122 protein-coding genes and 2 tRNA genes (2 of these 124 cut by a window edge) are annotated in these 108,265 nt (G+C 64.4%); 59 read left to right on the top strand and 65 right to left on the bottom strand.

What is annotated here, in order from left to right; genetic code table 11:
- On the bottom strand, positions 1 to 8 hold the beginning of the coding sequence (locus tag HWX69_RS10885) for a hypothetical protein (protein WP_178917126.1). Its footprint begins 181 nt before the window's first position; the window shows 8 of its 189 coding nt (coding positions 1-8); it begins with the start codon at positions 6 to 8; its stop codon lies beyond the left edge, outside the window.
- Between HWX69_RS10885 and HWX69_RS18280 the strand changes: the two genes are divergently transcribed.
- The 3 genes from HWX69_RS18280 to tpiA all read left to right on the top strand — a co-directional run bounded on the left by HWX69_RS18280 (position 7) and on the right by tpiA (position 1,117).
- Positions 7 to 138, top strand: coding sequence for a hypothetical protein (locus HWX69_RS18280; protein ID WP_281361569.1), 132 nt, complete (start codon positions 7 to 9; stop codon positions 136 to 138). The two genes, HWX69_RS10885 and HWX69_RS18280, sit on opposite strands and share 2 nt — an antisense overlap.
- A 79-nt stretch (positions 139 to 217) precedes the next feature.
- Positions 218 to 424 (top strand): DUF7511 domain-containing protein, encoded by a 207-nt coding sequence (locus HWX69_RS10890; protein ID WP_178917127.1) that lies wholly within the window; start codon positions 218 to 220, stop codon positions 422 to 424.
- A gap of 48 nt (positions 425 to 472) precedes the next feature.
- The gene (gene tpiA, locus HWX69_RS10895) at positions 473 to 1,117 is read left to right on the top strand and encodes a triose-phosphate isomerase (RefSeq protein ID WP_178917128.1); all 645 of its coding nucleotides are present in this window, start codon (positions 473 to 475) and stop codon (positions 1,115 to 1,117) included.
- A 6-nt stretch (positions 1,118 to 1,123) separates the two neighbouring features.
- Here the strand turns inward: tpiA and HWX69_RS10900 are convergent, their stop codons facing one another.
- The 7 genes from HWX69_RS10900 to HWX69_RS10930 all read right to left on the bottom strand — a co-directional run bounded on the left by HWX69_RS10900 (position 1,124) and on the right by HWX69_RS10930 (position 7,581).
- Positions 1,124 to 1,600, bottom strand: coding sequence for an HTH domain-containing protein (locus tag HWX69_RS10900; protein WP_178917129.1), 477 nt, complete (start codon positions 1,598 to 1,600; stop codon positions 1,124 to 1,126).
- A gap of 143 nt (positions 1,601 to 1,743) precedes the next feature.
- Positions 1,744 to 2,358, bottom strand: a complete 615-nt coding sequence (locus HWX69_RS10905; protein ID WP_178917130.1) for an HTH domain-containing protein — start codon at positions 2,356 to 2,358, stop codon at positions 1,744 to 1,746.
- A 103-nt stretch (positions 2,359 to 2,461) separates the two neighbouring features.
- Positions 2,462 to 4,363: a helicase HerA domain-containing protein gene (locus HWX69_RS10910; RefSeq protein WP_178917131.1), complete on the bottom strand. Its 1,902-nt coding sequence runs from the start codon at positions 4,361 to 4,363 to the stop codon at positions 2,462 to 2,464.
- 65 nt (positions 4,364 to 4,428) lie between these two features.
- Complete coding sequence (locus HWX69_RS10915) at positions 4,429 to 4,863, bottom strand: acyltransferase (protein ID WP_178917132.1); 435 nt, start codon at positions 4,861 to 4,863, stop codon at positions 4,429 to 4,431.
- Positions 4,864 to 4,902: 39 nt separating this feature from the next.
- On the bottom strand, positions 4,903 to 5,178 hold the full coding sequence (locus tag HWX69_RS10920; RefSeq protein WP_178917133.1) for a hypothetical protein: 276 nt from the start codon (positions 5,176 to 5,178) through the stop codon (positions 4,903 to 4,905).
- Positions 5,179 to 5,217: 39 nt separating this feature from the next.
- Positions 5,218 to 6,432 (bottom strand): DNA polymerase IV, encoded by a 1,215-nt coding sequence (gene dinB / locus HWX69_RS10925; protein ID WP_178917134.1) that lies wholly within the window; start codon positions 6,430 to 6,432, stop codon positions 5,218 to 5,220.
- A 63-nt stretch (positions 6,433 to 6,495) separates the two neighbouring features.
- Complete coding sequence (locus HWX69_RS10930) at positions 6,496 to 7,581, bottom strand: SMP-30/gluconolactonase/LRE family protein (RefSeq protein ID WP_178917135.1); 1,086 nt, start codon at positions 7,579 to 7,581, stop codon at positions 6,496 to 6,498.
- Positions 7,582 to 7,698: 117 nt separating this feature from the next.
- Here HWX69_RS10930 and HWX69_RS10935 point away from each other — a divergent pair, with 117 nt between their 5' ends.
- Entirely contained in the window at positions 7,699 to 8,559 is an 861-nt protein-coding gene (locus HWX69_RS10935; RefSeq protein WP_178917136.1) for a RimK family alpha-L-glutamate ligase, read from the top strand.
- Positions 8,560 to 8,601: 42 nt separating this feature from the next.
- The gene (locus HWX69_RS10940; RefSeq protein ID WP_178917137.1) at positions 8,602 to 9,219 is read left to right on the top strand and encodes a DUF2391 domain-containing protein; all 618 of its coding nucleotides are present in this window, start codon (positions 8,602 to 8,604) and stop codon (positions 9,217 to 9,219) included.
- Here HWX69_RS10940 and HWX69_RS10945 read toward each other — a convergent pair whose 3' ends face one another.
- Complete coding sequence (locus tag HWX69_RS10945; RefSeq protein WP_178917138.1) at positions 9,220 to 9,492, bottom strand: hypothetical protein; 273 nt, start codon at positions 9,490 to 9,492, stop codon at positions 9,220 to 9,222.
- Positions 9,493 to 9,557: 65 nt separating this feature from the next.
- Positions 9,558 to 11,177 carry an FAD-binding oxidoreductase gene (locus tag HWX69_RS10950; RefSeq protein ID WP_178917139.1) on the bottom strand — a complete coding sequence of 540 codons (1,620 nt, stop codon included), beginning with the start codon at positions 11,175 to 11,177 and terminating at the stop codon, positions 9,558 to 9,560.
- Positions 11,178 to 11,263: 86 nt separating this feature from the next.
- Between HWX69_RS10950 and HWX69_RS10955 the strand changes: the two genes are divergently transcribed.
- Both HWX69_RS10955 and HWX69_RS10960 read left to right on the top strand, forming a co-directional pair.
- Positions 11,264 to 11,569, top strand: a complete 306-nt coding sequence (locus tag HWX69_RS10955; RefSeq protein ID WP_178917140.1) for a hypothetical protein — start codon at positions 11,264 to 11,266, stop codon at positions 11,567 to 11,569.
- Positions 11,569 to 11,754: a hypothetical protein gene (locus HWX69_RS10960; protein ID WP_178917141.1), complete on the top strand. Its 186-nt coding sequence runs from the start codon at positions 11,569 to 11,571 to the stop codon at positions 11,752 to 11,754. Before HWX69_RS10955 ends, HWX69_RS10960 begins: the two co-directional genes overlap by 1 nt.
- A gap of 3 nt (positions 11,755 to 11,757) precedes the next feature.
- Here HWX69_RS10960 and HWX69_RS10965 read toward each other — a convergent pair whose 3' ends face one another.
- Positions 11,758 to 12,741, bottom strand: coding sequence for a DUF7544 domain-containing protein (locus HWX69_RS10965; protein WP_178917142.1), 984 nt, complete (start codon positions 12,739 to 12,741; stop codon positions 11,758 to 11,760).
- Between the two features lie 132 nt (positions 12,742 to 12,873).
- On the opposite strand from HWX69_RS10965, the gene HWX69_RS10970 reads away from it, so the two are divergent.
- Together HWX69_RS10970 and HWX69_RS10975 are read left to right on the top strand one after the other, a co-directional pair.
- Positions 12,874 to 14,043 carry a sensor histidine kinase gene (locus HWX69_RS10970; protein ID WP_178917143.1) on the top strand — a complete coding sequence of 390 codons (1,170 nt, stop codon included), beginning with the start codon at positions 12,874 to 12,876 and terminating at the stop codon, positions 14,041 to 14,043.
- A gap of 155 nt (positions 14,044 to 14,198) precedes the next feature.
- Positions 14,199 to 14,543: a hypothetical protein gene (locus HWX69_RS10975; protein ID WP_178917144.1), complete on the top strand. Its 345-nt coding sequence runs from the start codon at positions 14,199 to 14,201 to the stop codon at positions 14,541 to 14,543.
- 10 nt (positions 14,544 to 14,553) lie between these two features.
- Here the strand turns inward: HWX69_RS10975 and HWX69_RS10980 are convergent, their stop codons facing one another.
- From HWX69_RS10980 to HWX69_RS10995, 4 genes are all read right to left on the bottom strand, one after another.
- Positions 14,554 to 14,796 carry a DUF7508 domain-containing protein gene (locus HWX69_RS10980; protein WP_178917145.1) on the bottom strand — a complete coding sequence of 81 codons (243 nt, stop codon included), beginning with the start codon at positions 14,794 to 14,796 and terminating at the stop codon, positions 14,554 to 14,556.
- A complete protein-coding gene (locus HWX69_RS10985; protein ID WP_178917146.1) occupies positions 14,796 to 15,293 on the bottom strand; it encodes a DUF5796 family protein in 498 nt (165 codons plus the stop codon). The genes HWX69_RS10980 and HWX69_RS10985 overlap by 1 nt, the downstream gene beginning before the upstream one ends.
- Positions 15,294 to 15,416: 123 nt before the next feature.
- Positions 15,417 to 16,040: an OsmC family protein gene (locus HWX69_RS10990; protein ID WP_178917147.1), complete on the bottom strand. Its 624-nt coding sequence runs from the start codon at positions 16,038 to 16,040 to the stop codon at positions 15,417 to 15,419.
- 225 nt (positions 16,041 to 16,265) lie between these two features.
- On the bottom strand, positions 16,266 to 17,060 hold the full coding sequence (locus HWX69_RS10995; protein ID WP_178917148.1) for an aldo/keto reductase: 795 nt from the start codon (positions 17,058 to 17,060) through the stop codon (positions 16,266 to 16,268).
- Positions 17,061 to 17,137: 77 nt separating this feature from the next.
- Between HWX69_RS10995 and HWX69_RS11000 the strand changes: the two genes are divergently transcribed.
- The 5 genes from HWX69_RS11000 (at position 17,138) to HWX69_RS11020 (ending at position 19,785) form a co-directional block, all read left to right on the top strand.
- Positions 17,138 to 17,554, top strand: a complete 417-nt coding sequence (locus HWX69_RS11000; RefSeq protein WP_178917149.1) for a VOC family protein — start codon at positions 17,138 to 17,140, stop codon at positions 17,552 to 17,554.
- A 56-nt stretch (positions 17,555 to 17,610) separates the two neighbouring features.
- Positions 17,611 to 18,453, top strand: a complete 843-nt coding sequence (locus HWX69_RS11005) for a shikimate kinase (protein ID WP_178917150.1) — start codon at positions 17,611 to 17,613, stop codon at positions 18,451 to 18,453.
- Positions 18,411 to 18,761 carry a chorismate mutase gene (locus tag HWX69_RS11010; protein ID WP_394353445.1) on the top strand — a complete coding sequence of 117 codons (351 nt, stop codon included), beginning with the start codon at positions 18,411 to 18,413 and terminating at the stop codon, positions 18,759 to 18,761. Before HWX69_RS11005 ends, HWX69_RS11010 begins: the two co-directional genes overlap by 43 nt.
- A 178-nt stretch (positions 18,762 to 18,939) precedes the next feature.
- Positions 18,940 to 19,260 carry a hypothetical protein gene (locus HWX69_RS11015; RefSeq protein ID WP_178917151.1) on the top strand — a complete coding sequence of 107 codons (321 nt, stop codon included), beginning with the start codon at positions 18,940 to 18,942 and terminating at the stop codon, positions 19,258 to 19,260.
- Complete coding sequence (locus HWX69_RS11020) at positions 19,261 to 19,785, top strand: hypothetical protein (RefSeq protein WP_178917152.1); 525 nt, start codon at positions 19,261 to 19,263, stop codon at positions 19,783 to 19,785.
- Between the two features lie 865 nt (positions 19,786 to 20,650).
- Here the strand turns inward: HWX69_RS11020 and HWX69_RS11025 are convergent.
- Positions 20,651 to 21,115 carry a hypothetical protein gene (locus HWX69_RS11025; protein WP_178917153.1) on the bottom strand — a complete coding sequence of 155 codons (465 nt, stop codon included), beginning with the start codon at positions 21,113 to 21,115 and terminating at the stop codon, positions 20,651 to 20,653.
- Between the two features lie 259 nt (positions 21,116 to 21,374).
- A complete protein-coding gene (locus HWX69_RS11030; protein WP_178917154.1) occupies positions 21,375 to 21,878 on the bottom strand; it encodes a hypothetical protein in 504 nt (167 codons plus the stop codon).
- A gap of 286 nt (positions 21,879 to 22,164) precedes the next feature.
- Here HWX69_RS11030 and HWX69_RS11035 point away from each other — a divergent pair, with 286 nt between their 5' ends.
- The 3 genes from HWX69_RS11035 (at position 22,165) to HWX69_RS11045 (ending at position 23,532) form a co-directional block, all read left to right on the top strand.
- Positions 22,165 to 22,689: a hypothetical protein gene (locus HWX69_RS11035; RefSeq protein WP_178917155.1), complete on the top strand. Its 525-nt coding sequence runs from the start codon at positions 22,165 to 22,167 to the stop codon at positions 22,687 to 22,689.
- Positions 22,690 to 22,970: 281 nt separating this feature from the next.
- On the top strand, positions 22,971 to 23,255 hold the full coding sequence (locus HWX69_RS11040; protein ID WP_178917156.1) for a ribbon-helix-helix domain-containing protein: 285 nt from the start codon (positions 22,971 to 22,973) through the stop codon (positions 23,253 to 23,255).
- Positions 23,248 to 23,532 carry a type II toxin-antitoxin system RelE family toxin gene (locus tag HWX69_RS11045; RefSeq protein ID WP_178917157.1) on the top strand — a complete coding sequence of 95 codons (285 nt, stop codon included), beginning with the start codon at positions 23,248 to 23,250 and terminating at the stop codon, positions 23,530 to 23,532. The genes HWX69_RS11040 and HWX69_RS11045 overlap by 8 nt, the downstream gene beginning before the upstream one ends.
- Positions 23,533 to 23,621: 89 nt before the next feature.
- On the opposite strand, the gene HWX69_RS11050 is transcribed toward HWX69_RS11045, so the two are convergent.
- From HWX69_RS11050 to HWX69_RS11080, 7 genes are all read right to left on the bottom strand, one after another.
- Complete coding sequence (locus HWX69_RS11050; protein ID WP_178917158.1) at positions 23,622 to 23,975, bottom strand: type II toxin-antitoxin system PemK/MazF family toxin; 354 nt, start codon at positions 23,973 to 23,975, stop codon at positions 23,622 to 23,624.
- Positions 23,968 to 24,204, bottom strand: coding sequence for a hypothetical protein (locus HWX69_RS11055; protein WP_178917159.1), 237 nt, complete (start codon positions 24,202 to 24,204; stop codon positions 23,968 to 23,970). Before HWX69_RS11055 ends, HWX69_RS11050 begins: the two co-directional genes overlap by 8 nt.
- Before the next feature lie 148 nt (positions 24,205 to 24,352).
- Entirely contained in the window at positions 24,353 to 24,598 is a 246-nt protein-coding gene (locus HWX69_RS11060; RefSeq protein ID WP_178917160.1) for a type II toxin-antitoxin system HicA family toxin, read from the bottom strand.
- A complete protein-coding gene (locus HWX69_RS11065) occupies positions 24,599 to 24,802 on the bottom strand; it encodes a type II toxin-antitoxin system HicB family antitoxin (RefSeq protein ID WP_178917161.1) in 204 nt (67 codons plus the stop codon).
- 162 nt (positions 24,803 to 24,964) lie between these two features.
- Positions 24,965 to 26,752 (bottom strand): hypothetical protein, encoded by a 1,788-nt coding sequence (locus HWX69_RS18030; RefSeq protein WP_218644781.1) that lies wholly within the window; start codon positions 26,750 to 26,752, stop codon positions 24,965 to 24,967.
- A 200-nt stretch (positions 26,753 to 26,952) separates the two neighbouring features.
- Positions 26,953 to 27,633: a carbonic anhydrase gene (locus HWX69_RS11075; RefSeq protein ID WP_178917162.1), complete on the bottom strand. Its 681-nt coding sequence runs from the start codon at positions 27,631 to 27,633 to the stop codon at positions 26,953 to 26,955.
- Positions 27,634 to 27,691: 58 nt separating this feature from the next.
- Positions 27,692 to 28,084, bottom strand: coding sequence for a CopG family ribbon-helix-helix protein (locus HWX69_RS11080; protein WP_178917163.1), 393 nt, complete (start codon positions 28,082 to 28,084; stop codon positions 27,692 to 27,694).
- 142 nt (positions 28,085 to 28,226) lie between these two features.
- Between HWX69_RS11080 and HWX69_RS11085 the strand changes: the two genes are divergently transcribed.
- Positions 28,227 to 29,105, top strand: coding sequence for a hypothetical protein (locus HWX69_RS11085; RefSeq protein WP_178917164.1), 879 nt, complete (start codon positions 28,227 to 28,229; stop codon positions 29,103 to 29,105).
- Between the two features lie 3 nt (positions 29,106 to 29,108).
- On the opposite strand, the gene HWX69_RS11090 is transcribed toward HWX69_RS11085, so the two are convergent.
- From HWX69_RS11090 to HWX69_RS11125, 8 genes are all read right to left on the bottom strand, one after another.
- Entirely contained in the window at positions 29,109 to 29,798 is a 690-nt protein-coding gene (locus HWX69_RS11090) for a TOBE domain-containing protein (RefSeq protein WP_178917165.1), read from the bottom strand.
- 37 nt (positions 29,799 to 29,835) lie between these two features.
- Complete coding sequence (locus HWX69_RS11095) at positions 29,836 to 30,600, bottom strand: ABC transporter ATP-binding protein (RefSeq protein ID WP_178917166.1); 765 nt, start codon at positions 30,598 to 30,600, stop codon at positions 29,836 to 29,838.
- Complete coding sequence (locus tag HWX69_RS11100) at positions 30,600 to 31,310, bottom strand: ABC transporter permease (protein ID WP_178917167.1); 711 nt, start codon at positions 31,308 to 31,310, stop codon at positions 30,600 to 30,602. The genes HWX69_RS11095 and HWX69_RS11100 overlap by 1 nt, the downstream gene beginning before the upstream one ends.
- 2 nt (positions 31,311 to 31,312) lie before the next feature.
- Positions 31,313 to 32,242 carry an ABC transporter substrate-binding protein gene (locus HWX69_RS11105; RefSeq protein ID WP_178917168.1) on the bottom strand — a complete coding sequence of 310 codons (930 nt, stop codon included), beginning with the start codon at positions 32,240 to 32,242 and terminating at the stop codon, positions 31,313 to 31,315.
- 119 nt (positions 32,243 to 32,361) lie between these two features.
- Complete coding sequence (locus HWX69_RS11110) at positions 32,362 to 33,264, bottom strand: DUF4382 domain-containing protein (protein WP_178917169.1); 903 nt, start codon at positions 33,262 to 33,264, stop codon at positions 32,362 to 32,364.
- 144 nt (positions 33,265 to 33,408) lie between these two features.
- Positions 33,409 to 34,185: a 5'/3'-nucleotidase SurE gene (gene surE, locus HWX69_RS11115; protein ID WP_178917170.1), complete on the bottom strand. Its 777-nt coding sequence runs from the start codon at positions 34,183 to 34,185 to the stop codon at positions 33,409 to 33,411.
- Positions 34,186 to 34,236: 51 nt separating this feature from the next.
- Positions 34,237 to 35,658 carry a small ribosomal subunit Rsm22 family protein gene (locus HWX69_RS11120; RefSeq protein ID WP_178917171.1) on the bottom strand — a complete coding sequence of 474 codons (1,422 nt, stop codon included), beginning with the start codon at positions 35,656 to 35,658 and terminating at the stop codon, positions 34,237 to 34,239.
- A complete protein-coding gene (locus tag HWX69_RS11125; protein ID WP_178917172.1) occupies positions 35,655 to 36,386 on the bottom strand; it encodes a prephenate dehydrogenase in 732 nt (243 codons plus the stop codon). Before HWX69_RS11125 ends, HWX69_RS11120 begins: the two co-directional genes overlap by 4 nt.
- Before the next feature lie 133 nt (positions 36,387 to 36,519).
- Between HWX69_RS11125 and HWX69_RS11130 the strand changes: the two genes are divergently transcribed.
- On the top strand, positions 36,520 to 36,732 hold the full coding sequence (locus HWX69_RS11130) for a hypothetical protein (RefSeq protein WP_178917173.1): 213 nt from the start codon (positions 36,520 to 36,522) through the stop codon (positions 36,730 to 36,732).
- 136 nt (positions 36,733 to 36,868) lie between these two features.
- Here the strand turns inward: HWX69_RS11130 and HWX69_RS11135 are convergent, their stop codons facing one another.
- The gene (locus tag HWX69_RS11135; protein WP_178917174.1) at positions 36,869 to 38,038 is read right to left on the bottom strand and encodes a M24 family metallopeptidase; all 1,170 of its coding nucleotides are present in this window, start codon (positions 38,036 to 38,038) and stop codon (positions 36,869 to 36,871) included.
- A 78-nt stretch (positions 38,039 to 38,116) separates the two neighbouring features.
- Here HWX69_RS11135 and aroA point away from each other — a divergent pair, with 78 nt between their 5' ends.
- Complete coding sequence (gene aroA, locus HWX69_RS11140) at positions 38,117 to 39,427, top strand: 3-phosphoshikimate 1-carboxyvinyltransferase (protein WP_178917175.1); 1,311 nt, start codon at positions 38,117 to 38,119, stop codon at positions 39,425 to 39,427.
- 17 nt (positions 39,428 to 39,444) lie between these two features.
- Here the strand turns inward: aroA and HWX69_RS11145 are convergent, their stop codons facing one another.
- From HWX69_RS11145 to HWX69_RS11155, 3 genes are all read right to left on the bottom strand, one after another.
- Entirely contained in the window at positions 39,445 to 39,834 is a 390-nt protein-coding gene (locus tag HWX69_RS11145; RefSeq protein ID WP_178917176.1) for a MaoC/PaaZ C-terminal domain-containing protein, read from the bottom strand.
- A gap of 148 nt (positions 39,835 to 39,982) precedes the next feature.
- Positions 39,983 to 43,009: a PAS domain S-box protein gene (locus HWX69_RS11150; protein WP_178917177.1), complete on the bottom strand. Its 3,027-nt coding sequence runs from the start codon at positions 43,007 to 43,009 to the stop codon at positions 39,983 to 39,985.
- A 69-nt stretch (positions 43,010 to 43,078) separates the two neighbouring features.
- The gene (locus HWX69_RS11155; protein ID WP_178917178.1) at positions 43,079 to 43,714 is read right to left on the bottom strand and encodes a helix-turn-helix domain-containing protein; all 636 of its coding nucleotides are present in this window, start codon (positions 43,712 to 43,714) and stop codon (positions 43,079 to 43,081) included.
- An 85-nt stretch (positions 43,715 to 43,799) separates the two neighbouring features.
- On the opposite strand from HWX69_RS11155, the gene HWX69_RS11160 reads away from it, so the two are divergent.
- Genes HWX69_RS11160 through paaE form a run of 5 tightly spaced genes read left to right on the top strand, consistent with a single transcriptional unit; the run spans position 43,800 to position 46,488 of the window.
- Positions 43,800 to 44,741, top strand: a complete 942-nt coding sequence (locus HWX69_RS11160) for a Phenylacetic acid catabolic protein (protein ID WP_178917179.1) — start codon at positions 43,800 to 43,802, stop codon at positions 44,739 to 44,741.
- A 2-nt stretch (positions 44,742 to 44,743) separates the two neighbouring features.
- Positions 44,744 to 45,073, top strand: coding sequence for a 1,2-phenylacetyl-CoA epoxidase subunit PaaB (paaB, locus tag HWX69_RS11165; protein WP_178917180.1), 330 nt, complete (start codon positions 44,744 to 44,746; stop codon positions 45,071 to 45,073).
- Positions 45,073 to 45,906: a 1,2-phenylacetyl-CoA epoxidase subunit PaaC gene (paaC, locus tag HWX69_RS11170; protein ID WP_178917181.1), complete on the top strand. Its 834-nt coding sequence runs from the start codon at positions 45,073 to 45,075 to the stop codon at positions 45,904 to 45,906. The genes paaB and paaC overlap by 1 nt, the downstream gene beginning before the upstream one ends.
- Complete coding sequence (paaD, locus tag HWX69_RS11175; RefSeq protein ID WP_178917182.1) at positions 45,899 to 46,321, top strand: 1,2-phenylacetyl-CoA epoxidase subunit PaaD; 423 nt, start codon at positions 45,899 to 45,901, stop codon at positions 46,319 to 46,321. Before paaC ends, paaD begins: the two co-directional genes overlap by 8 nt.
- Positions 46,318 to 46,488 (top strand): 1,2-phenylacetyl-CoA epoxidase subunit PaaE, encoded by a 171-nt coding sequence (paaE, locus tag HWX69_RS11180; protein WP_178917183.1) that lies wholly within the window; start codon positions 46,318 to 46,320, stop codon positions 46,486 to 46,488. Before paaD ends, paaE begins: the two co-directional genes overlap by 4 nt.
- Positions 46,489 to 46,507: 19 nt before the next feature.
- On the opposite strand, the gene HWX69_RS11185 is transcribed toward paaE, so the two are convergent.
- Positions 46,508 to 47,437, bottom strand: coding sequence for a hypothetical protein (locus HWX69_RS11185; protein ID WP_178917184.1), 930 nt, complete (start codon positions 47,435 to 47,437; stop codon positions 46,508 to 46,510).
- A gap of 132 nt (positions 47,438 to 47,569) precedes the next feature.
- Between HWX69_RS11185 and HWX69_RS11190 the strand changes: the two genes are divergently transcribed.
- A complete protein-coding gene (locus HWX69_RS11190; RefSeq protein ID WP_178917185.1) occupies positions 47,570 to 48,079 on the top strand; it encodes a hypothetical protein in 510 nt (169 codons plus the stop codon).
- A gap of 1 nt (position 48,080) precedes the next feature.
- Here the strand turns inward: HWX69_RS11190 and HWX69_RS11195 are convergent, their stop codons facing one another.
- On the bottom strand, positions 48,081 to 48,866 hold the full coding sequence (locus tag HWX69_RS11195) for a sulfurtransferase (RefSeq protein ID WP_178917186.1): 786 nt from the start codon (positions 48,864 to 48,866) through the stop codon (positions 48,081 to 48,083).
- Positions 48,867 to 49,118: 252 nt separating this feature from the next.
- On the opposite strand from HWX69_RS11195, the gene HWX69_RS11200 reads away from it, so the two are divergent.
- The 9 genes from HWX69_RS11200 (at position 49,119) to HWX69_RS11240 (ending at position 55,769) form a co-directional block, all read left to right on the top strand.
- Entirely contained in the window at positions 49,119 to 49,979 is an 861-nt protein-coding gene (locus tag HWX69_RS11200) for a sulfurtransferase (RefSeq protein ID WP_178917187.1), read from the top strand.
- Positions 49,980 to 50,086: 107 nt separating this feature from the next.
- A complete protein-coding gene (locus HWX69_RS11205; protein ID WP_178917188.1) occupies positions 50,087 to 50,710 on the top strand; it encodes a ferritin family protein in 624 nt (207 codons plus the stop codon).
- A gap of 127 nt (positions 50,711 to 50,837) precedes the next feature.
- Complete coding sequence (locus tag HWX69_RS11210) at positions 50,838 to 51,419, top strand: hypothetical protein (RefSeq protein WP_178917189.1); 582 nt, start codon at positions 50,838 to 50,840, stop codon at positions 51,417 to 51,419.
- Positions 51,420 to 51,491: 72 nt separating this feature from the next.
- The gene (locus HWX69_RS11215) at positions 51,492 to 52,331 is read left to right on the top strand and encodes an NOP5/NOP56 family protein (RefSeq protein WP_178917190.1); all 840 of its coding nucleotides are present in this window, start codon (positions 51,492 to 51,494) and stop codon (positions 52,329 to 52,331) included.
- Positions 52,324 to 52,953, top strand: a complete 630-nt coding sequence (locus HWX69_RS11220; protein WP_178917191.1) for a fibrillarin-like rRNA/tRNA 2'-O-methyltransferase — start codon at positions 52,324 to 52,326, stop codon at positions 52,951 to 52,953. The genes HWX69_RS11215 and HWX69_RS11220 overlap by 8 nt, the downstream gene beginning before the upstream one ends.
- A 51-nt stretch (positions 52,954 to 53,004) precedes the next feature.
- Complete coding sequence (locus tag HWX69_RS11225; RefSeq protein WP_178917192.1) at positions 53,005 to 53,442, top strand: MaoC/PaaZ C-terminal domain-containing protein; 438 nt, start codon at positions 53,005 to 53,007, stop codon at positions 53,440 to 53,442.
- Between the two features lie 94 nt (positions 53,443 to 53,536).
- Positions 53,537 to 54,613: a glutamate--cysteine ligase gene (locus tag HWX69_RS11230; RefSeq protein ID WP_178917193.1), complete on the top strand. Its 1,077-nt coding sequence runs from the start codon at positions 53,537 to 53,539 to the stop codon at positions 54,611 to 54,613.
- Between the two features lie 55 nt (positions 54,614 to 54,668).
- The gene (locus HWX69_RS11235; protein ID WP_178917194.1) at positions 54,669 to 55,223 is read left to right on the top strand and encodes a winged helix-turn-helix domain-containing protein; all 555 of its coding nucleotides are present in this window, start codon (positions 54,669 to 54,671) and stop codon (positions 55,221 to 55,223) included.
- 54 nt (positions 55,224 to 55,277) lie between these two features.
- Positions 55,278 to 55,769, top strand: a complete 492-nt coding sequence (locus tag HWX69_RS11240) for a phosphopantetheine adenylyltransferase (protein WP_178917195.1) — start codon at positions 55,278 to 55,280, stop codon at positions 55,767 to 55,769.
- A 3-nt stretch (positions 55,770 to 55,772) separates the two neighbouring features.
- Here the strand turns inward: HWX69_RS11240 and HWX69_RS11245 are convergent, their stop codons facing one another.
- Positions 55,773 to 56,081: a transcription initiation factor IIB family protein gene (locus HWX69_RS11245; RefSeq protein WP_178917196.1), complete on the bottom strand. Its 309-nt coding sequence runs from the start codon at positions 56,079 to 56,081 to the stop codon at positions 55,773 to 55,775.
- Positions 56,082 to 56,134: 53 nt separating this feature from the next.
- On the opposite strand from HWX69_RS11245, the gene HWX69_RS11250 reads away from it, so the two are divergent.
- Entirely contained in the window at positions 56,135 to 56,644 is a 510-nt protein-coding gene (locus tag HWX69_RS11250; protein WP_178917197.1) for an MOSC domain-containing protein, read from the top strand.
- Between the two features lie 39 nt (positions 56,645 to 56,683).
- Positions 56,684 to 56,768 (top strand) — tRNA-Leu (locus HWX69_RS11255).
- A 159-nt stretch (positions 56,769 to 56,927) separates the two neighbouring features.
- On the opposite strand, the gene HWX69_RS11260 is transcribed toward HWX69_RS11255, so the two are convergent.
- The 3 genes from HWX69_RS11260 to HWX69_RS11270 form a co-directional block, all read right to left on the bottom strand.
- On the bottom strand, positions 56,928 to 58,040 hold the full coding sequence (locus tag HWX69_RS11260) for an acyltransferase (RefSeq protein WP_218644783.1): 1,113 nt from the start codon (positions 58,038 to 58,040) through the stop codon (positions 56,928 to 56,930).
- A gap of 466 nt (positions 58,041 to 58,506) precedes the next feature.
- Positions 58,507 to 59,640, bottom strand: coding sequence for a DUF63 family protein (locus HWX69_RS11265; protein WP_178917198.1), 1,134 nt, complete (start codon positions 59,638 to 59,640; stop codon positions 58,507 to 58,509).
- A 67-nt stretch (positions 59,641 to 59,707) separates the two neighbouring features.
- Positions 59,708 to 60,499 carry an inositol monophosphatase family protein gene (locus HWX69_RS11270; RefSeq protein WP_178917199.1) on the bottom strand — a complete coding sequence of 264 codons (792 nt, stop codon included), beginning with the start codon at positions 60,497 to 60,499 and terminating at the stop codon, positions 59,708 to 59,710.
- A gap of 65 nt (positions 60,500 to 60,564) precedes the next feature.
- On the opposite strand from HWX69_RS11270, the gene HWX69_RS11275 reads away from it, so the two are divergent.
- The gene (locus tag HWX69_RS11275) at positions 60,565 to 60,828 is read left to right on the top strand and encodes a hypothetical protein (protein WP_178917200.1); all 264 of its coding nucleotides are present in this window, start codon (positions 60,565 to 60,567) and stop codon (positions 60,826 to 60,828) included.
- A 39-nt stretch (positions 60,829 to 60,867) separates the two neighbouring features.
- Complete coding sequence (locus HWX69_RS11280; RefSeq protein WP_178917201.1) at positions 60,868 to 61,182, top strand: DUF3006 domain-containing protein; 315 nt, start codon at positions 60,868 to 60,870, stop codon at positions 61,180 to 61,182.
- A 126-nt stretch (positions 61,183 to 61,308) separates the two neighbouring features.
- On the opposite strand, the gene HWX69_RS11285 is transcribed toward HWX69_RS11280, so the two are convergent.
- A tRNA-Leu gene (locus HWX69_RS11285) sits at positions 61,309 to 61,392 on the bottom strand.
- A 91-nt stretch (positions 61,393 to 61,483) separates the two neighbouring features.
- Between HWX69_RS11285 and HWX69_RS11290 the strand changes: the two genes are divergently transcribed.
- Genes HWX69_RS11290 through HWX69_RS11300 form a run of 3 tightly spaced genes read left to right on the top strand, consistent with a single transcriptional unit; the run spans position 61,484 to position 63,055 of the window.
- Positions 61,484 to 61,933, top strand: a complete 450-nt coding sequence (locus HWX69_RS11290; protein WP_178917202.1) for a hypothetical protein — start codon at positions 61,484 to 61,486, stop codon at positions 61,931 to 61,933.
- A 9-nt stretch (positions 61,934 to 61,942) separates the two neighbouring features.
- Positions 61,943 to 62,422, top strand: a complete 480-nt coding sequence (locus HWX69_RS11295; RefSeq protein WP_178917203.1) for a DUF309 domain-containing protein — start codon at positions 61,943 to 61,945, stop codon at positions 62,420 to 62,422.
- Between the two features lie 42 nt (positions 62,423 to 62,464).
- Positions 62,465 to 63,055, top strand: coding sequence for an AsnC family transcriptional regulator (locus HWX69_RS11300; protein WP_178917204.1), 591 nt, complete (start codon positions 62,465 to 62,467; stop codon positions 63,053 to 63,055).
- On the opposite strand, the gene HWX69_RS11305 is transcribed toward HWX69_RS11300, so the two are convergent.
- Complete coding sequence (locus tag HWX69_RS11305; protein ID WP_178917205.1) at positions 63,052 to 63,249, bottom strand: heavy-metal-associated domain-containing protein; 198 nt, start codon at positions 63,247 to 63,249, stop codon at positions 63,052 to 63,054. The genes HWX69_RS11300 and HWX69_RS11305 overlap by 4 nt on opposite strands.
- Before the next feature lie 152 nt (positions 63,250 to 63,401).
- Here HWX69_RS11305 and HWX69_RS11310 point away from each other — a divergent pair, with 152 nt between their 5' ends.
- The 3 genes from HWX69_RS11310 to HWX69_RS11320 all read left to right on the top strand — a co-directional run bounded on the left by HWX69_RS11310 (position 63,402) and on the right by HWX69_RS11320 (position 68,865).
- Positions 63,402 to 65,972 (top strand): heavy metal translocating P-type ATPase, encoded by a 2,571-nt coding sequence (locus HWX69_RS11310; RefSeq protein ID WP_178917206.1) that lies wholly within the window; start codon positions 63,402 to 63,404, stop codon positions 65,970 to 65,972.
- A 54-nt stretch (positions 65,973 to 66,026) separates the two neighbouring features.
- Positions 66,027 to 66,686, top strand: coding sequence for a 2,5-diamino-6-(ribosylamino)-4(3H)-pyrimidinone 5'-phosphate reductase (locus HWX69_RS11315; protein ID WP_178917207.1), 660 nt, complete (start codon positions 66,027 to 66,029; stop codon positions 66,684 to 66,686).
- A 97-nt stretch (positions 66,687 to 66,783) separates the two neighbouring features.
- On the top strand, positions 66,784 to 68,865 hold the full coding sequence (locus tag HWX69_RS11320) for a cation:proton antiporter (protein ID WP_178917208.1): 2,082 nt from the start codon (positions 66,784 to 66,786) through the stop codon (positions 68,863 to 68,865).
- A gap of 45 nt (positions 68,866 to 68,910) precedes the next feature.
- Here HWX69_RS11320 and HWX69_RS11325 read toward each other — a convergent pair whose 3' ends face one another.
- On the bottom strand, positions 68,911 to 69,195 hold the full coding sequence (locus HWX69_RS11325) for a DUF7545 family protein (protein WP_156708551.1): 285 nt from the start codon (positions 69,193 to 69,195) through the stop codon (positions 68,911 to 68,913).
- 69 nt (positions 69,196 to 69,264) lie between these two features.
- Positions 69,265 to 70,302: an NAD(P)/FAD-dependent oxidoreductase gene (locus HWX69_RS11330; protein WP_178917209.1), complete on the bottom strand. Its 1,038-nt coding sequence runs from the start codon at positions 70,300 to 70,302 to the stop codon at positions 69,265 to 69,267.
- Between the two features lie 137 nt (positions 70,303 to 70,439).
- Between HWX69_RS11330 and HWX69_RS11335 the strand changes: the two genes are divergently transcribed.
- From HWX69_RS11335 to HWX69_RS11345, 3 genes are all read left to right on the top strand, one after another.
- Complete coding sequence (locus HWX69_RS11335) at positions 70,440 to 71,402, top strand: ferritin family protein (protein WP_178917210.1); 963 nt, start codon at positions 70,440 to 70,442, stop codon at positions 71,400 to 71,402.
- 66 nt (positions 71,403 to 71,468) lie between these two features.
- Positions 71,469 to 72,926, top strand: coding sequence for an RtcB family protein (locus HWX69_RS11340; protein WP_178917211.1), 1,458 nt, complete (start codon positions 71,469 to 71,471; stop codon positions 72,924 to 72,926).
- Positions 72,926 to 74,152 carry a lactate racemase domain-containing protein gene (locus HWX69_RS11345; protein WP_178917212.1) on the top strand — a complete coding sequence of 409 codons (1,227 nt, stop codon included), beginning with the start codon at positions 72,926 to 72,928 and terminating at the stop codon, positions 74,150 to 74,152. Before HWX69_RS11340 ends, HWX69_RS11345 begins: the two co-directional genes overlap by 1 nt.
- A gap of 3 nt (positions 74,153 to 74,155) precedes the next feature.
- Here the strand turns inward: HWX69_RS11345 and HWX69_RS11350 are convergent, their stop codons facing one another.
- Complete coding sequence (locus tag HWX69_RS11350; RefSeq protein WP_178917213.1) at positions 74,156 to 76,942, bottom strand: ATP-dependent helicase; 2,787 nt, start codon at positions 76,940 to 76,942, stop codon at positions 74,156 to 74,158.
- A gap of 98 nt (positions 76,943 to 77,040) precedes the next feature.
- Here HWX69_RS11350 and HWX69_RS11355 point away from each other — a divergent pair, with 98 nt between their 5' ends.
- Positions 77,041 to 77,799, top strand: coding sequence for an MBL fold metallo-hydrolase (locus HWX69_RS11355; protein WP_178917214.1), 759 nt, complete (start codon positions 77,041 to 77,043; stop codon positions 77,797 to 77,799).
- On the opposite strand, the gene HWX69_RS11360 is transcribed toward HWX69_RS11355, so the two are convergent.
- From HWX69_RS11360 to rqcH, 3 genes are all read right to left on the bottom strand, one after another.
- Positions 77,800 to 78,867 carry an mRNA surveillance protein pelota gene (locus tag HWX69_RS11360; RefSeq protein ID WP_178917215.1) on the bottom strand — a complete coding sequence of 356 codons (1,068 nt, stop codon included), beginning with the start codon at positions 78,865 to 78,867 and terminating at the stop codon, positions 77,800 to 77,802. It lies immediately after the preceding gene.
- Positions 78,868 to 78,922: 55 nt separating this feature from the next.
- Positions 78,923 to 79,756 (bottom strand): DUF4013 domain-containing protein, encoded by an 834-nt coding sequence (locus HWX69_RS11365; RefSeq protein ID WP_178917216.1) that lies wholly within the window; start codon positions 79,754 to 79,756, stop codon positions 78,923 to 78,925.
- Between the two features lie 61 nt (positions 79,757 to 79,817).
- On the bottom strand, positions 79,818 to 81,929 hold the full coding sequence (gene rqcH, locus HWX69_RS11370; RefSeq protein ID WP_178917217.1) for a ribosome rescue protein RqcH: 2,112 nt from the start codon (positions 81,927 to 81,929) through the stop codon (positions 79,818 to 79,820).
- Between the two features lie 95 nt (positions 81,930 to 82,024).
- On the opposite strand from rqcH, the gene HWX69_RS11375 reads away from it, so the two are divergent.
- The 4 genes from HWX69_RS11375 to HWX69_RS11390 all read left to right on the top strand — a co-directional run bounded on the left by HWX69_RS11375 (position 82,025) and on the right by HWX69_RS11390 (position 85,625).
- Positions 82,025 to 82,381: a hypothetical protein gene (locus tag HWX69_RS11375; protein ID WP_178917218.1), complete on the top strand. Its 357-nt coding sequence runs from the start codon at positions 82,025 to 82,027 to the stop codon at positions 82,379 to 82,381.
- A gap of 46 nt (positions 82,382 to 82,427) precedes the next feature.
- Entirely contained in the window at positions 82,428 to 83,036 is a 609-nt protein-coding gene (locus tag HWX69_RS11380) for an MBL fold metallo-hydrolase (protein ID WP_178917219.1), read from the top strand.
- Between the two features lie 162 nt (positions 83,037 to 83,198).
- Positions 83,199 to 84,485 (top strand): glycosyltransferase family 2 protein, encoded by a 1,287-nt coding sequence (locus HWX69_RS11385; RefSeq protein ID WP_178917220.1) that lies wholly within the window; start codon positions 83,199 to 83,201, stop codon positions 84,483 to 84,485.
- A 144-nt stretch (positions 84,486 to 84,629) separates the two neighbouring features.
- The gene (locus HWX69_RS11390; protein WP_178917221.1) at positions 84,630 to 85,625 is read left to right on the top strand and encodes a lysylphosphatidylglycerol synthase transmembrane domain-containing protein; all 996 of its coding nucleotides are present in this window, start codon (positions 84,630 to 84,632) and stop codon (positions 85,623 to 85,625) included.
- An 11-nt stretch (positions 85,626 to 85,636) separates the two neighbouring features.
- Here HWX69_RS11390 and HWX69_RS11395 read toward each other — a convergent pair whose 3' ends face one another.
- The 7 genes from HWX69_RS11395 to HWX69_RS11425 all read right to left on the bottom strand — a co-directional run bounded on the left by HWX69_RS11395 (position 85,637) and on the right by HWX69_RS11425 (position 93,865).
- Positions 85,637 to 86,665, bottom strand: coding sequence for an NAD(P)/FAD-dependent oxidoreductase (locus tag HWX69_RS11395; protein WP_178917222.1), 1,029 nt, complete (start codon positions 86,663 to 86,665; stop codon positions 85,637 to 85,639).
- Between the two features lie 41 nt (positions 86,666 to 86,706).
- The gene (locus HWX69_RS11400) at positions 86,707 to 87,384 is read right to left on the bottom strand and encodes an MBL fold metallo-hydrolase (protein WP_178917223.1); all 678 of its coding nucleotides are present in this window, start codon (positions 87,382 to 87,384) and stop codon (positions 86,707 to 86,709) included.
- A gap of 76 nt (positions 87,385 to 87,460) precedes the next feature.
- Entirely contained in the window at positions 87,461 to 88,159 is a 699-nt protein-coding gene (locus HWX69_RS11405) for a DUF4013 domain-containing protein (RefSeq protein ID WP_178917224.1), read from the bottom strand.
- A gap of 193 nt (positions 88,160 to 88,352) precedes the next feature.
- On the bottom strand, positions 88,353 to 90,014 hold the full coding sequence (locus HWX69_RS11410; RefSeq protein WP_178917225.1) for a tRNA uridine(34) 5-carboxymethylaminomethyl modification radical SAM/GNAT enzyme Elp3: 1,662 nt from the start codon (positions 90,012 to 90,014) through the stop codon (positions 88,353 to 88,355).
- A gap of 35 nt (positions 90,015 to 90,049) precedes the next feature.
- A complete protein-coding gene (locus HWX69_RS11415; protein ID WP_178917226.1) occupies positions 90,050 to 90,964 on the bottom strand; it encodes a hypothetical protein in 915 nt (304 codons plus the stop codon).
- Between the two features lie 80 nt (positions 90,965 to 91,044).
- The gene (locus HWX69_RS11420; protein WP_178917227.1) at positions 91,045 to 93,186 is read right to left on the bottom strand and encodes an OB-fold nucleic acid binding domain-containing protein; all 2,142 of its coding nucleotides are present in this window, start codon (positions 93,184 to 93,186) and stop codon (positions 91,045 to 91,047) included.
- Between the two features lie 49 nt (positions 93,187 to 93,235).
- Positions 93,236 to 93,865 (bottom strand): YIP1 family protein, encoded by a 630-nt coding sequence (locus HWX69_RS11425; RefSeq protein ID WP_178917228.1) that lies wholly within the window; start codon positions 93,863 to 93,865, stop codon positions 93,236 to 93,238.
- 97 nt (positions 93,866 to 93,962) lie between these two features.
- On the opposite strand from HWX69_RS11425, the gene HWX69_RS11430 reads away from it, so the two are divergent.
- Positions 93,963 to 94,274 carry a hypothetical protein gene (locus HWX69_RS11430; RefSeq protein ID WP_178917229.1) on the top strand — a complete coding sequence of 104 codons (312 nt, stop codon included), beginning with the start codon at positions 93,963 to 93,965 and terminating at the stop codon, positions 94,272 to 94,274.
- Positions 94,271 to 94,888: a type IV pilin gene (locus HWX69_RS11435; protein WP_178917230.1), complete on the top strand. Its 618-nt coding sequence runs from the start codon at positions 94,271 to 94,273 to the stop codon at positions 94,886 to 94,888. Before HWX69_RS11430 ends, HWX69_RS11435 begins: the two co-directional genes overlap by 4 nt.
- Before the next feature lies 1 nt (position 94,889).
- On the opposite strand, the gene HWX69_RS11440 is transcribed toward HWX69_RS11435, so the two are convergent.
- Positions 94,890 to 95,471 carry an NADPH-dependent FMN reductase gene (locus tag HWX69_RS11440; RefSeq protein ID WP_178917231.1) on the bottom strand — a complete coding sequence of 194 codons (582 nt, stop codon included), beginning with the start codon at positions 95,469 to 95,471 and terminating at the stop codon, positions 94,890 to 94,892.
- 37 nt (positions 95,472 to 95,508) lie between these two features.
- Positions 95,509 to 96,426 (bottom strand): HhH-GPD family protein, encoded by a 918-nt coding sequence (locus HWX69_RS11445; RefSeq protein ID WP_178917232.1) that lies wholly within the window; start codon positions 96,424 to 96,426, stop codon positions 95,509 to 95,511.
- A 110-nt stretch (positions 96,427 to 96,536) separates the two neighbouring features.
- On the opposite strand from HWX69_RS11445, the gene HWX69_RS11450 reads away from it, so the two are divergent.
- Complete coding sequence (locus HWX69_RS11450; RefSeq protein WP_178917233.1) at positions 96,537 to 96,878, top strand: hypothetical protein; 342 nt, start codon at positions 96,537 to 96,539, stop codon at positions 96,876 to 96,878.
- 6 nt (positions 96,879 to 96,884) lie between these two features.
- On the opposite strand, the gene HWX69_RS11455 is transcribed toward HWX69_RS11450, so the two are convergent.
- Complete coding sequence (locus HWX69_RS11455) at positions 96,885 to 98,219, bottom strand: class-III pyridoxal-phosphate-dependent aminotransferase (protein ID WP_178917234.1); 1,335 nt, start codon at positions 98,217 to 98,219, stop codon at positions 96,885 to 96,887.
- Positions 98,220 to 98,264: 45 nt separating this feature from the next.
- Positions 98,265 to 99,527: an MgtC/SapB family protein gene (locus tag HWX69_RS11460; protein ID WP_178917235.1), complete on the bottom strand. Its 1,263-nt coding sequence runs from the start codon at positions 99,525 to 99,527 to the stop codon at positions 98,265 to 98,267.
- A gap of 76 nt (positions 99,528 to 99,603) precedes the next feature.
- Here HWX69_RS11460 and HWX69_RS11465 point away from each other — a divergent pair, with 76 nt between their 5' ends.
- Positions 99,604 to 100,812: an AI-2E family transporter gene (locus HWX69_RS11465; protein ID WP_178917236.1), complete on the top strand. Its 1,209-nt coding sequence runs from the start codon at positions 99,604 to 99,606 to the stop codon at positions 100,810 to 100,812.
- Here the strand turns inward: HWX69_RS11465 and HWX69_RS11470 are convergent.
- Together HWX69_RS11470 and HWX69_RS11475 are read right to left on the bottom strand one after the other, a co-directional pair.
- Entirely contained in the window at positions 100,806 to 101,072 is a 267-nt protein-coding gene (locus HWX69_RS11470; RefSeq protein ID WP_178917237.1) for a hypothetical protein, read from the bottom strand. The two genes, HWX69_RS11465 and HWX69_RS11470, sit on opposite strands and share 7 nt — an antisense overlap.
- An 84-nt stretch (positions 101,073 to 101,156) precedes the next feature.
- On the bottom strand, positions 101,157 to 103,124 hold the full coding sequence (locus tag HWX69_RS11475; RefSeq protein ID WP_178917238.1) for a 3-hydroxyacyl-CoA dehydrogenase/enoyl-CoA hydratase family protein: 1,968 nt from the start codon (positions 103,122 to 103,124) through the stop codon (positions 101,157 to 101,159).
- 135 nt (positions 103,125 to 103,259) lie between these two features.
- Here HWX69_RS11475 and HWX69_RS11480 point away from each other — a divergent pair, with 135 nt between their 5' ends.
- Positions 103,260 to 104,414: an acyl-CoA dehydrogenase family protein gene (locus tag HWX69_RS11480; RefSeq protein ID WP_178917239.1), complete on the top strand. Its 1,155-nt coding sequence runs from the start codon at positions 103,260 to 103,262 to the stop codon at positions 104,412 to 104,414.
- Between the two features lie 179 nt (positions 104,415 to 104,593).
- Here the strand turns inward: HWX69_RS11480 and HWX69_RS11485 are convergent, their stop codons facing one another.
- Entirely contained in the window at positions 104,594 to 106,012 is a 1,419-nt protein-coding gene (locus HWX69_RS11485; protein ID WP_178917240.1) for an FAD-dependent oxidoreductase, read from the bottom strand.
- Between the two features lie 147 nt (positions 106,013 to 106,159).
- On the opposite strand from HWX69_RS11485, the gene HWX69_RS11490 reads away from it, so the two are divergent.
- Positions 106,160 to 107,581, top strand: a complete 1,422-nt coding sequence (locus HWX69_RS11490) for a DUF7289 family protein (RefSeq protein ID WP_178917241.1) — start codon at positions 106,160 to 106,162, stop codon at positions 107,579 to 107,581.
- Between the two features lie 10 nt (positions 107,582 to 107,591).
- Here HWX69_RS11490 and HWX69_RS11495 read toward each other — a convergent pair whose 3' ends face one another.
- Positions 107,592 to 108,265, bottom strand: the 3' portion of a protein-coding gene (locus HWX69_RS11495; protein WP_178917242.1) for an alpha/beta fold hydrolase. The gene runs 139 nt beyond the window's last position; only the last 674 of its 813 coding nucleotides appear in the window; its start codon lies beyond the right edge, outside the window; the stop codon is at positions 107,592 to 107,594.

Consider the following 108,265-nt stretch of genomic DNA (forward strand, 5'->3'; position numbering starts at 1 on the left):
CCGTTCATGTCTCGGCGTAGCGACTCCGGCACCGTGTATCCGTCGTTCTCACGACTCGCCGTCGACGCTTCGGTGGGGAGCAGTACTCGGCGGATTCGCGTTCGCCGACTCAACGTGATGTGTGCGGCGTGGATATGATGTCTCTGGAACGCTCAATAGCCCTGTGGAGGGCAATTAGCAGCCGTTTTGGGCCGGGAGATAGGCCATCGAGATGTCGATGACGACCACGGGCGAGGGACTCGACGGGACGAACCGAACGCGAAACCACGAGCAGCCAATTACGCTCACGGCGGCCCTCGTCCGGTACGACGGTCGGCCCGACCGGCGGACCGTGTATCCACCGGGACTCTCGGGCGTCGCTCGGATGTCGACGTGGCTGACCGCCGACGCCGACGCGTTCGTCGACCTCGACGGTTCCCGCTGACGCGGTCGGCATGGACAACTATTTTGTGCCGGCAACCGCCCTCCCGCTATGTTCGTCCTCGTCAACCTGAAGGCGTACCCCTGTGACCCCGTCGAAGTCGCGGAGGCGGCCGCCGAAGTCGCCGACGCCACCGGCGTCCGAATCGCCGTCGCACCGCAGGCCGCACACCTCGACCGCGTCGCCGAGACGGGGGTCGAGACGTGGGCCCAACACGTCTCGCCCGTCGAGTACGGCTCTCACACGGGGTCGACGCTCGCGGAGGCCGCCGCCGACGCCGGCGCGATCGGGACGCTTCTGAACCACTCGGAGAATCGGCTAAAATTGGCCGACATCGACGCATCGCTCCGGGCCGCCGAGCGCGCCGACCTCGAAACCGTTGTCTGTGCGAACAACCCCCGGCAGATAGCGGCTGTGGCCGCACTCGACCCCGACGCCGTCGCCGTCGAACCGCCGGAACTCATCGGCACCGGAACGCCGGTGTCGAAAGCCGACCCCGACATCGTCACCGACTCGGTCGATGCTGCCGCGTCCGTTTCGGACGTGCCCGTCCTCTGTGGCGCCGGTATCTCCACCGGCGAGGACCTCGAGGCCGCCGCTGGCCTCGGAGCAGAGGGGGTCCTCCTCGCCTCTGGCGTCGCGAAAGCCGACAACCCGAAGGCGGCGCTCGAAGCCCTCGTCGACCCCGTGGTCTAATCACTGTCACTTCGGCGCCAGTCGGTCCGCTTGTCGCCCCGACTGCGAGGGTGTCGGGAGTTCCCCCGAGAGAAGCGTCTCGATGGCCGCTCTGACCGTGTAGGTCTCCCCGTCGACGGAATGCGGGAATACCCCCGCTAACTCTTGGTTTCGGTAGATGGCGAGACACAGCAACGGCGTCACGAGAACGCTGTGTTCGTCGTCGGCGATGGAACACCGAGTCCGTCTCTCGAAGGCCGGTTGGAGGCTGACCCCGTGGCGTTCCCCCCACGCCTCGAACTGCTCGAACTGGCCGACGACCTCGCGAGTGGGGCTCTCCTCACCATCCAACCGGACGCTCTCCGGCCACCCGCGGAGAACGACCCGGTCGACGAGTGGGCCGCGCTCACACCGCTCCAGCAGTTCGATGTTCGATTCGACCGATTCCGAGACGATTGGCTCCCGTGCATAACAGAGTACCGTGATTTTCGTATCCTTGGACATGTCTCTCTCCACGCAGTTCACCGGCGTGGTTGCCGGCGTCGAAAGAGGCTACTCCAGTGTCGGAAATAAGGGTAGTTACGGGGTGGTTGTGGTTCGCTTGGCACCGGCGAGGGCGTCCGGTCCCGTTCGATGGCACCGTCGCGTCAGTCCGAAGGCGCCTCGGCGGTCCGCGTGCCGGCCGTCGGCAACTCCGCCCACCCGTCGGCGGTCGCCGCGCCCACCCACGCACAGTCCGGGCAGATGAACACGCCCTGTCCGTTGACGAGAGCCCCCTCACAATCGGGACAGCGTCGCTGCTCGGCCGTGGGCTTTGGGTCTATCGACCCGAGCGGACGCGGCAGTTCACCGCTCCGAAGGGTATCGACGGCCTCCTCGACGGTATAGGTCTCCCCGTCAGCGGCGTGGGGGAAGACGCCGACTAACCGCTCTTCGCGGTAGACGGCGAGACACAGCGTCGGCGTGACCAACACGTCGACACCGTCTTCCTCGACTATCGACGACCGGGTTCGCGTCTCGAAGGGCGGTCGAATCGAGACGCCGCGCCGGTCGGCCCACGACCGGAATCGCTCGTATCGGGCGAGGGTTTCGTGGTCGCCCTCGTCGTCGAGGCGGACAGTCTCCGGCCAACTCCGAACGACGACGGTGTCGACGAGTGGGCCGTCTTCGAGGGAACGGAGCGTTTCGACGCGCGATTCGATTGGATCCGCGACGAGCGGCGCCCTGACGTGACAGACGAGCGTAGTTTCGTCTTCGTGCATGTGGACTCACCTCTGAGCGCTCGTACCGACACACACGTCGCTTCCGACTCGTTGTAACCAACGGCAGAATCGAGATTAAAAATTTCGCCGGCGTGTGACCCGATTACTCTTCCGGCCACGGCGTCACGCCGTCGGCGTGGTCGGATTCGACCTCGCCGCCGTCGGCGGCCGCGGTTCCGTTGCTTTCGTCCGCTGTCTGTGGCTCGATACCCTCCACGAACGCTGCCTCGATTGCTTGGACCAACTCATCGCGTTCGTCGTCGGGCAGTCGCTCGTTCGGCTCGAAGGGGTCGACCGACTCCTCGGCGACCAACGAGGGCAGCGCGTAGTCGTGTTTGCCGCGACCGACGTGGGCGACGAGCCCTCGCTGGCGCAGCGCGCGGTTGACGGCGTAGGATTCGGTTCTGTCGCCGGACCCGCCCGCGGCGGCGTGGGCTTCCTGTGGCGTCGTCGGACCGTAATCCCGGTAGTGTCTGAGCATCTCGACGGCGATAGCGTCGAGGGAGTAAATCTCGTCCCGCAGTCGGCTCACGAGCGGGTCTCTGGCCGTTTCCGTCGCGGTCGCCGTCGGCGAGCGTTCCTCGCCGCTTGCGACTTCCGAGACGGTCGGCTCCGTGTCCGTTTCGGTCGTTTCCTCGGCTCCGACCGAGTCGATTCCGTCGAAAGCATCCCCGAAGTTCGCCGGCCCCTCGGCGTCGTCGACGGGGTCGGCCTCCGGTTCCGCCGATTCCGATGCGACGGATTCGTGGTCCTGCTCGTCGTCGGAATCGGTTCCGGTTGCGTCGCCGGGGCTGTCGGTGCCAGCTCGGTCCCAGTCGCTGCTGGCGTCGGGTACCTGCCCGGACTCGGGTTCGCGCTCGCCGTTTCGGACGGCGTCCAGTTCCGCTTCGAGTTCGGGGTCGCGGCGGACCGGCTTTCGGGCGACCTCTTCGAGCTCGCTCTGTCGTCCCGGCGCGGCCGACAGCGGCCGGCCGGTCACCTGCTCCATCATCGCCCGCGAGAAGCGGTCGGCCATCTGCTTGAGGTCCTGTGCCTCCGACAGTTGCCGTTCGAGGTCCTGAATCCGCTCGTCTTTCTGCTTCAACTCGCGCTGTAACTCCTCGATGCGGTTCTCCCGTTGCTGTTGGGTCTCGGTTATCTCCTGGAGTTCCTCGACGAGGTCGCCGGAGACGCTCTTCAGTTCGGGGCGCTCGAAGTCGTCGAGACCGGGTGTCGCGCCGGCGTCGAAGGTCCGCTTGCGCTCGAACTGGACGACGCGGATGTCCTCCGACCAGTCGGTCATCAGGAAACACTCCCCGTCGTCCATCTCCTCGATGTGGTCGGCGTACTCGCTGCCGAGGATGCGCCCGACGACTTTCGTGTCGTTGTTCCAGGTCAGCCGATGCCAACAGAGCCAGTCACACTGCGTGATGAAGTCCTTCTTCACGTCGGCGGGGCGCTGGCTGATGCCGACGATGCCGAGGCCGTGTTTGCGGCCGCGTTTGCCCACCTTGATGAGCATCCGACCGCACTCGTCCATGCCGCCACCTTCAGGGATGAACTCGTGGACCTCCTCGACGAGCATCATGAAGGGCTGTTTCAGTTTCTTCTCCTTGGCGAAGAGATGTTTCGTCACCTCAGTCAGCAAATCGCGGGCCTCCGATTCGTCCAAAAAGCTGGAGATGTCGAGGATTATCGGGACGTTCTGTTCGAGCGCCAACTCGGCGATTTTGCCGGCGTGCTCCTCGTTGACCTGCAGGTCACACTCCTCGTCGCCGCCGACGTGGAGGATTTCGTACTCCTCTTTCAGGCCGTAGTACTCGCCGTCGATGTCGACCGCGAGCAGGCTGTAGCCGCGGTCGAGCAGTTTTTCGGCGACGACGCTCGCGCTGTTCGACTTCCCTGAACCGGATTTGCCGGTGATGAATCCCCGTCCGGTGAGCAAGTCGACGATTGGCAACTCGACGCCCGTTCCGGCGTCGTCGCCACGACTCACTTCTCCGACGGTAATCGTTTCCTCGCCCATTGGGAAACCGAAGACGCCCACCGCACATAGTTCTCCGTCAGACGGGCGTCGTGCGCGTGATTCCGCTATCGGTCGCTTCGAACGACCGCCCCGGCGGCGACGTCTTCGGTCACCGTCACTCCCGCCCCAACGACCCCGTTCTCGCCGACGGTGACGCCGGGCAACACGACTGCACCGGCGCCGACGAACGCGCCGTCTTCCAGCACCACTGTCTCGAAGGTGTCCTCGCGGAACGTCATTCCCTCCGAACTGCGGTCGTGGGTGACGCCGACGACGGCGGCGTTGGGGCCGACCTGCACCTCCGACCCGATTCGGGCGTTCTCGACGTAGGCGTTGGCGTTGATGTCGGTCGGCCCGTCGATGTTGGATTTCTTGATGGACGTTCGTTCGTAGACGCGACATCCAGTAGCGATTTCGGAGTCGTGAACTGTCACGTACTCCCGTATCTCCACGTCGCCGAGCGTCGAGTTCTCGATATGTGCCGTCTCGTCGACCGTCATACCGGCCCGACCGTCGGCGGAAAAATCAATCCTCTCGTCTCACTCCGCCCGGATGACGAAGTGGTCTTCGGCCTGCCGTTCCAGCGTCGACTCCTCGCGCAGTTTGGCGATGTAGCCGGTCGGCTGATTCAGGAGTTCGTGGTCGGCGTCGACGCGGACGAGGTTGCCGATGAGTTGCGCAGACGGGGGCTTCTGGGCTGCACCGCAGTCGTAAATCGTAATGAACTCGTTGCCGTCGGGCGTCTCGTGGACGATGACGTGGGCGTGTCGAGGGAGGTGCCACGTCTCGTCGCCGGCGACGGCGAGGTGGTTCATACCGGCGCTTCGCCCCCGACAGCCAAAAGCCTGCCCACCCTACTGGAACTCCGAGAGGTCGGCCTGTCCATCTCGGGAACGTTCACGATGGCGTTTTCGGATGTCGTGGTCCGTCTCGACATCGTCGTCGGAGTCCTCCCACGCATCCAGACTCGCCTGTTCGCGGTCGTCGAAGGAGAGATTCGAGACGCGGACGCCGAGTTTCCGAACCCGGTCGTCGTCGAACTCCGAGAGCAAATCGAGCGCGACGGCTTCCACGAGGTCCGGGTCGTCGACCGGTCCCGACAGCGACCGCGCGCGGGTGTTCACGTCGAACGGCGGTTCGACGACCTTGATGCCGATGGTACGATACAGCGCGCCCTTCGCGGTCGCGCGGTCGGCGACCTCCTCGGCGAGTCCCCGGACTTTCTCGCGTTTCGTCTCCGAGTCGTCGGTCGTCTCGACGAACGCCGATTCGCTGGAGAGGCTCTTCGGCCGCCCCTTCGGTTCGACCGCGCGGTCGTCCTCGCCGCGCGCTTGGGCGTGGAGGTCTCGGCCCCGTTCGCCGAAGGCGTCGAGTAGCGTCGTCTCCTCGGCGGCGGCGACGTCGCCGGCCGTCTCGAACCCCATCTCGCGTAACTCCCGAGCGGTGACTGGACCGACGCCGTGGAGGTCCTCGACGGCCATCGGCGCGAGGAAGTCCCGAACTTCCTCGGGTTCGACCACGACGAGTCCGTCCGGTTTGTCGGCGTCGGAGGCGAGTTTCGCCGTCGTCATGTTCGGGGCGATACCGACCGAGGCGACGACGCCGGCCTCGTCTTCGATGTCGGCTTTCAACTCGCGACCGAACGCACGGGCGTCGTCCCACGCGAGGTCGCCCAAATCGAGGTACGCCTCGTCGATGGAGACGTTCCGGACCGTCTCTGCGGTGTCGTCGAGGACCGCTTTCACGTCGGCGCTCACTGATTCGTAGAACGCCATGTCGACGGGCCGGTAGACGCCGGTGTCCTCGTCGTCCTCGGCGGTTGCCCGGCGGGAGAGCAACTCCAAGGCCTCCGAGATGGCCATCGCCGACTCCACGCCGTACTCCCGTGCTTCGTAACTGGCGGTGGCGACCGCACCGTGTTCTTCGCCCGATTCGTAGCCCATTCCGACGACGACCGGTTCGCCTTCCAGCCTCGGCTCCTTGAGTCGCTCACAAGCGGCGTAAAAGCAGTCCATGTCGACGTGACACACCACCTGTTCGGGCGTCGTCACGCCCGGGAGCCGAGCCATATCGGTGGTTCCCGCCACGCCGTCTATAACATTGTGAGAGCGCGGTGAAACTGAACTGGCCACCTACTCCAGCGGACAGCGCACGACCCGGTAGCCGAACAGTGACCCGAGATACAGCGCGCCGTCGTGGGGCGTCGCGGAAGTGACGCCGAAGACGCCGCCGGTGGGGTCGTGCAGCGACTCGACGATGTTCCCCTCCGAATCCAGCCGCAACACCAGTCCGTAGGCGTCGCCGCTGACCTGCTCTAAGACGGCTTCGGGGAGTTTCCCGAGTTGGCGCTTCAGCCACGGCACTCGGTGGAGGCCGTCCAGCGTCGAGTCCCGGAGGCTCGGAATCGCCACCCAGTGGTCGCCGTCGCCGGCGACCTCGATGTTGTCGGGGTAGCCGGGGAGGTTCTCGGCGAACACTTCGGATTCGCCCGCTCGGTCGCCGTCGACGTAGTACCGCGTGATACGATACCGCGAAGTCTCCGTTATCAAAAGCGACTCGCCGTCTTCGTGGGGACAGACGCCGTTGGCGAAGCCGAGGTCCTCCAGTTCGACGGTCGTCTCTCCGGAGTCGGGATGGTACGCCAGCAGCCGACCGGTGTCCTGCAGTTCGAACAGTTCGTCCTGGAACAGTTCGTGGACCGTCGCGTCGGTGAAGTAGACGGTGCCGTCGTCGGCGACGTGGAGGTCGTCGGCGAAGACGATGTCTCGGCCGCCAGCGCTACTCGATAGTGTCGTCACCTCGCCAGCGGGGTCGATAGACAGCAGGCCGGCGCCGGTGGCGGCGACGAGGAGGTCCTCGCCGTCGAACTCCATGCCGAGGGCACGGCCGCCCGTGTCGGCGAACGGTTCCAACTCGGCGTTCGTCGTCCCATCGTCGACCGGTTCCGTCGTCCGGACGACCGCGCCGTCCTCGGTGCCGGTGTACAGTCTCCCGTCGTCGTCGAAAGCCACGTCCTCGGGGCCTTCACACTCCACGACGGTCTCCCGACCGGTCAGGCTCCGATTGGAGTTCAGCGGTCCGGTCATCGCCGGGGGGTCCGGGGGGTTCCAGCCCGCGGGGTCCAGTCGTGACTCGACGCGTGAACCGGCGATGCCGACAGCACCGACCAGTATTCCTGCCGTCGCGAGCGGATGCCGTCGGACGAATCCGAGTGCCATGGTGTCGCCTCACGCGGCGTCGTGTCAAAAGTTTGGATTCCGACGGAACGGGAGACTTCGTATTGAGAGTTGTTATCAGTACACAATTGGTAAGCGATAGCCGGCCGTAGTAGCGCCATGCGTCTGGGATTCGTCTACACCCGAATTCGAGAGGACGAGAAGTTACTGTTGAACGCACTCCGGAATCGCGGCCACGACGTGGTGAAAGTCGACGCCTCGCGGATGGGCTTCGGACTGGAGGGACCGCATCCGCCCGACACCTTCGAGGGCGTCGAGTTGGCGTACAACCGATGTCTCGAGTCGAGTCGCGCCCGGTACGTCAGCCGGTTTCTCACCCACTACGACGTGCCGGTGGTCAACGGTCCCGAACCGACGTGGGTGTGTGCCGACAAGGTCCGAGGGAGTCTCGCCCTCCGGAAGGCCGGCGTGCCGACGCCCCGAACCGAAGTCGCGTTCAGCGTCGAGGCCGCCTTGGAGACCTGCGACCGCTTCGGGTATCCCTGTGTCCTCAAGCCGGTCACGGGGTCGTGGGGCCGGCTCATCGCTCGCCTCGACACCCGCGCCGCCGCCGAAGCCGTCCTCGAACACAAAGACGTCCTCGGCGGCTACGAGCACAAAGTGTTCTACATCCAGGAGTTCGTCGAGAAACCGGACCGCGACATCCGCGTTCTCGCCGCCGAGGGCGAACCGATTGCGGCGATGACCCGCTCGTCGGGCCACTGGATTACGAACGCGGCCCGTGGCGGGAGCGTCGAAGCCTTCGAGGTGACCGGGGAGGTGCGGCATCTCGTCGAGGAAGCCTCGAAAGCCGTCGGTGGCGGCTTGCTTGGCGTCGACCTCATGGAAACCGAGACCGGATACACCGTCCACGAGGTCAACGCAACCTGTGAGTTCAAGGCGCTGAACGCCGCCACGCCCGACGTCGACGTGCCCGAGCGCATCGTCGACTGGCTCGAAGCCCGCGCGGCGACCGCCTGAACCGGCGACAACTCTTTGCTCGCCGTGGCCGAGACCCCTGCTATGGCCGACGAGGACTCGACGACCACCGAGGTACTCGAGCGACTGGAGTCCCTCGAGGAGTCGGTGTCGGCCGGAGAGGAGCGTCGCCGTGCCCGTCGAATCCGCCGCCTCGCCGAGGGACTGCACCGATTCGAGCGGCGGACGTTCGACAACGTCGAGCGGAACATCCAGCGATACACGACCAGAGACGTACTGGAGGCGTTCGTCGGGTCAACCATCTTCTCGCTGCCGCTGGTCGTCGAGGGCGGCGTCCTCGAAATCGGCTCCCACTTCGCCACCTCGCTGGTGTACGGCGTTCCGGTGTACTTCTTGGCCAACGCCGTCTTCGTGGTCACCATCACGGCCGGCCTGCTGTACTACGCGGAGTTTCGGGAAGTCGAGATACAACTCGCCTTCGGATTCGTCCCGAAGCGGCTGGTCGGCGTCCTCGTCATCGCGTTTCTGACCGCCACGGCGACGATGGCGCTGTGGGGACGCCTCGTCACCGCAGAGCCGTTTCTCAGTCTGTGTCGAATCAGCGTCGTCTGGACGGCCGGCGCGTTCGGTGCCGGCCTCGGGGACATCCTCCCCGGCGAAAACGAGGGCGAGGAAATCGGCGACCTCTTTGGCGGGACGTAACTACTCGAAGCCGGTCGTGGGGTCGCGGGCGTTGTCCTCTTCGGGTGTCTCGGTCAGGCCACGGAACGGGACACCGCCGAGTAGCGCAGCGACGACCAACAGCGCCGCCGCCAACACGACGAAGTCACCGCTGGGGTCGTAGCCGGCCAGCCCCGCCCCCGTCGAGACGACGAAGACGGTGACGTAGAAGGCGGCGATGGCGAGCAGTATCAACACGACGAACGTGACGACGGTCTGGACGAGTCCGCCCAGCACACGGAGCAGTTTGCTCATGATGTCGGACGTTCGACACGGTGTGGTAAGAAACCGATGGCCCTCGGATGATACGTCGGTGAGGCCTACAGCAACGCACCGGGGTTCATGATGCCGTCGGGGTCGAGCGTTCGCTTCATCGACCGCAGGGCGTCGAGGTAGCCGTCCGGCACCTCCTCGTGGTAGTGTTCGCGGTGGACTCGGCCGACAGCGTGGTGGTGGGTGATGGTCGCGCCGTACTCCATCAGCGTATCGGAGGCCGCCTGCTTGATGGCGTTCCACTGCTCTAACTCCCGGCCGACCTCCGCCGGCGCGAGCAGGGTGTAGTACGGCGCGGGGCCGTCCTCGTAGACGTGGGTGAACCGACACGAGAGGAAGCCGGCGCCGCATTCGTCCTCCATCGCGCCGACGACGTTCTCCTGGAGCGCCTCGTGGAGGTCGGGGAACTGCTCCCAGGTCACCGCCGTCTCGAAGGTGTCGACGAGGACGCCCATCGAGACCAGCGAGTTGAACATGTACGGCGCCTCGATGAAGGAATCGCGCCAGGACCCCTCCGAGGAGTCGGAGCGGTCGGTGTCCGATTCGTCGTCATCGGCCGAGCGGTCCTCTATCGCCGGTCCCTCGGGGCAGGTGCCGCCGTGAGCTTCGGCCAACGCCATCGCCCGTTCGAGGTCGTCGTCGACGGGATGGTCCGTCGACTCGAACCCCAACACGAGCAGGTGGCTGCCGTCGAAGGCGAGTTCGTTCAACATCGCCTCGTTGCTGTCGAGGAGTCGGCAGTTGGCGGGGTAGAGTCGCGCCTGGACGATGTCCCGCGTCGCCTCGACGGCGTCCCAGAACTCATCGAAGTACATCGTCGCCCGAGCACGATGCGGCGGGCGGGGCTGGACCCGGGTCCACCCCTCCGTGATGACGCCGAAGGCGCCCTCGCTGCCGAGCAAGAACCGGTTCGGGTCGGGCCCGGCGCCGGAGGCGGGCAGTCGACGCGTCTCGAGGGTTCCGGCGGGGGTCACCGCCCGGACCGATTCGACGAAGTCGTCGATGTGGGTGTATCGCGTCGCGAAGTGGCCGCCGGCGCGGGTGGCGACCCACCCGCCGAACGTCGAGAACTCGTAGGACTGGGGATAGTGTCGCAACTGCAGGCCGTACTCCCGCAGTTGGTCCTGTATTTCTGGTCCGGTCGCGCCGGCCTGAATCTTCGCGCTCCGGGAGTGTTCGTCGACTTCCAGTACAGCGTTCATCTCCCGCATGTCGAGCGAGCAGACGCCGGCGTAGCCGTCGCCGTCGCACTCGATGCCGGCGACGACGCTCGTGCCGCCGCCGAAGGGGACGACGGCGACGCCTTCGGCCGTCGCCCACTCGACGACCGCCTCGACGTCGCTTTCGTCTCGGGGCGCCGCGACGACGTCTGGGGCCTTCGAGAAGTCGCCGTGAAAACCGCGAACGAGGTCGCGGTATCCCTTCCCGTACGTGTGACTGGCCCGCGCTCGGCGGTCGGTCGTCGCGAACTCGGCCAATCGGTCGGGCACGTCGATGCGGGACTCTGGCATGTCGATGTCGGCGAGCGTCGGATACTCCATGACGGGTCGCTCGGGAAACCCGAGCAGCCCCTCGATTCGGGCGGCCAACTCCCGGCGCTCCTCGTCGTCGGGGAGGCGGTCCTCGTACCCCCACGCCCAGAAACTCAGCTGTCGGTCCTCGGTCATGGCGTGGTGTGAACGCGACGCATGCATAAATCCTCCCGCAGGATTCGACCGGAACTGTTGAGTCGGACGGTTCCGAGGCAACTCGTATGCTTCCGTTACACTCCGGTCATCCAGCAGGCGAGTCGATGTTCATCCTCGCACTCACAGTCGTCTTCGTCGCGGCGGCGTTCGCGCTCACCCGCGAGGGATGGACCCGCATCGGCGGACTAATCGCCTCGGCGACGCTGGCTGGAACGGCCGCCATCACTGCCGAAGCGTTCGAAATCACCGTCCACGGGCCGCTTCACGTGCTCGGTCACGGCCTCGAAATCGGCGCGCTCGCGCTGCTCGGCCTCGCCGGGTTTTACGCCCTGTTCGACGCCGACGCGTCGATTACCCTAGACGACGGATAATGGAGGTCCCCGGAACCGCACGCGAACGAATAATCGCGCTCCTGTCGGTGGCGCTCGTGTTCCTTCTGGCTCGCTTTGGGGCCGCCCAACTCAATGCACCGGCGGTCATCGGACGGGGACTCTACGTTCTTGCGGTCGGTTGTCTCCTCGGCTGTGTGGTCGTCATCGCTCTCGACAACCGCTGACGTTCAGTCGTCCGCCGACGGTTCGTCGGCGTCGTCACGAATCTCGGCGACGAGGTCGTAGGCTGGCGAGATGTCGGCGAGGACGAAAAGCGAGTAGTGGCGAAGATACGTCGAAACGGGTGTCTGAACGAGCGTCACGCCGACGACGGTGACGACGATTCCGTAGAGGAGGATACCGATGACGGCGAGGGCGAAGAAGACGATGCCGAGTCCGACGAGGAACTGGACGGCGAGAACGACACCGGCGAGGATGGCGAAGGGGATGCCGACCAGCACTCCGACGGCGACGAAGCCGATGCCCACGACGACGCCGAACGCGATGCCGAGGCCGATTCGGACGAGTGCGTAGACGCCGTACTCGGCGGCGTTCTCGCGTAGTTCGGGAGCGAACGTCTGCCAGCCCCCGACGATGCCGACGTCGTCGACGAGCATCACCGGAACGACGAAGTCGACGGTGAAGCGGTGGAGGAGATACAGGCCGATTACTCCGACCGCGATGACTGGCGACAGCAGCACTGCGATGACGGCGCCCGCGACGCCTAACCCCCAGACGAGCGCGGCGAGGAACAGCACCGTCGCGAGAAGCACCACCCCGACGAGGAGACGAAACAGGAACAGCGAGACGCCCTTCCGGCTGTTCTCGCCGAACGGGCCGCGAATCCGAACGTCTCGGCGCTCGACGATGCGGACGAAGACGAACTCCATGAGTGACCCGACGAGGGCGAAGGCCAGCGCCACGAGCAGGACGACTCCAGCGATGGCGAGCATCTCCGGGAGGCTATCGAAGATGGACGGCCCCGAAACCCCCGGTCCCGGTGGGGCCGGGAGGTTACTGACCGACCCGCTGTTGAGATTGACCCCACTCATCCCGGAGACGAAGAAGACGACGACGGCGAGACGGAGCCACCGCCGGAGTTCGAACGGGAGGAGGAGCCGTTTGGTGGCCTGATACGCTTCCTCGATGTCGTCGACCGCGCTGTACGCCATACCGTTCCCAGCGACGGCGACGGAGAAAAGCGTTCGTGCGAGTCGAGTGGCGGCGCGGCGGCCGGCCCGCTGTCGGATGACTTCAGACAATCGGGCGACACGTATACTAATGTGGGGCCTGAAGGTGGGACGATGCTCGAAAGCCCCGGTCGACGGTGGGGGTTCGTGTTCATCTCCCTCGGCGTGACCCTCGCAGCTGCGGGACTGACCTTCTGGTTCGCATGGGGGCTTCCGGGGACCTCGTCGGTCAATCAAGCGGTGCTGGGAATCGTCGTCCACGTCGTCTTCGGGTACATCGTCGTGATGTCGGGGCTGACCATCTACCGGAGCGACCTCGACGCCGCGGAGTGTTTCAGCGCCGCGAAGTGGTGTGCCGGCGGGTTCGGACTCATGGCGCTGTTCGTCCTCTGGGCGTCCGCTCCCGACCTCCTCGCGGGGCAGTTCACCCTGGAACTCCTCAACGAACTCGTCGTCGTCGGGTCGGTCGGCGCCGCCGCGGGCGTCCTCATCGGCCTCAATCGGGGCCAGGCCGTCCAGAATCGACGGCTCGTCGAGGAGAAGGAAGACCAGCGGGACACGCTGTTGTTCCTGCTTCGACTTCTCAGACACGACGTTCGCCACGACCTCGTGACCATCGGCGGCTACGCCGACCTCCTCGAAGGCGAGGTCAAATCCGAGCAGAACCGCGAGTACCTCGAACACATCGAGGGCCGCACCGAGTCGATGCGACAACTGCTCGAAACCGCCGATGCGATTATCGAATCCGAGACCGGGGGCCGCGACCTCGAACCCATCGACATCGCCCCCGTGCTTCGGGAACAGAGTTCGCTAATACAGTCGAAGGCCCCCGAGGTGAACGTCGTCACCGACATTGACGACGCACTGTACGTCGAGGCAGACGACCTCGTCGTCGAGTTGTTCAAGAACCTCCTCGACAACGCCGTCACACACAACCCGACCGAGAACCTCACCGTTTCGGTCGATGGCACGACCGACGGCGATGCAGTCGTCGTGGGCATCGGCGACGACGGCGAGGGGATTCCGGGGTCGATTCGAGACGACCTGTTCGACCCCGAGATTCGGGGAAAATCGAGCGATGGGGACGGACTGGGACTGTACCTCGTCCGGAAGCTCGTCGATTCCTACGACGGGAGCATCGATGTGGTCGACATCGACGACGGCACTCGTTTCACGGTTCGCTTCCCACGGTCCGAGGCCGGACCCGACGGTTCGTTCGGTCCGTTCGAGGGCGAAAACGGGGTGGGGAGTGGTGGGGGAGAACATCACGCACTCGATGCGTGACGGTGGCACCGTCTCGACAGGTATCCAGCGCCGCCGAGCGGTGCACTCGCAGTTCCGCCGCGTGAGGTATGTGCGTACTGCCCAACAAATTAGGCACCGGTCGGTCACAGCGCGAACCGCACCCTCTATTGTCCGTCGGGACGGCGACGCGTTTGATGGGTTCCGAGGAGTCACGACCCGACAGTGAGAGCACGTGTGAGCGGTGCGGCGGGGACGCTGTTCCGAGCGAGACGCCCGGCGTTACGCTGTTGGAATGTGTCGACTGCGGCAACGTCGTCGGCATCGCGGGAGAGCCGGAGGAAACACCCGACTCGAGGTCGGTCGACACCCAGACGGTCACCGCGACGGACGGCGAACTCGACCAACTCGTGATGCTGTTGCGGTCCCGCGGCGCCGACGGCATCCACGCGGACGAACTCCGAATAGAGGCTGCCGGGGCGACCCTCGTGATTACGGCCGCCGACGGCGAACTGCGGATTCGGGAAGCCGACAGCGAGTGATGGCCGTCGGCTACAGTCGGTCTCGGTGGTCCTCGGCGAGTCGTTCGGCTTCTTCGCGGTTCTGAGTCGTTTGCCACCGAACTTCTTCGCCGTCGCCGTAGGCGAGGGCCTCCTTCAGGCTATCACGGAGGGGCCCGTGGTCGACCGCGAGGACGTTCCCGTCGCCGTCGCCGAGTTCGTACACGCCGTAGCGGTCCGGGACCTTCCCGACGGTCGCCCGTTCGAGCGGTTCCCACGCCTTCTTCAGCGGCATCACTCGCCTCCGTCGGCGTTGTCCCCTTCCTCGGTGTCGCCTTCGCCCGCTCCGCGTTCGCCCTCGTCGTCACCCGCCGAGACGATTTCGTAGGAGGCCTCCCCCATCTCGTCTTCGGCGAAGACGAACACCCGTCCGCGGGCGGCTTCGGGGTCGGCAGACACTTCGACCCGGTAGCCGTGGTTTTCGGCGTCGACGCCGGGGAACAGCGAGGTCTCCTCGCCGCGTTCGATGATGACCCGGCCGACGCCGGTCGATTCGAGGATGTCGTCGTGGGTGTTGCGGTCGTTGACGTACACCATCACGCCCTCCCGTTCGTCGGGGGAGGTGACGAGGACGTGGACGTCCTTGCCGGGGCCACAGACGACCGACCACTCCCGCTTTGCCGGCACGCCGTGGTAGAACACCGACCGCCCGTCGACGTACTCCACCTCGACGCCCTCCGGTTCCAACGAGACCGAGAGGGTGTCGGGTGCGATGTCGCTTCGCTGGCTCATTGACGGCGATTCGGCCGGCGACGGCAAAAGCGGGGCGGTTGGGCGACGACGGTGACCGGCCGCTCGTCGCTGGGTTGCCCGCTCGAAACTCAAAAAAGACGTGACGGGGCGTTCGTCACTCGGTCAGTCGTCCGCCTCTATCGGTCGTTGAATATCGACGACCGGCTCCATCTCGTGGGGGAGATGCATCAGGTTCCAGACCGGCGAGCGCTTTGCGCCCTCGGCGAGGAGTTCGGCGTCCGCCTCCGAGAGGCCGTCGCCGCTGACTTCTATCTCGACGCGGATGTCGTCGAACGTGGCCGCGGCGTCCTCGACGTCGTGAATCATGAGGACCACGCGGGGGTCGAAGTCGAGTCGGACGTTCGTTTCCAGCCCCTCGAGTTCGATGTCGTTGGCTAACGCTGTGACGCCCACGGCCACGTTTAGACAGCCGCTGAGTGCAGCCAGCGCTACCTCGATGGGTTCCATGCGGTCCGTCGGGTCGACGAAGCCGGCGGCCGCTTCCATCTCCTTCCAGGCACCCATCGGTAGGGTGTACTCTCGGGTCTCTCGTTCGATTTTCTCGCCGCCGAGCGTGTACTCGTCGACTCTCGCCAGACTGTGAAAGAGCCGTCCCTCGTAGGGCGCACGTGCCCCGAGTTCCATCTGTATCTCCTCGGGATTGGCCGTCGCGTGCTCGACGAACTCGTGGAATGCGTCCAGGTCGACTCCTTGTTTTACCGTCTCCGATTGGTGTGTTGCTGCCATGAATTCCTCCTGTCGCTGTAATCCACTCCAACGCGACGACGCGTTCGGACAGTGCTGTCCGCTGGGTCTCGTCGACCGTGGATTAGCGTTCTATCCCACGTTAAACATCATCAATGTTCGTTAAGATTCCGTGCCGCTTGGTCGCCCTTGGTTGCCACATACGACCCACTCACTGTGGTCTCAGTAGGCGAGGCGTTGACTGGCGGTTCGGGGCGTGCTTCGCCCTCAGTTCCACGGCGCGCCGTCGGGGTCGACTACGCGTCGTCGTTCGTCGATGCCGTCGAGGCGCGTTCGTGCTTCGTCGGTGAATGCGACTTCCCTGGCATCGATGTTATCCCGGACGTGTTCACCGCGGGCCTTCGGAATCGGGACGATGTCACGGTCGAGGTGCCACGCCAACACCGCCTGTGCGGGCGTCACGCCGAGGTCGGCGGCGACCGACCGAACGACGGGATGGTCGAGTAACTCACCCTGTCCGAGCGGGGAGTACGCGACGAGCTGGTGGCCAGTCTCGTGGGCGATGGCTGCCAACTCAGACTGGGGCAACAGGGGATGGCACTCCAGTTGGTGGGCGACGATGGGCGAGTCGAGCAGTTCGCGGGCCTCCCTGAGGAGTTCGGGCGTGAAGTTTGAGACGCCGACGTGGCGTGTCAACCCCGCCTCCCGGAGTTCGTCGAACGCCGACAGCGTCGCCTCGGCGTCGTAGGCTCGAATCGGCCAGTGGACGTACAACAAATCGACGGCATCGACGCCGAGCCTTTCGAGACTCGCCTCGGTCGTCCGACGTACGTCCTCGGGCGCTAGCGAGTCGGGGTGTACTTTCGTCGCGAGAAACACCGCCTCGCGGTCGACGCCGCTTTCGGCGAGCGCCTCGCCGACCTCCGCTTCGTTGTCGTACATCTGTGCGGTGTCGACGTGGCGATAGCCCGCTTCGAGCGCCGAACCGACCGCGTCGACGCACTCTTGGCCCGCTAATCCCGACGTGCCGAACCCCGGTGCCGGAATCTCCGGTCGTGACATGGATTCACTACAGCGGCGAGCACCAACTGTCTTCGCCCGTCGGAAGTGCCTTTGTCGGTCAGTGAGTGGTGCCATCCATGACCGACCTCACGGCCCACCACGTCGGCCTGACCGTCTCGAATCTCGACCGTGCAGTCGCCTTCTACCGCGACACGCTCGGTCTCGAGGTCATCTCTCGGTTCGAGGTCGGCGGCGAGGCGTTCGCGACCGCCGTCGACGTCGAAGGCGCTTCCGGAACGTTCGCACACCTCGACGCCGACGGCGTCCGCATCGAACTCGTCGAGTACGACCCCGAGGGAACGGCTTCCACCTCGGCGCTCAACCAACCGGGGGCCTGCCACGTCGGGTTCGCAGTCGAGGACGTCGACACCTTCGTCGCCGGCCTGTCCGACGACGTCGAGACGGTCAGCGAGCCACAGACGACCGAAAGCGGGACGCGAATCGTCTTTCTCCGTGACCCCGATGGAAATCGCATCGAACTGCTCGAAGCGTAGTCGCGCCGTTGCGCTAACCGCCACCGCTTTGTAGCCGCCCGGCCGAGGTTCGCCCGATGGATGGTCGCGCAGTCGCCCCCGCAGCGGGCACCGTACTGAACGCCCTGGCGAACGGCTACGGGTCGGCTTTCGCCATCGACGCCTACACCGAGGCGACAGTCGAGTTGGACGCCACCGGGGAGGTCACCGGCGAGGTGGCCGAAGCGCCCGACGCCGACACCCGCCTCGTCGAGCGATGCGTCGAATGCGTCGTCGAACGCTTCGGCGACGGCGAGGGCGGACACGTCCGCACCGAAAGCGAGGTGCCGATGGCCTCGGGGCTCAAATCTTCCAGCGCCGCCGCCAACGCAACCGTGCTGGCGACGCTGGACGCCCTTGGCGCCGAGATGGACCGCGAGGACGCCTGTCGTCTCGGCGTCGAGGCCGCCCGCGATGCCGGCGTGACGGTCACCGGTGCCTTCGACGACGCCTCCGCGTCGATGCTCGGCGGCGTCACCGTCACCGACAACACCGACGACGCACTCCTCCGACGGGATGAACCATCGTGGGACGTACTCGTCTACACGCCCGACGAACGCTCGTTTTCCGCCGATGCCGACGTGGGGCGCTGTGAGCGGGTCGCGCCGATGGCCGACGTAGTGTACGAACTGGCGTCCGATGGCGACTACGAGCGGGCGATGTCGATAAACGGACTCGCCTTCTGTGCGGCACTGGGTTACCCGACGGAACCAATCGTGGAGGCGCTGCCGGAGTCGGCCGCTTCGCTTTCGGGAACCGGACCGAGCTACACCGCCGTCGGCGATCGAGAGACACTGGAACGACTGCAAGACAGCTGGGATCAACGAGACGGACACACATGGCTGACAACGACACAACTGACGGGAGCGACGACGAAGTGAACGACGAGGCTGCCGCTCGAACGGGCGGCGACCCCGCCGAAATGGACCTCGACGAACTCCGCGAGGAGATACAGACCATTGACCGCGAAATCGTCGAACTCATCGCCCAACGGACCTACGTCGCCGAGAGCATCGCCGCGGTGAAACGCCAGCAGGGACTGCCGACGACTGACGAGTCCCAAGAGCAGGCCGTCATGGACCGTGCCGGCGAGAACGCCCAGCGGTTCGGCGTCGACGACAACCTCGTCAAAGCGATTTTCCGGCTGCTCATCGAGTTGAACAAAGTGGAGCAACGAGAGAGTCGGTAGCTCGAAATCCAGCAATACAAGCCGTATTGAGTCTGATTAGTCCTCAGGATATTCTTCCGATAGCTGCTCTTTCAATTCAGCCTCGGTGAAAAACACCATGTCCGGTTTCGGTGGCTCCGAAGGATGGGGTAGTGACGAGAGGGCAAGCGTTTTGGCTCTGCACTCACATTGTACACATATGAGTTCCGAGTCCAACAAGAAGCGCGTCCAGTTCCGTGCACCGAGGGGGCTGGTAGACCGGGCCGACGCGCTCGCTGCGGTGTTCGAGACGGATCGGACTGACATCCTCATCTCCGCGCTTCGGGACTATCTGCGGGACGCCGCGCATTCCGACGAAGTGAAACAGGAGATCGCGGACGCCTACTACGACGACGACATCACGTTCAAGGAACTGAAGGACCTCGTCGGGCACGAGGAGGCCGCCAACTTCCGACTCCTGAAAGAGCAACTGACCGACGAGTTCGTGGACGGAGTCGCGGAGGAACTTGCCGACTCGTAGATGGTTTTGATAGTCGCCGACACGTCCGCCCTCGTGAGCCTCGGAACCGTGGCGGACAGTTCACCGAACCCACTCGACTTCCTCCTCGATTCGCACACCGTGGTCGTCCCAGAGCAGGTCGTCGACGAACTCACCGAGACGGCGTCCTACGACGACGCCTCCGGCGAGGGGGCACAAGCGGTTCTCGACCGTCGCTCCGCGTTCGAGGTGCGTTCCGTCGAACTGGACGAGACGTTTCCGTTGGACGATGGTGAGAACGCGGCGGTCACGCTGGCCAACGAGGTGGACGCCGTGCAACTGCTCTGTGACGAGTTCAATCGGCTCGCGCTCGTCCACGCCTCGCTGGCCGAAACCCGCCTCGTCACAACACCGATTCTTCTCACCGCGCTGGTTCGGAACGACGCGCTCTCACCCGACACCGCTGAGGTGATTTTGGCCGAGATGAGTGACGCCCGCAGCTGGTCGTCAAACTCCTACGTCGAACGCGCGAATGCCACGCTTCGACAGCAACGCGAGGAGAGATGAGGTACGTTTCACACCCTTAGTGGTGGAACAACCGCTAGGTAGGTCTGCGGATTGAGTGGACGGGGGTCAGCTATTCACTCGTGGAGACCGTTTGCTAAAGAACTCCACCGACAATACTTCCAATAATAGTGGCCCCACCGATAATTGTCCCGAGAATAAGTATTACACCCCCGATTTCCATCAGGTATACGCTCGTTGGGGGAGGGCCACCTGCCCGACCGACAAACAAGGAGGCGAGGAAGCTGCTAATTGCGGTTGGCAAAAACACGAGTAATGCAGGGACTTTCGCTTGACTCATACTCTGTCGCAAGCGAAACTCTTCGGTTTGCCGTGCCGTGCCTGAACTCTTCTGTCGTTGTTGGTGCTGATACGCTGAATACGCACCCACCAAGAACGAGACACCGGCTATCCCTAAGAGAGCGGAGCCAAGAACGGGGTCAAGCATTATTCCCGCTTCGGATGTTTCATACATAATATTTCAACCCGATTCAACCGATGATTGCTTGCCCTGTACTGATTACTGGGAATTATTGTACTTCATGCGGGCCACATGCGGTCTATATTGAGCGATTACTATAACAAGTCGATTATAGAAGTTTCCAGACAAACCACACTGGAAGAGTCAGTCAATAGACTTGCGTATCGAGCACTTCAACAAGAGTTCGACGAGGTCATCTTCGCACTAAGTCACCACTGCTCGAACGTTGACTGTTCAACGCCACAAGTCGACCGTGACGATTTCAACCAAGTGAAATTGGGCGAGGAAGTCGGTCTGCTATATCACTCTGGAGACAGTGCGACTCTTATTCGCTGAATAACACCTATACATTGGCATCCACATCATAGCTACTCATTGAGCCGGGTATTAGGTAGAAACTGAAGTGGTCCGGGTTTGATTCATTGAGTCAATTTCGTGGACGACGATCGAATTTGGTATGTCTGAGAAAATTGCGTTGACCTCGTATCCTTTCCCAAAGAACGCATCCACTCGGTCTGATTCTATATCGAAATACGACGGAATCGGTTTGTGTGGCCGGATTGTGATTGTCATTTGATTTTCAGCCTCATCGAATACCACCTGGGAGACTTCAGCCCGGTAATCCCCATCACGAACATAGAAACAGCCAGATACGGAGACCGTATTTTTCTCACCAATTCTGATTACGGGCGCGTCTTCCTCGTGAATCTCGGTCTCAGTTGGACTGAACGACCGGATAGTGATACTCTCTAACGGCCCCGGAGTTGGAGGATTATTTTCGAGAGCGAAGTAAGCGGCCCCGCCAACCCCGAAGACTGCCGCAGTTGCACCGAGAACGCTCCTTCGGTCCATACTGTTTAGCCAACCCTCCCCAAGGAAAACGTTCGGGCGAAGTCATTCCATGTGGAGCCGAAAACGGATATCGAAGTCTCACACGCTCGCGTCTTCAATGCTACAGTAGCTGTTAATATTCGTCAGCCGTCAGTACAGGGACTGTATTGAGCAATTTCTATGATAAGTCGATTATAGAAGCTTCCAGACAAACCACACTGGAAGAGTCAGTCACTAGACCTGCTTACCGAGCGGTCTGACCCATTCGGGCTCTCGATTCTCACTGCGAGGTTGAACGGAGCCGTCCGGTCATATATCCGGTTGTGTACCCGAGAACTGCGCCGAACGTAGCAATACCTGCTATTAGGAGGCCAGAAACGGTATAGGCCATTACATACGATGATATGGAAGGTTGGCCTCCCCATCCGACCAGATACCCGCTTGCGATGAATCCGCCTGGTACCATACTGGGGGCCACACCGATTGCGATGTATCTCAACAGGCCATAGAAGTATCGACGAACACCCGTTTGACCTGCAGCGTTACCTCGCGTAGCGTCCCCGACGACTGCACTGGGAAGAACCGGCAATAAGAACGTCATGAACATCAAGAATAGCTCCGGACTATTCATCGGTGGATTGAATTCGGAGAGATACCGGTTGATTTGAGGAATAAGCACGTACGGCACCACAAGAATCCCTAACCCACCGAGGGCTACCAAATCCCGCTTCTGAACGCCCTCCACCGAAATCACCCCGCTCACCCGAGAGTGCAGAGAACCCATACATTCGGTGTTCAGAGCCAAATATGTAAAACCACTACCACAATCACATAGCGAGTGTACCACAGGGCCTGGAGATTCATCACTTAGTAAAGACCCTGCAATTAGCGACGGTTGACCTCTATATCAAGCCTCTAGTTTAGTTATCCATTCAAATTAAGATATTCACGAACCTCTATCAGATATGGACCGTCGGACGCTCCTGACAACGGCAGCAACAACGTGTGTCGTGGGAGTGAGCGGTTGCCAACAGCTTCGGGGGCTTACTACGGATGATACCGGGCGACGAGTGGTAGAACTCCACGACCAAGACGCCGTGGCAGAACCCTACGAGGTGACCATCGCTGTCGAACTTCTCGAACAGACAGTAACCGAAACCCATCCGGCCCACGTTCAAATCACGACAACCAACGAGGGCCCAGACCGAGCGCTTTCCATTGGATCGGGCAGGTGTAGCCTGTTCAACCGGAGTGATGGGGGAAGTGACGACCCCGCTGGGCTGTGGCTATATCGACCTGAGGAGGCACAGGATCTCGATCGAGAACCCAACAGATGGGAACAGGACAAATCTCGATTCAGCGACCGAAGCTCCCCGGCATATGGCTGTGGAGCGTTCAAATACAGCTCCGGAGAGTCGATGCGTACCGAGTACAAGGTGTGGAATGATTACGCTGAGGATGGGTATATTGAACCGGGTACGTATCGGTGGGAGCGAGAAATCCAGATGTGGGACAACCCGGACGCAGAGGGAACAGAACAGCCAACTACGACGTTTCAGTGGGGGTTCTCCCTCACCGTCAAGGACGAAGAATAATCCTCTCAAAAAGATAGGTAAGTCCCCTGCATCGAGCGATTCGCATCCCTCTTCAGGGAATCCCGTCGTAGATTGACGACCGGTGCCTTACTGCGCTAATCTACACGACCTTCTCGCTTCGGTCGAATCGGACGATAGCTCGATAGTCACCGACTCACAACGACGCACATGATTTCAGTCCAAAACAACGGCTTGGCGTTTCTGGCGTCGCTTCGTTCCTCTCACGAGGAGTCGTATCTGCCAGCGAAACAAACTTGGTAAGACAAGTGTAATACCAGCGTATGTCTGGAGCAGCCACAGAAGAGAATGACGAGGACGAAATCGTCACGGTGAACTTCAAAGTCACCCAGTCGTTTCTCGACGAGATAGACGGGACGTGGCAGGGACGCGGCTTCAACAGTCGGAGCGAGTTCATCCGGTATACGCTGCGCGACGCAATCGAGTTCCCGACGTTCGACCGCGACGAGCTCGTTGCCCTCCTCGAAGCGGAAGAGGACATCCGCCAGGGGCGAACCATGAGCGCCGAGGAGGCCCGTCAGCAGTTCGGCACGGATGGCGATGAGTGACGGCAACTGGACGTGGGAACTCTCATCGAAGGCCAAGGACGACCCTGCCGCGTTCGACTCCCACGAGCAAGACCGTATTCTCGACAAACTCGACGAAATCGTCGATTCACCGTGGCGCGGCCCACCCTATTACGGCGAACCGCTTCAGAACAGTCCACGGAAGAAAGTGCGCGTTGGAGGGTTCCGTCTCGCCGTGACGCTCCGTCAGAACGAACGACGCATCGTGGTTGCTCGAATCAAGCGCCGAGGTGGTGCGTACACCGCCGACGATGACTGATTACACTCCGAAGAAAGCGGCAAAGTAGACGAAATCTGTAACGTCAGTTTGTGACCTGAACAAAGTTGAACAAAGAGAGAGCCGGTAGCTCAGTCGAGGCCGAGACTCAGCTGTAACGCCTCGTCGACTTCAGCCATCGTGGGTCCGTCGAGTGAACCGACGACCGAGTGAATCCGTTTCGGAACCGAGACGGTTCGAATCTGGTCGAGCCGGATTGACGAATCCTTTTCGAGCGGTGACCCGTCCGCCTCGACGAACACCGCGAACGGATACTCGCGGTAGGTCCCCGTGACGGGCGCGACGATGGTCGTACTGGAGTTCCGGTTTCCGATATTGTTTTGAATGACCACGGCCAGCCGCGTCTTCTTCATCTCGTGTCCTTCGGCGGGGTCGAGTCGAACGACAACCACATCGCCCCGTCGCACGTCCGTGCCGTCACTCATCGAGGCTTTCCCACGCTTCGTCGGACGTTTCGCTCCACTCCTCGGCGAGTGCCTCCGCGCTCTCGGAAGCCTCCCGATAGGCGGTTGCCAACTCGTCGTCGTCCGGCCGGTCGGACTCTACCTCGACGACAGCGACGGTAACGCGCTTGTTCGCATATTCGGTGCCGAGGTAGACTCGACCCCGGTCGTCCGTCTCGTTCGTTTTGAGGTCTGTTGCGTCGACTTTCATCGAGGAACAGTACGGACCCACCGCTGATATGTGTTGCCCACTATTACCCACGAATTTCCCCGTAGAGGTTACGGGGTGTATTATGGATTTCAGCTACCTGAACAAGGTAGAGCAGCGCGAATCGTGGTGATTGACAGAAGCGACGGTTCTACCGGTGCTCGTCTATCCACTCACACCAGGCTCGGAAGTCGTCCGCACCGCATTGGTCGGCGATACTCTGGAGCGTCCCGATTCGAACGCGGTCGTGTAGCGGGACAGTAACTGTTCGGGTCTCGCTGGTCTCTGGATGAGTATACTTCAGAATCACGTGGTCACCGCTCGTCCGGTCGTGTCGATAGCCGAATTTCCGGAGAACGTTGACGATTTCGCGGCCAGAGAAGTCCCGTGAGACCATTCAGTCCTCGAACCAGGGCGCATCCGGCTCCGGAGCAGGTGTGTCGTCATTGCGGGCCTCCTCAGTTAGGGCAATGGCATCGTCAAGATTCTCGAGTGCCGCCTCCCGCGAGGGCCCTTGGCTGGCGACGCCGGTTTCCTCGTCGATGGCAGACCACCAACCATCGTCTTCTTCAACGAGGCGAATCTCCCGTCCGGTACTCATGGATTTTCGTAGGCGGTTCCGTCGTATAAATCTTCGACCTGCTCTTGAGTTCGGCTAAGTAGTACAGGGTATCCTCTTTCCGGTTGATTACCGTGAATCCACATCAGAATTCAGCCACCTGAACAAGGTTGAGCAACGAGAGAGCCGCTGAGCCAAGGCGGGTCAATTCACGCTCTTCGAGAGTTCGGCGCCGGCTTTGAACTTCGCGTCGTCAGCGGCGCTGGCCTCCGTGAAGTGGACGATTGGTGCCGACAGGTGGTTAGATTGGCAGACGAACGTGTTCTCCGCGTCACCACCAGCTTCATTTTGGGCCTTCGTTCGCCCCGGTCGCTTCCGAAGGATGATGTCTTCACCTTCTGCTTCTGAAAGCACACCCTCGGCAACCGCATCCGACACTGTCCCATCGAACAGCCGCGCACCGCGTCGCTTCCGGTCCCCCGAGAGTTGGCGAGCCATCGCGTCACCGTACCCATCGCCTGCGCCAATGCTGACGACTTCGGGTGCAACACCCGCCGGTAAGGACGTAAGCGTGTTACTGTAGAGACTGCCATCGTCAATGACCCATCCCCCCGTGTAGATGTACTGATTCGCGTTTTTACATCGTCGTACGTACAACAGCGCGGGGAACGGCGACGGGCAGTCCGGTGGAGCGACCATAATCGGGCACACCAGCGTCGACGTGACGGCGCTCTCACCGTTTTCAGGACCCCACTCGTCGAAGTCGGCGGGTTCGGGAGACGACCCGTCTGCACTGACAGCGAGAGCCGGTGTCGTCTCTGTGGCCTGTGGGGGGTCGTTCTTCACGTGAACCGTGATTGTCTCGTTGTCGCCTGATGTTTCGAGGTGGATGCCCGTGTCGACAGGGCCAGAGACAGCAGATAGGAACGTGTCCGAGTCGTACAGCGTATTGTCGTCAGTCATGAGGCCCCTGTTGAGCGCGTTTTCCCCACCGACTGCGTCGCCTTCGTAAAGCGGACTGGAATCGTTGTTTTCGTTGGAGGCCCTATTGTTCCCCCACGCATAGACGTGCCCGTCGTCGGCCCGGCCGGTCACGTACTCGATAAGTCGGCGAGGCGTGAGTTCGTCGACAAGCGCGACGTTCCCAGCAGAGAGACGAGCGTCAGGGACCGTGATGGTGAACTGCTCGCTGAGTATGGGTTCACCAGCGAGGTACTCGTAGAGTGCAACGATGTCTTCGGCACTCGCGCCGGTCAACTCCTGTAGACGAGGATTGCCGAGAGACACTTCAGAGGTGTCTTCCAGCGAGGATTCAAGCAGTTCGATGTCTCCCTCGACGATTTCTCGTACGTCTTGAACAGCTTCGCTGGCGGCTTCCCACTCGCCGTTTTCGATGTGAGTGGCCGCCTGCTGAGTCAGTTTCGTTCGACCATCTGCGTGCTCTCGGACGGTTACGCACACGTCCTCGGAGCAGCGTTCGAGGGTCGCCTGTATATTTTCGATGGTGTCGCCCATGTCTGCGATGCCGCGCCGCCCCGTGCGTGCGGAGCGCTTGCTGATAGAGTCGGCTGCTGCTTTCGTCTGGGAGAGCAGTTGGTTCTCTAACGCTAGAGCTTTCGAGCGGAGTTCGACCGTGTCGTCGAGTCCGTCGGCGTCCGCGTCTGTGTCGCTCGGGCCGCTAATGACCGAGCGGTTGCTTCGAGTGTTGTTGTAGTTGGCCCGGTTGCTTCCACTAGCATCCCCATTGTAGTCGAAGCAACAGGTGGCCGCGATAGCGGTTGCGGTCACCCACGCTTCGAGTTCGAGTTCGTCTGAGACGGGGCCGATGTCCGTAGAGACTGTCGGGGTGAGTTTGTATACGGTTGGCTCAGCAATCGGCGACGGCCCCGTGTACTCACCGAGGCCCGCGAACGGTGCCGCTGGCGATGCTCCCGTGGTAGTCGTCGCGCTCGCGACTCGGCCGAGACAGCCACTCAGGCTACCAAGCGCCACCAGCCCACTCCCCGCTAGTACCTGACGACGGCTGAGCTGTGGGGGTGACAAACCTCGCGACGAACTAGATACTCTTCGTGAACTCATCTGTGTGTCAGACACTTCCACACATCATAAGTATTCTTATATAAAATAGTAAATATCGACAACGGTCGCTGTTTCCATCGACCACCGCTGCAGACGACGCCCGTGAGTTGCACTCAGTACTCCCAGAGCCGGTCGATGCGCCCCGCTATATCGGGGTGTTCCTCTCTCAGCGACTCGACGCTGCGCTCGCCGTCGACGTTGACGACGTGAACCTCGCCGCGTTTGCCACCGTAGATGTCCTGGAAGTCGTAGACGGCACCGACGGCGCAGACTTCCTCGGGTACGTCGTCGCTCTCACGCAAGAACTGCACCTGCCGGTCGACGTTGCACTCGACGAGGCGGTTGATAGCTTCCGACCGGTCGATGTCGTCGGGGAGGGCCTCGATGCCGTCTTCGAGGCGCGGTTTCAGGAGGTCGAGACAGCGTTCGATGCCCAGTGGTTCAGAGACGCCGTCGGTGAGTGCGTCGTAGGTCGCCGTGACGGCGCCACAGCCGGTGTGGCCGACGACGACGGCGAGGTTCGTTCCGGTGTGTTCGATGGGATAGAGTACGTCACCGGAGACGAACTCCTCGCCGTTGGCGCGGTCGATGACTCGGTTCCCGATGTTGCCGCAGGTGAAGAGGTTTCCGGGGTCGTCGTTGCCCCACATCTGGTCCTGCAGAACCCGAGAGTCCGAACAGCAGACGGTGACCGCCTCGGGGTGTTGCCCGTGTTGGAGGCCCTCGAATCGGGTGTCGTACTCCGAGGCGTGCTTCGCGTTGTGTTTCAACAGCGCCACGAGCGTCGAGTGCATTACCAAGCGAACGATACACCCCGACCCAATAATCGGTTTCGGAGGGCGTCAAGACGATTCACGCCTCGTCGCGGATTATCATCGTTTTCACCCGTCGAACGCCGTCGAAGTCCCGGAGGCGGTAGGTCAACTGTCGAACGCGTTCCGACGTGCCCCGACAGAACAGCGACTCCAGACACCACTCGCCCTGGTGGGTGTGGCTCGTGTTCAGGATAACGTCTTGGTACTCGTGTTGAATCGCGTGGAGTTCACCGATGACCTCGTGGTGGCGGTAATCGAACCCCAACAGTGCGACGACTTCGCCGTCGGTGTCCTCTAGGCGAGCGTGGGATTCGATGTACTCGGACATCGCCTCCCGGACGGCACGTGAACGGTTCTCGATGCCTTCCGCCTGCCAGACGCGGTCGAACTCCGAGAGGGTCTCGTCGGGGATGTTGAAACTCGTTCGCACGTCGGTGCCATCGCGGCGAGGCGACAAATAGGGTCCGCGTCTGCCCACACAGTGCCCGCGTCACCTCCACGAATCGTATGACGATTTCCCCGTTCCGGTAGTAACAATCCCTAAGACGGCCCTTCACCGAACACGAAACGACATGTTACACGGCGAGGCGCTCGGACTGCTGTTCGGTGCGGTCGCCCTCGGCGCGGTTCACGGAATCGAACCGGGCCACGGCTGGCCGGTCGCGGCCTCCTACGCCCTTGACCAGCGATACAAGTGGGTCCACGGCTTCGCCGCCAGCCTCCTGCTCGGTATCGGCCACCTCGTGAGCAGCATCGCCATGGTCGTCGCGTTCTTCTATGCGAAGTCGTACTTCGAACTCACGCAACTCGACGACCCCATCGCGCTGTTCGGCGGACTCGAAATCGGCGGTCCGGTGAGCCTCGTCGCGGGCACTCTTCTCATCGCACTGGGTATCCGTGAGTATCGCCACGGTCACAGCCACGGTATCGGAACCGACGACGACGGGCACAACCACGACCACGGCGACGGCGGACACAGTCATGGTCACGGCGACGGTGAACACGTCCACCACCACGACCACGACCACGGCCACAGCCACGGGGGCCGTGGCCACACACACGACCACGGGGAGAGCCATGACCACGACAGCCTGTTCGAACGCCTAAAACGCAGGCTTCCGTTCGTGGGCGGTCACAGCCACGCCCACGATACCGACAGCGCCGACGAGCGCGGCCTGTTGGGCATCGCGTGGTTCGCGTTCCTGCTCGGCTTCGCCCACGAGGAGGAGTTCGAAATCATCGCGCTTTGTAGCGGTTCCGCACACTGTCTCGAACTGATGACTGCCTACGCCCTCACGGTCATCGTCGGCATCGTCACGCTGACGATGCTGCTCATCGCCGGCTACGAGTCCTTCGAGGAGGACGTCGAGCGCCTCGCGCCGTACCTTCCGGTGTTTTCGGCGGTCGTCCTCGTCGGGATGGGTCTCGGGTTCGTCCTCGGTGTCCTCTAACCGTCAGAAATCGGTCGCAATCGCCCGGGCGGCGGTCGTCTTGAACGCCGCGACGACATCTCTACCCTCCCGCAATCCGAGTCGCTCTCTGCTCTCCTCGGTCACGACTGCCTCGATGTCGATGCCCTCGGCGACGGTCACCGTCACCGTCGAGACGGCGTCGGCGGTTTCGACCCGGGAGACGGTCCCGGAGAGTTGGTTCCGGAGGCTGGTGTGGCCCTCGGCGGCCGTCTCGGGGTCCATGAGAACGACGGCGTCCGACCGGATGGCTATCTCCACCTCTCGGGAGCCGTCGGGAACGCGAGCGGCCATCTCCCCGGCGTCGGTTTCGACGGTCGCCAACTCGCCGTCGCGGGCGACGACGGTCCCCGGTACGATGGACTCGGTGACCGAGGTAACCCCCGACAGTTCGACTCGGAGGCGGTCGAACTGTCTGATGAGGTCCCGTGCCTCGTCGGTGAGAGCGGTGCCGCCGCCGTCGCTCCCGCCGCGAACTCTGGTTGTCAGCGGACCGAAGGCGCCTTCGATTTCGTCGACGCGGCGCTGGAGGTGCGGATACGACCGACCGAGGGCGTCGGCCGCGCCGGACATCGACCCCTGTTCGTCTATCGCGCGCAGCATCTCGATGTCCCGGCCGGTGACGGTCACGCCGTCGCGGCCGAGTCGCGGTTCGAATCCCTTCTCGAGCGTCATGCGTTCTCCGGCGGCCCTTCGGCGGGCAACATTGAATTCAGTACACCAGTTCCCCCGAGATAAACTTCCGGGTGCGCTCGTCTTCTGGGTCCTCGAACACCGCCTCGGCCGGACCGACCTCCGTCAGGTCGGAACCGAGGAGGACGGCGACGCGGTCGGCGATTCGGCGGGCTTGGTGCATGTCGTGGGTGGCGACGACGACGCCGATACCGCTGGCCCGTGCCTTGTCGACGGCGGACTCGATGACAGCCGTGTTCCGTGGGTCGAGGTCGGAGGTCGGTTCGTCAAGCAAGAGCACGTCGGGGTCGTACGCTAGCGCCCGCGCGAAGGAGACCCGCTGGGCCTCCCCGCCGGAGAGCGACCGGGCGTCCTGGTCGATTTTCTCTGTCATCCCGACGACATCGAGGGCGGCTTCGACGGCGTCGGCGGTGCCGTTCGAGCGAACCACCGACAGCAGTTCCTCGCGGAGGCGCTCCTGCCACGACCGACGAATCCGAAGGCCGTACTCGACGTTACGGGCGACGGAAGCGTCGAAGAGGCTGGCTTCCTGAAACACCATGCCGACGCGCCGTCGGAGAGTGAGGCGTTCGTCCTCGTCGACCGCCCATGCGTCGCGGCCGCCGAGCGTCACGCGGCCGGAATCGGGTTCCAGAGACAGCGACAACAGCCGCAGCAGTGTCGTCTTCCCGACCCCGGAGGGGCCGATGACGGCAATTACCTCTCCAGAATCCACCGACAGCGTGAGGTCGTCGACGACGGCGTCGTCGCCGTAGGACAGCGACACGGAATCGGCTCGCAACATCAGCCCATCACCCGGTCGTCGCCGAGTCGGACGACGATGGCGTTCACCAAGAGAACGATGGCGACGAGGACGCCGCCGAGCACCATCGCCGTCTCGTAGCGGCCCTGTCTGGCCTCCAATTGGATTGCGGTCGTCAGCGTCCGCGTCTTCGAGACGCCCTCCGACCCCGCGATGTTGCCGCCGACGATGAGTACCGACCCGACTTCGCTAATAGCCCGTCCGAACCCGGCCAGTATCGCCGTCGCGATGCCGTATCGGGCCTCCTTGATGACGACGAGTGCAACGTCCAGCCGCGTCCCGCCGAGACTGCGGGCAGCGTCGCGGACGTTCTCCTCGACGCTCGTGACGGCGGCGAGGCTGACGGCCGTTATCGCCGGCGTGGCCAACACGAACTGCGACATAATCATCGCCTCCTTGGTAAAGACGAGTTCGAGCGGTCCGAGCGGTCCCTGATTGGAGACGGCGAACAACACGAGTAACCCGACGACGACGCTCGGAAACCCCATTCCGGTGTTGATGATCGACTTGATGAGCCGCTTTCCGGGGAGGTCGGTGAAGCCGACCACGAGCGCAATCGGGACGCTCACGAGCGTACTCAACACGACGGCGATGACGCTGACGTACAGCGAGACGAAGATGATACTCCGGACGTACACCGATTCGAAGGGGAACTCGGCCAACAGCGCGAGTGAGGCCAACCCGGGGGTCACGGTCAGTCCTCAGCGGAGTCGCCACTCCAACCTTCCGGAACGTACTGTTCGAAGTCGGGGTCCTCCGACAGCGCTCGCGGGAAGAACAACTGTTCGCCGTTCGCCTCGTAGCTGTCGATGATGTCCTGTCCCTCGGGACTGGTGATGTAGCCGATGTAGGCCATCGCGAGGTCGTAGTTGACGTTGTCGTGGACGGCGGGGTTGACCGCGATGACGCCGTAGGGGTTCGCGAGGATCTCCGGGCCGTCTTCGATAGGCCCTTCGACGAGAATCGCGAGGTCGATTTCCGACCGTTGGGAGAGGTACGTCCCGCGGTCAGACAGCGTGTACCCGCCCTGCTCGTTGGCGATGTTGAGTACCTGCCCCATTCCCTGTCCGGTTTCGCGGTACCAGTCGCCGCCGGGGTCGACGCCGGCCTCCTCCCAGACGAGGCGTTCCTTGGTGTGTGTTCCCGAGTTGTCGCCACGGGAGACGAAGGTAGCTTCGGAGTCGGCGATGGTCGCGAACGCCTCCGTCGCCGAACTCGTTCCCTCGATGCCCGCTGGGTCGCTCCCCGGGCCGACGATGACGAAGTCGTTGAACATCAAATCGCGGCGGTTCACGCCGATGCCGTCGCGCATGAACTCGTCTTCCAGCGACCGGGCGTGGACCATCACCACGTCTGAGTCGCCGTCGCGGGCAGTCTGGAGGGCCGCGCCGGTCCCCTGTGCGACCGTGTCGACGGTGACGCCGTACATCTCTTCGAACGGGGCGTTCAACTCGTCGAGCAGTCCGGTGTCGTCGGTACTCGTCGTCGTCGTGAGGGTCAGCGTCTCCCCGGCGACGCCGGGAGCGTCGTCGCTTGCTCCTCCACCGATTTGCGCACAACCGGCCAATCCAGCAACCCCACCTGTACCGAGCGCCGTGAGGAACTGACGGCGTTGTATCGACATAGACACATCGAGGATGGGGGCCATCAAGTAAGTTACGCCGAGGAGTAACTACTACCAGTTACACTAAGTGAAAAATAACGCATTCAAAAATCGATTGTGGCTACGTTTCGGAGTGTCGATTACGCCGATTCGTTGCCGGCCGATTCGGGCTCTTCGGTTGCCTCCGGCGTTTCGGTCGGTTCGGCGGTTTCGGTCCCGTCGTCATCGTCGCCTTCTTTGTCATCCTCGTCTTCGTCATCCTCGTCGTCTCCGACTTCCTTGACGTCAACGTCCTTGCCGGCGACTCCGCTTTCGGAGATGACTGGCTTGAGGATGTAACCGTTGTTCGGGCCTCGCTTGACGACGTTGATGTCGAAGACGAAGCTCACCTCTCCGCCCTCCTCGACTTCGAACGTCTTGGTAATCTGCAGTTTCTCGCTGGGGAGTTTCACGTCGACTTCCTCGCCGTCGACGACGCCGACCACTTCGGAGGCGTGAAGCTCGATTTTCGTGTAGGTGCCCGCTTCGAGTTCGCCCTCCAACACGGAAATCGCCTTGTCGCCGACGACCTCGGTCAAGTCGACCGTCTCGCCTTCGAGGTCGAGTTCGGTGAAACCGCCCTCACCGTCTTCGTCGTCTTCCTCATCATCGTCTTCGTCCTCGTCGTCTTCGGCTTCAGTCCCCTCCGGCGTCTCGGTCTCTTCTTCCGTTTCAGTCGGCTCCTCGGTCTCGGTCGGTTCGGCGGTTTCGGTCCCATCGGGGGTTTCAGTTCCGTCGTCATCGTCTTCTTCGTCGTCTTCCTCGTCGTCTTCCTCGTCGTCGGCAGCGCGGAACACCCGCGCTTTCGAGAGGGTGACGTCCAGCGATTCGAAGTCGCCGATGTCGGCCGGCTGGTCGCTGATGAGCAGTCGGAACGTCCCCATCGCCGACCCACCGTTCCCGCCGTTGCCGCTGGGGCTTTCGGAGCCGCCGTTGCCCGTACAGCCGGCGACGAGTACCGTTCCCGCGCCCGCCGTGGCGGTCAGGAATCGTCGTCGGTTCATGTCGTATCGCCCTCCGTCGTCAGTTCGCGTTGCCGTGTCTGTCGCATCGTTGATTCGTACTCGACAGCGACATAAACGGTTGATGGCCGAATGCGGGCCAGAAGGTTCATCAGGGAGTCCCCGACCCGTCTCTCGTCGGGCGATTCACCCGTCGTAGGCTTCCGCCAGTCCGTCGAGGGCCTCGTGGCGGGTGGTCGTGTGCGGCGCCGTCAGCGGCGAGACGCTGACGCGGCCCTCGACGACCGCGCGTCGGTCGCTGCCCTGCGGGTCGGGGACGGACCCCTCGGCCATCATCTCCCAGATGCGGTCGTGAATCGTCACCGTCCCACGCTCGTTTTCGGCGTCCATCTCGTAGACGTGGGAGGGACGAGTGATTTCCATGTCGGCGTGGCCCTCCTCGGGCGGCAGCGGCGCGTTGACGTTCAGGTAGTCGGCGTCGTCGAAGACGCCCGCACCGAAGGCGTGTTCGATGAGATAGCGGACGGCGCGGGTGGCCTCCGAGAAGTGTTCCGGTTCGGGGGTGAATTCCTGGAACGTGATGTCGCCGGCCGGGAAGTACACGGATGCGGCGATGGCCGGAACGCCGAAGAAGGCGGCTTCCACGGCGGCCGAGACAGTTCCCGAACGGCCGAGGACGTACTCCCCGAGGTTCGCCCCGCGGTTACAGCCCGAGACGACGATGTCGGGGTCGAAATCCATCGCACAGATGGCGGCGACGACGCAGTCCGTCGGTGTTCCCTGAACTGCGTAGCCGAGTTCGTGTTCTGTCAGTTCGACGTTCCGTGAGAGTTGTCGGCCGACCGCGCTCTGGTCGACCTCCGGTGCCATCACCGTCACGTCGCCGACCGATTCCAGGGCGTCGTACAGCGCCCGGATGCCGACGGCGTCGATGCCGTCGTCGTTCGTCAGCAGAATATCCATACGGGCTGTGGGTACCGGTGTCGCAAAAGTTCACCGCACGGACCGGGGTAATCAGCTCAGGCGGTCGACGACCGTCTGGGCATCGACGACGAGATTGTACGCCTCCTCGTCGTCGTTCCACAACACGAGGACGTTCTCGAAGTGAAGCAACGAGCCGTACGGCGCACGGAGGAGGGATTCGTTGAGCGCCGACTCCCGCGTGAGGACGGCGTAGTGGTCGACGGCCTCCGAGCCGTCGCTAATCTTGAACAGCGGGTTGCCCTCGTCGGCGAGGTTCGGCGACAGTTTCAGCGCGTCGAGGTCGATTCGGTCGGTGACGTGGGACTCCATCTCGGCCATCTTCGCTACCTCCTCGGCGTCCGGCGTGTACTCGATGGCCCGTTTCCCGTCGGTTCGAAGCAGGAGATAGGCGTACTGAACGTCGGTGTTCAGGTACGTCCCGTCGCCGGCAGCGAGACCGTCTTCGTTCCCGTCGGCCGCGGCCCGGTCGAGTCGGCTCTGGAACGCCGGCGGTTCGATGTCCGGCTGTCGGGCGAACGTCCACCCGCGGTCGTCCGGGGACTCCTCGGGCCAGAGTCGAACCGTCGGCGCGTACACGGTCGCGTCCTCACGGCGAGTCAGAAGGTCGCGCTCGATGTTCCGCAACCGGGTCGCCGTTCGCTCCTCTGCGGGCGACAGCGCCACCAGCGTTCCGTCGTCGGCGAGGACGTCGAGATACTGCTCGGCGACCGAGACGGGGTCGTCCAACTCCGAGAGCACGTTGGCGAAGACGACGAGGTCGTACTCGCCGTCGGGGGCGAACGATTCGGCGCGTTCGCGGTGAATCGTCGTCGCAAATCCTGGCCGCGTCCCTTCGAGCATCGCTTCGAGCACGTCGGCGGCTGCACTCGGTTCCACGGCGTCGTACTCCACGAGCGTCTCCTCGGGGAGGTAATCGTGGATGCCGAGCGCCGGCCCGCCCGTGCCGGCTCCGACCTCCAGTATCCGGAGTCGGCGGCCGAGCAATCCCGCTCGACCCACCTCGTCGAGGACGTACTGTATCGCCGCGTAGTAATCCGGCAGGTGGTAGATTGCGTAGGCGAGGGCGGTGTCCTCGTCGTAGGTGACCGCCTCGTCGGCGAAGTACGCCTCCTTCAGACGGTCGATGCGCTCCCGGAGGCCGGCGCCGCTGTCTCCTTTCGGCCAGCCGGGGCCGTACCGCTCGACGAGCAGGTCCTCGAGTCGCCGGGCGTAGGCCTCGGGGAATCGCTCGACGCCGTCGAATTGCGGGGTTATCGTCCCGTCTTCGACCGGGACAAACGTGCCGTCTTCGCGTTCGCGAATCCCCAATTCGAATGCGTGTTCGCGCAGCGTCTCGCGGACGACCGCCGGATGCGGTTGGCCGTCGACGTACTCGTAGATCTCCTCGGGGTCGATGGGTCGGGCGTTCCGGAGATATCGAGCGTTGTCGAGGATGGCGTCGGTGTCGGTCATCGTCCCGCCTCCTCGTAGAGGTCCAGAAAGGTCTCCCGGTCAGCTTCAGAGAGCGCGCGTGCGGCCTCGGCGACGGAGTCGCCGCCCCTGAAGCGATCCTGAATCTCGGCGTACACCTCGGGCGTGTTGCCGGCGATTCTGTCGACCAACTCATCGAGCGGTTCCGAGAGGTTGGTCTGGAACCGCGGGTCGACCTCCTCGGCGGCCAACGCGTAGGCCAACACCGCCGTGTGCGCTCTCGCCTGGACCGTCTCCATCGCCCGGTCGTGTTCCTCGGGCGTCGTCTCGAAGACGTCGTTGCCGGCCGCCGAAAGCGACTCGCGGATGGCGTCGACCGTCGGCCCGTCCGAATCGACGACCACCGGGAGGTTTCCGGGTGCGTTCGACGCCGAAAACAGCGGGTGAAAACTCGCCCGTTCGCGGCCCTCGGCGTGGGTCGACAGCGCCGCCACCGAATCGCGCATCTCCCCGGATACGTCGACGACTGCTTCGGTCGCCTTCGCGGCGTGTTCGGCGATAACGTCGGGAACAGCAGTCATCGGCACGGCGACACAGACGACGTCGAAACGCTCGTCGGTGTCCAGTGGGACCGCCGTGGCGTCGTTCGTCGCGGCGGCGGCCTCCCGTGCCACCCCGTGGTCGCGGTCGGCGAAGGCGACTGCGTCGGCGCCGCTGTGACGGGCGAACCACCGGCCCATCTCTCCCGCGCCGACGACGAGCAGTTGCATAAACAGCGGTACTGCCGCCTTCGGCAAAAGGGGTTCGTATTGGTGGCCTGCGTGGCGGCTCACGTCCTCGTTAGAATCGACCTACCGAGCGTAGTCGCCTGTTAGTTTTCCGCGGTGGCTGTTTACACCGAGTATGGCGGAGGAATCCAAACGTGAATCCATCCGAAACGCCGGCTACAGTGCCTGGCGAGGGACCGTGCTCATCGGTATCGGACTCGTCGTGTTGGTGATGTTCGTCGGCATGTCGTACCTCGTCTACCTCGGTCGGATGTCCGACGGTCCGCTGGTGCTGTTCGTCGGCGTTGTCTTGGGATTCCTCCTTCGCTCGGCGATGAAGTTCTTCTGACATCGAGTGGACGGCCGAGAGGGTATCGTGGCGGCTCAGGAGTAGGCGTCGTCACAAGGGGCTCGGAGCGGGGGTAGGTGCCTCATCATCGCCGCCGTGTGACGGTAGGCGTGGCGGGGGTTTGTAGCTTACCGGATTACAACACGAGCGATTTCTCGTAGTCGGTGAGGTTCTCGTGGCCGTCTTCGGTGACGACGACGAGGTCCTCGATGCGAACGCCGCCGACCGCGGGGTCGTAGAGGCCGGGTTCGACCGTGACGACGTGACCCGCTTGGAGTTCGTTGTCCTGTTCGGAAACGCGCGGGAACTCGTGGATGTCGAGGCCGACGCCGTGGCCCGTCGTGTGAATGAAGCCGGTTTCGGTCGTCTCGTCGCTTCGAAGGGTCGGCAGGCCGGCGTCCTCGTAGACGTCGCACACCGCGCCGTGGACCTCGCTGCCGGTGACGCCCGCCTCGATGGCGTCCAGCGCCGCCTCCTGTGCCTCCAGCGTGAGGTCGTACCACTCGGCGATTTCCGCGGAGGGGTCGCCCACACAGAACGTCCGGGTCATGTCGGCGTAGTACCCCGTCTCCTTCGAGCGCGGGAAGATGTCGATAATGATGGCTTCGTCGGCCGAAAGCGGACCGGACCCCCGGTCGTGGGGGTCGGCGGCGTCGGCCCCGCAGGCGACGATGGTCTCGTCGAGCGCACAGCCGTGCCGCAGGAGTTCGATTTCGATTTCCTGCTTGACGCGCTCGGATGTGAGCGCCTCGCCGTCGAAAACGAGCGTTCCGTCCTCGATGTCGGCCTCGGCGAGTAGTTCCTCGGCGCGTGCCATCGCGGCTTCGTTTGCCTTCTGTGCCGACCGGATGTGTTCGACTTCCTCGTCGGTCTTCGTCGCGCGGATGGACTCGACGGTGTCGTCGTAGTCGGCTTCGACGGTCACGCCGAGGTCTCGGAGGCCGTCGGCGGTACCGAGCGGGAAGTCGACCGGCGTGGCGACCGACTCCACGTCGTGGGCGTCGAGGAACGCGGCGAGCGTCCGGTGGCCCCCCTCCGTCTGTCCGTACTCTTCGAGGTTCTTCCGGTGGTCGTACTCGGAGTGGCGTTCGACGGTTTCGGCGCGTGCGTTGCGCTTCGCGCGGCCGTACTCCAGCGCCGAGACGAGGAGATGCCCCTCGCCGGTGTACAGCGTCACGAAGGGGTCGGGAGCGGTGAAACCGGAGAGGTATCGCTGGTCGGAGTCCTCGCCGTCGGCCTCGACGAGGTAGCCGTCGAGGTCCGCCTCCTCGAGGAACGCATCGAGTGCAGAGAGGTCGGGGTTCATACCGGATGCCGGGGGCGGGAGGAGTAAAGCCCTACCCCTTGTCGGCAGGCCTTTGTCGGCGGCCCGCCACCCGCCGGTATGGACGTTCGCATCTCGCCCTCGCAGGTCCGCGGGAGCGCCCGGGCGCCGCCGTCGAAGAGCTACACGCATCGCGCCATCCTCGCCGCCGGCTACGGCGGCGGCGCGCTCGTGAAGAACCCGCTTTTCAGCGCCGACACGAAGGCGACGGCCCGCGCCGTCGAAGCCTACGGCGGGTCGACCGAACGCGTCGACGACGACCTCGAAGTCGTCGGGTTCGAGGGCACACCCGAGACGCCGGGCAACGTCGTCGACTGTGCCAACAGCGGGACGACGATGCGGTTGACGGCCGCGGCCGGCGCCCTCGTCGACGACCTCGCGGTGTTGACCGGCGACACCTCGCTTCGCTCCCGACCGCAGGGGCCGCTGCTGGACGCCCTCTCCGACCTCGGCGCCCGCGCGGAGTCGACGCGCCGAAACGGACAGGCACCGCTCGTCGTCGGCGAAGGCATCGACCGCGAGTTGGTGTCCATCCGCGGCGACGTGTCCTCACAGTACATCACCGGTCTGCTGATGGCCGGCGCAGTCACCGAGGGTGGCCTCGAAATCGACCTCACGACAGACCTCAAATCCGCGCCGTACGTCGATATCACCCTGGAGGTGCTCGCGGACTTCGGTATCGACGCCGAGGTCATCGGCGGCGATAACTCCGACATCCGGTCCTCGGGTGCCAACGGCTTCCGTGTGCCGGGCGGGCAGTCCTACGAACCGTCCGACGGGGAGTACCACGTCCCCGGCGACTTCTCGTCGATGTCGTATCTGCTGGCGGCGGGCGCTCTCGCCGCCGACGGCGAGTTGCTCGTCAGGGGGGCCTACCCCAGCGCACAGGGTGATTCGGCCATCGTCTCCATCCTCGAACGGATGGGTGCGGACATCGAGTGGAACCGCGCGAACGGCTCGATTTCGGTCGCGGAATCCGAACTGGAGGGTATCGAGGTCGGCGTCGCCGATACGCCGGACCTGCTGCCCACAATCGCGGTCCTCGGCGCCGCCGCCGAGGGGACGACCCGGATTACGGACTGCGAGCACGTCCGTCTGAAAGAGACCGACCGAGTCGCCGCGATGGCCACGGAGTTGACGAAGATGGGCGTCGACGTCGAGGAGTACGAGGACGAACTCGTCGTTCACGGCGGCGGTCTCGAAGGGGCCACCGTCGAAGGGTACGACGACCATCGCATCGTCATGTCGCTGGCCGTCGCCGCGCTCGTCGCCGACGGCGAGACGACAATCGAGGGCGCCGAACACGTCGACGTGTCCTTCCCCGAGTTCTTCGAGGTGCTGTACGACCTCGGTGCGGATGTCGAGAAGTAAGGCAGCCGCGGCGCTCGCTACTCGTAGACCACGCCGTCGCTGTCGCCGGACATCACGACTTCGTCGTCCTCGTTTCGGCAGACGTACTCCGTCTGGAGGCGGACCCCGTCCTCGCGTTCGGTGACGGAGGTGACCGTCATCGCACAGCGTATCTCCTCGCCGGTGTACACCGGCCGGTGAAAGGTGTAGTTCAACTCCCGAGCGATGTAGTTCAAATCACCGCCGATTTTCGTCGGGAGCGTCCCCGTCAGGAGGCCGTGGACGACGAGTCGACCCTCCTCGTCGGGTTCGACGTGGTGGGGGTTCTCGTCTTCGGACACCTCGACGAACTGCTCGACGTCGGCGTGGGTGAACGTCCGACTGTGCGTGAACGTCTCGCCCTCGGTAAGGGCGTAGGGGTCGACCATACGCCGCTGCTCGTAGGGGAGCCGCTTGAACGTTTAGCGAAGTAGCAGCAAATGTTGTCGCTGTTCCCCACGTGTACCACGGAGTTACGGACCGCTGCAAACCGCATCACTTCGAGGACGTGGAACGGAACCCCCGAGCATCCCGGGGTCAGTCCTCGGGACGCGGCAGTTCCAACACGACGGCAGCGCCGTCGTGGTCGTCGTCGAACGACAGCGAGCCATCGAGGGATTCGACAACGTAGTGGGCGAGCCACAGCCCGAGTCCCCGACTGTGGTCGAGTTGGGTGATGCCCTGTTCACCCGAGACGACCTGGCGTTCACGTTCGGGGATACCCGGCCCGTCGTCCTCGATTCGGATGGTGACGGCCTCGTCGTCGGCCGACGCCCGCACCGTCACAATCGGTGCGTCGCCGGCGTGGAGTGCAGCGTTCTCGACCAACTCGGCGATTGCTTTCTGCAGCAGGTCGTCGTCGTAGACGGTGACACCGTCGACGTCGGTCCTGAACGTCGCCTCGGTGTTTTCCGTGTTGGCACGTTCGATGGCCTCGTCGAGTACCGACATGAGGTCGATGGCCTGATAGTCGATGTCGCTCCGGTCGGCGTCGAACGTCCGTTCGATGTCGCGGACGTTCTCGGTGATGGCGGCGATTTGCTCGGCGGCGTCGCTCGCGCTGTCGATGTATTCGAGGGTTTCACCATCCGCGCCGTCCCTGAGAAGGTCCAGATACCCCTGTACGACGCCGATGGTGTTCCGGAGGTTGTGCCGCAGTACCCGATTCAACATCTCGATGCGCCGCTGGTCGGCTTTCCGGTCGCTGATGTCGGTGTAGATGCCGAATGCACGCGGTCCCTCGGCGGCGCGGCCGTAGTAGACGCCACGGAAGAGGAACGTCCGTAGCCCGTTCGGTGTTTGCCGGCTCACTTCGATCGGTTCGGTCAACGCTTCGGGGTCGAGTCCGTCGAGCCGTTCGGCTTCCGGCCGGTCGTCCTCGGGGACGATGAGGTCGTTTGTGGACTGGCCGACCGCCTCGGCCTTCTCGACGCCGAAGGTCTGCTCGAACGAGCGGTTGACATCCCGGATGATGGGGCCGTCGTCGGTCAGCGTCGCGTCCGTGATGGCGTCGGGCGACTGCTCGAAGAGGTTCTCGAAGCGCGCCCGTTCGGCTTCGAGTTCGCTCCGGTCGCGGACGACGCCGACGCTACCGAGGAACTCATCGCCGGGGTACTGCGAGAGCTCGATTTCGACGGGCAGTTCCTCGCCGTCGACGGTCAGAAGCGTCGTCTCGTAGCTCCGGCTTTCGGCCCTGTCCGTCCGGTGGAGGTCGGCCAAGAGCAACTCGCCGGTCTCGTACCCTGTCGCGGTGAGGAACTCCTCGACGGAGCGTCCGATGAGCGCGTCGGGGTCGACGCCGAGCGTCTCGGCTAAAGGGTCCGTCATCAACCGAAGGTCGCCGTCGGCGTCGATGACGAACACCGACTCGCGGACGCTCTCGTGGACCGCACGGTACTGCTCGAGTTGCGTTTCGCGCTCGGTGCGGTCGAACGCAGTTTCGGCGTTGGCCGCGAGAATGTTCGCGAGGCTCCGTGCCACATCGCCGATGCCGTCGGGGTTCTCGGTGCCGATAGACAGCGTTCCGTGTCGGCCGATGGGTATCGCAACCGCCGCACGTATCGGGCCGTAGGAGTCCGGAATCGATCTGTCGTGTTCCTCGGTGTCGAGTGTCTGTTGCCGCTGGAACGCCGTCCCCGACAGCCCCTCGCCGGGGGCGTACGTCGGGAGGGTCTCCATCTCCTCGGTGGCCTTCTCGCTGAGAGCCGTGGGGATTAGTCGGTCCGTCTTGTCGTCGTACAACCGGACGGCGTTGAACGACAGGTCGAGGATGTCACCGGCGGCCCCGCTTATTATTTCCGCGATTTCCGTCCGATTAGTCGCGCTCATCAACTCTCGCGTCGTCGAGTGGAGGTCGTTGAGCGCTCGCTCGCGGCGCCTCTCCTCGGACACGTCACGGAAGAACACCGAAAGCCCCTCCTCGGAGGGGTAGGCTTCGACGCCGAGATGAGCGTCCAGCGGTTCGTAGTACGCTTCGAACGACTCCGGCTGTTGGGTCTCCATCGCCCGTCGATAGTGCTCTTCGAACGCGGTTCCGAGGGCGTCCGGAACGGCCTCCCAGAGGTTCCGCCCCGAGAGGTCGCTTTTCGAGTAGTTCTCCGCTGCGGCTTCGTTGAGAACCTCGTAGCCACCGTCGTTGACGTAGGTGATTCCCCAGGCCGTATCGAGTGCGAAGAACCCGTCGTCGATGCGCTCCAGCACCGTCTCGAACTCGTCTCGGGCCGCCTGCAGTTCCGCTTCCCGGCGTTCCCGTTCGAGTTCGTAACTCGCGCGGTCGGTGAGCAGTTCGACGAACGTCCGCTCGGATTCAGTGAACGACACGTCCCTCGGTTCGGCACCACCGAAACACACCGTCCCGTAGGTCTCGCCGTCGATACTGAGCGTGCCGCCGAGATAACACCGCAAGTCGGAGTCGTACGCCGGGTCGTCCCGCCAGCGGTCGGTCGCGTCCGTGATTGCCAACAGTCCGTTTCCACGGACGGTCGCCTTGCAGTAGGCCTCCTCCAGCGGAAAGACGTCGCCGGCGTCGAAGGCTGCATCGCCCGCGACAGCGAGCATCTCCAAGCGGCGCTCGCCCGTGTCGATGGATGTCGCAAAGCCAATGTCGAGGTCCAGATACTCCCGGCCGACTTCGAGGATGCGTTCGAGTTTCTCCTCGAACTCCCCGTGACCGGTCGACAGCGCGTGTAAATCCCGCAGTGCCTGTTCGTTGCGGTCGACTCGGGCGGCCTCGCCGTCGACGATCTCGTGGACTCGCTCGGTGAGCGTCTCCTCACGGTCCTCGAAGGCTTCCCTCGGCGCGTACTCGACGCCGAGTCGAGAGGCGAGGGCGCCAACCTCGGGGTCGGCCTCGCCTACGACGACAATCGGGAGGTTCGGCGCTCTGCGTCGAAGCTCTTCGACGCTTGCGCTCCAGTCGTCGTGTACGGCGAGGAGAACGCAATCAGTGCCGTGGTCGACGGCTGCCACGGAGTCGACCTGCTGGACGGAAACGTTCCGAAGTGGTTCGTCTTCGAGGCGGCTTCCGTTGGTGGGTTGGAGGTAGGTAACGGTCAGGCTCTGCACGTGTTCGCTGGCACCGTCTTTCGAAACGAGCCTCGAGATAATAAACAGGTGTGTGAGTTCACCGGCCGATTAGGCGAACACGCTACCGAGAAGCCGCGTCTGCCCCCGGCGCAGGCGTTCGAGGAACGCCGATTTCGAAATGTCGAGTTCGGCCGCCACCTCCGCGGACGTGACGCGTTTCGGCACGTCGAAGTATCCCATCTCGTAGGCGGTTTCGAGGGCAGCGGCCTGTCCGGGCGTCAGGTTCCATCGCGTCTCGACGGAAACGTCGCCGTCGTCGCCCAGCGGAGAGATTCGTTCGAGTTTCACGCCGACGGCCTCTCCTGCTGCCTCGAGGACACCGTGGAGTACCTCCTGGCCCACGACGGCGCCGACGTGCCGCTCGACGCCGTCGCGGTACTGGACCGAATCGACCAGAAATCCCTCGTCGATGAGTTCGTGGACGACACAGCGGTCCTTCGAGAGACAGCGAAAGGTGTGGCGGCTGTCGACGCTCGTCCGGTGGAGGTATCGAATCCGGTCGTCGGCGTCGAGTGTGTCGCCGACGGCGTCGCCGACCGTCGAAAACCGCAACAGCGTGTTGCCGTCGGCCCGTCGGAGCGGCGGTGCGGCCTCGATGGACTCCTCGGCGCTCCGGGACGCCGCCGCAAGCGGGCAGTCGTCGCCGGTGACCCGGAACTCGACGACGAGACACTCCGAAATCATGGGGCTAGTTAGCACGATTAATATTTAAAACCCGTCCATAGGCTGGTCAAACAGTATGTTAATTCGTGACACTAGTTCACGTAGGATGGACATCGACACAGTGAAAAAACGCGCCGGGCCGCGCAACTTCGGCCCCGGCGACGACATGCCACGGGAGTACCGGGAAGCCGCAACGCGGATGATTCAGTTCCACGCCAATAGCGAGATTATGGGCGCCTACATCGAACGTCCGTTCATCCGGCAGGCGCCGAGCCTCGACAGGAAACTCGCCGTCTCGGCGCAGGTCCAAGACGAGGTGGGCCACGGACAACTGCTGTATCGGGCCGCCGAGGAGTTGGGCATCAAAACGCGCGAGGAGATGCTGGACGAACTCGAAGCAGGCCAGGGGAAGTTCCTCAACTGTTTCCACTACCCGCTGGACGACTGGTACGAACTGCCGATGATAATGTTCTTCGTCGACGGCGCGGCGATGCGCCGGCAGGCGACACTGAAGCGCACCTCCTGGGAGCCCTACGCCCACGCCATCGACAAGATCTGCTTCGAGGAGGGCTTCCACATCAAACACGGTGAGGACATCCTGCGGACCATCGCGACAGGGTCGAAACGCGACCGCGAGCGGTTGCAGGCGGCCTTCGAGAAGTGGTGGCCGCGCATCCTGCAGTTCTTCGGGCCGACCGACGACCAGTCGACCCACGGCGAGTTCGCCATGGATGTCGGCCTGAAGACGATGAGCAACGACGACCTCCGGAACGCCTTCCTCAACGCCTACGTCCCCAAGGCCGAGAAGTACGGTCTCGAACTGCCGGAGTACCCCCGCGTCGAGTACCACGAAGCCGACGACTACTACGAGGTCTACGAGGAGGACCTCGACTGGGAGGAGTTCTTCACCGTCGCGAAAAACGAGTATCCGACCGGCGTCGGCCAAATCGAGAAGCGAGAACATGCACAGGCAGCCGTCGAGTGGGTCCGCGACGCCATCGAATCACCCGAGCAGGGCGGGGAAACCCCTGCGACAGCGGACGACTGACCATGATTTGGGAAGTGTTCAGACAGGAAAAAGAGAAGGACTACCACACTCACGTCGGCAACGTCCACGCGCCGGACGCCGAGTTGGCCAAACAGTTCGCACAGATTATGCACGCCCGCCGGAAGCCGGCCAACAGCCTCTGGGTTGTCCCGAAAGCGGAAATCGAGACGGTTCACGCCGACGACCCCGGAACCGAAATGGGTGGAACCACCCAGAAGCAGTACCGCTGGGCGACGAACTACAACACCGACGAGACGTTCGCCGAGGAAATCGAGGCCAGCCAGCGCGAACAGGAGGAAGCCGAACGCGACCTCGCGGAGGCGGATAACTGATGGTCGCTACCGAGGAACTGAGCGACCGCGAGCGGGCGGCCGTCGAGGCCGAACTCCGAACACTGGCCGACGACGAGTTCGTCGTCGCCGAACGCTACACCGAGTGGCAGGTTCGGGGGCCGACGCTGGAGGCCGACATCGCAATCGCGAACATCGCCCAAGACGAGTTGGGCCACGCCCGATTGTGGTACGATTTACTGGAGGATTTCGGCTACGACCAGGTCGACCTCATCTGGGAGCGCGACCCCGCCGATTTCCGGCACGCGACGCTCGTCGAGTTGCCGTTCGAGGACGGCGACTGGGCAGACTGCGTCGTCCGCGGCTACCTCTACGACACCCACGAACACCTGCGTCTGCAGGCGCTCGCCGAGAGCACGTACGCACCCATCGCCGACCGAGTCGGGAAGGTCCGCGGCGAGGAACACTACCACCGCGATCACGCCCAGAGCTGGCTCGAACGGCTCTCGGAGAGCGCCGACGGGCGACGGCGCATCCAGCGAGCCGTCGACCGCCTGTTCCCCCACGCGCTGACGCTGTTCGAGCGCACCGACCACGAGGAGACCATCGTCGACACCGGAATCAGGCCGGAACCCATCGCGGACCTCCGGGCGGAGTGGCGCGAGGTCGTCTCCGGGTTCCTCGCCGGCCTCGGCGTCGAGGTGCCGGTCGAGTCACCCGAGGAACTGCTCCCCGAGACCCGCGGCCGAAACGGCACCCACACCGAGGCGTGGCGGTCGATGTACGACGAGTTCACCTTCACCTACCGACAACTGGGGCGGAGCGAAGCGCCGTCGCTGATGCCCGCCCCCGAGGAGGCCGATGTCGATGTCTGAGGATATCTCAGAGTTCGACGGGGGGACCCCGGAGTACTGCGCCTACACCGACTACGGTGCCGGCGACGCTGCGGATGGACTGCCGGCGACCGGCGAGGAGGCCACCGGCGCCGAGGCGAACGTCTGGGAACGGCTCTACGAGGTCGAGGACCCCGAGATGCCGATTTCGGTCGTCGATTTGGGGCTCATCTACGGCGTGACCGTCGCGGACGGCCACGCAACGGTGACGATGACGCTCACCTACACCGGTTGTCCGGCCCGAGACTACCTTCAAGAAGACGTACGGCTGGCGGCCGAGGGCGCCGACGGCGTCGACACCGCCGATGTCGAGTTGGTCTGGAGCCCCGAGTGGAACGTCGAGATGGTCACCGACGACGGTAAGGCCGACCTGCGTGAGTTCGGGGTGTCGGTATGAGTGGGCGACCGGACCCCTCGACGGACACCGATGCCGGCGGCGCGGCGGCGGCCTGCCCGTACTGCGGGTCGAACAACACCGACCGGGAACACCCCAAGGGGCCGTCGCTCTGTCGGTCGATGCACTACTGTCGGGACTGTGGGGAACCCTTCGAGGCGTTCGGCTGACCGCGACGGGAGCGGAGCGCTACCACACCGACGGCGAGTACTCGAAGGTCAGGTCGTCGACCGTCTCCGGCGGGAGCCCGACGTCCTCGAACAGTTGTCGGAACACGCCACGATACTCCTCTTCGGGAATCTCCTCGCCGACCGGCAGCCGAACCTCCAGATTGAATCCACCGAGTCGGTCGAGTTTGAGCCTGTACCTTCGAGAGCCATCGTGGTGTATGACAGCCATACTCTGAACGATGAAGGCGACGGTTGCGAACCGCTGTCCGTCCCGAAGCGAGGTTTCGTTGTACCAGCCGTCGCCACCGGTCTCGGAGCCGAGCACGTCCGTTCGTTCGGATTCGACCGCCCCGTAGAACCCCGGAAAATCCAGTGGTTCGCTCACCTCGACTCGGGGAGTGTCCGTCCCTTCGGCGGCCTGCTCGCGCAACGCCGCGGCGTACTCCCGGGCGTCCGTCTCGAAGACGTCGAACACCAGCGTGAACTGTTCGATGAGCCACGCCTCCGGCGGCACGGAATCGACCGGAATCCCCTCGAATGCACCCCGGTCGTCGAACAGCCCCATCGACGGCTGCTCGCCGGTGAGCGAGACCTCCAAAAACACCGTCTCGGTGTGATAGCGGGAGAACCCGAACACGCGATAGTCGGGCCCGAACCGTTCGTCGAGGTCCGTGAGCCCGTCGGGATGGACCCCTCTGGTCTCCGTGTCGTTGACGTAGTACGGTTCCTCGACCTCGTAGCCGGCCTCTCGTGCCGCCGCCATCACGCCGTCGTAGTCGACATCGAGTTGTCCGCTGTCGGACCAGTAGGTGGCGTGGTCGGCGCCGAGTATCGAACAGCCGGCGAGTGCCACGGTCAGTCCGGTCGCTGTGAGTGCGCTCGTCCTCTTGAGTATGGCCCGTCGGCTCCAGCGTCGCTCCCGAGCACCAATCGATGGAGGCGTATTCATGTCGTGAAACACGTCATTAGGTCGAATAAAGATGCTGGCGTTCCGTCCCGTATGTCGGAACCTACACGGATGACTCAAAGGTCCGTTTGAGTCTCCTGAAGGCCCTTATCGGTACGACCAGTAGCCCGACCCATGAAGCGCCGTGCCCTCCTCGCTGCCGTCGGCTCGAGTACCGTCGCCCTGTCCGGTTGTCTCGTCGGTGTCGACCCGTTGAACTACGGGGATTCAGAGACGCCGGAGCCGTGTACGGTCGACCGGACCGACCCCGTTGAGCCCAGCAGCGAGATGGAGCCGCGAGAACTCCCCGAGCGTCCGGAAGAGTTGAACGACGAGACCGTCGAATCGTATCTCCGAGCGTACGAGAGCGCGTATCGCCAGCATCTGATTCTCTCGGAGGATACGACGGCCTACGGCCACAGCGAGTCGTTCGAATCGGTACGGGAGGTCGAAGGCGGTTACCGCGTCGAGATGCGGACGAACTTCTATTACGAAGAGGATACCGACCGCGGGAAGGTTCACGCCGACAGTCCGTACTTTCGGGTCCGCTATCTCATCACGGACGACAGACTCCTCCGGGCAGTCGGAGAGGGCCACGACGCCGAGCCCACGTTGGAGGACGCGGAGACGATGGAGTGTTGGTGAGTCAGTCGACGGTCTCTAAGGCTCCACCTTTGGCTTCCCACTCCGTGAGGCTTCCCTCGTAGAACGCGAGATCGGGATAGCCGAGATGTCGAAGGACGGTGTAGGTGTGGCTGATGCGCCGGGCGGTGTTGCAGTACAGGAGGACGCGTTTTTCCGGCGTGATATCCCGTTCTTCGAGGAGGCTCCGAATCTTCGATTCGGGGTGAAGGCCCCGGCTGTCGTCGTCGACGAGTTCGCGCCAATCGAGGCGGACTGCTCCGGGGATGTGACCCTCCTCGTACTCCCACTCCTCGCGGGTATCGACGATGACGGTGTCGGGGTCGTCGATGGCTGACTCGACGAATTCGATTCCCACGAGAGGGCCGTCGGTCCGGAACGACGCCTCGTACTCTGCTGATTCGGTGGGCGGTGTCGTCTCGCTGACGGGGTGTTCGAGGCTCCACGCGGAGTAATCGCCATCGAGCAGGTGGAGCTTCTCCGGGTCGTGGCCGTACAGTTCGGCGGTCACGAGCAGCCGCGCGGCGAAGACGCCGTGCATGTCGTCGTAGGCGACGAGTTCCTCGTCGGTCCCGATACCGACATCGCCCAACAGCTCGGCGAAGGCTTCGGCGCCGGGAAGCATGCCGGCCTCGCCGTCGTCTTCGGACCGGAACGTCTCGAAAGGGACGTTCACCGCTCCGGGGATGTGGCCGATGCCGTCGTACTCCCACGCATCTCGAACGTCGACCACGTGCACCTCCTCGAGTCGGTCGGCCAACCACGCCGCCGACACCACTACGTCGCTCATATCCGATTCTCCGGCTACGACGGCTTCAATCCGTCCACTCGGAGGCCCTCGGAGATAGCGGATTATTTTGCTGGTAGGTGTTCCGTGGGCCACCCTTCACGCCGAGTCGTCTCCCGACGGCTCTCCAGCGCCGATGAGCGTCCAGAAACGGCGCGACAGTAGCGGCAACTGTTGCTGGTAGGTGGGAGGCGTGGCTGAACGTGCCGAGAGTCGTAGTGTTATGGTCGTGGTTGGAGTACTAGGGGTTGTAACATGAGCGACTACGCGAACCCTGACGTACTTGTCTCGGCGGACTGGGTGGAGGACCACCTCGACGCCTTCCAGAGCGACGACCCCGACTATCGCATTCTCGAAGTCGACGTCGACACGGAAGTGTACGACGAGGAGGGCCACGTTCCCGGCGCCATCGGCCTCGACTGGGAGCGGGACCTCCGCGACCAGGTCCAGCGGGACCTGCTCTCGAAGGAGGACTTCGAGGCCCTGATGGAGCGACTCGGCATCACCGAGGACACCACCGTCGTCCTCTACGGTGACAACGCCAACTGGTTCGCCGCCTACACCTACTGGGAGTTCAAGTACTACGGCCACGACGACGTACGCCTGATGGACGGCGGCCGCGACTACTGGGTCGAAAACGACTACCCGCTCACCGACGAGGTGCCGGAGTACCCCTCGACGGAGTACGCCGCAAGCGGCCCCAAGGAGTCCATCCGCGCCTACCGAGAGGACGTCGAGAAGGCCATCGACAAGGGCCTGCCGCTCGTCGACGTTCGCTCCCCCGAGGAGTACTCCGGTGAAATCCTCGCCCCGCCGGGACTGCAGGAGACCGCCCAGCGAGGCGGCCACGTTCCCGGTGCGGAGAACATCTCGTGGGCCGACGTGACCAACGACGACGGCACGTTCAAGACCCGCGACGAACTCGAAGAGCTCTACGCCGAGTACGGCATCGACGGCGACGAGACGACCATCGCCTACTGCCGTATCGCCGAGCGCTCGTCGGTCGCGTGGTTCGCGCTGCACGAACTGCTGGGTTACGAGGACACCTCCAACTACGACGGCTCGTGGACGGAGTGGGGCAACCTCGTCGGCGCCGAAATCGAGACCGGCAACTGAGCAGACACCAGTTCTCGCATTTTTCACGGCCGATAGCGTCGCCGCCGTCGATACCGACCCTTCCTCGGACCGCTGGTTACAAGCGCTCACCGACCCTACGCCGGTACATGACAGATTCGGAGTTCGTCGAGTCCGTTCGGGAGGCAAACAACACCGCGCTCTCGCGACTCGGCTCCTCGAAGTCACTGTACGCCGACACGATGGGAGAGATGGATGTCGAGGAGGTGCTTCGGGCCGCCGCGACGGCCGAACACCACGCCGCCGAGACGTACGAGACGTGGGCCGAGACGGCCGACGGCGACGTGGCCGACGCCTTCGCCGAGACGGCTGCCGAGGAACGCGACCACTACGACACCGTCGTCGGCGAACTCGACGGCCACGACCCCGGGGAGGTGTCCGCCATCCAGTCGTACCTCCGAGATCTCGACGACGACATCGAGCGTCTCGGTGGCTTCGTCGGCCGGACGCTGGCCGCCGAAAAATCCAAAGAGCAGATGACCGGGTTCTTCGTCGGCAAGGCCGACCCACAGACGGCGAGTCTGTTCCGCGGGATGGGCGACGACCTCGACGCCCAACTCGAACGCGCAATCTCCCTCCTCGAAGCCCACTGCGACGACGAGGACTGCTGGGACCGCGCCGAAGAGGCAGCCTCCGAGGCGATTCAGCGAGCCTACGAGGAGTACACCGAGCGACTGGAGTCGATGGGCGTCAACCCCAAACCGGTCTGCTGAGAGCGACAGTGCGGTGCGTGAGGGGACCCCACTGTCCTCGCGCCGCCGTCACCCGGCATTCGGCCACTTTGCTTTTATACACACATCGAGTTTCCCCGCCAAATGCGTACACGGAGGTCGGTCATCGGTGGTCGTCGATAGGCTTCGCCGGAACCGTCGGAAGGGCACGAGCGGGAAGTACCTCGTCTCCACCGGCCTGTTCGTGTTGGCGGCCGGACTGTTCACCGAGACGCTCTCGTGGCGGTTCGGGGTCGCCGGCCTTCGGGTGTCGATACTCGAAACCGGGTTGCTGATTCTCGGGGCCGCCCTCGGACGATTGCTCGTTCGCGTGATACTCCGCAAACTCAAGCGAACCGTGCTGAAGGGGCTCGCTATCGGTGGTCTCTCGCTTGGCATCGGTCTGCCGGCGCTTCCGGCGGTCGCCTCCGTACCGTTCGCCGGCCGACTCGCCAAGCGACTGCCCTACCGTGGCATCGCCGAACGGCTACCGTGGTTCGGCGTGTCCCGATACGACCGCCTCGCCCGCGCGGTCGGCGGCAAGCGGGGCGTCGGGACGGGTGGCGTGAGTGGAACGCTGTTCGTCTACGGCGCGGAAGCGGGCAAACTCGGCGAGACGTATCTCGCCTTCGGACACCGGCTGGAACTGGCGACTATTTTCGCGCTGCTCGCAGTTCCGGGGGCGGCGATTTACGTCGTCCGGAACGTCTGATGGCTCCGCATCGACGCGGTATCGAGCGCCCACACCGGCACGCATATGTGAGCCACCGCGCAACGCAACGCCATGGACGGAGCCGAACCCTCGACACGCGGCTGGTTCGAGGGGGTCGACCGAGAGGACACGGCGGCGACCGCCGAAGCTATCAGCAGCGGCTCCGCCGAGGAACCGGCGGAGTGGCCGACACACGCGGTGGAATCCGGCTTCGCGGCCGACGAGGACGACTATTACGACGCGCTCCACGAGGCGACGATGGCGGCGACGCGCGACGCCGTCACCGACGCGGAAACGGCCGGCGATCAACAGCTCATCCACGCCGTCCGTTCGATGGACGACTGTGAGCGCGTCGCCAACGAACTGGCCGAGCGTGTCGCCGAGTGGGCCGGAAGCAGACACGAGGATGCGGAGACGGGAGTCGAATACGCCCGAGAGTTAGCCGAGTCGGGCGACGAGGGCCCGCTCGTCTCGCTTTCGCAGCGAGTCCGTGACCTCGACGACGAGGCCGCGGACCTCCGGGCCCACGTCGAACGCACCGCTCCGGAGGTGGCGCCGAACCTCTCGGCGCTGGCCGGGCCCGTGTTGGCGGCCCGACTCATCGCACTCGCCGGCGGACTGAAGCAACTCGCCCGCAAACCCGCCGGGACGGTCCAGGTGCTGGGCGCCGAGGAGGCGCTGTTCGCACACCTCCGCGGACGGGCGCCATCGCCGAAACACGGCGTCATCTTCGTCCACGAGGCGGTTCAAGGGACGCACCCCGACAACCGGGGGTCGGCGGCGCGTGCGCTGGCGGGCAAACTCGCCATCGCCGCCCGCGTCGACCACTACTCCGGGGAGCGAAAGACGGAACTCGACGCCGACCTCGCCGAACGCATCGAGCGCATCCAGGCGCGTGATGTCGATGAGTGACCTGCCGGCGGGCGTCGAGCGCCGCGCCTTCGACGGTCGCGAGTCGCTGGCCACGGAGGGCAAACCGGTGTACGGCGAGCCGACCGTCGACGGCTGGCGAAAGTGGGACGTTCGCCGCTCGAAACTCGGCGCGATGCTGGAGAAGGGGATGGACACGAACCTCGCCGGCGGCGAGACGGTGCTGTATCTCGGCGCCGCGGCGGGGACGACAGTCAGCCACGTCGCCGACTTCTCGGGGCCGACGTACGCCGTCGAGTTCGCGGCGCGGCCGGCGAGGGATCTCCTCGATGCCGCCGAACCGCGGAGCAACCTCTTCCCGCTGTTGAAAGACGCCCGCAAGCCGGAGACGTACGCCCACGTCGTCGAACCGGTCGACGTCCTGATTCAGGACGTGGCAACGCGCGGGCAGGCGAAGGTGGCGCTCGCGAATCGGCGGTTCCTCGACGACGACGGCCGACTCCTGTTGGCCGTTAAGGCACGAAGCGAGGACGTGGCTCGGGACCCCGATGCGGTGTTCGAGGAGGTCCTGACGACACTCCGTGAGGGCTACGAGGTACTGGAGACGCGGTCGCTGGAGCCGTTCCACGACGACCACCTCGCGGTCGTCGCCCGGCCGGAGTAACGATAGCCGTCGGGCGCAATCACTATGCGCCCGGTGACTGTTCGTCCGATAATGAGTCATCGAACTTTCGAGGGGTTGACCGTCGGCGAGACCATCGACTGCGGGACGCGGTCGGTGACGCGCGAGGAAATCGTCGCCTTCGCCGAGGAGTACGACCCGCTCGGCATCCACACCGACGAGGCGGCCGCCGCGGAATCGCCGTTCGGCGACATCATCGCCAGCGGCATCCACACCTTCGCGCTGACCCAGCGGCCGGTTGTCGAGCACTTCTACGGCGATTCGGACCTCGTCGCCGCCGGTCACATCGAGGAGATGCGGCTGCCGGCGCCGCTTCGGCCCGGTGACACGATGTCCGTCACGCTCGAAATCGCGGACAAACGGCACTCGAAGCGCAACGAACAACGCGGCATCGTCACGACCAACCGGGAGGCGACCGTCGACGGCGAGGTGGTGTTCTCGCTCGTAAATCGGACGATTTGGACGCGATAGCTCCGTCGATTCGGCGACGGGGGCGGAGACGGCTGTGCGGTCCGGCCACAGCAGGTCAAATGGTATTTAATCCGCCCCGGCCAAGGTGTCGTCGATGGAACTGGGCTCGCGGGATGCCTTCGACCGGATGGGAACGCTCGGCATCGAAGAGGAGTTCTTCGTCGTCGACGAGACCGGGCGCCCCACCGCCGGCACGGACGAACTCGTCTACGAGTCCGACCCACCGGAGATACTGGACGGGCGACTCGACCACGAACTGTTCAAGTGCGTCATCGAGACCCAGACGCCGACCATCGGGTCGCTGCCGGCCGCCCGTGACGCCCTCGCCGAGGTTCGGACGGCGCTGGTCGACCACGCCGACGCCGAGGGGTTCGGCATCGCGGCGGCCGGCCTCCACCCGGCGGCGAAGTGGCGCGAACTCGAACACGCCGAGAAACCACGGTATCGCGCACAACTCGACCGGATTCAGTACCCACAGCACCGGAACACGACGGCCGGACTGCACGTCCACGTCGGCGTCGACGACGCCGACAAAGCTGTCTGGATCGCAAACGAGATGCGCTGGTATCTCCCGATTATGCTCGCGCTATCTGCGAATTCGCCGTTCTGGAACGGGTTCGACACTGGGTTGTCCTCCGCCCGTGCGAAGATTTTCGAGGGGCTCCCCAACACCGGCATGCCGACCACCTTCGAGGACTTCGAGGCGTTCCAGTCCTTCGAGCGGATGATGGTCGAAAACGGGTCGATAAACGACCGCGGCGAGTTGTGGTACGACGTGCGCCCACACTCAGAACACGGCACCGTCGAGGTACGGACGCCGGACGGCCAGGCCGACCCCGAGCGGGTGTTGGCGTTCGTCGAGTACACGAAAGCGCTCGTCGAGGACCTCGCCGCTCGTTACGAGGACGGCGAAAACGGCTACCATCACCGCCGAGAACCACTCGACGAGAACAAGTGGCGGGCGATGCGCCACGGCCACGACACCGAACTGCTCTCGAAGGACTTCTCGGAGGCCATCCCACTTGGCGAACTGGTCGACCGCGAGTGCAGTCGACTCGGGGTGGATGGCATCCGCGAGATGTACGACACCGAAAGCGGCGCCGAGCGTCAGCGACGACTCCACGACAGCGAGGGTCTCGATGCGGTGTGCGAGAACCTGCTTCTCGAATGACGTTCGGCACTGGATTTATATACGGGTATTCCTTGTGTCCTATTGATTACGACGCATGTCTACTGACGACAGCTCCGAGGAGGGGGAATCCGAGATGGGGGAGACCGACGACGGCGTTCGCGAGAAACTCGAACAGGAGGCCGAGCGGGCCGCCGAACAGTTCGACGAGGGCATCGTCGACCTGCTGGCGTGGGTACTCGACACCGAAACCCGAGCTCGAATCTACGTCTACCTCCGACAGAACCCGGGCAGTACGAGCGAGGAGGTCGCCGAGGGAACCGGTCTGTATCCGAGCACCGTCCGGGAAGCACTCGCCGCGCTTCACGAGGAGGAGAAACTCGACCGCAGCAAGCGGGAATCCAGCGGCGCGGGCAACAACCCCTACGAGTACACGGCGATGGCGCCGAGTGACCTCGTCGGCACTATCGTTGATGACCTCCAGGAGGAATTGAACACCGTGTTCAACCTCGATTCACACCTCGGCATCGGCAACCGAGAGAGCGTCGACCCCGTCGACATCACCGTCGAAGACGGCAGCGACGAGTCCGAAGACCCCGAGTCGACGGACGGGACCGACGACAGCGACGACAGCGACGACAACGACGACTGACCGACCCATTTTCGCATCGAAGCCACTAAACCCGGCCCCTGCGTTGCCGTCGCCATGAACGTCGTTTTGGGTGGGACATTCGACCCGATTCACGACGGCCACCGGGCGCTGTTCGAGCGGGCGTTCGAACTCGGTGACGTGACCGTCGGCCTCACCAGCGACGAGCTCGCACCGCGGACGCGCAGCGTCGACCGCTACGTCCGCTCCTTCGATGAGCGTCGCGCGGACCTCGAAGCCGAACTGTCGGCCTTCGCCGAGGAGTACGGCCGCGAGTTCGACATCCGCACGCTCGAAGAGCCGACCGGGGTCGCGACCGAACCCGGCTTCGACGTACTCATCGTCTCTCCGGAGACCGAAGACGGCGGTCACGCCGTCAACGAGGTCCGGCGCGAGAAAGGGCTCGACGAACTCGAGATCGAGGTCGTCAACCACGTCTACGCCGAGGACGGGGAGGTCATCTCCTCGACGCGAGTCGTCTCCGGCGAAATCGACGAACACGGCAATCTCACGCCGGAATCCGACGGTCGCCCAGCCGAGCGGGGGTAACACCTACCACTTCGGCGGTTCCAGCCCCGCCTCGGCCATCAACTCCTTCCAGCGTTTCTGGACGGTCAACCGCGAGACGCCGGCGGCGTCGGCAACGTCTGACTGGGAGCGACGCTCACCTGCGATGAGCGCGCCAGCATACAGACTCGCCGCCACGGTCGCCCGCTTCGAGCGGTCGGCCTCCGGAACCGTCGACAGAAAGAGGTCCGTCGCACGCGAGCGGGCCGCCGCGCCGAGGTCCAGCCGTTCGGCGGCGTCGTCGATGGCGGCCAGCCACTCCTCGTTTTCGACGTGGTCTCGCGCCCGGTACATGTGAACCGTTCCGGCACGCAGGCATATAAACAGTCGGCGCCCCAAACGGAGGCATGCGTCTGGAGGACATCTACGTCACGGAGGCCGGGGGCGAGCCGATGCAGTCTCGACAGCGCATCGATGCCGTCGCGGGGGGATTGGACGGCGACCGCTACTGCACCGGCCGCGGCCACTACTCGCCGTTCGACGTCTGTGAGGTGACGTTCGTACAGGCGGAGGCGCTCGAAGAAATCGAACGGACGACGGGTATCGACCTCTCGGAGGGCCAACACCGCCGCAATCTCGTCGTCCGGGGTGGCGACGTCCACGACCTCTTGAACAGCCGCTTTCGACTCGGGGAGGCAACCTTCGAGGGGACGCGCCCGCGCCCGCCGTGTCGCTACATCGAACAGTTGAACGACGAGGATGGCCTGATGCGCGCACTCGGTGAGGGCCGCGGTGGCATCTGTGCGCGGGTCGACGAGCCCGGCGAAATCGCCGTCGGCGACGAAATCGGCGGTATCGAGGAGATGGGTAACTTCGAGGGGATGGTTGCGAGCATCCGGGACCGCGTCGGGCGGTAGCGACAGGTATTTTTGGGCGACGGCGGTACGGAAGCGTGCGCGCGGGTTGCCGAGCTAGGCCAAAGGCGCAGCGCTTAGGACGCTGTCCCGTAGGGGTCCGCCGGTTCAAATCCGGTCCCGCGCACTACCAGTTTGCTCGCGTCTTGTGGTTTCGTTCTCCCACACGGATATGTTTTCAAAATGATATGGGCGCAGTAACATTCAGATCGAGTTTGGGAGAACCACCATATGCTCGTTCGGAACCGAATCGATCGAGGTAGTAGTGATTCGTCGGAGAACAGCGCTAGTTCGATCTGCGATTTCTGAGCCACGGTTCTCCGGGGAAGTGGCTCCCACCGATCTCGATTAATCGGAGCCTGTGAGCAAGCAGGTAGACTGCGAGTGCGCCGAGGAGGGTCGCAGGTGTCAAGACGAGATGCCAGACGATCTTTGAATCGATTGTATGACCCATCGACTCCAGAGTCTCACGGAAGGCGCGCAGAATTGCGAACACGGTCGGATGGGTGACGTAGATCCCCACCGCGTAGGTCCCCCACTCGGGGAGCGGTGTATCGGCGAAAAGCGTCGGTCGTGAGAGGATAAACAGGAATAGCGAAGCGCTCAGTAGCGCCGTGGAAATCCCGTAACTCGGAGCGTAGACGTAGGACCCGAACAGTTCACCCCGAAGGGGATAGCCGAGGGCATAGAACTCGACGAATTGCAACACGGCGAACAGTACAACGAGACCGAAGAGGGATCGGCTTTTTTCCTTGGATGGCTCCCAAGCCCGTGTGTAAATCGTGTACCCCAAACTGGTGTAGAAGAAACCGAAGAAGATGGCGTCTCGAATCTCGAACGGAACGTCGACGAACATCGTGTAGGTCGATCCGAGGAGTCCCACGAGGTGGAAGCACACCGCAACTGGCAGCACGTAACTCGGCTTTCCGATCGCAGTGACGAGGTGAACGAAGAGGAGCGAGAAGAGCAGAGCGGGAAGGAACCAGAGGATTTCGGAAACCGATGTGCCGTAGTATACTAATTCGACCGGATCGAGGAACTCGATAACGCTACTGGTAGCAGTCGCGTGAGGTGACCGACCGGAAAGCTCCGCTTCGGCCAGTTTCCCACCTAAGAACGTCGGAACGACGAGTACGAGCCCGAAGAGGTAGAGGGATACGAGTTTGAAGGCTCGCTTAGTGAGGTACGTGGCAGAATCCCGGTTGGACGTCTTGAGCGCAAAGAAGTATCCCGACGTGATGAAAAAGAAGGGGACGGCGAACCGCGAGATCGTTTTTGTTCCGAAGTTTATCACATTCCCGTACGTGTTGATCCCCTGAAACGGATCGGTGTGTATCAGTACGACGAATACGATCGCGATGATTCGCATCGCATCGATACTGGGGATACGACCGGACACTCTCGGGTGGTAGGGAGAAGCCGATAATGACTGTTTGCATTACACTCCCGCCGAATCGAACGTGCGAGGCGCACTCGATTTGGACGCTGTCCCGTAGGCGTCTGCCGGTTCGAATCCGCGGTCATTAGCACTCTGGTTGGGTCGCGTCTTCTTGACTGCCTTCGACAGGAGAACGAAAACGAGTGACCTGTCGGCGACACTCTCCCTACTCGGTGACCTCGACAGTGTTGTGGGGGACGTTGTGTTCATTACCACCCAAAAGTGAGACTCCATTATCGTCATCCACGATGTGTCCCCGTTGGATGCTCACTCTGTCGCCCGATTGGAAGAGAACGATTCAAATATAGTTGCACGCCAAATTCGGGCCCAATTTGGAAAAATAGCATCGTCCCCGTGTAGATTACATGCTCCGTATATACTCATTCGAGTTCGGTCAATGTTACGAGTGAAACTGGTGATATTGGGTTCAGATACCCAGCGTCGCCCGAAGCATATCTCGGGTTCCGGGGCCGAGCCCGACCGCGAGGATGGCGATGAGAAGCAGGTAGGCGTACCGGGGGCTTTCCTCGAAGATTTCCCGGTCGAACACCCAGACGACGGCCACCGCGGCTGCGACCTTGATGAGGAGGAAGGGCCAGACGGTGCCGATGGCGTCGGTGAGCCACTCCGGTTGGATGATGCCAGTGTAGCGGTCGACGGCGGCGTTGACGACGTGTTTCGAGCCGTACTCGACGGGGAGGCCGAGTTCGTCGTGCCAATCGAGGCTCAACACGTTGGCGACGCCGTCGACGGAGTGTCCCCAGACGACGAGTGGTCCTATTGCTCCGGTGCCGGCGTTGATTTGCGGTGCGTATCGCTCCGAGAGCACCCAAAACGCCGCCGCGATGAGCGTCGCGCCGACGAGAACGATGACGGCGACGGCGGGGTAGAACCCGACGAGGTCGGAAGTCGCGGAGACGTACAGGAGTGCGGCGAGCGTGACCGCGAGTGCGACCGCGCCGACGCCACCGAGTGCGGGTTCGAACTCGTCGATGACGCCTCGCTTCGACAGCGAGATGGTTCCGACGAGCGCGGCGAGCGTGATGGCGAACATCGTGAAGTAGATGAACGGGCTGATGATGAGACCGACCGTCGGGAAGGGAATGAGCATCTCCGCGCCTTCTCGGACGAACGTCGCGTTGACATCCTCGACGACCCGGAGGGCCCCGCCGAACAGCATGAACGGGAACAGCGCGAAGTAGAACCGTTTGGACATTCGCACGTCGAGTCGGCGGAGCAACAGCAACACCCCGACGAGCATGAACACGAGGACGATTGCGTAACTCACCGTCGAGACGGTGGTGTAGCCGGGGGTGACGACGATGCCGTCGGCGCCGGCACAGGCGGTCTGTCCGTAGAGCCGTTCGGTCACGCCGCCGTCGCGGACGGCACACGTCGCGCCGTGGGCGTCCGCGTCGACGGGCCCCCAGAAGTACCGCCACAGGAACCCGTCGTAGACGCGTCGCGGGAACGCCAGCGAGCCGACGACCAACGCGACGATGCCACCGAGGAACGTCGCCAGCCACGCACGTTCGGGGTCGAGTCCGTCGGACAACTCCATGCCCGAATCCCCGGCTTGTGGTGTTTTCACCCTTCCGGTCGCTGGCGAGGGCTGCACACGGCCGGGGTTATCGAACGCCCTCGGCTTCTTGGGCGGCCGCCAGCACCGCGTCGTGAGCCTCGCCGTTGGAGGCGACCAGTCCGCGGCTGTCGTGACGCCAGGGTTCGCCGTCGATGTCGGTGACGACGCCGCCTGCGGCCTCGATCAAGCCGACACCGACGAGGCTGTCCCACGGCATCACGTGGACGTTCGTAATCACACCGTCGACGGCACCGGCCGCACACAGCGCGAGTTCGAGTTGGGCAGAGCCGAACCGGCGCATATCGCCGAACCGCTCGACGATACCCGCACAGGCGGTAGCGAACTCCTCGCGGCGGTCGAACTCCCACCAGACGGTCGGCACGACGACGAACTCCTCGGGGTCGGTTCGGTCGCTGACCGACAACTCCTCGCCGTTTCGGTGTGCAGTCCCCGAATCGAGGAGGTATGTGTCCTCCAGTCCGGGACAGACGGTCGCTCCCGCGTGTGGTTCGCCGTCGATCGTCGCCGCGACGCTCGTCGCCCACGTCCGTATCCCCCGAACGAAGTTGTTCGTCCCGTCGATTGGGTCGACGACCCACGCGGGTCCCTCGTCGGGGACGGCGCCGAGTTCTTCGTCCTCTTCGCCGACGATGGGGTCGTCGAGGTAGTGGTCCCGAACCGTCGAGACGACCTGCGCCTGGGCGTCGTGGTCGGCTTGGGTCACCACGTCCGTCTTCTGTCCCTTCGTCTCGACGGCGATGCCTTCCCGGAACGACCCCGAGGCCACCGCGGCGCCCGCCTCGGCCGCCCGCAAGGCACAGTCCGCACGCTCGCTCATACCGGAACTCCGAAACCGGTGCGGAAAGCGCCACCGATTTGCCGACCCGAGTCGCTATATCAGATATGAACACCCTCGCAAAGCGCATCCACAACATCACGCCCCGTGACGTTCGACTGACGTTCGAAGACGACTCGACGGTCGTCTTGGAGATGCGTTCTGCGGAGTTCTTCCAGGAGGCGTTCCAGGCAGAGGGCTTCGACAGCGAGGGAACGACCTACCGGCTGGTAACCGACGGCGATGACGACCCTCTCGTCGCCGGCCGCGAGACAGACGACGGGTGGTCCTCGGTCGGCGAAGTCGTCTCCGTCGATGCGGCCGAGGACTGACCCCGAGTTTATGTAGGAAAACGCGGCCACCTTGCCGCGATGCGCTCGATACCTGCGCTCGTAGTCGTCGCACTGCTTTCGATAACGCTCCTCTCCGGGTCGGCGGTCGCTGCTGACGGTGGTGACACCGCCGTCGTCGACCAGGTCGGCGATGAGTACGCGCTTATTTTCGTCGAGGAGGGCGGCCAACAGGAGGGCCGACTCGTCGAGACGACCGAGCTGCCCGAAGAGGGGCGTCACCCGAATGCCGTCCTTCGGAAGGTCGACGGCGAGTGGACCTACGACGCCGCCGAGACCGAACGGCGCTACGAGGCCGCACAGAATCGCTTCGACGAACTCTCGGAGGACCCGTAGCCGTGGCTAGTCGGGCGGTTTCGTGAGGAATCTTGCGAGGGAAGGCCGCTCCAAGAGCGGTCTTCCGCATGTTGCGTCTCGCGGCACGAGGCCGCTCGACTTCCCGAGGCGCGTGACGCCTCGCCATGCGAGGGAAGGGATTTGAACCCTCGGACCTCTACAGGAGCGGATCTTGAGTCCGCCGCCGTTTCCGGGCTTGGCTACCCTCGCACGCAACCGTTCGTGGGAGAGGCGTCGGGTAAAGCGTTGCGTCTTTCGGTCGAACCGCGCGACCGAAGTACCCGGAGCCGAAAGGTTCGGTATGGCCATCGCTCCACACCTCGTCGAGGAAGACGGCGAACTGAAACTCGACGTCTCCGTCGGACAGTCCGGCCGCCGGCAGTTCGCGCTGTCGGACCGCGCTGTAACGATGCTCGTCGACGACCTCGGCTACGGTAACCGCGACGTCGTCCCGTGGGTCACGACGAAGACGCTGGCGCTCGGCGGCGGCGCGTACCTCTACGACGAGAAGACCGACGCCCGGGAACTGGCGTGGTCGATAACCGGCGCCGACGGCGGCAAACGCGCCTCGGAGGCGGAACTCCAGCGACTCGCAGAGTACCTCACGAGCGTCGAAATCGACCAACACGCCGTCGAAACCGTCGAAGAACACGTCCGCGAGAGCCCGCTATCGAGGGTCATGTCGCCCGACGACCTCCGGAGCAAACGCCAGCGAATGAACGGCTTGCGCGACATTGCGAAGGACCTGTAGGTTCCGACGATGGACGACCACACCCGTGACTCGAGCGTCGACCCGCCGGCCGGCAACCCGACGGGCTGGCGCTCCGACGGGCAATGGGAACATGCCACGCTCCGCCAGGCGACCGAACACGGCGTCCGACTGTACAACTCGAAGGCGTTCCACGAGTCACACGACTGTTTCGAAGCGGAGTGGTATAACTACGGCCGTGGCACCACCGAGAGCAAGTTCCTCCACGGAATGGTTCAGGTCGCCGCCGGCGCCTACAAGCACTTCGACTTCGAGGACGACGGCGGGATGCGCTCGCTGTTCCGGACGGCGCTGCAGTACTTCCAGGGCGTGCCGGCCGATTTCTACGGCGTCGACGTTCTCGACGTGCGGACCACGCTCACCAACGCGCTCCGGGACCCGACGGTCCTCCACGGGTGGCAGATACGCTTCGACGGGACGTTTCCCGAGGCACGCGAAGCGGATTTCCGCTACGCCGAAGGTGTCGACTGACGGCGGCGCAAGCCGTTTGTGGCCCGCCACCGAACCGCCGGTATGCGCGACCTCGACGAAACCGACAGGCAATTGCTTCGGCTCTTGCTCGACGATGGGAGACGACCGTACAGCGATTTGGCCGAGGAGGTGGGGTTGTCGGCACCGGCCGTGAGCGACCGCATCGACCGCCTCCGAGAACTGGGCATCGTCGAGCGATTCACCGTCGACATCGACCGGTCCCGACTCAGCGATGGGGTTCGCGTCGCCGTGACGCTCGAGGTTACGCCCGGTGAAACCCTGGCGGTCCGGGAGGCGCTCGGCTCCGTCGACGGCGTCGAACACGTCTTCGCGACCGCAGATAGTCGACTGTTCGTCGTCGCGTCGGTGCCAGACGGCGACGTGGAGCGCCACCTCGCGGCGGCGTTCGACACCGGCGAAATCGAGGCCGTGTCGGTGTCGCCGCTCGTGGCCGCCGACTGGCACCCGGCGTTGGGTGAGGCGACGCTCGGCTTGGAGTGTGCCGAGTGCGGCAACACTGTGACCAGCGAGGGCGTCACTGCAACGCTCGACGGCGAACGCTACGAGTTCTGCTGTGGCTCCTGTGAAGCGCGGTTCGTCGAGCGCTACGAGGAACTGAAAGAAGGGGCTTAGGCTGACGCTTCGTACCCGGCGTCGTCAACGGCCGCGACCAGGGCTTCGGCGTCGGCATCACCCTCGACGACGACCGTCCCGGACTCGTGGTCGGCGTCGACGCCGGTGACGCCCGCGACGCCACGAATCGCTTCCTCGACGTTCGCTTCACAGCCGTCACACGCCATGTCTTCGACGTTCAGCGTCGTTCCCATGTCCAGTCGTACGGCACCGGCGTTATTGCAGTTTTCCCTTTCGAAAACGCAATTTGATTCGGCTTCTGCATTTGATTTCGAAAGTTTCGTGTGTTGTAGTGACCAGTATTCGAGGGACAAACCGCATCAACGAGGGACCCGTAGGGACATCCATGACCAGACGAGAGCGCATCGGCGTTGGCGGGATGCACTGTGCGACGTGTTCGGAAACCATCGCCGACGCGGTCGAATCACTCGACGGCGTCTCGGAGGCGTCGGCGAACTACGCGACCGACGATACCACGGTCGGGTACGACCCCGAGGAAGTGTCGCTGTCGGCCATCTACGAAGCAATCGAGTCGGCTGGCTACGACCCCACTCTCGAACGCCGAACCATCGAAATCGTCGGCATGCACTGTACGAACTGCTCGGAAACCGTCGAGGACGCACTCGATGGGCTCCCGGGCGTCGTCCGTGCCGACGTGAACTATGCAACCGACGAGGCCACCGTCGAGTACAACCCCGAATCGTTCTCGCTGGACACCGCTTACGAGGCCATCGAGGACTCTGGCTACGAGCCGGTGCGAGACACCGGCGACGACTCGACGGACGAAGCCGGCGAGTCGCCCGCCGAACGAGAACTCCGGAAACAGCGCCGCCTCGTCATCGGCGGCGGCGTCCTCACCGCGCCGTTCATCTATCTGATGGCGACGATGGTGACGCCGCTTCCGCGGCCGGAATCGCTGTTCGGCGTCGACTTCGGGATTATCGAATTCGCCATTGCGACCGCGCTGATGGCGACGCTGGGCCGTGAGTTCCTCGTCGGCGCCTACAAGGCCACCCGCAACCGCACCGCGAACATGGACACGCTGGTCGCCGTCGGTACCAGCGCGGGATACCTGTTCAGCACGGCCGTTCTCGTCTTCGACCTTCCCGCGGGACTGTACTTCGAAGCGGTCGCGTTCATCCTCTGGTTCATCACCGTGGGCAACTGGCTGGAGGCCCGCTCGAAGGCCCAGGCCTCCGACGCCCTCAAGGAGTTGTTGCAGATGGAAGCCGAGGAGGCGACGGTTATTCGAGACGGAGAGGAACTCACCGTTCCGCTGTCGGAGGTCGAAGTCGGCGACCGGATGAAGGTCCGACCGGGTGAACGAATCCCGACCGACGGCGTCGTCCGCGACGGTCAATCCGCCGTCGACGAGTCGATGCTGACCGGCGAGTCCGTTCCCGTCGAGAAATCGCCCGGCGACGAGGTCGTCGGGTCGACGGTCAACGAAAACGGCGTCCTCGTCGTCGAGGCGACGAAAGTCGGCTCCGATACCGCCATCCAGCAAATCGTCCGCCGGGTGAAGGAAGCCCAGTCGCGACAGCCCGACATCCAGCGAGTGGCGGATACCGTCAGCGCCTACTTCGTTCCGGCGGTGTTGATTAACGCCGTCGTCTGGGCGACGCTGTGGTATCTGTTCCCCGGACAGCTGTACGGAATCGTCGAACTGCTCCCGTTCGGTCAAGTGGGCGGCGGCCCGGTCGTGGGCGGCGTCCCGCTGTTCGAGTTCTCGATGATCGTGTTTGCCTCGGCGGTGCTCATCGCCTGTCCCTGTGCCCTTGGGCTCGCGACCCCCGCAGCGACGATGGTCGGCTCGACCATCTCCGCGAAGAACGGCGTCCTGTTCAAGGGCGGTGACGTACTCGAACAGGTTCGAGAAGTGGATGCCGTCGTCTTCGACAAGACCGGAACGCTCACTGAGGGCGAGATGTCCCTGACCGATGTCGTTGCCATCGAGAGCGCCAACGCTCCTCGCGCCGACGGTGGCGCGCTTCTGGAGCCCGAAATCGACGAGTCGTTCGTCCTCGAAGTCGCTGCGAGCGCCGAATCCGGGTCGGAACACCCCCTCGGAGAGGCCATCGTCGACGGCGCCGAGGAACGGGGCATCGACCTCCAGCCGGTCGAGTCTTTCGAGAACGTCCCCGGAAAGGGCGTCCGAGCGACGACGGAGTACGGCGAGGTGCTGGTCGGAAATCGGGCGCTACTCACGGAGTCAGGTATCGACACAGACCCTGCCGACGAGGCGATGGAACGGCTCGAACGCGAGGGCAAGACGGCGATGTTGGTCGCCGTGGGCGGGTCGGTCGTCGGCGTCGTCGCCACTGCCGACACCGTCCGCCCGACTGCCAAGGAAACGGTCGCGGCGCTGACCGAACGTGACTACGACGTGTACATGATTACCGGCGACAACGAGCGGACGGCCCGCGCCGTCGCCGAGGAGGTCGGTATCCCTGCCGAGAACGTCCACGCGGGCGTCCTTCCCGAGGAGAAGGCCGACGAAATCGAGGCCATCCAGTCGGACGGCATCCGAGCGATGATGGTCGGCGACGGCGTCAACGACGCCCCGGCGCTGACGACCGCCCACATCGGCGTCGCCATCGGCTCTGGGACCGACGTGGCGATGGAAGCCGCGGACGTGACGCTGATGCGGTCGGACCCCGCCGACGTGCTGAAGGCAATCCGGGTTTCGCAGGCCACCATCTCGAAGGTGTGGCAGAACCTGTTTTGGGCGCTCGGCTACAACGCGGCGCTCATCCCGGTCGCATCGCTCGGCCTCCTGAATCCGGCACTGGCGGGTGCGGCGATGGCTGCCTCCAGCGTCTCGGTGATGTCCAACAGCCTCGCGTTCGCCCAGTACACGCCCGACCACGACTACGTCCCGTTGCCGTTGCGGCCCATCGCGGCGCTCCGACGGTAAGTCGGCCCTCGGTCGGACTACAGCCCTTTTGTCGTCGGCCATCGGAGACGTGGTATGGACGTGTTCATCAACGCCGCGGTCAGCGCCGACGGCAAACTCTCCTCTCGGCGGCGCGAGCAAATCGCCATCAGCGGCGAGGCGGACTTCGCCCGCGTCGACCGCTTGCGAGCGGAAGCAGACGCCGTGATGGTCGGCGTCGGGACCGTGTTGGCCGATGACCCTTCCCTGCACCGTCACGACGAGAGCCACCGCAGAGATGTTCGAGGCACCGATTCTGACCCACCTGTTCGCGTCGTCGCGGATTCCCGATGTCGAACGCCAGCCGACGCTTCCGTACTCGCCGGCGACCGCGAGACGTACGTGTTGACGAGCGAGGCTGCGCCCGAACGACGCCGAGAGGCCCTCGAAGCCGCCGGCGCGACGCTGGTCGTCGCAGGGGCCGAACGCGTCGACCTTTCGGGGGCCTTTACGGCCCTCGAAGCCGACGGCATCGACCGACTCATGGTCGAAGGTGGCGGCGAACTCATCTTCTCGCTGTTCGAAGCCGGCCTCGTCGACGACTGTTCGGTGTACGTCGGAAACCTCGTCATCGGCGGCCGGGAGGCGCCGACGCTGGCCGACGGCGAGGGGTTCGTCGACGATTTCCCGGAGTTGGAACTCGATGGTGTAGAACGAATCGACGACGGCGTCGTCCTCCAGTGGACCGTACCGTAGGCTGTCCGTGTCGGTCCCCGTCGTGCCGTCGCTTGTCGATGCAGATGGATTTACAACCGGCCCTTTCGACTGATACGGCAGGACCGACCCTCCACCCATGTACGTGGCTCTTTCCCAAGCCGTCTCCGCTTTCCAGGCCGTCTCCGGGCTCTCGTGGCTCCCGTTCGAACAGCCGGTAGCGGTGCTGGCACTCTCACTTGCGTCGTTTCTCATCGCGCCGCTGCTCGTCGAACGTGTCGGCCTTCCCGGCATCGTCGGCGTCGTCCTCGCGGGGACGGCACTCGGCCCGAACGGCCTCGGCGTTCTCGCCCACAGTGACGCTATCGTCCTCCTCGGAAACGCGGGGCTAGTCTATCTACTGTTTACCGTCGGCCTCGAACTCGACCTGCGGCGATTCTTCAACGCACCCGAGGACGCTGCATTCTTCGGCGTGACGAGCTTCTTTCTGCCGTTCGCCGTCGGGACTGCCGTCTGTATCGTCGCTCTCGGATTCGACGTCTGGGCGGCGATGTTGCTGTCGGCCGTCTTCGCCTCCCACACCCTGCTGGCCTATCCTATCGTCAACCGGCTCGACGTGACGAAGAACCCGGCGGTTACCGCCGTTTTCGGGGGTATCCTGTTCACCGACACCTCCGCACTCGTGATTCTGGCGCTCGTGTTGGGCGCCATCGACGGCGGCCTCACGCCGATACTGCTTGGGGAGGTCGCCGTCGGCCTGTTCGTCCTCTTCGGCGGCCTCTGGGTCGTCATCCCGCCGTTGACGCGGTGGTTCTTCCGGAACACGAGTCAGGAGAGCTACTTCGAGTTCCTCTTCGTCGCGGCGCTCATCTTCGGCGCGGCGAGTCTGGCCGAAGCCCTCGGACTGGCCGCGATTCTCGGCGCCTTCGTCGCCGGCCTCGCCATCAACCGGCAGATAACCCGCGGTGGAACGCTCATGAACCGCATCGAGTTCGTCGGCAACGCCTTCTTCATCCCGTTTTTCCTCCTCCACGTCGGTATGCTCGTGAACCCGGGCGTCGTCCTCGAGGGCACGCGGACGCTCGGAATCGCGGGTGTCATCCTCGGAACCATGTTCGTGACGAAGGTCGCGGCGGCGGGCGGTGTTGCTGCTGTCAAGGGGTACGACGCCAACGAACTGGGGGTTCTCGTCGGGCTGTCGGTCGGGCAGGCCGCGGCCGCCCTCGCTATCACTCTCCTCGGTTTCGAGGCCGGCATCTTCTCGACGGCAGTGCTGAACGCCGTCGTTCTCATGATACTCGTCTCGGCCATCGTCAGCCCGTGGCTGACCGAGCGATACGGGCGTCGCCTCGCGACGGAAGGGACGACGAAGTCCGACCTCGAGGAGCCCTACGACCCCCGAGTGCTCCTTCCGCTCTCCAGGACGGCCGAACTCCAGCGGCGGCTGCTGGAACTCGCCTTCGCGCTGAAGGACGACCCCGCGGCGACGCCGGTCCACCTGCTGACAGTGCTCCCGCCGGGAGCCTCCGACGCGGACCTCGAAGCAGCCGAGGCCGACCTCGAAGTCGCCGCCGAACACGGCGGGGCCGCCGAGGTGCCCGTCGAGACCGAAACGCGGATCAATCACAACGTCGCTTCGGGCATCGCCCGCGCGAGCGTCGAAACACGAGCCGACATCATCCTGATGGGCTGGGACGCGACGCGAACCCTCGGCGGGCGGTTGTTCGGGACCGTCATCGACCGGGTCCGTCGACGCACGACCGACCCGGTGTTGGTCTCGCGACTCGGAATTCCCGTCAACACGACACGGCGAATCCTGCTTGTGTTGCCCCCGGGGATCGGCCACCACGAGGGGTTCGCCGAGAGCATCCATCTCGTCAAACGCCTCGCGGAGAACCTCGGCGTCGGCGTCGAGGCGATAGCGGTCGGCGACCGCCCACCGGCCCGGAAACACGAGCGCCTCCTCGAACTGATTCCCCCGGAGATGGAGGTCCCGGTGACGGTCGTCGACGACTGGGATGGGCTCTGGGAGCGACTGAGCGAAGCCGAATCGGACGACCTCGTCGTACCGCTCAAGCCCCGGGAAGGCGGCGTCGGCTGGTCGTCGCGGTTGCGGCGGCTCCCGGTGGAGTTGAGCGACGTACCTCCGGAGGCGTTCGTCGTCGTGACGCCCCGACAGGGTGACCCCGCCTACACGTCCCGGTTCTTCCGCATCGACTGACGGCCGCGACGCTGTCGGCGGTGGCGTAGCGAAGAAACCCGGCCGTTAGTGCTGGTGGCCGGTCAACTCGGCGTAGGAGGCGCCGAAGCGGTCTTCGAACAGGTCCATCGTCTGTTCCTCGATGGCCTCGTACTCCTCGGTGTCGCCGCCCTCGGCGTGGTGGACCGTCGCGTGGATGCGCTGGGCACAGGAGAACAGCGCGAGGTCGCCGACGATTTCGGCGTTGGACTCGTCGTTTTCGCGCATCAAATCCAGCATCTCGGTGGGAAGCGTCACTTCGTCGTCGCCGTCGGGGCCGTCGATGTGTAGCGTAACGGTTTCGTCTGCCATAGGGGTCGTACCGCGCGCCCACAAAAGGGACTTCCGGTCGGATGCGTCGCTGCTGCCAGCGCGGCGGCGTCAGTCGTCGGCCGCCGCGGCGTCGGCCCTCTTCTCGGCGCGCTCTAACTCTTCGAGATACTCGTCGGCGTCGATAGCGGCCTTACAGCCCATCCCTCCGGCGGTGATGGCCTGCTGGTAGTGGTAGTCGACCACGTCACCGGCGCCGAAGATGCCGGAGACGTCCGTCTTCGTCTGTCCGCCGCCGGTGCCACCGACGGTCTGGATGTAACCGGTGTCGTCCATCTCGACGCCCGTGTCTTCGAGGTAGTCAGTGTTCGGTGTGTGGCCGATGGCCATGAACACGGCGCCGACGGGGAGGTCGAACTGCTCGGTCTCGGGGTCGTCGAGTTTCTCCTTCGGGTACCCCTCGGGGTTGCGTGCGAGGCGCACGCTCTCGATGCCTTCCTCGGCGGTGCCCTCGATTTCGAGGAGTTCGGTGTTGGTCATCACCTCGACGGCGCCCTCGTCTTCGAGTTCGCGGATGCGGTCGGTCCAGTAATCCTCCGCGCGGAACTCCTCGCGGCGGTGGGCGATGTAGACGGTGTCGGCGAACTTCGTGAGGAAGGCGGCCTCCTCGCAGGCGGCGTCACCGCCCCCGACGACGAGCATGTCTTCGTCGCGGAAGAACGCGCCGTCGCAGGTGGCACAGGTGGAGACGCCGTAACCCATCAACTCGTCTTCGCCGGGGACGCCGAGGGTGCGAGCGGAGGCGCCGGAGGCGGCGATGAAGGCGTCGGCGGTGTAGACGGTGCCGTCGCGCAACTCGATTCGGTGGGGTTTGCCCGGCTCTACGTCGACGATGACGCCGTGGTCGATTTCGGCGCCGAACTGCTCGGCCTGCTCTTTCATGTTGTTGACGAGGTCCGGGCCGCCGATGCCGTCGGGGAAGCCGGGGTAGTTCGCCACGTCGGTCGTCAGCGTCAGTTGACCGCCGGGTTCTGGTCCCTCCAACACGAGCGGGTCGTTGTTCGAGCGGGCGGCGTAAATGGCCGCTGTGAGTCCTGCGATACCGGAACCAGCGATGACGAGTCGACGGTGTTCGGCGTCCTCGGTCATGACAGAACGTAGCCTTCCGTGGGGTATGTAAGTTGTGCTGTGGGGTGTCGACCGCACACGTTCTGCCGGCGCCCACTTGTTAAACGGGCGTCGTATGCAGGGGGAATCGGTTTGTATGTGTGCATCTATCATGGTGTATGACCCAGATACGGGACACCAGCCGTGAGATGCGCATCGACCCCGACTCCTTCGCCGGCGGTTACTTCCGGAACGCGGTGTATCGACACTGGGACCCCTACGAGGACATCTCCGAAGAGCTGCTCCAGCAGGACCGACAGCGACTCGTCGACTCCGATATGGACTTCGAGCAGTTCGAGGCGTTCCGGGCCTCCGTCGCGAAGTTCGGCGCCGGGGAGGAGGCGGTCACGGAGGACCTCGCGCCGCTGATGCTCACGCTTTCGGACATCAACGACCAGATGTTCGTCTCCAGCCAGATTTACGAGGAGGCCAAACACACCCAGTTCTTCGACCGCTACTGGCGGACCGTCATCAACCCGGTCGCCGAGGCGAAGGGGTGGGAAGTCACCCCACCGACCGACCAGCGGTACTTCCCCGAGGAATACATCGAACTGTTCGACCGCACCGAGGAAGCGATGCACCGACTGCTCGAGGAGGACACCCCCGAAAACCGAGCGAAGGCGTTCTGTCACTACCACCTCGTCGTCGAGTCGGTGCTGGCCCAGACCGGCTACTACGGCTTCCAGGCGACGTTCAGCGACGCCGGCCCCGACGACTGGGGCGAGGAGGCCGACACCGAGGACATCTACCTCGACGGCCTCATCGAGGGCATCACGCGCATCCGTTCTGATGAGGGCCGCCACGTCGGCTTCGGGATGCACAAGGTCCAGCACCTCATCGCCGAGGAGGGCGTCGACCCCGATATCGTCCAGGGGATTCTCACGGACCTCCTGCCGCTCGTCGCCGGCACCGTCCAGACGGAGTTCGACACCGGCGCCGACCCCGCGCCGCTCATCGAGTACGCCCAGGGAAAACTCTCGAAGCGCATCGAAATCATCACCGACGCCGACGCGGAGTTGCCGCCCGTCGAGGAACTCGTGAAAATCGAAGGCGCCGACGACCCCGCGCCTGCCGACGACTGACCGCGTCCCGTTCCCGCGCGGCGAGTGGGTCGTAACTTATTGGACCGCTCGCGTCGAACGCCGGGTATGACCACGTTCGACGCGGGCGACGTGACGCTGCACAAGGTCCGCGACTACGTCTGGGAGATTCCACCCGAGGGCGGCATGCGCGTTCCGGCGCGGGTGTTGGCCAGCGAGGAACTCCTCGAAGAGATCTCGGAGGACAAGACGCTCGAACAGCTGAAGAACACGACGCATCTCCCCGGCGTCACGAAGTACGCCCTCTGTATGCCCGACGGCCATCAGGGGTACGGCTTCCCGGTCGGCGGGGTCGCGGCCATCGACGCCGAGGACGGCTGTATCTCGCCCGGAGCGGTGGGGTACGACATCAACTGCGGCGTCCGGATGGTGAAAACGAATCTCACCTACGACGACGTTCAGGGTCACGAAGAGGAACTCGTCGACGCGCTGTTCGAGGCGGTTCCCTCCGGCCTCGGCGGCGGCGGCGTCGTCGAGGGCGATTCCGGTACCGTCGAAGCCGTCCTCGAACGCGGAATGGACTGGGCCCACGAACAGGGCTACGCCACGGCCGACGACCTCGCCCACTGCGAAGACGAGGGCGTCCGGCACGACGCCGACGCTGCGGCGGTCTCGAAGAAGGCCAAAGACCGCGGGCGCAACCAACTCGGCTCGCTGGGGTCGGGGAACCACTTCCTCGAAGTCCAGCGCGTCACCGACATCTTCGACGAGGAGATAGCCGACGCCTACGGACTCGAGGAGGACCAAATCGTTGTCCTCATCCACTGTGGCTCTCGGGGACTTGGCCACCAGGTCTGCAACGACTACCTCCGTGACATCGAACAGGCCCACAGCGGCCTGCTGTCGCAGTTGCCCGACAAGGAACTCGCGGCGGCGCCCGCTGGGTCCCAGCTCGCCGAGGACTACTACGACGCGATGTGTGCGGCCATCAACTTCGCGTGGGTGAACCGACAGCTCATTACCCACCAGACTCGGCAGGTGTTCGAGGAGGTCTTCGGTGAGGACTGGCAGTCCCTCGGCATGGACCTGCTGTACGACGTTTCGCACAACATCGCCAAGAAGGAAGTTCACGAAATCGAGGGGGAAGACAGGGAGCTGTTCGTCCACCGGAAGGGCGCCACGCGGGCGTTCCCGGCAGGTCGAAGCGAGGTGCCGAAGGCCTACCGCGACGTCGGGCAGCCGGTCATCATCCCCGGCAGCATGGGTGCTGGGTCGTACGTCCTCTGTGGTGGCGCCGAGTCGATGGACCTCTCCTTCGGTTCGACGGCCCACGGCGCCGGTCGTCTGATGAGCCGGACCCAAGCGAAAAGCGAGTTCTGGGGCGGCGACGTACAGGACGACCTCCGCGACCAGCAGGTGTACGTGAAGGCCCAGAGTGGTGCGACAATCGCCGAGGAGGCACCGGGCGTGTACAAGGACGTAGACGAGGTAGTTCGCGTCAGCGACGAACTCGGCATCGGTGACAAGGTCGCCCGCGTCTACCCGGTCTGCAACATCAAGGGCTGATGTCGGCTTTCGAACTCCCGTTCGGCGACGGAATCGTGTCGGTCGACCTTCCGGACTGTTCGGTGACCGTCGCCGAACCGGCCGGTGGGGAGGCGGTCGAGGTCCGACCCGCCGCGGAGGCGGCTCTCGCCGACCCGCTCGGCCCCGATCTCAAGACGCTCGTCGACCCCGACGACACCGTCGCCATCGTGGTCACCGACATCACCCGTGCGACGCCGGACGGCGTCCTCGTCGACGCCATGCTGTCGGAACTCGAACGCACCGGCGTCTACCGCGAGCAGGTGACCGTCGTCGTCGGATTGGGCCTCCACCGGCCGATGACCGACGACGAACTCGAAGCGATGCTCGGCGAGCACGCCGACCTCGCGGTCAACCACGACCCCGACGACACCGTCGAGGTGGGGTCGGTCGCCGGAACGCCCGTCGAACTCAACCGCACCGTCGCCCGCGCCGACCGCGTGCTCGCGACAGGGATGGTCGAACCCCACCAGTACGCCGGCTTCTCCGGCGGTGGGAAGACGGTCGCCATCGGTGCCGGCGGCGAATCGCTCATCCGCTACACGCACGGCCCCGACATGCTCTCCGACGACGGCGTCCGCCTCGGGAGCATCGACGGCAACCCCTTCCGGGACGCCATCGACGCCGCTGGTGAGGCCTGCGGCGTCGAGTTCTGTCTCAACGTCACCCACGGCCCACCGGGAATTCTCGACGTGGCCGCAGGAGCGCCGAAACGCGTCGTTCGGTCGCTGGCCGACAGCGCAAAGGCGGCGCTGTCGGTGAGCGTCGACGGCGAGTACGACGCCGTCGTCGGCGGCGTCGGCGCGCCGAAGGACGCAAATCTGTATCAGACGACACGGGCGGCGACGTACATCCTCTTGGGTGCGAACAATCCACTTCGTGACGACGGGAGAGTCGTCCTCCCCGCCCGCCTTCAGGAGGGCGCCGGCGAAGGTCGCGGCGAACAACGCTTCTACGAGTGGCTCTCGGGAGCCGAAAGCGCCGAACAACTGTACGAGACGATGCGGAGCGGCTACGAGGCTGGCGCCCAGCGTGCCTTCGTCGTCGCTCGCGCGCTTCGTGACCACGACGTGTACATCACGAACAGCGAGTCGCCGGACATCGTCGAGGAGTGTCTGATGTCCGCCAGCGACTCCGTCGACGACGCAATCGAACCGGGAAGCGACGTGCTGGTGGTTCCGGACGCGCTGAACACGCTTCTCGTGTAACCCTCAGTCGTCGGTTCGGACGGTGACCCCGTCGCCGTCGTCGCCGATTTCGGCCATCACGCGGTCGTGAAACTCCTGGAGGACGGCTGATTCGTCCTCGGCGAGCACCACGTCGCTGGCCATCAGCGTCGCCAGTCCGAACGCCCGTGGCGTCGGTGAGTCGACCGTCTGGACACACACGTCGATGTCGCCGGAGGCCACCCCGGCGACGAACGTCTCGACGGCGTCCACGTCGAGTTTGTCCGCCAGTATCTCGCGGTAGGTCTCCTCCATCACGGCGAAGTCCTCCTTCTCGCGGGCGAAGCCGATGAGCATCTCGCTGGAGACCTGCTGTTGGCTCGCCGACTTCTCGTAGCCCTTGTAGCGCTTCAGAATCATCAGCGCGCGGGTGGCGTTGATGCGGAAGTACCGTTTCAGGAGGTCGGTTCCGTCCAGTGCGGCCCGCAAATCGCCGCGCACCGCCCACGGTTCGATGTCGGCGACGATACCGTCGATGTCGACCTTGCGATTGAGCGGCATCGACAGCGTGAACCCGTGGTCGGCGACGGCGACTTTCACGTTGGCGTTGGCCTGCTGGGCACACCGGTATGCCAGCAGTCGCGACAACCCGTCGTTGAACCGTCGGCCGTAGTTGGCGTGGACGTGGTAGTTCCGGCGGTAGGCCTCGCGGTCGAGTTCGACTTCGACGGCGAGTCGCCGGTCCGTCGAGACGCTCTCGACGCCAGCGTAGCGAACCTGTGCGTCGAACATCCGCGTTATCGCCCGGACCGTGTTCTCGTCGAGCGGGAACTTCCGGAGCCACCGACGAACCTCGGGCGGTCCGCCGGATTCGAGGCGGTCACACAGTTCACGCTGGAAGGTCAACACCTCTCGTCCGAGGTCGTAGGACAGCGGCAGGCGTTCGGAGTACCACGACGGAACCGTCGCCCGCGCGCTCGTCGGGTCGACGTACACCTTCGAGCCCCGCCGGTAACTGTACTCGTAGTTCTGTCCGCCCAACACGAACACGTCGCCCGATTCGAGCGTGTCCAGATACGACTCGTCCAACTGCCCGACCCACTCCTCGCCTGACCGGGTGAACACGTCACAATCGAAGGAGTCCGGAATGGTGCCGATGTTCGTCATGTAGATGACGCGGGCGAGACGGCCGCGCTTGCCGACGAGCGGCGTCCCCGGCTCGAACTCCTCGTAGTGGTGTTCGCCGCCGGGTGGGTCGTTCTCGTCGCGCCAGACCTTCGCGTAGACGTTCTTGTCTTCCATTCCCCCGTAGTCGGCCGTGAGATACCGGAACAGCGACTCGACGTGGTCCTCGTCGTAGTTCCGAAACGGGTAGGCAGACCGGAGCGTCGACAACAGTTCGGCTTCCGGAAGCGGCCCGTTGATGGCCATCCCGTAGACCTGTTGGACGGCCACGTCGTGGGCGTTCTCGGGGACGAACACGCGGTCGACGAACCCCTCTTCGGCCTTCTTCAACATCACGGCACACTCGATGAGTTCGTCGCGGTCCAAGGCGAACACTCGACCCTTGACCGTCTCGCCCAACTGGTGGCCGGCCCGGCCGACCCGCTGGAGCAGCGAGGCGACGGATTTCGGCGACCCCACCTGTACCACGAGGTCGATGTGTGGCATGTCGATGCCCAACTCCAGTGAGGTCGAGGTCGTCACTACGTCGAGCGTTCCCTCCTTTAGCCCCGCCTCTATCTCTTGGCGTCGGTCCTTCGACAGCGAGCCGTGGTGACAGCCGGAGTTCGACTCGTCGTAGTCACCGCGCTCTCGGAGGTTGTTGAGAACGCGTTCGGCGCCCGACCGCGTGTTCGTGAACACCAATGTGTTGGTGTGGTCGGCGACGAGTTCGTCCAGTTCGCCGTAGAACCGCTCCGTCACCACGCCGTGTGGCGTGTTGATGAGGTCCTCGGTCGGACAGCGAAGCTCCATGTCGAACTCGCGAACGAACCGCGCGTCGACGATTTCGCAGTCGCGAGGTTGCCACTCGTCGTCCTCACCTCCGGGATCGCCACCGACCAGAAAATCGGCCATCGCATCGAGCGGTTCGACCGTCGCCGAACAGCCGATGCGTGTCGGCGAGGTCTCACACAGGCGTTCGAGCCGTTCCAATGACACCGAGAGGTGTGTCCCGCGTTTGTTGTCCGCGAGGGAATGAATTTCGTCGACGACGACGTACTCGACGGTTTCGAGTTTCTGCTTGAACTTCGGGCTGTTGAGGAGGATTGCGAGCGTCTCCGGCGTCGTGTTGAGGATGTGTGGCGTCTCCTCGAGCATCGCCTGTCGGTCGCTGTCGGAGGTGTCGCCGTGCCGAATCGCGTGCCGCAACTCGACGGACTCGCCACGTGCGTCGAGTTTCTCGGTGATACCGTCCAGCGGCTCGGCGAGGTTTCGGTGGATGTCGTTGGCCAGCGACTTCAGCGGCGAGACGTACAGACAGTAGACGCTGTTGTCGAGGCCGTCGTCGGTCCGCGAACGCTCGAAGAGGTCGTCGAGGATAGCGGTGAAGGAGGCGAGAGTCTTGCCCGACCCGGTCGGCGCCGCGACCAGACAGTTTTGACTCTCGTCGATGAGCGGGACGGCCTTCTTCTGCGGTGGGGTAAAGAACCCGCCGTTGTCGGGGACGAACGCGCCGAACTGCTCGACCCACCACTCCCGAACGGCGGTGTCGAGGCGGGCGAACGCGTCGGCGTCGTCTATCTCGACGGACGTGCCGTCGAAGTCGACGCGGGAGTCCAGCGTCTCTCGGGCGACGCTCTCGGCTTCCTCCGACGGGCCACCCTCCATCGTTGCCGGGTACGTCTCCGAGCGGCAAGTGGGTTCCGACACCGGAGTGAAAGTGAACCGACCGCAGGGCACTTGCCCCTCGCCGCCGAGGCGTCGGTATGCGCGTGACCTTCCTCGGAACCGGCGCCGCGATGCCGACCGGCGAGCGGTTCCAGACCGGCCTGTTGCTGGAAGACCCGGACGGCGAGGCCGACCCGCTCCTCGTCGACTGCGGCAGCGGCGCCCTTCACGGCCTCGCCCGCACGGACGTAGGGTACGCCAACATCGGAACTGTCCTGCTGACTCACCACCACCTCGACCACGTTTCCGACCTTATGCCGCTGTTGAAGGCCCGCTGGCTGGCCGGCGAAATCGACCTCGAAATCGTCGGGCCCGAGGGGACCCAAGACCTCCTCGAGGACCTGCTGGCGGCCCACGACTACATGGAGGGCCGCTTCGAACTCACCTTCCGGGAGGTCGAACCGGGGACCTTCTCCGTGGCCGGATACGACGTCGAAGCCGTCGAGACGATTCACTCGATGTACTGTCTCGCCTACCGCTTCGAGACCGCTGGTGCGACGTTCACGTTCTCGGCGGACACCGAAGCCTGCGAGGCCGTCTCGGAGTTGGCCGAGGGGTCGGCTGTACTCGCTCACGACTGCTCGTTTCCCGACGACATCGACGTTGACAACCACCCGACGCCGGCCCAACTCGGCGAGAGCCTCGCCGGTCGTGACGTTGGACGGGTGTATCTGACGCATCTCTACCCCCACACCGACGGCCACCACGACGAGATGCTGGAGTCGGTTCGTAAGAGCTTCGACGGCGACGTGCGGATGGCACGGGACGGTCTCACCGTGTCGGTCACCCGCCAGTAGTCACTCCAGACGATACCGCAACAGCGCGGCGACGCCACCGAGGTTCGACAGTTGCTTGCCGGGGTCGAACTCGTGAGAGAAGACGGTCACGTCGCCGCCCTGTCGCTCGACGGTCTCGACGAGTTCGTTGGCGTCGACGTCCCACTCGCCCTCGCCGGCACGTTCCTCACGAAGGCGCTCGTCGAGCAACAGGAGCGTCTCGACGGCACCGTAGTCTGCGGCTTTCATCACCTCGTCGATGCCGTAGGCGGCTTTCGCACCCTCTCCGATCTGTGCCATCAACTCGTCGATGAGTTCGGCCTCCTTCGAGATACGGGTCTCCGTCTGGACGCGGTCGACAGCGCCGCGTTTCAGCACTTCGTGAACGCCGCGATCGCCGACGGAGGCGGTGTCGACGGTCTGTATCTTCTCTGTGACTTCCGGGGCTTCGTCTTCGATGTAGTCGAGGGCGTCCTGTTTCGTGAAGCCGGGACCCGCGAGGATGATGGCGGAAACGTCCATCCGTTTGAGCACCTCGGTCAACTCCGCGAACAGTTCCTCGCGGCCGCGGGCGTACTCGCCTTTTCCCGTGGTTCCCGTAATCGAGGCTCGTTCGTCGACGCCGTACTGGGCGACTGTGTGGACGTGGGCTTCGCCCTCCTCGACGGTGGCGATTGCGACTTCCGGGTTCTCGGCGGCCTCGACGGCCTCTTGGAGCCGTTCGAGTTGGTCGACCTGCCACACCTTCTCGATGGTCAACTCGTCGTGTTCCTCGACGTTGAGCGTGTGATGGAAGCCGAGTTGGTCCTCCCGGGAACACTCGATTATCTCACCGCCGACCCGAAGTCGATTGGCGAACTTGGCGAACTCCACGTCCGACACCTCGATTTTTATCCACATCGGCTCGCGTTGGCCGCCGGTGTCGCGGGTCTTGTCGTCGTCCCGCTGGATGCGACGCGTCGTGTCGCCGTCGACGTGGTCGCCCGGCTCCAAGATGTAGGTGAGATGCCAGAGGTCGTCGAGGCTCTCGGGGACCACCGAAATCCGCTCGCGGCCGCCCTCCGTCCGTGTCCGGTCGGCGATGCGCATACCGACCCCTCCGGGCGGGGTCCCTAAGTGCGTACTGTTCGACCGCGGCTTCGCCTCAGCGCCGCGTCTCCGATTCGCCCCACTCGCCGTCGATGCGCCTGACTGCGAGGGTGACCTCGTCGGCATCTTCCCTCGATTCCTCGTCGGGCGTGGTGCCGACCGGCTCCCACCCCAGGGCGGCGCCGACGCCCTGTCCGTAGCAGTAGCGGACGGCGACCGCAGCGAAGAAGTGCAGGAAGAACCCGACGAGAACTGCCCTGAGCGGGTAGGAAATCGGAATCAAGAGCGCCTGAACCAACACCGAGACGACCCACGCGACGGCGTAGTCTTCGGTGAGTGCGCCGGCGAGAACCGTCCGGAGTTCGAACGCCGCGGCGAAGCGGTCGGTGTAGGCGAAGTTGGCGACCGCCACGGGGAGGGCGTACAGCGCGCCGAGGAGGTACAGCAGTGCGAACAGCGCGAGCAGTCCCGCCACCGACAGCGCGGCGTTGGAAAGCGCCGTCGAAAGCCCGACACGGGCGAACAGCGTCGGCAACTCGACGCCCGTCGTCCGGGCGACGACGAGCGGCCCGAGGACGACCGCCCCTGGGAGGAGATAGAGAACTGCGATTGCGACCGCTCGGACGCCGTCGAGGAACAGTCGGCCGACGCCACCGAAACGCGGCGGCGTCGGATACCCACGGCCGGCGGTCGTCCGAACCACACGGACGTAGTAGCCGCGGACGAGGAGCCACGGCAGTACGGCGACGAGGCCGACCGGCGCGTATTCGACACCGATTCCCGCGATTGCGACCGGGATGCCGACGAAGAGCAACAGCGCGCCGCCGACGAGAACCGACCGACTTCCCGCCGGCGGTCTGGTCGGATAATCAAGCGCATCGCGGAACATACCCGAGAGACGACCGGACCGGCTTTATATCTCGGGAAAGCGGTGGGTTCTCAGTCGCCGGTCAGGTATCGAGCATCCGGCTGCCGCCGTTCGGACAGAACTCCTGAATCCGGTCGGCGCTAGCGATTTTGCGAACGAAACTCGTGTCCTCGAAGCGTTCCCGGAACGTCCGATAGACGCGTTTCGCGATGTCGTTCTGTGCGTACTGTCCGGGTTCGAGTCGGACCGACGTTTCGACGCGCGGTTCGATGGCCGCCGGCGGCCCGCCGACGACGCGCGTATCGGGTTCGCATTTGATACCGATGGAGACGCCGACGGGCACGTCCCGGTGGTAGGTGCGGTCGCCCCGAATCACGAAACTCCCCTTCTCGATGTACTCGCCGCTCTCGGGGGTCTTCGACACCTGGTCGGGGTCGACCTCGTAGGCGTCGCCCTCGAACTTGCCGTCCTTCCAGACAGAGGAGTACGAAACCGCGAACTGTGCGGCCTCCTCCTTGCTCGATTCGGGGATGTCGACTTCGCGGGCGGCCTCGTCGGGTTCGGTCGCCTTCAGCACCGTGACGGGCGCGCCGTGGGCCTGTGCGTGGAAGAACCGGTCGGAGGGCTCCATGTACTTCTTGACCAACTCCTCGTTTTGGTCGGCGTTGCGGCCACCCAACACGAGGAAGCCGTCGCTCGTCCGGAACCACCGGAACCGCTCGTACCACTTCTCGTCGTAGCGAACGGGCACCGACCCCATCGAGAGGTAGTCGCGTTCGAACTGCTCGCCGTCGTCGTCCTCGCTCTCGTCCTCGTCGGCTTCCTCCCACTGTTCGCGGCGCTGTTTGACCGCTTCGAGGTCTTCGCGGGTGTCCTCGATGGCCGCCTGTGCGCCCTCTTTCTTCTCGCGGATGCGCTTTGCTTCGGTGTACAGTCGGTCGGCGTTCTTCTCGACGCCCATCGAGGGGTCGACCTCGATGTCGGTGTCGTCGAGTTCGATGGTGACGGTACCCTCGGCCTCGTCGATGCCGACGACGGCCTCGGCGGCCTCGATACCCTGTTCGGCACCCATCTCGAACTTCTCCTCGATGTCGGCCCAGGGAACGCCCTGTTGGCGGGCCTCCCGTATCGTCGAACAGACCTCGTCGACGAGGTCGTAGTTGCCGTACAGGAGTTCCGCCTTCTGTTGTTCGGCCTCGGCTTGGGCCTCGAAGTCCTCGATTGCACCCTCTTGCTGTTCGATGATGCGTTCGTATTTGGCTATCTCGCCCTCGAAGTCCGGCCGGTCGCTGCCCGGTTCTTCGTGGACTTCCTCGTCTTCCAGTTCCAGCCGGTTGAAGTACTCGTCTATGGCGCCGTTGAAGCTGTCGAAGGCCGTCGCGACGTAGCCTTCGGCCTCGTGTTCTTCGAGCGGCAGCGGCGTCGCATCGACGACCTCTCCGTCGTCGTTCTCGTACAGTCGTGGGTCGGTTCGACCCTCCAGTATCGGCTCCCGGAGCCGTTCGAGCGCACCGAACAGGGCCTCGTACTGCTCCTCGCCGGATTCCTCGATAGCGAGAGTCTTCTCGACGCCGGCGCGGGTACACAGCTCTTCGGCGTACAGTCCACCGAAGTTCAACTGCGTCGCCAGTGTCCGGACGAGGTCGGTGTCCGACTGGTCCATCCGGGCGGCGAAGGTGTCGTAGTCACAGTCCAGCGGGCTGAACCGCTCGTCGGGGTAGCCGTACTGCGACCCGGGGGCGACGGTTCGAGAGCGCAGGCGGACGGTGTCGAGACAGTCGATGACCTCGTGGTCCTCGTTGAGGACAGCGACGTTGCCGTCGCCGAACAGTTCGGCCACTATCAGCGTCGTCTGGTCCTCCCGCTCGAAGCGGAAGGTGAGGATGCGGTCGAAGCCGTACTGCTCGACGCCCTCGAAGTTCGCCCCGGCGATGCGGTTGCGCATCATCATCGCGAAGTTGGGCGGCCGTCCGGGCGCGTCGGGGACGTGTTCGGGCGCGGCGACGTGAGCGCGTTTCGGGTCGCCCACCTCGACGATGAGTTCGATGCGGCCGCGGTCGTAGTCTCGCATCTTCAACCGAACGAGGTCGTCGCCGTAGAGATAGGCTTTGTCGACGACGGCGCCGGTGTAGCCGCGCAACTCGCCGACCAACGCGGCGAGGTCGACGCTCGTCATCGCCCGCTTTCTGTCCATGTCTACGTCCTAACGGGGCCCGGAGAAAGGCCTGACGGGTTGGGGCGTCCGGCGTGGTCCACAACCCATTAACCGTCTGTGGCCGGACGGCGAGTATGGACAGTCGTCTCACCGCCGCCGTCGCCGTCGTCGTCGGCGTTGCTGTCGCCGCACTCGGCGCTATCCGGTATCTCTCGGCCGGCGCACCCCCGCCGTTCGACCCCTTCGCGACGGGTATCTTCGTCGTCGGGACTGGTGTGCTGTTGGTCGTCGCGGGTGGACTCGCCTTCGCGAACGCGCTCGACCACCTCGCGTTGCGTGCGGCGACGGGCGTCGGCGCGGTGACGTTGCTGTTGGCCGCGTTCTCGCCGGGGTCGCTGCGCTTCGGCGGCGTGTTCTGGCTGGCGTTGGTCGCGTTCGCTCTCGTGGGTGCCGGTGCCTACCGAACCGTCGACGCCTCGCGGGCGGCGTGAGGTCGTCGACGCTGAGATTTAGGTTCCCCACCGACGTAGCGGGTGTATGCCCACCGAAATCCTACCCGGCGTCTACGACATAACCTGCGCTCGGACCGAATCAGGACGGATACGAGCCTTCTGCTTCGAAGACGGCACCCTCGTCGACTGCGGGCTTCCCAACACGACAGATGCGTTGCTCGGCGGTATCGCTCAGACAGGTATCGATGTCGAACGCCTCGTCATCACCCACGCCGACCGCGACCACGTCGGCGGCTTCGACGCCGTGGTCCGGGACCTGTGGGTCGAAACCTACGTTCCCGAGGGTGCGGAACTGGACACCGAGTTCGACCCCGACCACCGGTACGGCGACGGAGACGAAATCGGTCCCTTCGAGGCCGTCCACGTGCCGGGCCACCGCGACCACCAACACGCCCTCGTCGACGAGGAACGCGGGGTCGCGGTGCTGGCCGACGCCCTCTCAGGCGCCGACCAACGTGGCCTCCCGGAGGGGTACTTCCACCTGCCGCCGGAGACGTTCACCGACGACCTCGGCGAGGCCGAGCGGTCACTGGAGCGACTGCTCGACTACGAGTTCGATGCCGGCCTCGTCTTCCACGGGTCGTCGGTCCGGACGAACGCGAGCGAAAAACTGGCGGCGTACGTCTATCGGTGAGCCGTTGTGTCGCCTCGAAATGTCTGACGGTTTTTCATCGTATTTCATACTGGTTCTCCCGATACCACGCCCAAACGGCTCTTAGAGGCCTGTTTTGCGGTTGTCTTTCATAGTCAGAATAATACACAACGTTGATAATCCGATGCGTTCGTTGTAACCGACATGCTTCCGTCACCACGCCGTGTCTCCGAACTCGCGGGTACGGTCTGTGGGATCGGCGGACTGCTGGTCCTCGGAATCGTCTTCGGCGTCGAACTCGTGACTATCACCATCGAATCCCTCTCGGTCACCTTCGACTTCTTCGGTGGAGCGGTCTCGGTGTTCATCGCCACCGCAATCATGGTCGTCGGCGGCGCCTTCGTCGTCCGTGACGTGTGGCGCGACCCCGACGCCGACGAGAAAGTCCTCTCGGGGCCGGACGTGTGTGCCATCGTGCCGGCGTACAACGACGCCGAAATCGTCGGCGTCAGTGTCGAGAGCCTCCTCGACAGCGAGTACGACTCCCTGTCGGTCGCGGTCGTCACGGAACCGGACGACCCCCGGACGCGGGCGAAGGCCCGCGAACTCGCAGAGGAACACGAATCCGTCACCTGCCTCGTCAACGGCAACCCCGGGTCGAAGGCCGGCGCCATCAACTACGCCGTCGAGTGGAGCGACGCCGACTACTTCACCGTCTTCGACGCCGACGAACGCGTCTCTCCGGAGTTCGTCCCGCTGGCGATGACGGAACTCCTCGGCGACGCCGACGTGTTCCAGGGCCGACGCATTCCTCGGCCCAACGGCGTCGTCGAAACGCTGGCGTACTGTGAGCGCATCGCGGTCCAGACCGGCTACGCACTGGGCGAGTTAGGCGGCTTCACCCACTGTCAGAGTTCCTCGACTGCGTTCACCCGCGAGGCGTTCGAAACCGTCGGCGGGTACGACGACAAACTCACCGAGGACATCGACTTCTCTCATAAGGTGTACCGGGCGGATTTGACCGTCCGGCAGAACCGACGCTGTACGACGACGATGGAGGCCCCGCACACCATTCGGGACCTCTGGGGACAGCGGAAACGCTGGCGCATCGGCCACGTCGAAGTCGCCGACGCACGTGCCCGTGAAGCCCTCGACGGCGACCTCGGATTCAGCGACCTCCTCTCTATCGGCCGGGCTGCCGGCAGCATGGTCGCCGGTGCGCTGATGCTCATCGTCGTCGCACAGGTTCCCTTCCTCGTCGCTCAAGACGTCGAATCCGCCTTTCTCGTCCCGTACGCGCTCGTTTTGGCCATCGTCGGCTCCGTCTGGCTCAAGGACGTCCTCGAGGGTCGCGTCGTTCGCCCGACGTGGGCCGTCTCCCTCGTCCCGCTCGTGTACCTCGGACACGGCGTACTCACCGTCAAAGCGTTCCTCGAGTACTACCTGACGTGGGACGGGGAGTGGTATCAGGTGACGAAAACCGAGGCGTGAGGGCAGCTATGACGAACACCTCGTCCAGATGACGACACCCGTTCGGAATCGAGCCACCGTCAGACCCGGAGGAGCTTCATCGCGGGCCTTCGACGACGGTGAGGGAATGTCGTGACCGGGAGCGATGGAGGGGTGGCGTGGCCGATGGACCGTGGTACCACGCTGAAACTCCTCGTGGGGTTCGCGGTCGCTCTGGTTCTCGTCTACCTCCTCGGTGCCGTCATCGGCTGGGACCGAACCATCGAACGGCTTCGAACAGCCGACCTCTACTGGGTCGGCGTCGCCTGCGCGTCGACGCTTCTGTGTCTCCTCGCGTGGACGAAGACGTGGCAGGTCGTGTTGGGGGCCGCCGGCGTCACCGTCCCGTTTCGCAAACTCGTCGTGACGTTCTACGCGGCGACGTTCGCCAACTACATCACGCCGATGGGACAGGCCGGCGGCGAACCCTTCATCGCCTACATCCTCTCGCGGGACACGCAAGCGAACTACGAGGAGAGCCTCGCGAGCGTCGTCACCGCCGACCTGTTGCGGATGTTGCCGTTCTTCAACGTCGGGTTGGTCGGTCTCGGCTATCTGCTGCTCCAGTCACAGCTCCCGGAAGGGACCGAACAGTTCGCGGCGCTGCTGCTCGGACTCGCCATCACCCTGCCGGTCGGTATCGTCCTCGCGTGGCGCTACCGGGACGCCGTCCAGCGTGCCGTCGTGAGGCTGTTCGCCCCACTCGCAGCGCGGACCGACCGAATCACTGTCGACGGCGTCCGAAACCGAATCGACCGACTGTACGAGTCCATCGACCTCATCGCCGAGTCGCCGCGGGACCTGCTCGTCGCCGTCGCCTTCGCCTACGTCGGGTGGGTGCTGTTCGCGCTTCCGCTGTACTTCTCCGCGCTGGCGCTGGGACTCGAGATATCACTGCTGTTAGTGGCGTTTCTCGTCCCCGTGACGGTCATCGCGGGGTCGACGCCGTTGCCCGGCGGATTGGCCGCCATCGAGGGCTCACTCGTCGTGCTCCTGACAGCGCTGTTGGCGTTTTCCGCCGACCAGGCGCTGGCCGTGACGACCATCTATCGACTGACGAGCTACTGGTTCGTCGTCGGCGTCGGCGGCATCGCGACGTTCTGGGTGCTCGCTCGGGTGTAGGCGTCGGGCCGTCACTCGAAATCCGCGATGCGCTCGGCCGCGTCGAATCCGGTTTCGACCGCCCGATGGACGCGGCCCTCACCTGCAGTCCAGTCGCCGGCGACGTACAGTCCGGCCTCCTCGGCGGTCCGAAGCGCCTCGGCGTCCCCGCCGTCGTCCGGGAGTGCGTAGCGCCACCCCTGTCGGTCGGTCCACTCGGGGTCGGCCAGTCGGTCGTCGCAGAGGAGGTCCGCGACCAATCGCGCCGCGTCTGCCTTCACCTCCTCGCTCGGGTCGTCGTAGCGCTCGACGGACCACGCCGGCGCCATCTGGGCGACCAGAAGCGTCTGGCCGTCGGGGACGTGGCCGGACTTTAGTTCCTCGCGTGCGAGCCACCCCACCTCGTGTTCCCGGTCGGTGTCGAGCAGCGCGTACCACGGATATTCGAGTTCGAAATCGTAGTTCAACACGACCGTGTAGATGGTGCGGAACGGGACGGCGTCGACGGCGTCGTGGAGTTCACCGAGCCGGGAGTCGTTCCACGAGGATGCCGCGAGGAGGTCGGCGGTCTGTGGCGCCGGCGGCGTGAGAAGCACCGCGTCGAAGGCACCGAGTTCCTCGCCGTCGGTGTCGTGGAGTCGCCAGTTTTCGCCGTCGCGGTCGAGACGCCCCACTCGCGTCTCGAAGTGTATCTCGGTATCCGTCTCGGCGAACAGTCGCTTTGCGAGTTGCGTGATGCCGGCCTCGTAGGTCCACTTGCGTTCGTCTCGGTCTTCGCCAGGGCCGATTTCGCCGTCGGCACCGAACGTCCAGACCGGCGCCTCGATGTCGGCCAATCCCTCGGACGGCAACGCTTCGGTGAGCAGTCGGTCCACGCGGTCGGATCCGGATTTGACGTAGTTGGCACCGTGGTCGTAGGTACAGCCGTGTTTCCGGCGGGTCGCGGCACGGCCACAGACGCCCCGGGACTTCTCGAAGACAGTCACGTCGCAGTCCGTCTCCCGGAGGCGGTAGGCGGCCGCGGCGCCGGATGCACCGGCGCCGACGATTGCGATGTTCATACTCCGGGTAGGTCCGGCGCGTTCAAAAGCACGCGTTCGCCCTACAACTCTGCCGCGAGTTCCCGAAGCCGGTCGCTCCCGCCGGGGGAAACCGGCCGGCCGTGGCCAACGCAGGCGTGTTCGAACGACTCCCCTGCGACCCGGCGGATGCTGTCGGCGATACAGCCGGTGTCGTAGGAATCCAGCCATGGCGGGGCGACGAACTGGCCATCGGACTCCCAGACGAGGTCGCCGAGCAAGCCGGCGTCGAGGCCGTCGTTGAGGTACACGGTGTGTCCGGGGTTGTGACCGGGCGTGTGAACCGCCCGGAAGCCACCGATTCGGTCGCCGTCTTCGACGGTTCGGAGGTCGAGCTTTTCGAGCGAGTACAGCCGCCTGACGAGGCGATGGAACGCCCCCTTGTGGTGGTTCCACGGTGGCGACCACCGACGGCGGACGAGGTCGGCGTCGGCCGCCCCGATGTAGACGGGGGCGTCGACGTCGAGTCGCGCCAGACCCCCCACGTGGTCGATGTCGTAGTGGGTCAGCAGGATACGGTCGATGTCGGCGCCCTCGTAGCCCGCATCGCGGAGCTCCCCGTCGAGCGAGCGGCGCGGTATCGGCAACCCGGCATCGACGAGCGTCACGTCGCCGTCGTCGACGAGGTAGGCGTTCGAGCCGACCGGCTCGGGCCAACTGACCCCGAGCAGGTACACGCCGTCGGCAACGGGTCGCGCCATATCCGGCCGTTGGAGCGCCGGCGGTATCAACCCAGTGCGTCGGGCGCGTGGAGGAAAGCGTCAGCGGGTCGGACAGTCAGGCCTCGGTGCCGCCACCGATGGCGTCGGGTTCCGGTGGGTCACTCGACCGAACATCACTCCAGGTGTGGCCGATGACGTAGTACGCCGAAACCACGAAGTAGAACGACACGAACACGCCGACGATGGAGCCCAACACGGGGACGACGTTCAACACGCCGGCGATGACCCCGCCGATGAGAATCATCACGAAGGCGGTCAGCCAGCCGACGGCGTACCGCCGGTCGAAGAGGACCAATCGAAGCGTGTCGAACTCGAATCCCGACCCGATGCGGCGCGTTTCGGTGTAGTTCGCCAGGGCTGCCGGCGTCACGTACGCGACGACGAGGTTGAGCGCGAACGCCACCAAGAGGCCGGCGGCGAGTGCGAGCCCACCGAGTGCGGCCGTGTTCTCCCCGCCCGCGAAGCCGAGGAAACCGATGCCGATGGCGAGAAACGCCACGATGGCCGGCAGCAGGCTGTACGCGAAGAGGATGACGAACGCCTTCGCGCCGTCGACTATCATCGCCTCGTAGTCGTCGAACACCGGCGGTTCGTCGTCACCCTCCGAGGTTCGGTCGATGACCCGGAGGATGTACCCCAACGCGAGGAATCCGGGCACGAGAAGCCACGCGAACAACAGACACAACCCACCGATGACGACCGTCTTGACGACGTCGTCGCTCTCCCGTGGGTAGTTGAACGCGTCCTCTATCATCGGTCTTCACCCCACGTTGCCGCCGCGAGTCGAGCCGACTCGCTACCGGCGGTCAGACGACGATACGACAGTGCTTCCGGACGTTCTGGATACATGATTACACCGCATTGCGGTCGAATCGAATACGCCGTCCGAGTATATAGCTATTCGTAGCGTATCCTCCAATAAGCGATTATTACAAGCCGAGCACGACTCAGAGACGCGTCGAGACGTACGGGCCGTCCTGGTAGTAACCCAACTTCTCGCGGTAGTACTCCCGGACGCCGATGCCGGAGATGACCGAGAGCTTGTCGTAGCCAGCGTCCGCGGCCATGTGTTCGGCTTTCTCCAGCAGTCGGCGGCCGTAGCCCTTGTGTTGGTGGTCGGTTTCCGACGCTTGTCCGACGCCGACCTCGTTGCCGTAGACGTGCAACTCCCGGACGAGGGCGGCGTTGCCGAGTTCTCGTCGAACCGGGTCGTTCGGGAACCGCAGTCGACAGAACCCCACGAGCAAGTCCTTCTCGAAGTCCTCGAAGGAGATGAAGTGTTCCGTGCCGCCGGCGACTTCGTAGGTCAACACGTCCATCTCGACGTTCTCGGGGTCTTCGTCGTTCATGCCGACTTCTCGACACCGGATGCAGTCACACTCCCAGCCGTGTTCTTCCATCCGTTTTCGGGCCAACTGTCGGAGGTTGGACTTCCAGACGCCGGCGTCGATGAAGTCCGCGGGGATGTCGCGTTGGACGCGCTGGAGGCGGGTGTAGCGCGGAATCATCGACTTGATTTCGGCGACCAACTCGGCGGCTTCCTCGTTGGTGAGGGGGTCGTACTCCTCGTTGCGCCACATGTCGTAGGTGATTGTGTCGCGGACGACGAGCGTCGGGTATATTTTCAGGTAGTCGGGCCGCCAGTCGGGGCTCTCGAACAGTTCCCGGAAGTCCTCCAGACACATCTCCTTGGACATGCCGGGTTGGCCGGGCATCATGTGGAAGCCGACCTTGAACGCCGAATCCCGGAGGCGGCGGTTGGCGTCGATGCTGGCCTGGACGCCGTGGCCGCGGTGCATCTCCCGGTTGACGCGTTCGTAGGTGGTCTGGACGCCCACCTCGACTTTCGTCCCGCCCACATCCAGCATGCGGTCTATCTGTTCGGGGTCACACCAGTCCGGCTTGGTCTCGAAGGTGGTGCCGATGTTGCGTATCTGGCCGGTCTCGTTTTCGGCGATAACGTCTTCGAGATATCGGAACTCGACATCGTCGGGGTCCGGTTTGAACGACTCCTCCTCGCTGGGAGTCGGCTCGCTATCGAGGTCGTAGTCGTTCATCGCTTCGAGGGCGCGCTTGACGAACCACTCCTGGTAGTCGTGGGAGCGGGCGGTCATCGTCCCGCCCATCAGGATGAGTTCGACCTTGTCGACGGGGTGGCCGATGTTCCGGAGCTGGTGGAGCCGCAGCGTCACCTGTCCGTATGGGTCGTAGTCGTTCTGGACGCCACGGGCCGCGGCGGGTTCCTCGCCCGTGTAGCTCTGCGAGGAGGAGAACTCCGAGGCCGGCCCGCCGGGGCAGTACAGACACTTCCCGTGGGGGCAGGTGTGCGGGGAGGTCATGATGGCCACGGGCGAGACGCCTGAGGCGGTCCTGACGGGCTTGCGCTGGAGAATCGGCTCTAGCTCCTCGCGGCGCTCCTCGGGAGCGTAATCGAGCAACTCGGTGTTCTTCGGCACCTTCGGGGAGGAGTACTCCCGACAGGCGTCCATCTTGGCGGTTTCGAGGTTCTCGCGGTCGATGTCGCCGGCGAGGATGTCAGCTACCAGCGACTCACAGACGCGCTCGAAGGCCTCCGTCTCCGCAGGGTCCGGCTCCGTGTCCGCGCTCATTCGTTGCCGGGACAACGGGGCGCGACGGTAAGTGGCTAGCGGTCCTCGGCGTCGACGGTTCGAACGGTGAAGACGGTCTCCTCGTGTTCGAGACGCGTCTCCGGGCCCACCTCGACCGCTCTGACAGGCGCTTCCGAGAGGTACTGAAACACCAGCGGCGCCGACGCCGTGTTGATTCGAACCGAACGGACCTCGGATAACAGCGGAATCGTATCCCGGAACATCGGTATCGCGCCGATGACCTCCGGAACCACGGAGACAGCGTCCTCCGGGTCGTCGTCGACGCGCTCGAAGACGACCGTCCGCTCGGCGAGTGGACTCCAGACCAGCGTCGCCACGTCCCCGTCGATGCGCGGCGACCCGGTGGGCCGCACCTCGTAGTCGGTTCCGGACACCTCGAACAGCGCGCCGAGCGGAACGTTCTCACCACCGATTTCCCCGTTATCGACGCGAACGTCTTCGATGCGAGCGTACAGCCCCGGCCCCAACACCGGGAGGCTGAACACGTTCGTGATGTTGTGACGGCGACGCCACACGCTGTTCGGGTCGACCGACGTGAGTCCACCGCGGTTTATGTGTGGCGCGAGGATTCGGACCCACCGCGAGCCAGTGTACTTCTGCAGGCCCCACCCCGACGACACGTACAGCGCCGTGTCGCGGTCGTTTCGGAGTCGTATCGGCGCGCTCGGCGCCTCGGGTGTGAACAGTTCTCGGTTCGGCTCTACGGCCATCTTCTCGTCGCCGGACAGTTCGTGGAACAACCTAACCCCCTCTGGCGTGGGGGTGTCGGCGTCGAATCGCGAGTCCGCAGGTGACAACGGACCGCTATCGCTGCCTTCGTCCTCCGGAACTCCTACGGGTGTCACCGTCGGCGTCGAGTCGGACTCCCGGCCGCCGCTACAACCGGCGAGTCCCGCCGCGAGAGCCGCGAGGACGGTCCGTCGGCGCATACTACTCGTTGGGCCGCCGGTGGTAAAACCCAACCGCCGCTGTGGGCGGTTCGTATCGAACTGCAGAAACAGATGACCGCTCAGGCCGAGGCGGTGACGACCTGTTCGGCGAGTGCGTCGACGAGTGTGTCGAGGACGGCCTCGCGCTCACCGGCGAGGAACTCGAGTTTCGGCTCGCGGGCGCCGGGGTTGTCGACGCCGGCCTCCGGCGATTCGAGTTGCAGCGAAGCGACGATAGCCTCCAAATCCAGCGCCGCGTCGGTGCGGATGTGGAGTTCGTCGGTCGCCACGCCGACGACGGCGTCGACGTCGAGCCGTCGGGCGAGTTCGTCCAACAGAAGTCGGGTCGGCGGGAAGTCGTAGGTGTGGGTGTAGGCCTCGGTGTCGAGGACGGCCACGGTTGCGCCGTCGACGCTCCGTTCGTCGAGGTTCGCGGTCGCGGTTTCGAGTTCCGCCTCGAGTTTCCGGCCGAACTGCTCGGAGACCTGCTCTGCGAGCCCGGTGCGCTTCTCGAACAGCAAGTCGACGATGAGTTCGCGCTTGTCCTCGTAGGACTGATAGAACGCCTCCAGTGCGATTGCCTCCCGAAGCTGTCGGGCGGTGTCGTCGTCGACGCCGGCCTCGGCGGCCAACTCGACGTACGCCTCGGGCGTGTCGTCCCAGTAGCTGATGGCCGGCAGGTGGGTTAGGTCGTCGCGAACGTCGCCGTTGACGGCGGCAGCGACGTTGGCCGCGACGGTCGTGGCGGTCCGGTCGGCGACGGTGACGAGCGAGTCGATTTCGTCGACGACTTCGCTGTCGGCGGGCCGGCCGTCGAGGACGACCCGCGGGGCACCGTAGATGTCGAGCAACTCGAGGCCGTCCGTGGAGGCGGCAGTCGAGCCTGCAGCGGCGAAGACGAAAAGCGGGAGTTTCTCGTCGTGACGCTCGCGGTCGCCGAGCATCCGGGTCACGTCCTTCGTCGCGTCGTTCATGTCGTAGACGCCGTCTTCGAGCGGTCGTCGGTCGAAGTAGTGGTAGACGGCGTCGGCGGAGGCGTGCTGTTCTTTGACGAGCGGGAGAATCGCTCGCTCGACGGCGGCGCCGGCGACGTAGCCGTCGGTCGTCGCATCGTGGCGGACGACGACGGGTCGGGATTCGAGGACTGCACGGCGGATGGTCGTCGCCGCGTCGGTGATATCAGCGGTGATGGCTTCGATGGCGTCGTCGTCGGCCAGCGGCTCGACTGAGTCGGCGCTGGCCTGGTCGTCGAGGGCGTCGTCCATCCGCTGTTCGACCTCTGCCTTGGCGTCGGCCTCCAGCTCGACGAGGGATTCGGTTTCGACCTGAATCTCGTCGCGTCGGAGTCGAACCTCGCCGTCGAGGCGGACGTAGTCGTCGGCCTCGATGTCGGGATAGGCGCGAACGCCGGCCTCGACGAAGGCCGCACAGTCGACGACGCCAGTCTCATCGCGGAGTTCGAACACCGTGGGGCCGGACGTCTGGCGGGCGGAGACGACTTCGCCCTCCAGTCGGACCACATCGCCGACGTGTTCTCGGAGCGTCCCCACCGGCACGCGGTCGATGTCGCCTACGGCTTCGTCGGTCTCACTTCCGGCGGCGTCGCTCTCTTCGGTGACCGGTTCGTCTTTGGCCGCGATGTCGGCGAGTTCCTCGTCGCTCGGATTGCCGCCGGTCTGTTCGTCGGCTTTCGCCTCGGTCGCTTTCGCTTCGGTCGGCTCATCCTCCGTCGCCTCCTCGGTGGCCGTCTCCGGTTCCCGTCCTGATTCCGGCTCGGCGGCGGACTCCTCGGTCGATGCGTCGGTGTCGCTCTCCTCGGATTCCGCGTCGTCGCTCTCGCCGTACTCGTCGGCGAGGTAGTCGCCGTCGGGCGAGTCGACGAGAACGCCGCGGAACTCTCGTTCGGACTGGCGGATGGACCAGCCGAGGTCGATGTCGCCGTTGTCTCGGATGTTGTTCACCTGCACGAACACGTCGTCGCCGACCTCCCAGTCGAGGCTCTCGAGTCGCCGGTCGAGTTTGCTCCGGTGGAGCAGTCCGGTGACGTTACCGATGTTGATGAACACGCCGAACTCGGCGTAGCCGTCGACGGTCCCCCGGTAGAAACGGCCTGGGGTCAGTTGGGAGGGCTGGTCGCCTCTGAACTCGAAGACGACGTCCTCCTGGTGGACATCGCAAATCGGCCCGTCGGAAGACGTGCCGCAAATGATACAGTCGGGCATTACTGTGAACGTACAGTCGGGGCTTAAAACGGTTGTCGGATTCTATCCGTTACCGCGGGTCCGGCGTGATGTCGATGCCGACGGCGGCTTCGAACGCCCCGATGCCGCCGAAGGCGAACCCGAAGACGAACAGTGCGGGCACGCTGGCGGCGAGGACTGCCCGCGGCATCGGCGTCTCGTGGACGACGCTGATTCCGACGACCAGCAGAATACAGCCGTACAGGGCGGCGAGCGTCTGTATCGCCGGAACCGGAATCGCCGCGAACGCGCCGGGAGCCGCCGCGTAGGCGATTATTTGAACCGTCTCGCTGACGCCGCCGCGGTTCTTTGCGACGGGAATCAGCGCCAGCGTCCCGACAGCGGCCGCGAGATGCAACACGAGCGGTGCAACGAGAAAGCAGGCCGCAACGAGGACGACCGCCGCCGAGAGGTAGACGCTTCCCGTCGCCGCGGCGATGCGACCGTACCCCGACAGCGTCTCGGGGGCCACGAGGAGGCGCCCCCCGACGTAGGCGATGGCGACGGCGATGGCGAAGGTCAATCCCGGTGCTTGGTCGCCGGGGGCGACCCCGTTCTCGAAGAACCGTCTCGGTCGAAGTAGCACCTCGACCCACGCCCGAGCGAGTCCCCGCGGCCCGCGGGCACGGCCACCGCTCGGGTTTTCGACCCACTGCGTCACGCATCGACGTTGGTGGGGTCGCTGTATGAGGGTTCCGGGACGGAACAGGGTGCGTTATCACCGGGGTATTTAGTGAGTGGCGACCACACCCCGGCGTATGTCCGCCCTCCAACGACGGCGCTTGCTTGCGCTCCTCGGTTCGACCGCAGCGGTCACGGCCGCCGGCTGTATCGACGACTCCTCGCTCCCGACTGACGGCAACGGTGATAGAAACAACGGCGACGGCGGTAACGGCGACGCTGCCGGCGTGCTCCGAGACGGCGCTGTCGTCGATTACCCCTGGATGGTCGATGGCGACGCCTCGGTCTCCGGTGACGAACGCGAGATAATGTACGAGGACCCCGAAGCGACGTTCACCTTCCAGTACGCCTACGAGGGTGGCACCGACGACCCTCCCAACTCCGCGTGAGCAGGGACCTCTCCGGGGAGACGATGGCGGCGTTCATCGCCCCCGTCTACGACGCCGACACCGAGGCGTTCGCGTACCACGTCTTCGCCAACGAGGCGTTCCTCGAGTACGCCGAATGGTACTACGTCTCCGGGCCGTCGAACGACCCGAACGAGACCGGACGGGCGTCCTTCGAGACGGTTGGTTCCGGCGTCTCACGCTTCGTTATCGGCCCGCTCGATGCCGCCACGGCCGGCCTTATCGACGCCCCGCCCGAGGAGGCCCAAAACAGCGGCGGTGAGCTAACGGGTGTCATCCTCGCCGGCGGGTCCGGTGGCAATAGCGGCGGTTCCACACCATCCGTCCCGAACGTGGCGTGGGGCTTCGACTACGACAATGACGCCGAAGCAGTCACCATCACCCACGAGGGCGGTGACACCGTCCAAGGTGCCCAAATCGAGGTCGTGGTAACCACCGCCGACAAGACGACGACCAGCCCCTTCGAGGGAGAAGTGGCGGCCGGCGATTCCGTTGCCGTCGACGCACCACCGAACGCCGTCGTCAGAGTCATCTGGGAGGCCGAAAGCGGCGACTCCGGCTCCGTCCTCGCCAGATGGGAAGGTCCCGACGCCTGACTCAATCGTCGGCACCGACGTTCTGTTCGGCCTCCATCGTCCGTGGGTCGGGTTCGATGTTGGCGTACTCGACCATCCGTCGGCCGAGAGTGTGGATGCGCTCTCGGGCGTCGTCGTCAGTCAGTACGCCGTCCTCGAAGGAGTTGCTGACGCGTGGCAGTGCGACCTGATGCGGGACGACCCACGCGTTGACCGACCGGCCGACCGACCGCAGGTGGTCCAGCGTCGTCGTCGGGAACGACCCGCCGGCGACACACAGCAGGCCGACGGTCGTATCCTCGAACTCGTCGAAGCCGCAGTAATCGAGGGCGTTCTTCAGCGCCGAGGAGTAGGAGGCGTGATACACGGGCGTGCCGAAAATCACCGAATCGGCGGCCTGTACCCGCTCTCTGAGCGCTTCGGCGTCCCCGGCGTCGTCTTCGTCGGCGTCGTACACCGGGAGGTCGAACGTTCGAAGGTCGATACAGTCCGTCTCGACGCCGTCGAACTCGCCAGCAGCGCCAAGCGCCTCCTCGCAGGCCAACCGCGTGTAGCTGCTGTCGCGGAGGCTGCCCACGATGGCGGCCACTCGTACGTCGGTCATACCGCGCGTTGGCGCGGTGGCAATAAATGGGATGTGGTCACTTCCGCAGTCCTGCGACGGGCGTTTCGTCCTCGTCGTCGAGTTCGACTAACCCGTCGGATTCGAGGTCCTCGAGCAGTCCACGGAGCCACTCGCGGCCGTACTCGCCGTCTGGCGTGTAGTCCACGCGGACGCGTGGCCCGAGTTCGTCGAGGGTGAGTTTCTCGAACTCCCGGAGCGTCGCGACGACGCGACCCCGCATCTGCCGACGCGATCCCTCGAATTCGGGTTGTGTGGGAACGTCCGGGGCCGTGAAGTCGCCGCTTTCGTAGGCGTGACACCACGCTCGCCACGGACAGCCGGCCTCCTCACACCGGGGCGTCTTCCCGCAGGCGACGCCGCCCAACTCCATGATTGCGTTGTTCCAGACGCGCGATTCGCCGTCGGGCAGCAGCCTCGACGCCACGGTGCCGAAGGCGTCGTCGTCATCGGGCACGTCGAAGGCCCGATACAGCACGCGCTTGACGTTCGTATCGACCACCGCATCGCCGTTGTTGAACGCGAAGGATGCGACGGCGTTGGCGGTGTAGGGACCGACGCCCATCAACTCCTGTAGTCCCTCCGGCGTCTCCGGGAACTCGCCGTCGTGTTCCTCGAGGACCTCGGTTGCAGCCTCGTGGAGGTACTTCGCGCGGTTGTTGTACCCCAGCGAGTGGTCGGTCCAGAAGCCGACCACGTCGGCGCGGTCGGCGTCGGCGAGGTCCTCGACGGTCGGCCACTCTTCGAGGAAATCGGTCCACGCCTCGACCACGCGGTCGAGTTGGGTCTGCTGGCTCATCACCTCCGAGACCAGAATCTGGTAGGGGTCAGCCGTTTGCCGCCAGGGGTACTCTCGGTGGTCGGACTCGTACCACTCGACGAGCGCCGACTGCACCGCGTCGGTGTCTTCGGGGAGAAACTCGGCGGCGTCGGTCATCACCCTCCGATTTCCCCGCCCGGCGTTTGTGTGTGACGGTTCCGGCGGTCTCGGCGTCGGACGTTCCGTTGAACGAAACCCACTTCCCCGGTCCGGACCGACCGAACGGTATGGGACTGGACGACCTCTCCGAAGACATCGAAGCGACCTACGCCGAGTTGGGCGATGAACTCACCGTGGAACTGGACGCCGAAACGCGCAACGAACTCGCGATGCTCGCTTGCGCCTACGAACCGGAGGACGTGGACGAACTCCTCCGGCGTGCGGTTCACACTTTGTTTCAGGGTTCCGTCGAGACGGGCAACCTCGATTTCCACCTCCGGAGCGGTTACCACGTCACCTACGACGAGTACCTCTCAGGGATGACCTTCGAGGAGATGACCGGCGGTGCCGGCGGCGTGAGCGAGCAGTACCCACCGCAGGACGACAACGCGCGTCGGTATCAGTTCTAAATACGACTAAGCGGCCGCTTCCGCGGCGTCCGACAACAACTCGATTGCCATCGTGATTTCGCGTTCCCGAACGTCCAGCGGCGGCAGTAGCCGGAGCGTCTTGTAGCCACAGCCGAGCGTCAACAGGCCGCGTTTCATCGCCTCGTCCTGTACGTCGTCGCGGCGTTCTTTGGTATCGAACTCGACGGCGAGCATCAGTCCTCGGCCTCTGATGTCGATGACTCCTGGAACGGTGGCGTCGTCGAGTTCCGCGGTCGCCTGCTCCCCCCGGGTGACGGCGTTGTCGAGTAAGTTTTCCTCGTGAATCACGTCGATGGTGAGTGCGCCCTGCATCGAGTCGACGATGTCGCCGGCACCCCACGTCGAGGAGAGTCGCGACTCCTCCTCAGGGAAAATTGCCTCGTTGGCGATCGTCGCGCCGACGCGGGCACCTTTCGCCGCACAGATGACATCGGGTTCGATGGGGAAGCCGTCCGACGCCCAGAAATCGCCGGTGCGTCCCATCCCTGACTGGATTTCGTCGGCGATTAGCAGGATGTCGTGTCGGTCACAGATGTTGGCGACTTCCTGCATGAACGCGTCACTTGGGACGTGGTAGCCGCCTTCCCCCTGTATCGGTTCGAGAATGAGATACGCCACCTCGTCGGCGTTGACGTACCCCGTCTCGGAGTTCAACATCCGGCGGAGTTTCGTGGTGTCGCCAGCGAAGAACCCACACTCACACGTCGCCGCCGTACAGCTCTCGTCCCGACAGAACGGCACGTCGTGGACGGGGCCGATTTCGGGGAACTCCCGGCGATAGATTTCCTTCGAGCGGTTCAACGATAGCGTCCCGAGCGTCCGGCCGTGGAAGGCACCCTCGAAAGTGATGGCGTACTTCCCGCCGGCCCGGTCGTAGCTGATTTTCAGGCCGTTCTCGACGGCTTCGGCGCCGGAGTTCGAGAGGAATACCGTATCGAAGCGCTCCGGGGAAGCGTCGACCAGTCGCTGCATCAACTCGGGCGGTCCCGGGAAATCCACGTCGTCGGGGTCACCCGCCGTCGAATAGAAGTCTTGCCCGGCTATCTTCACCGGGTCTATCATGTCGAAGGCCTCCATCCGTTCGAGCAGTTCGGGGTTGTTGTACCCCAGCGGCGCGGCGCCGACGTGCCCCGTGAAATCCATGAGGACGTTGCCGTCGGCGTCCGTACAGAACGGGCCGATTGCGGGTTCGGTCACGTCCCAGACGAAGTCGTAGACGTAGGTGCTCGGGGCGGCGAGCGAACGGTGGAAATCGACCCGCTCGCGGGCGTTCGGTCCGGGTATCTCGTCGACCTGCGGCGAGGTCGTCTCGCGGTCCATACACGATATTGGGTGAGTCGCGTGTTAATAGTTCACACCATCGGTTCAGGCGAGTACAACGAGTGCAGTCACGGCGGCGGCGACGCCCAACACCGCAGCGCTTCGGAGGAGAACGCTCCGGGCGAACGCCCGATTGGGCGACATCGCCGATAGCCCCGCTTTCACGGCGATGCTGGCGGCAGTCGCCAGCAGGATGGCGACCGTCGCTTCCGTTCCCGTGATGCTCCCGTTGGAGTAGAGGACGACCGCGGAGGCGGCCGCTCCGGCACTGGAGACGAGCCCCGCCAGTAGGGCAGCCACGTACAGCCCGCCCGTACCGAACTGTGCCTCCGCGAACCCACCAATCAAAAGCACCGCGAGGAACAGGGCGCCGACGCCGAGGGCGTATCGGAGTGTGAACGGCGTGTCGAGTTCCATTTCGATGGTTTCCGACCAGTCCGCTGTCGTCGCCGCGACGACGAGCGCACCGAGGATGACCGCACCGAGGGGAATCAGCGGTTCGTAGAGTACCCCCGTCCCGAGCGTGAACACGACGGCGATGGCGAGGTTCCGGAGCGCCATCGAGGCGTTCGCCAACAACACCGCGGCCACGCCGTAGTCAGTCACCTCCCGGTTCTGTCCGACGTGGTCGAGTATCGCTCCGACGACGGCCGTCGAGGACGCTAACCCGCCGAAAAAGCCCGTGACGACGATGCCGCGACTACCGTACATCCTGACGATGGCGTAGTTGACGATGCCGATGCCGGCGACGAACACCACCATCAGCCAGACGACCCGCGGTTCGAACGACACGGAGAGGGTAGCGACCGAGAGGCTCTGCTCGCCGGTCGGCAACAGCGGGTAGACGACGAACGCGAGGATGGCGAACTCGGTTCCTGAGCGGACCTCCTCCCGCGAGAGGGCCTCGGCGATGCCGTGCAGTTCCTGTCGCAACACGAGGACGAACGAGGAGACGACCGCGACGGTCACGCCCTCGACGACGAACCCCGCGGCGACCAGCGCGCCGATGCCGTAAGCGACCAGCAGTGACGCCGAGGTCGTAAGCGAGAGGGTGTCAACCTGCCCGAGCAGTCCCTGCACGCCGAGGACGACGCCCAACGCGACGACCAGCAACGCCCCGGCGACGAGCAACAGCGGTTCCTCGAGGATGGTGAACACCGCCGCAGAGAGGCTGACGAGCGAGAACGTCCGGATGCCGGCGGTCTTCTCGGACCACTCGCGTTCGAGGCCGAGAAACAGCCCCAGCGCCGCCGCCAACACGAGCGCGACCACGCTGTCGTCCAACACTGCCGGCCCCAGGGAACTCATCGACGGTCGTTCGCGGGCGGGGGTGGTAAGGCCATCGGCGGGTCGAATTTTTAATCGTCGGGGTCCGGGAGGGCGTATGGTCAGCGAATCCTCCCGCGGCCGATTGGGGTGGTGGGGCGTCGGCTTCGCCCTCGCCGTCGTCGTCGCCGCGACGTTCTACGCCTTCGTCGGGACGGTCGTCACGGCGCTGTTTCTGTACTACGTCTCGCGGCCGCTGTACCGACACCTCCGTGGACACCTCCGGCCGACGTTCGCCGCCGGCGCCTCGCTCCTCTGTCTCTCCATTCCAGTCGTTCTCCTCTTGGCGTACACGACTGCCGTCGCGCTACAGGAACTCAGAACGCTCGCCGAGACCGTCGACCTGGGTCCGGTCCAGAGCATCGTCTCGCCGTACTTCGACGTGTCGGCGCTCGTCGAAGACCCGGCGACGCTGTTCCAAAACCCCGACGTCGTCGACGCACTTCTCGTCGTCTTCGACGGGGTTTACGACTACCTTCCCTTCGTCGTCTCGGTGCTTCTGCACCTGTTCGTCGCGCTCGCGCTCACGTTCTACCTACTTCGTGACGGCCCGAAACTCGCCGAATGGGTGAGCGACGTCTTCGGTGACGACGCTGGCGTCCTCGACGCCTACGGCACGGCGGTCGACCGCGACCTCAAGAGCGTCTACTTCGGCAACATCCTCAACGCCGTCATCGCGGCCGTCATCGGCACCATCACCTACAGCCTGCTGAACATCGTCGCCCCGCCCGGGCTCGCAGTCCCGTATCCGGCGCTGTTGGGCATCCTCGTCGGCGTCACCAGTCTCGTTCCAGTGGTCGGAATGAAACTGGTGTACGTCCCGGTCGGCGGATTGCTGTTCGGACAGGCGCTGCTCCGGGGGGACCCGCTGTGGTTTCCCGTGGTGTTCTTCGTCGTCTCCGGGATTCTCATCGACGGCATCCCGGACCTACTCCTGCGGCCGTACGTCTCCGGCCGGAACCTCCACGTCGGCCTCGTGATGGTGGCCTACATCCTCGGGCCGTTGTTGTTCGGCTGGTACGGGCTGTTCCTCGGACCGCTGTTGCTCGTGTTGGTGTTTCACTTCGCCCGCTTCGTCCTCCCGGAGCTCCTGGACGGCACGCCGATTCAGCCGATAGTCGTCTCACCTGCCGCACTGCGGCAGTCACACCACAGCACCCCGGCCACAGCGGGGTCGGTGGCGGCCGAGTCGGAGGTGACTGACTCCACCGAAGCCGAATCGGTCGAAGAGGATGCGGAAGACGACGAACGTGAGGACACTCAGTAGTCGTCGTCCGTATCGACCAGTCGGCTTCCGTCTCGCGGACAGTAGTCGTAGGCTTCCTCGGTCGTCCTGAACCCACACCTGTCACACCGTTTCGGCTGTCGCTCCGACTCGTCGGTGAGGCCGCCGGAGCCGAACAGGAACGGAACGAAGGGAACGAACAGGAAGAACAGCACCGACCCCGTATACCAATACAGCGCTGCGCTGACGGCGAGGCTGCCGAGGAGTCCGGCCAGCGCCGTCAGGGTTCTGGAGCCGACCATCACGTCCGGGTAGACGCGGCTGTCGGTTGTCGGTTTCGGAGCGGGCCGCTATCGGGCGTCGGAAAAATCGAGGTGGATTCGACGTTACTTGCCTTCGAACTCGGGCTCGGTGTCGCCCATGAAGGCCGTGATGCCCTCCATGAGGTCGTCCGTGCCGATGAGGTGACCGAACGCTTGGGCTTCGAGTTCCAGGCCGGCTTCGACGTCTTCGAAGCCGCGGTGCATCGCGCGCTTGGTCAGCTTCTGGGAGACGGGCGGACCGGCCGCGAGGTCGGCGGCGAACTCGTGGACGCGCTCGTCGAACTCGTCGTTCTCGACGACTTCGTTGACAACGTCGTAGTCGTACATCGTCTCTGGGTCGTATCGCTCGGCGGTGAAGACGATCTCCTTGGCGCGACCGAGACCGGCGATGCGGCCGAGTCGCTGAGTGCCACCCCAGCCGGGGAGCAGACCGAGGTTGTGCTCGGGGGTGCCGAGTTCCGACCGCTCGGAGGCGATGCGGAAGTCACAGCACAGCGACAGCTCGAAACCGCCACCCAGTGCGAAGCCGTCGATACCGGCGACGACCGGCATGTCGCAGTCCTCGAGTTTGCCGAAGGTCTGTTGGCCCTTCCGGGAGAGTTCGATGGCTTCCAGCGGTTCGGCGTTGGAGGCCATCGAGGTCACGTCGGCGCCGGCGGAGAACGCGCGGTCGCCCTTGCCCGTGATGAGGAGGGCACGGACCTCGTCGTCGTCCTCCATCAGGTCGATGGCTTCGGCGAGTTCGTCCAGGAGGTCCGGGTTGATGGTGTTCATCCGGGCCTCGCGGTCGAGGACGATTTGACCGACCATGTCGCCGGGGTGGCGAATCTCGATGTTGGTGAACTCGACTTCGCCGTCGTCGTCGCCGCCGTGGAAGCCGCCGGCCTCGGCGGCCTCACGCAGACCGTCGGAGACTTCGAAGCGGGGGTGCTCCGTCTCCTCGCCCAGTTCTTCGAGCGTCTCGACGAGCGTGTCGAGGCCGACGTCGTCGGCGAGTTTCGCGGGGCCGTCCGGGAAACCGGCGCCGAGCATGACTGCCTCGTCGATGTCGGCGGGGTTCGAGACGTCTTTGCCGACGAGGTTACCGACCTCGTTGGCCATCACGGCGACGAGTCGGTTTGCGATGTCCTCGCTACCAGCGTCGGTCGGGATGTCCGGACCGTCGCCGTCCTCGTAGTCGTAGAAGCCCTTGCCGGTCTTCTTGCCGAAGCGCTCCGCTTCGACGATTTCCTCGAGGTACGGTGCGGGCTCGTAGGGTTCGCCCAGCACTTCGTGCATGTACTCCAGGACGTGGTAGGTCACGTCGTTACCGACCTGGTCGCCGAGTTCGAACGACCCCATCGGCAGGCCCATGTCGAACTTCGTCGTCGAGTCGATTTCTTCCTTCGTGGCGGCGTCCTCCGAGACCATCCAGCAGGCCTCGTTCATCAGGGGAACGAGGATGCGGTTGACGATGAAGCCGGGGGAGTCCTTGCGGACGCGGACGGGCGTCTTGCCGAACGCCTCGGCGAGTTCTTCGGTCGCTTCGAGCGTCTCTTCGGAAGTGTGAGCTCCGGAGATGACCTCGACGAGCTGCATCCGGACCGGCGGGTTGAAGAAGTGCATCCCGCAGAACTGCTCGGGTCGCTCGGTGACCTCCGACAGCTCCGTAATCGACAGCGACGAGGTGTTGGAGGTGATGATGGCGTCCTCGGGGAGGTGCTCCTCGACGTCACCGTAGACGTCTTTCTTGATGTCCATCTTCTCCGGGACGGCCTCGATGACGAAATCGGCGCCACCGACGGCGTCTTCCACGTCGACGTACGGCGTCACGCGGTCGATGGCGTTCTCGGACTCCTCCTCGGAAATCTGTTCCTTCTCGGCGAGTTTCTCGAGGGACCACTCTATCTGCTCGTAGCCGTTCTGGACGAACTCCTCTTTGATGTCCCGCAGGTTCACGTCGTATCCCGCGAGGGCGGCGACCTCCGCGATGCCGTGGCCCATGTTGCCGGCCCCGAGCACCGCGATGGTCTCGATGTCGTCGAATTCCATTGTTAGCAGGCGAGACCACACTCGGAACGTGTTTCAACGTTTCCTTCTCGGCTTGTTTTCGTACTGAAGCGTCGGCCACCTAACCGATTGCGGCAATTGAGAAGTGTTATGTGGTGGCAATGCTGTTGAACAATCATGGACTTTGGGCTCTCCGACGAGCAACAACAACTCAAAGAAGAGGTCAAGCGCTTCGCCGACAACGAAGTCCGACCGAACGCACAGGAGTACGACCGCGAAGAGAAGTTCCCCCACGACATCGTCGATGACGCCGCCGAGATGGGTCTCTGCGGGTCGACGATTCCGATGGAGTACGGCGGGGCCGGCTACGGTGCCGTCGACTCGGTGCTCATCGCCGAGGAACTGTTCGCAGCCGACCCCGGCATCGCGCTGTCGATTCTCGCCACGAGTTTCGGCACCGAAGCGATTCGCGAGTACGGTACCGAGGAGCAGAAAGAAAAGTACCTTCCCGACATCGCCAAGGGCGAGGCCATCTCCGGAGCCGCCATCTCGGAACCTGACACGGGGTCTGACGTGTCGTCGGTGTCGACGCGTGCAGAGAAGGACGGCGACGAGTGGGTGATCAACGGCAACAAGATGTGGATCACCAACGGCAGCGTTGGTGACTTCTTCGTCGTGCTGTGTAAGACCGACCCCGACGCCGACGGTCGCTACAACGGCTTCTCACAGATTATCGTCGAATCCGACCGCGACGGTTTCACCGCCGACAAAATCACGGGCAAGATGGGGATTCGCGCCTCCGACACCGCCGAACTCATCCTCGATAACGTCCGCGTTCCCGAGGAAAACCTCGTCGGCGCGGAAGGTGCCGGCTTCCTCCAGCAGATGAACTTCTTCGACGCCACTCGAACCGGCGTCGCCGCACAGGGCGTCGGTATCGCGAAGGGCGCCGCCGAGCGCGCTCTGGAGTACGCCCAGGAGCGCGAGCAGTTCGGCCGCCCCATCGGCGACTTCCAGGCCATCCAGCACAAACTCGCCGACATGCACACCGAATGTGAGGCAGCGCGCAACCTCACCTACAAGTCCGCCTGGGAGGTCGACTCCGGCGGCCAACCGAACACGATGCTCGCCTCGATGGCCAAGGAGTTCGCCTCCCGCATCGCCGTCAAGGCGGCCAACGAGTGCGTCCAGATTCACGGTGGCTCGGGATACGTCGACGACTTCGATGCCGAACGGTTCTACCGCGACGCCAAGATCACCCAAATCTACGAGGGTACCACCGAGATTCAGAAGATGATTATCGCCCGCGAACTGCAGGGGAAGGGCTTCTAACAACCCACTCTTTACGAGGAGGGGTTTCCTCGCTCCTTTCGGTCGCTGTGGGAACCCCTCCTCGCAAAAATTTGGGGAAAAACGACCCGGACGCTCCCTGCGGTCGCGTCCGGAGAACCGCGCTCGCTTCGCTCGCGCGGATGCTCGACGTTCCGCCTCCCCGCCCGGCGACCGCTGTTTTACTCCTCGTCGTTCTCGGTCCGTTTCGAACCGAACATTCCACCCAACGCCCCGAAGACGAGGTCTTCGAAGACGTTCGCGGGGCTGCCGGGATGTGAGCGGTCCGCCAATCTGGTGGCCCGCGTCACGTCGACGGTGCCACCGGGGACCATCGTTTCGGCGAAGGCGAGTGTAGTGTCGAGAAACGGCACTTCGAGTTCGCTCGGCGTCGCCGGGTCGGTGGTGGAGGTGAACTCGTAACGCTCAACGAGTCGGGCCAACTCCGCTGAGAAATCGAAGGCGGATGCATCGGGCCATCCTAACTCCTCGTGGACGAGTTCCGAAGCGCGTTCGATGGCTCCAACCGAGCTGAGGTGGCCGGCGCCGATGGCGGCTTTCGCTGCCTTCGCGGGGTCGCCGCTGCAGACGACGGGGCCGATTTGGGCCACCGCGCCGTCGCCGACGCTGACGACCCACCCAGGGGAGTCGAAACTGTAGGTCGCGAGTCGGGCCGGTTCGTCGTCGCGGCGCTCGCGGACGAGTCGGTCGATGTTCTTCGCGGCGATTCGCGCCTCCCTGACAGCCGTCTGGGCGCTGGCCGGAACGGGGTCGCCCCACTCGTCGGTGACTGCACCGGCGTCGCCGACGACGAAGGTTCCGTCACCGACTGCGAGGTCGGCGTTGACGGGGCGTCGCTCGCCGCCGAGGGCATCGGGGCCGCGGATGCCGCCGGTCCAGACGAGGAGGTCGGCCGAAAGCGTTCGGCCGTCGGCGAGGTCGACACCGTCCTCGTCGGCCCGCTCGACGGTTGCTCCCGTTTCGACGGCTATCCCGCGGGCGTCGAGCTCTTGCCGAACGGCGCGGGCGAAACTCTCGTCGAACGAGGGCGCGACCCGGTCGGCCATCTCGACGACGGTCACCTCGAGGTCGAGACCCTCGGAATCGGAGAGCGCCGCGAGTTCGCCGGCGACCTGAATCCCCGAGAGGCCGGCGCCGCCGACGACTGCATCGCCGCCAGCCGAATCGAAGGCGTCGCTGCGGATGGTTTCCGCGTGGTTCAGTCGCTTCAGGGGCGTGGCGTACTCCTCGACACCCGGAAGGTCGTAGAAGGCCGTCTCGGCGCCGAGACACACCGCACCGAAATCGTACTCGAGGGATTCCCTCTCGCCGTTTGCCTCCAGCGTCGCGACGCCCGCCTCGGGGTCGATTCCGGTTACACGGGCCTGCCGAACCGTCGCTCGGGTGAGGACCTCCTCGAGCGGCACGGTAATCGTCTCCGCGAGCTCCGGGTAGCGAATTACTCGGTGCAGTTCGTGTTGGACGAGATGCGAGGGTGACTCGTCGACGACGACGAGGTCGACCGCTTCGGGGAGCCACCGTTCGAGTCGTCGTGCGACGGTTAGACCGGCGTAACCAGCGCCGAATACAGCAACGCGCATATCCACTGTAGGCGCGGCGAACGCATAGTCCCTCTGGGTGTCTTGTTGCCCTTCATTCGCTCTGTGGGTTCTTTCGAACAGTCTCGATTTCGAAACTCGAATCGCCTCGCCCATTAATAAGATCTGAAGAGTACGAAACGAACGACAATGAAAACCGGCGGTGAGCGGGCGCAATCAGGGGTCATCGGGAACGTGCTCATTTTGGGCTTCGTACTCACTGCTGCAGCGACTATCGTGGTCATTGGTGGGGCCGCATTCGCCGACACGAAAGCCGACGCACAGATGCAGAGCGCAGAACAGGCCGTCTCACAAATAAGCGCAGGCGGTGGTCAGGTCGGCTTGGGTGGGTCTCCTCGTCAGCAGTTCCGTCTCGATGGGGATGACGGGACCGTTTCGTTCCGGCCGAACGCCGGGTCAGTCCGAGTGTATCACGATTACGAGAGTGGGGAAACCGAAATTCTCAACGCCTCGTTTGGTGCCCTCGTCTACTCCGTCGGCGATGAGGAGGTGGCCTATCAGGGTGGTGGCGTCTGGCGCGGCGATGCCGACGGGGGTGTCATGGTTTCGCCGCCGGAGTACCACTACCGTGGACGGACGCTGACGTTCCCACTGGTCCGAATGACCGGTCAGCCGTGGTCTGACTCCGGAACGGTTCGGGGGACGATGGCCGACAATGGAACGGAAATCGTGTTTCCTGATGGGGGTTTGGGGAACCCACTCGACAACGGTACGGTGTACGTGGAGGTCCAAAGCGACTACCACGACGGGTGGGCGACGTTCTTCGAGAGCCGTGCCGAGGGGAACGTCCAGCACTTTCCCAGCAACCGGACGGTCGTCGCTGACCTAACCGTTCCCTTCGAGGAGACGTTCGACCACGCTGTCGCGGCGACGACCGTCGGCGGAATCGACGGGAGTGCGGTCGAAGGCCCGACTATCGACGGCGTCGACCGGCCATCCCCGAGTTCGGAAATCGAAGCGCGCACCGACGACTGCCGGGGTGGTGGATGTGAGTCCCTCGACGCAACCGTCGAGAACGAAGTCATCGAGGACGGAGTCCACTACGCCGACGAATCAGTCACCATCGGGTCCGATACGACCTTCGACACCAGCGACGGTGATATCGACGTCGTCGTCGACGGCGACTTCACTCTGAAGGGACAGGGCGGACCCCACAGCGTCGACCAAGAGATAATCGGTGGTGGCACCGTCACGGTTTACGTAAACGGGACACTCGATTCCACTGGCAACCCGCTGACGAACACGAACGGCGACCCGTCGGATTTGCTCGTCCTGATTCATACGAACCGGAGCAACACCGTCAAATTCGGCGGCACGCCGCAGTTTACGGGTGCAATCTACGCGCCGGGGTCGACAGTGGAAATCGGTGGCGGGGGTGCGGTTGACGACAACATCGTCGGCGGCGTCGTTGCCGAGTCTTTCAATGCCACCGGAAACGGGAAACTCGCCTACGAGCCGATGACACACGAGTTGGAGTTGAACAACACGGAGAACCAGATTACGTTCCTCCACGTTTCGGAAAACAGAATCGATATCGAACGAGCCGATTAGCCGGCAGCGGTCAGTACACGCCGTCGAGGAACGCGGCGAGTGCGTCGTTGACTGGTTCGGGGTTTTCGAGGTTCGAGGAGTGGCCGGCCTCGGGAACCATCACGCGTTCGGCGTCGAGTCGCTTGAGAAGCGAGTCGGAGCGCTCGGGTTCCAGCGCCACGTCCTCCTCGCCGTGGACGACGAGCGTGGGCACGTCGATGTCGTCGAGTTCGTCGGTGAAGTCGGGGCGTTCGAGCCACGAGTTCACCTCGTGATACACCGATTCGCCGGGGTAGGTCCGCCAGCGGTCGACCCACGTCTCGGCGAGGTCGGCGTTGTCCTCGTTGGTCGTCGCTCCGAAGAGGATGTGCTGGATGACGCCGGCCAGCTGTTCGGGAACCTCCCCGGCCTGGCGAGCCGTCTCTATCATCTCGCCATAGCGCTCGATTTCGTCGTCGCCGTGTGGGCCAGCGGTGGTGTCTATCATGACGAGGCCGTCGACGCGGTCGGGGTACCGCTCGGCGAACCGCAACGCCATGAACCCACCCATCGACATCCCGCCGAGGACACAGGAGTCGATACCTTTCGCGTCCAGCAACGCGGCGCAGTCGTCGGCGAGGTCGTAGAGGTCGTAGGGGCCGACGTAGCGGTCGGTTCGCGCCCGTGTGTCGTAGGCGACGACGCGGTAGTCGTCTTCCAGCGCCT

The organism is Natronomonas gomsonensis (genome assembly GCF_013391635.1).
Taxonomy (GTDB): Archaea; Halobacteriota; Halobacteria; order Halobacteriales; family Haloarculaceae; genus Natronomonas; species Natronomonas gomsonensis_A.

Coding starts and splice junctions, on each gene's coding strand:
- HWX69_RS10940 (WP_178917137.1), top strand. CDS start 8,602: ATGGCCGACGAGGACTCGACGACCACCGAGGTACTCGAGCGACTGGAG.
- HWX69_RS11235 (WP_178917194.1), top strand. CDS start 54,669: ATGTCTACTGACGACAGCTCCGAGGAGGGGGAATCCGAGATGGGGGAG.
- HWX69_RS11040 (WP_178917156.1), top strand. CDS start 22,971: ATGTCTGGAGCAGCCACAGAAGAGAATGACGAGGACGAAATCGTCACG.
- HWX69_RS11060 (WP_178917160.1), bottom strand. CDS start 24,598: ATGGTCTCACGGGACTTCTCTGGCCGCGAAATCGTCAACGTTCTCCGG.
- surE (WP_178917170.1), bottom strand. CDS start 34,185: ATGGATATTCTGCTGACGAACGACGACGGCATCGACGCCGTCGGCATC.
- HWX69_RS10960 (WP_178917141.1), top strand. CDS start 11,569: ATGGAGGTCCCCGGAACCGCACGCGAACGAATAATCGCGCTCCTGTCG.
- paaC (WP_178917181.1), top strand. CDS start 45,073: ATGGTCGCTACCGAGGAACTGAGCGACCGCGAGCGGGCGGCCGTCGAG.
- HWX69_RS11085 (WP_178917164.1), top strand. CDS start 28,227: ATGTTACACGGCGAGGCGCTCGGACTGCTGTTCGGTGCGGTCGCCCTC.
- HWX69_RS11110 (WP_178917169.1), bottom strand. CDS start 33,264: ATGAACCGACGACGATTCCTGACCGCCACGGCGGGCGCGGGAACGGTA.
- HWX69_RS11360 (WP_178917215.1), bottom strand. CDS start 78,867: ATGCGCATCGCCGACCGGACACGGACGGAGGGCGGCCGCGAGCGGATT.
- HWX69_RS10930 (WP_178917135.1), bottom strand. CDS start 7,581: ATGGCACTCGGATTCGTCCGACGGCATCCGCTCGCGACGGCAGGAATA.
- HWX69_RS11440 (WP_178917231.1), bottom strand. CDS start 95,471: ATGACCGACGTACGAGTGGCCGCCATCGTGGGCAGCCTCCGCGACAGC.
- HWX69_RS10990 (WP_178917147.1), bottom strand. CDS start 16,040: ATGGCAGCAACACACCAATCGGAGACGGTAAAACAAGGAGTCGACCTG.
- HWX69_RS11045 (WP_178917157.1), top strand. CDS start 23,248: ATGAGTGACGGCAACTGGACGTGGGAACTCTCATCGAAGGCCAAGGAC.
- HWX69_RS11065 (WP_178917161.1), bottom strand. CDS start 24,802: ATGAGTACCGGACGGGAGATTCGCCTCGTTGAAGAAGACGATGGTTGG.
- HWX69_RS11480 (WP_178917239.1), top strand. CDS start 103,260: ATGGACTTTGGGCTCTCCGACGAGCAACAACAACTCAAAGAAGAGGTC.
- paaB (WP_178917180.1), top strand. CDS start 44,744: ATGATTTGGGAAGTGTTCAGACAGGAAAAAGAGAAGGACTACCACACT.
- HWX69_RS11160 (WP_178917179.1), top strand. CDS start 43,800: ATGGACATCGACACAGTGAAAAAACGCGCCGGGCCGCGCAACTTCGGC.
- HWX69_RS11025 (WP_178917153.1), bottom strand. CDS start 21,115: ATGGACCGAAGGAGCGTTCTCGGTGCAACTGCGGCAGTCTTCGGGGTT.
- HWX69_RS11450 (WP_178917233.1), top strand. CDS start 96,537: ATGGGACTGGACGACCTCTCCGAAGACATCGAAGCGACCTACGCCGAG.
- HWX69_RS11395 (WP_178917222.1), bottom strand. CDS start 86,665: ATGAACATCGCAATCGTCGGCGCCGGTGCATCCGGCGCCGCGGCCGCC.
- HWX69_RS11465 (WP_178917236.1), top strand. CDS start 99,604: ATGGTCAGCGAATCCTCCCGCGGCCGATTGGGGTGGTGGGGCGTCGGC.
- HWX69_RS11090 (WP_178917165.1), bottom strand. CDS start 29,798: ATGACGCTCGAGAAGGGATTCGAACCGCGACTCGGCCGCGACGGCGTG.
- HWX69_RS11125 (WP_178917172.1), bottom strand. CDS start 36,386: ATGCAACTGCTCGTCGTCGGCGCGGGAGAGATGGGCCGGTGGTTCGCC.
- HWX69_RS11355 (WP_178917214.1), top strand. CDS start 77,041: ATGCGCGTGACCTTCCTCGGAACCGGCGCCGCGATGCCGACCGGCGAG.
- HWX69_RS11380 (WP_178917219.1), top strand. CDS start 82,428: ATGCCCACCGAAATCCTACCCGGCGTCTACGACATAACCTGCGCTCGG.
- HWX69_RS11455 (WP_178917234.1), bottom strand. CDS start 98,219: ATGGACCGCGAGACGACCTCGCCGCAGGTCGACGAGATACCCGGACCG.
- HWX69_RS11415 (WP_178917226.1), bottom strand. CDS start 90,964: ATGCGCCGACGGACCGTCCTCGCGGCTCTCGCGGCGGGACTCGCCGGT.
- HWX69_RS10975 (WP_178917144.1), top strand. CDS start 14,199: ATGGGTTCCGAGGAGTCACGACCCGACAGTGAGAGCACGTGTGAGCGG.
- HWX69_RS11200 (WP_178917187.1), top strand. CDS start 49,119: ATGAGCGACTACGCGAACCCTGACGTACTTGTCTCGGCGGACTGGGTG.
- HWX69_RS11055 (WP_178917159.1), bottom strand. CDS start 24,204: ATGAAAGTCGACGCAACAGACCTCAAAACGAACGAGACGGACGACCGG.
- HWX69_RS18280 (WP_281361569.1), top strand. CDS start 7: ATGTCTCGGCGTAGCGACTCCGGCACCGTGTATCCGTCGTTCTCACGA.
- HWX69_RS10995 (WP_178917148.1), bottom strand. CDS start 17,060: ATGTCACGACCGGAGATTCCGGCACCGGGGTTCGGCACGTCGGGATTA.
- HWX69_RS10950 (WP_178917139.1), bottom strand. CDS start 11,177: ATGACCGAGGACCGACAGCTGAGTTTCTGGGCGTGGGGGTACGAGGAC.
- HWX69_RS11430 (WP_178917229.1), top strand. CDS start 93,963: ATGTCCGCCCTCCAACGACGGCGCTTGCTTGCGCTCCTCGGTTCGACC.
- HWX69_RS11330 (WP_178917209.1), bottom strand. CDS start 70,302: ATGACCGAGGACGCCGAACACCGTCGACTCGTCATCGCTGGTTCCGGT.
- HWX69_RS11245 (WP_178917196.1), bottom strand. CDS start 56,081: ATGTACCGGGCGCGAGACCACGTCGAAAACGAGGAGTGGCTGGCCGCC.
- HWX69_RS11000 (WP_178917149.1), top strand. CDS start 17,138: ATGACCGACCTCACGGCCCACCACGTCGGCCTGACCGTCTCGAATCTC.
- HWX69_RS11250 (WP_178917197.1), top strand. CDS start 56,135: ATGCGTCTGGAGGACATCTACGTCACGGAGGCCGGGGGCGAGCCGATG.
- HWX69_RS11220 (WP_178917191.1), top strand. CDS start 52,324: ATGAGTGACCTGCCGGCGGGCGTCGAGCGCCGCGCCTTCGACGGTCGC.
- HWX69_RS11460 (WP_178917235.1), bottom strand. CDS start 99,527: ATGAGTTCCCTGGGGCCGGCAGTGTTGGACGACAGCGTGGTCGCGCTC.
- HWX69_RS11280 (WP_178917201.1), top strand. CDS start 60,868: ATGCGCTCGATACCTGCGCTCGTAGTCGTCGCACTGCTTTCGATAACG.
- HWX69_RS11105 (WP_178917168.1), bottom strand. CDS start 32,242: ATGTCGATACAACGCCGTCAGTTCCTCACGGCGCTCGGTACAGGTGGG.
- HWX69_RS10935 (WP_178917136.1), top strand. CDS start 7,699: ATGCGTCTGGGATTCGTCTACACCCGAATTCGAGAGGACGAGAAGTTA.
- HWX69_RS11470 (WP_178917237.1), bottom strand. CDS start 101,072: ATGGTCGGCTCCAGAACCCTGACGGCGCTGGCCGGACTCCTCGGCAGC.
- HWX69_RS11340 (WP_178917211.1), top strand. CDS start 71,469: ATGACCACGTTCGACGCGGGCGACGTGACGCTGCACAAGGTCCGCGAC.
- HWX69_RS11490 (WP_178917241.1), top strand. CDS start 106,160: ATGAAAACCGGCGGTGAGCGGGCGCAATCAGGGGTCATCGGGAACGTG.
- HWX69_RS11485 (WP_178917240.1), bottom strand. CDS start 106,012: ATGCGCGTTGCTGTATTCGGCGCTGGTTACGCCGGTCTAACCGTCGCA.
- HWX69_RS11290 (WP_178917202.1), top strand. CDS start 61,484: ATGGCCATCGCTCCACACCTCGTCGAGGAAGACGGCGAACTGAAACTC.
- HWX69_RS10980 (WP_178917145.1), bottom strand. CDS start 14,796: ATGCCGCTGAAGAAGGCGTGGGAACCGCTCGAACGGGCGACCGTCGGG.
- HWX69_RS11215 (WP_178917190.1), top strand. CDS start 51,492: ATGGACGGAGCCGAACCCTCGACACGCGGCTGGTTCGAGGGGGTCGAC.
- HWX69_RS11405 (WP_178917224.1), bottom strand. CDS start 88,159: ATGATAGAGGACGCGTTCAACTACCCACGGGAGAGCGACGACGTCGTC.
- HWX69_RS11350 (WP_178917213.1), bottom strand. CDS start 76,942: ATGGAGGGTGGCCCGTCGGAGGAAGCCGAGAGCGTCGCCCGAGAGACG.
- HWX69_RS11410 (WP_178917225.1), bottom strand. CDS start 90,014: ATGAGCGCGGACACGGAGCCGGACCCTGCGGAGACGGAGGCCTTCGAG.
- HWX69_RS11375 (WP_178917218.1), top strand. CDS start 82,025: ATGGACAGTCGTCTCACCGCCGCCGTCGCCGTCGTCGTCGGCGTTGCT.
- HWX69_RS10985 (WP_178917146.1), bottom strand. CDS start 15,293: ATGAGCCAGCGAAGCGACATCGCACCCGACACCCTCTCGGTCTCGTTG.
- HWX69_RS11020 (WP_178917152.1), top strand. CDS start 19,261: ATGGTTTTGATAGTCGCCGACACGTCCGCCCTCGTGAGCCTCGGAACC.
- HWX69_RS11075 (WP_178917162.1), bottom strand. CDS start 27,633: ATGCACTCGACGCTCGTGGCGCTGTTGAAACACAACGCGAAGCACGCC.
- paaE (WP_178917183.1), top strand. CDS start 46,318: ATGAGTGGGCGACCGGACCCCTCGACGGACACCGATGCCGGCGGCGCG.
- HWX69_RS11135 (WP_178917174.1), bottom strand. CDS start 38,038: ATGAACCCCGACCTCTCTGCACTCGATGCGTTCCTCGAGGAGGCGGAC.
- aroA (WP_178917175.1), top strand. CDS start 38,117: ATGGACGTTCGCATCTCGCCCTCGCAGGTCCGCGGGAGCGCCCGGGCG.
- tpiA (WP_178917128.1), top strand. CDS start 473: ATGTTCGTCCTCGTCAACCTGAAGGCGTACCCCTGTGACCCCGTCGAA.
- HWX69_RS11240 (WP_178917195.1), top strand. CDS start 55,278: ATGAACGTCGTTTTGGGTGGGACATTCGACCCGATTCACGACGGCCAC.
- HWX69_RS10905 (WP_178917130.1), bottom strand. CDS start 2,358: ATGCACGAAGACGAAACTACGCTCGTCTGTCACGTCAGGGCGCCGCTC.
- HWX69_RS11095 (WP_178917166.1), bottom strand. CDS start 30,600: ATGTTGCGAGCCGATTCCGTGTCGCTGTCCTACGGCGACGACGCCGTC.
- HWX69_RS11005 (WP_178917150.1), top strand. CDS start 17,611: ATGGATGGTCGCGCAGTCGCCCCCGCAGCGGGCACCGTACTGAACGCC.
- paaD (WP_178917182.1), top strand. CDS start 45,899: ATGTCTGAGGATATCTCAGAGTTCGACGGGGGGACCCCGGAGTACTGC.
- HWX69_RS11030 (WP_178917154.1), bottom strand. CDS start 21,878: ATGGGTTCTCTGCACTCTCGGGTGAGCGGGGTGATTTCGGTGGAGGGC.
- HWX69_RS11130 (WP_178917173.1), top strand. CDS start 36,520: ATGGCGGAGGAATCCAAACGTGAATCCATCCGAAACGCCGGCTACAGT.
- HWX69_RS11205 (WP_178917188.1), top strand. CDS start 50,087: ATGACAGATTCGGAGTTCGTCGAGTCCGTTCGGGAGGCAAACAACACC.
- HWX69_RS11015 (WP_178917151.1), top strand. CDS start 18,940: ATGAGTTCCGAGTCCAACAAGAAGCGCGTCCAGTTCCGTGCACCGAGG.
- HWX69_RS10955 (WP_178917140.1), top strand. CDS start 11,264: ATGCTTCCGTTACACTCCGGTCATCCAGCAGGCGAGTCGATGTTCATC.
- HWX69_RS11190 (WP_178917185.1), top strand. CDS start 47,570: ATGAAGCGCCGTGCCCTCCTCGCTGCCGTCGGCTCGAGTACCGTCGCC.
- HWX69_RS11390 (WP_178917221.1), top strand. CDS start 84,630: ATGGACCGTGGTACCACGCTGAAACTCCTCGTGGGGTTCGCGGTCGCT.
- HWX69_RS11475 (WP_178917238.1), bottom strand. CDS start 103,124: ATGGAATTCGACGACATCGAGACCATCGCGGTGCTCGGGGCCGGCAAC.
- HWX69_RS11185 (WP_178917184.1), bottom strand. CDS start 47,437: ATGAATACGCCTCCATCGATTGGTGCTCGGGAGCGACGCTGGAGCCGA.
- HWX69_RS11295 (WP_178917203.1), top strand. CDS start 61,943: ATGGACGACCACACCCGTGACTCGAGCGTCGACCCGCCGGCCGGCAAC.
- HWX69_RS10970 (WP_178917143.1), top strand. CDS start 12,874: ATGCTCGAAAGCCCCGGTCGACGGTGGGGGTTCGTGTTCATCTCCCTC.
- HWX69_RS11445 (WP_178917232.1), bottom strand. CDS start 96,426: ATGACCGACGCCGCCGAGTTTCTCCCCGAAGACACCGACGCGGTGCAG.
- HWX69_RS10900 (WP_178917129.1), bottom strand. CDS start 1,600: ATGTCCAAGGATACGAAAATCACGGTACTCTGTTATGCACGGGAGCCA.
- HWX69_RS11050 (WP_178917158.1), bottom strand. CDS start 23,975: ATGAGTGACGGCACGGACGTGCGACGGGGCGATGTGGTTGTCGTTCGA.
- HWX69_RS11225 (WP_178917192.1), top strand. CDS start 53,005: ATGAGTCATCGAACTTTCGAGGGGTTGACCGTCGGCGAGACCATCGAC.
- HWX69_RS10910 (WP_178917131.1), bottom strand. CDS start 4,363: ATGGGCGAGGAAACGATTACCGTCGGAGAAGTGAGTCGTGGCGACGAC.
- HWX69_RS11120 (WP_178917171.1), bottom strand. CDS start 35,658: ATGACCGACACCGACGCCATCCTCGACAACGCTCGATATCTCCGGAAC.
- HWX69_RS11145 (WP_178917176.1), bottom strand. CDS start 39,834: ATGGTCGACCCCTACGCCCTTACCGAGGGCGAGACGTTCACGCACAGT.
- HWX69_RS11010 (WP_394353445.1), top strand. CDS start 18,411: ATGGCTGACAACGACACAACTGACGGGAGCGACGACGAAGTGAACGAC.
- HWX69_RS11320 (WP_178917208.1), top strand. CDS start 66,784: ATGTACGTGGCTCTTTCCCAAGCCGTCTCCGCTTTCCAGGCCGTCTCC.
- HWX69_RS11195 (WP_178917186.1), bottom strand. CDS start 48,866: ATGAGCGACGTAGTGGTGTCGGCGGCGTGGTTGGCCGACCGACTCGAG.
- HWX69_RS11155 (WP_178917178.1), bottom strand. CDS start 43,714: ATGATTTCGGAGTGTCTCGTCGTCGAGTTCCGGGTCACCGGCGACGAC.
- HWX69_RS10915 (WP_178917132.1), bottom strand. CDS start 4,863: ATGACGGTCGACGAGACGGCACATATCGAGAACTCGACGCTCGGCGAC.
- HWX69_RS11420 (WP_178917227.1), bottom strand. CDS start 93,186: ATGCCCGACTGTATCATTTGCGGCACGTCTTCCGACGGGCCGATTTGC.
- HWX69_RS11265 (WP_178917198.1), bottom strand. CDS start 59,640: ATGGAGTTGTCCGACGGACTCGACCCCGAACGTGCGTGGCTGGCGACG.
- HWX69_RS10890 (WP_178917127.1), top strand. CDS start 218: ATGACGACCACGGGCGAGGGACTCGACGGGACGAACCGAACGCGAAAC.
- HWX69_RS11400 (WP_178917223.1), bottom strand. CDS start 87,384: ATGGCGCGACCCGTTGCCGACGGCGTGTACCTGCTCGGGGTCAGTTGG.
- HWX69_RS10920 (WP_178917133.1), bottom strand. CDS start 5,178: ATGAACCACCTCGCCGTCGCCGGCGACGAGACGTGGCACCTCCCTCGA.
- dinB (WP_178917134.1), bottom strand. CDS start 6,432: ATGGCTCGGCTCCCGGGCGTGACGACGCCCGAACAGGTGGTGTGTCAC.
- HWX69_RS11310 (WP_178917206.1), top strand. CDS start 63,402: ATGACCAGACGAGAGCGCATCGGCGTTGGCGGGATGCACTGTGCGACG.
- HWX69_RS11365 (WP_178917216.1), bottom strand. CDS start 79,756: ATGTTCCGCGATGCGCTTGATTATCCGACCAGACCGCCGGCGGGAAGT.
- HWX69_RS11300 (WP_178917204.1), top strand. CDS start 62,465: ATGCGCGACCTCGACGAAACCGACAGGCAATTGCTTCGGCTCTTGCTC.
- HWX69_RS11270 (WP_178917199.1), bottom strand. CDS start 60,499: ATGAGCGAGCGTGCGGACTGTGCCTTGCGGGCGGCCGAGGCGGGCGCC.
- HWX69_RS11385 (WP_178917220.1), top strand. CDS start 83,199: ATGCTTCCGTCACCACGCCGTGTCTCCGAACTCGCGGGTACGGTCTGT.
- HWX69_RS11335 (WP_178917210.1), top strand. CDS start 70,440: ATGACCCAGATACGGGACACCAGCCGTGAGATGCGCATCGACCCCGAC.
- HWX69_RS11325 (WP_156708551.1), bottom strand. CDS start 69,195: ATGGCAGACGAAACCGTTACGCTACACATCGACGGCCCCGACGGCGAC.
- HWX69_RS10965 (WP_178917142.1), bottom strand. CDS start 12,741: ATGGCGTACAGCGCGGTCGACGACATCGAGGAAGCGTATCAGGCCACC.
- HWX69_RS11275 (WP_178917200.1), top strand. CDS start 60,565: ATGAACACCCTCGCAAAGCGCATCCACAACATCACGCCCCGTGACGTT.
- HWX69_RS11305 (WP_178917205.1), bottom strand. CDS start 63,249: ATGGGAACGACGCTGAACGTCGAAGACATGGCGTGTGACGGCTGTGAA.
- HWX69_RS11315 (WP_178917207.1), top strand. CDS start 66,027: ATGGACGTGTTCATCAACGCCGCGGTCAGCGCCGACGGCAAACTCTCC.
- HWX69_RS11345 (WP_178917212.1), top strand. CDS start 72,926: ATGTCGGCTTTCGAACTCCCGTTCGGCGACGGAATCGTGTCGGTCGAC.
- rqcH (WP_178917217.1), bottom strand. CDS start 81,929: ATGGACAGAAAGCGGGCGATGACGAGCGTCGACCTCGCCGCGTTGGTC.
- HWX69_RS11230 (WP_178917193.1), top strand. CDS start 53,537: ATGGAACTGGGCTCGCGGGATGCCTTCGACCGGATGGGAACGCTCGGC.
- HWX69_RS10945 (WP_178917138.1), bottom strand. CDS start 9,492: ATGAGCAAACTGCTCCGTGTGCTGGGCGGACTCGTCCAGACCGTCGTC.